General features: G+C 68.4%; 110 protein-coding genes, 2 tRNA genes and 6 pseudogenes (1 of these 118 cut by a window edge). 67 read left to right on the top strand and 51 right to left on the bottom strand.

Annotation, left to right across the window (positions count from 1 at the left end):
• The 3 genes and pseudogenes from PXD02_RS16225 to PXD02_RS16215 form a co-directional block, all read right to left on the bottom strand.
• A protein-coding gene (locus PXD02_RS16225; protein ID WP_473092036.1) for an IS3 family transposase occupies positions 1–531 on the bottom strand; the annotation gives its coding sequence in 2 pieces (ribosomal slippage) (positions 1–232 and positions 235–531; 1,149 coding nt in all); it reaches 620 nt to the left of the window's first position.
• A gap of 81 nt (positions 532–612) precedes the next feature.
• Positions 613–717, bottom strand: a pseudogene (locus tag PXD02_RS16220) (IS481 family transposase); the annotation flags it as partial.
• 513 nt (positions 718–1,230) lie between these two features.
• Positions 1,231–1,306, bottom strand: a tRNA-Lys gene (locus tag PXD02_RS16215).
• Between the two features lie 94 nt (positions 1,307–1,400).
• Here PXD02_RS16215 and dapF point away from each other — a divergent pair.
• Together dapF and mtaB are read left to right on the top strand one after the other, a co-directional pair.
• Entirely contained in the window at positions 1,401–2,231 is an 831-nt protein-coding gene (gene dapF, locus PXD02_RS16210) for a diaminopimelate epimerase (RefSeq protein ID WP_275104848.1), read from the top strand.
• Positions 2,228–3,481 carry a tRNA (N(6)-L-threonylcarbamoyladenosine(37)-C(2))-methylthiotransferase MtaB gene (gene mtaB, locus PXD02_RS16205; RefSeq protein ID WP_275104847.1) on the top strand — a complete coding sequence of 418 codons (1,254 nt, stop codon included), beginning with the start codon at positions 2,228–2,230 and terminating at the stop codon, positions 3,479–3,481. The genes dapF and mtaB overlap by 4 nt, the downstream gene beginning before the upstream one ends.
• A 184-nt stretch (positions 3,482–3,665) precedes the next feature.
• On the opposite strand, the gene PXD02_RS16200 is transcribed toward mtaB, so the two are convergent.
• The gene (locus PXD02_RS16200) at positions 3,666–4,502 is read right to left on the bottom strand and encodes a universal stress protein (RefSeq protein ID WP_275104846.1); all 837 of its coding nucleotides are present in this window, start codon (positions 4,500–4,502) and stop codon (positions 3,666–3,668) included.
• Between the two features lie 200 nt (positions 4,503–4,702).
• Between PXD02_RS16200 and ccoN the strand changes: the two genes are divergently transcribed.
• From ccoN to PXD02_RS16175, 5 genes are all read left to right on the top strand, one after another.
• Positions 4,703–6,307: a cytochrome-c oxidase, cbb3-type subunit I gene (ccoN, locus tag PXD02_RS16195; protein ID WP_275104845.1), complete on the top strand. Its 1,605-nt coding sequence runs from the start codon at positions 4,703–4,705 to the stop codon at positions 6,305–6,307.
• Positions 6,308–6,320: 13 nt separating this feature from the next.
• Positions 6,321–7,046, top strand: coding sequence for a cytochrome-c oxidase, cbb3-type subunit II (gene ccoO / locus PXD02_RS16190; RefSeq protein ID WP_275104844.1), 726 nt, complete (start codon positions 6,321–6,323; stop codon positions 7,044–7,046).
• 10 nt (positions 7,047–7,056) lie between these two features.
• Positions 7,057–7,245 (top strand): cbb3-type cytochrome c oxidase subunit 3, encoded by a 189-nt coding sequence (locus PXD02_RS16185; protein WP_275104843.1) that lies wholly within the window; start codon positions 7,057–7,059, stop codon positions 7,243–7,245.
• A 164-nt stretch (positions 7,246–7,409) separates the two neighbouring features.
• On the top strand, positions 7,410–8,285 hold the full coding sequence (ccoP, locus tag PXD02_RS16180; protein ID WP_275106458.1) for a cytochrome-c oxidase, cbb3-type subunit III: 876 nt from the start codon (positions 7,410–7,412) through the stop codon (positions 8,283–8,285).
• A gap of 345 nt (positions 8,286–8,630) precedes the next feature.
• Positions 8,631–9,311 (top strand): DUF2268 domain-containing putative Zn-dependent protease, encoded by a 681-nt coding sequence (locus PXD02_RS16175; protein ID WP_275104842.1) that lies wholly within the window; start codon positions 8,631–8,633, stop codon positions 9,309–9,311.
• Here PXD02_RS16175 and PXD02_RS16170 read toward each other — a convergent pair.
• The 5 genes from PXD02_RS16170 to PXD02_RS16150 all read right to left on the bottom strand — a co-directional run bounded on the left by PXD02_RS16170 (position 9,300) and on the right by PXD02_RS16150 (position 12,762).
• A complete protein-coding gene (locus tag PXD02_RS16170) occupies positions 9,300–10,022 on the bottom strand; it encodes a rhomboid family intramembrane serine protease (protein ID WP_275104841.1) in 723 nt (240 codons plus the stop codon). The two genes, PXD02_RS16175 and PXD02_RS16170, sit on opposite strands and share 12 nt — an antisense overlap.
• Entirely contained in the window at positions 10,022–10,216 is a 195-nt protein-coding gene (locus PXD02_RS16165) for a Trm112 family protein (protein ID WP_275104840.1), read from the bottom strand. The genes PXD02_RS16170 and PXD02_RS16165 overlap by 1 nt, the downstream gene beginning before the upstream one ends.
• The gene (locus PXD02_RS16160) at positions 10,213–10,851 is read right to left on the bottom strand and encodes an LON peptidase substrate-binding domain-containing protein (RefSeq protein WP_275104839.1); all 639 of its coding nucleotides are present in this window, start codon (positions 10,849–10,851) and stop codon (positions 10,213–10,215) included. The genes PXD02_RS16165 and PXD02_RS16160 overlap by 4 nt, the downstream gene beginning before the upstream one ends.
• Before the next feature lie 8 nt (positions 10,852–10,859).
• Positions 10,860–11,771: a thioredoxin gene (gene trxA / locus PXD02_RS16155; RefSeq protein ID WP_275104838.1), complete on the bottom strand. Its 912-nt coding sequence runs from the start codon at positions 11,769–11,771 to the stop codon at positions 10,860–10,862.
• A gap of 205 nt (positions 11,772–11,976) precedes the next feature.
• Positions 11,977–12,762, bottom strand: coding sequence for an exodeoxyribonuclease III (locus PXD02_RS16150; protein ID WP_275104837.1), 786 nt, complete (start codon positions 12,760–12,762; stop codon positions 11,977–11,979).
• 75 nt (positions 12,763–12,837) lie between these two features.
• Between PXD02_RS16150 and PXD02_RS16145 the strand changes: the two genes are divergently transcribed.
• From PXD02_RS16145 to PXD02_RS16115, 8 genes and pseudogenes are all read left to right on the top strand, one after another.
• Positions 12,838–14,232, top strand: coding sequence for an MFS transporter (locus PXD02_RS16145; RefSeq protein ID WP_275104836.1), 1,395 nt, complete (start codon positions 12,838–12,840; stop codon positions 14,230–14,232).
• A 54-nt stretch (positions 14,233–14,286) separates the two neighbouring features.
• Positions 14,287–15,261, top strand: a complete 975-nt coding sequence (locus PXD02_RS16140) for a glutathione S-transferase family protein (RefSeq protein ID WP_275104835.1) — start codon at positions 14,287–14,289, stop codon at positions 15,259–15,261.
• Between the two features lie 395 nt (positions 15,262–15,656).
• Positions 15,657–15,820: pseudogene (locus PXD02_RS16930) on the top strand (sugar ABC transporter ATP-binding protein); the annotation flags it as partial.
• Positions 15,821–15,989: 169 nt separating this feature from the next.
• Positions 15,990–16,682, top strand: coding sequence for a phosphatidylserine decarboxylase (locus tag PXD02_RS16135; protein ID WP_275104834.1), 693 nt, complete (start codon positions 15,990–15,992; stop codon positions 16,680–16,682).
• A 2-nt stretch (positions 16,683–16,684) separates the two neighbouring features.
• Positions 16,685–17,437: a CDP-diacylglycerol--serine O-phosphatidyltransferase gene (gene pssA / locus PXD02_RS16130; protein WP_275104833.1), complete on the top strand. Its 753-nt coding sequence runs from the start codon at positions 16,685–16,687 to the stop codon at positions 17,435–17,437.
• Entirely contained in the window at positions 17,438–18,055 is a 618-nt protein-coding gene (locus tag PXD02_RS16125) for a class I SAM-dependent methyltransferase (protein WP_275104832.1), read from the top strand.
• A 133-nt stretch (positions 18,056–18,188) separates the two neighbouring features.
• Positions 18,189–19,062: pseudogene (locus PXD02_RS16120) on the top strand (quinolinate synthase).
• Between the two features lie 46 nt (positions 19,063–19,108).
• Positions 19,109–19,481 (top strand): annotated as a pseudogene (locus tag PXD02_RS16115) (FAD-binding protein); the annotation flags it as partial.
• Here the strand turns inward: PXD02_RS16115 and PXD02_RS16110 are convergent.
• A protein-coding gene (locus tag PXD02_RS16110; protein ID WP_275103592.1) for an IS5 family transposase occupies positions 19,481–20,268 on the bottom strand; the annotation gives its coding sequence in 2 pieces (ribosomal slippage) (positions 19,481–19,929 and positions 19,929–20,268; 789 coding nt in all). The pseudogene PXD02_RS16115 and the gene PXD02_RS16110 overlap by 1 nt on opposite strands.
• 121 nt (positions 20,269–20,389) lie before the next feature.
• Between PXD02_RS16110 and PXD02_RS16105 the strand changes: the two genes are divergently transcribed.
• The 3 genes and pseudogenes from PXD02_RS16105 (at position 20,390) to nadC (ending at position 23,101) form a co-directional block, all read left to right on the top strand.
• Entirely contained in the window at positions 20,390–21,349 is a 960-nt protein-coding gene (locus tag PXD02_RS16105; protein WP_275104831.1) for an IS481 family transposase, read from the top strand.
• Positions 21,346–22,259, top strand: a pseudogene (locus tag PXD02_RS16100) (FAD-binding protein); the annotation flags it as partial. The gene PXD02_RS16105 and the pseudogene PXD02_RS16100, both read left to right, overlap by 4 nt.
• Entirely contained in the window at positions 22,256–23,101 is an 846-nt protein-coding gene (gene nadC, locus PXD02_RS16095) for a carboxylating nicotinate-nucleotide diphosphorylase (RefSeq protein WP_275104830.1), read from the top strand. The pseudogene PXD02_RS16100 and the gene nadC, both read left to right, overlap by 4 nt.
• A 121-nt stretch (positions 23,102–23,222) precedes the next feature.
• Here nadC and PXD02_RS16090 read toward each other — a convergent pair whose 3' ends face one another.
• A complete protein-coding gene (locus PXD02_RS16090) occupies positions 23,223–23,909 on the bottom strand; it encodes a response regulator transcription factor (RefSeq protein WP_275104829.1) in 687 nt (228 codons plus the stop codon).
• 136 nt (positions 23,910–24,045) lie between these two features.
• On the opposite strand from PXD02_RS16090, the gene ribA reads away from it, so the two are divergent.
• The gene (ribA, locus tag PXD02_RS16085) at positions 24,046–25,104 is read left to right on the top strand and encodes a GTP cyclohydrolase II (protein WP_275104828.1); all 1,059 of its coding nucleotides are present in this window, start codon (positions 24,046–24,048) and stop codon (positions 25,102–25,104) included.
• Positions 25,101–25,595 (top strand): L,D-transpeptidase family protein, encoded by a 495-nt coding sequence (locus tag PXD02_RS16080; protein ID WP_275104827.1) that lies wholly within the window; start codon positions 25,101–25,103, stop codon positions 25,593–25,595. Before ribA ends, PXD02_RS16080 begins: the two co-directional genes overlap by 4 nt.
• A gap of 53 nt (positions 25,596–25,648) precedes the next feature.
• On the opposite strand, the gene PXD02_RS16075 is transcribed toward PXD02_RS16080, so the two are convergent.
• Entirely contained in the window at positions 25,649–26,677 is a 1,029-nt protein-coding gene (locus PXD02_RS16075; RefSeq protein ID WP_275104826.1) for an A/G-specific adenine glycosylase, read from the bottom strand.
• A gap of 85 nt (positions 26,678–26,762) precedes the next feature.
• Here PXD02_RS16075 and PXD02_RS16070 point away from each other — a divergent pair, with 85 nt between their 5' ends.
• From PXD02_RS16070 to mscL, 3 genes are all read left to right on the top strand, one after another.
• The gene (locus PXD02_RS16070) at positions 26,763–27,314 is read left to right on the top strand and encodes a DUF721 domain-containing protein (protein ID WP_275104825.1); all 552 of its coding nucleotides are present in this window, start codon (positions 26,763–26,765) and stop codon (positions 27,312–27,314) included.
• The gene (locus PXD02_RS16065) at positions 27,308–27,937 is read left to right on the top strand and encodes a DsbA family protein (protein WP_275104824.1); all 630 of its coding nucleotides are present in this window, start codon (positions 27,308–27,310) and stop codon (positions 27,935–27,937) included. The genes PXD02_RS16070 and PXD02_RS16065 overlap by 7 nt, the downstream gene beginning before the upstream one ends.
• A 150-nt stretch (positions 27,938–28,087) precedes the next feature.
• Complete coding sequence (gene mscL, locus PXD02_RS16060; protein ID WP_275104823.1) at positions 28,088–28,549, top strand: large conductance mechanosensitive channel protein MscL; 462 nt, start codon at positions 28,088–28,090, stop codon at positions 28,547–28,549.
• Positions 28,550–28,585: 36 nt separating this feature from the next.
• On the opposite strand, the gene ald is transcribed toward mscL, so the two are convergent.
• Positions 28,586–29,704: an alanine dehydrogenase gene (gene ald / locus PXD02_RS16055; RefSeq protein WP_275104822.1), complete on the bottom strand. Its 1,119-nt coding sequence runs from the start codon at positions 29,702–29,704 to the stop codon at positions 28,586–28,588.
• A gap of 133 nt (positions 29,705–29,837) precedes the next feature.
• Between ald and PXD02_RS16050 the strand changes: the two genes are divergently transcribed.
• Entirely contained in the window at positions 29,838–30,299 is a 462-nt protein-coding gene (locus tag PXD02_RS16050) for an Lrp/AsnC family transcriptional regulator (RefSeq protein WP_275104821.1), read from the top strand.
• 3 nt (positions 30,300–30,302) lie between these two features.
• Positions 30,303–31,154: an alpha/beta hydrolase gene (locus PXD02_RS16045; RefSeq protein ID WP_275104820.1), complete on the top strand. Its 852-nt coding sequence runs from the start codon at positions 30,303–30,305 to the stop codon at positions 31,152–31,154.
• A 91-nt stretch (positions 31,155–31,245) separates the two neighbouring features.
• On the opposite strand, the gene rpsU is transcribed toward PXD02_RS16045, so the two are convergent.
• Positions 31,246–31,452, bottom strand: coding sequence for a 30S ribosomal protein S21 (gene rpsU / locus PXD02_RS16040; RefSeq protein ID WP_126153662.1), 207 nt, complete (start codon positions 31,450–31,452; stop codon positions 31,246–31,248).
• A gap of 96 nt (positions 31,453–31,548) precedes the next feature.
• On the opposite strand from rpsU, the gene PXD02_RS16035 reads away from it, so the two are divergent.
• Positions 31,549–32,205, top strand: coding sequence for a COQ9 family protein (locus PXD02_RS16035; protein WP_275104819.1), 657 nt, complete (start codon positions 31,549–31,551; stop codon positions 32,203–32,205).
• Between the two features lie 9 nt (positions 32,206–32,214).
• The gene (locus tag PXD02_RS16030) at positions 32,215–33,210 is read left to right on the top strand and encodes an NAD(P)H-quinone oxidoreductase (protein WP_275104818.1); all 996 of its coding nucleotides are present in this window, start codon (positions 32,215–32,217) and stop codon (positions 33,208–33,210) included.
• Between the two features lie 73 nt (positions 33,211–33,283).
• Here the strand turns inward: PXD02_RS16030 and PXD02_RS16025 are convergent, their stop codons facing one another.
• Positions 33,284–33,910: a ribonuclease T2 family protein gene (locus tag PXD02_RS16025; RefSeq protein WP_275104817.1), complete on the bottom strand. Its 627-nt coding sequence runs from the start codon at positions 33,908–33,910 to the stop codon at positions 33,284–33,286.
• A gap of 185 nt (positions 33,911–34,095) precedes the next feature.
• Here PXD02_RS16025 and PXD02_RS16020 point away from each other — a divergent pair, with 185 nt between their 5' ends.
• Entirely contained in the window at positions 34,096–34,848 is a 753-nt protein-coding gene (locus PXD02_RS16020; protein WP_275104816.1) for a DUF1013 domain-containing protein, read from the top strand.
• 70 nt (positions 34,849–34,918) lie between these two features.
• Here the strand turns inward: PXD02_RS16020 and PXD02_RS16015 are convergent, their stop codons facing one another.
• From PXD02_RS16015 to PXD02_RS16000, 4 genes are all read right to left on the bottom strand, one after another.
• Positions 34,919–35,173, bottom strand: coding sequence for a GlsB/YeaQ/YmgE family stress response membrane protein (locus tag PXD02_RS16015; protein ID WP_275104815.1), 255 nt, complete (start codon positions 35,171–35,173; stop codon positions 34,919–34,921).
• Between the two features lie 112 nt (positions 35,174–35,285).
• Positions 35,286–36,758, bottom strand: a complete 1,473-nt coding sequence (locus tag PXD02_RS16010) for an NAD-dependent succinate-semialdehyde dehydrogenase (protein WP_275104814.1) — start codon at positions 36,756–36,758, stop codon at positions 35,286–35,288.
• Positions 36,759–36,985: 227 nt separating this feature from the next.
• Positions 36,986–37,975, bottom strand: coding sequence for a P1 family peptidase (locus tag PXD02_RS16005; protein WP_275104813.1), 990 nt, complete (start codon positions 37,973–37,975; stop codon positions 36,986–36,988).
• Between the two features lie 13 nt (positions 37,976–37,988).
• On the bottom strand, positions 37,989–38,276 hold the full coding sequence (locus PXD02_RS16000) for a hypothetical protein (RefSeq protein WP_275104812.1): 288 nt from the start codon (positions 38,274–38,276) through the stop codon (positions 37,989–37,991).
• Between PXD02_RS16000 and PXD02_RS15995 the strand changes: the two genes are divergently transcribed.
• The 4 genes from PXD02_RS15995 (at position 38,275) to PXD02_RS15980 (ending at position 41,685) form a co-directional block, all read left to right on the top strand.
• Positions 38,275–39,024: a VPLPA-CTERM sorting domain-containing protein gene (locus PXD02_RS15995; RefSeq protein ID WP_275104811.1), complete on the top strand. Its 750-nt coding sequence runs from the start codon at positions 38,275–38,277 to the stop codon at positions 39,022–39,024. The genes PXD02_RS16000 and PXD02_RS15995 overlap by 2 nt on opposite strands.
• A gap of 91 nt (positions 39,025–39,115) precedes the next feature.
• A complete protein-coding gene (gene smpB / locus PXD02_RS15990) occupies positions 39,116–39,586 on the top strand; it encodes an SsrA-binding protein SmpB (RefSeq protein WP_275104810.1) in 471 nt (156 codons plus the stop codon).
• Positions 39,587–39,649: 63 nt separating this feature from the next.
• On the top strand, positions 39,650–40,504 hold the full coding sequence (gene sseA / locus PXD02_RS15985) for a 3-mercaptopyruvate sulfurtransferase (protein WP_275104809.1): 855 nt from the start codon (positions 39,650–39,652) through the stop codon (positions 40,502–40,504).
• Positions 40,504–41,685 (top strand): amino acid aminotransferase, encoded by a 1,182-nt coding sequence (locus PXD02_RS15980; RefSeq protein ID WP_275104808.1) that lies wholly within the window; start codon positions 40,504–40,506, stop codon positions 41,683–41,685. Before sseA ends, PXD02_RS15980 begins: the two co-directional genes overlap by 1 nt.
• A 22-nt stretch (positions 41,686–41,707) precedes the next feature.
• Here PXD02_RS15980 and PXD02_RS15975 read toward each other — a convergent pair whose 3' ends face one another.
• Complete coding sequence (locus PXD02_RS15975) at positions 41,708–43,870, bottom strand: ComEC/Rec2 family competence protein (protein WP_275104807.1); 2,163 nt, start codon at positions 43,868–43,870, stop codon at positions 41,708–41,710.
• Between the two features lie 98 nt (positions 43,871–43,968).
• On the opposite strand from PXD02_RS15975, the gene gltX reads away from it, so the two are divergent.
• From gltX to PXD02_RS15960, 3 genes are all read left to right on the top strand, one after another.
• Positions 43,969–45,375 carry a glutamate--tRNA ligase gene (gene gltX, locus PXD02_RS15970; protein WP_275104806.1) on the top strand — a complete coding sequence of 469 codons (1,407 nt, stop codon included), beginning with the start codon at positions 43,969–43,971 and terminating at the stop codon, positions 45,373–45,375.
• 92 nt (positions 45,376–45,467) lie between these two features.
• On the top strand, positions 45,468–46,760 hold the full coding sequence (gltA, locus tag PXD02_RS15965; RefSeq protein ID WP_275104805.1) for a citrate synthase: 1,293 nt from the start codon (positions 45,468–45,470) through the stop codon (positions 46,758–46,760).
• An 88-nt stretch (positions 46,761–46,848) separates the two neighbouring features.
• The gene (locus PXD02_RS15960; protein ID WP_275104804.1) at positions 46,849–47,499 is read left to right on the top strand and encodes an SDR family NAD(P)-dependent oxidoreductase; all 651 of its coding nucleotides are present in this window, start codon (positions 46,849–46,851) and stop codon (positions 47,497–47,499) included.
• A 57-nt stretch (positions 47,500–47,556) separates the two neighbouring features.
• Here the strand turns inward: PXD02_RS15960 and PXD02_RS15955 are convergent, their stop codons facing one another.
• From PXD02_RS15955 to PXD02_RS15935, 5 genes are all read right to left on the bottom strand, one after another.
• A complete protein-coding gene (locus PXD02_RS15955) occupies positions 47,557–49,365 on the bottom strand; it encodes an aminopeptidase P family protein (RefSeq protein WP_473092035.1) in 1,809 nt (602 codons plus the stop codon).
• Entirely contained in the window at positions 49,362–50,054 is a 693-nt protein-coding gene (locus tag PXD02_RS15950; RefSeq protein WP_275104803.1) for a metal-dependent hydrolase, read from the bottom strand. Before PXD02_RS15950 ends, PXD02_RS15955 begins: the two co-directional genes overlap by 4 nt.
• 58 nt (positions 50,055–50,112) lie before the next feature.
• Positions 50,113–51,849, bottom strand: coding sequence for a single-stranded-DNA-specific exonuclease RecJ (gene recJ / locus PXD02_RS15945; RefSeq protein ID WP_275104802.1), 1,737 nt, complete (start codon positions 51,847–51,849; stop codon positions 50,113–50,115).
• A gap of 67 nt (positions 51,850–51,916) precedes the next feature.
• Complete coding sequence (gene glpX, locus PXD02_RS15940) at positions 51,917–52,882, bottom strand: class II fructose-bisphosphatase (protein WP_275104801.1); 966 nt, start codon at positions 52,880–52,882, stop codon at positions 51,917–51,919.
• 78 nt (positions 52,883–52,960) lie between these two features.
• Positions 52,961–53,212 (bottom strand): BolA family protein, encoded by a 252-nt coding sequence (locus PXD02_RS15935; protein WP_275104800.1) that lies wholly within the window; start codon positions 53,210–53,212, stop codon positions 52,961–52,963.
• Between the two features lie 69 nt (positions 53,213–53,281).
• Here PXD02_RS15935 and PXD02_RS15930 point away from each other — a divergent pair, with 69 nt between their 5' ends.
• Positions 53,282–53,908, top strand: a complete 627-nt coding sequence (locus PXD02_RS15930; RefSeq protein WP_275104799.1) for a J domain-containing protein — start codon at positions 53,282–53,284, stop codon at positions 53,906–53,908.
• A 73-nt stretch (positions 53,909–53,981) separates the two neighbouring features.
• Here PXD02_RS15930 and lnt read toward each other — a convergent pair whose 3' ends face one another.
• Positions 53,982–55,445 carry an apolipoprotein N-acyltransferase gene (lnt, locus tag PXD02_RS15925; protein WP_275104798.1) on the bottom strand — a complete coding sequence of 488 codons (1,464 nt, stop codon included), beginning with the start codon at positions 55,443–55,445 and terminating at the stop codon, positions 53,982–53,984.
• Between the two features lie 511 nt (positions 55,446–55,956).
• Positions 55,957–57,462, bottom strand: a pseudogene (locus tag PXD02_RS15920) (DEAD/DEAH box helicase); the annotation flags it as partial.
• 277 nt (positions 57,463–57,739) lie between these two features.
• On the opposite strand from PXD02_RS15920, the gene argS reads away from it, so the two are divergent.
• The 7 genes from argS (at position 57,740) to PXD02_RS15885 (ending at position 64,624) form a co-directional block, all read left to right on the top strand.
• Positions 57,740–59,482: an arginine--tRNA ligase gene (argS, locus tag PXD02_RS15915; protein ID WP_275106456.1), complete on the top strand. Its 1,743-nt coding sequence runs from the start codon at positions 57,740–57,742 to the stop codon at positions 59,480–59,482.
• 74 nt (positions 59,483–59,556) lie between these two features.
• Complete coding sequence (locus PXD02_RS15910; protein WP_275104796.1) at positions 59,557–60,684, top strand: SPOR domain-containing protein; 1,128 nt, start codon at positions 59,557–59,559, stop codon at positions 60,682–60,684.
• On the top strand, positions 60,684–61,673 hold the full coding sequence (locus PXD02_RS15905; RefSeq protein WP_275104795.1) for a glycoside hydrolase family 3 N-terminal domain-containing protein: 990 nt from the start codon (positions 60,684–60,686) through the stop codon (positions 61,671–61,673). Before PXD02_RS15910 ends, PXD02_RS15905 begins: the two co-directional genes overlap by 1 nt.
• 114 nt (positions 61,674–61,787) lie before the next feature.
• Entirely contained in the window at positions 61,788–62,636 is an 849-nt protein-coding gene (locus PXD02_RS15900) for a segregation and condensation protein A (protein ID WP_275104794.1), read from the top strand.
• Between the two features lie 53 nt (positions 62,637–62,689).
• Positions 62,690–63,289: an SMC-Scp complex subunit ScpB gene (scpB, locus tag PXD02_RS15895; RefSeq protein ID WP_275106455.1), complete on the top strand. Its 600-nt coding sequence runs from the start codon at positions 62,690–62,692 to the stop codon at positions 63,287–63,289.
• 4 nt (positions 63,290–63,293) lie between these two features.
• Positions 63,294–63,485, top strand: a complete 192-nt coding sequence (locus PXD02_RS15890; RefSeq protein ID WP_275104793.1) for a hypothetical protein — start codon at positions 63,294–63,296, stop codon at positions 63,483–63,485.
• 38 nt (positions 63,486–63,523) lie between these two features.
• Positions 63,524–64,624 (top strand): THUMP domain-containing class I SAM-dependent RNA methyltransferase, encoded by a 1,101-nt coding sequence (locus tag PXD02_RS15885; protein WP_275104792.1) that lies wholly within the window; start codon positions 63,524–63,526, stop codon positions 64,622–64,624.
• Positions 64,625–64,697: 73 nt separating this feature from the next.
• On the opposite strand, the gene PXD02_RS15880 is transcribed toward PXD02_RS15885, so the two are convergent.
• The 4 genes from PXD02_RS15880 to ihfA form a co-directional block, all read right to left on the bottom strand.
• On the bottom strand, positions 64,698–65,765 hold the full coding sequence (locus tag PXD02_RS15880) for a 2'-deoxycytidine 5'-triphosphate deaminase (protein ID WP_275104791.1): 1,068 nt from the start codon (positions 65,763–65,765) through the stop codon (positions 64,698–64,700).
• A 57-nt stretch (positions 65,766–65,822) separates the two neighbouring features.
• Positions 65,823–65,900, bottom strand: a tRNA-Pro gene (locus PXD02_RS15875).
• A gap of 79 nt (positions 65,901–65,979) precedes the next feature.
• Entirely contained in the window at positions 65,980–66,564 is a 585-nt protein-coding gene (locus tag PXD02_RS15870; protein ID WP_275104790.1) for a MerR family transcriptional regulator, read from the bottom strand.
• Positions 66,565–66,579: 15 nt separating this feature from the next.
• Positions 66,580–66,882 (bottom strand): integration host factor subunit alpha, encoded by a 303-nt coding sequence (ihfA, locus tag PXD02_RS15865; protein WP_126153693.1) that lies wholly within the window; start codon positions 66,880–66,882, stop codon positions 66,580–66,582.
• Positions 66,883–67,056: 174 nt separating this feature from the next.
• On the opposite strand from ihfA, the gene PXD02_RS15860 reads away from it, so the two are divergent.
• Positions 67,057–67,335, top strand: a complete 279-nt coding sequence (locus PXD02_RS15860) for a DksA/TraR family C4-type zinc finger protein (protein ID WP_275104789.1) — start codon at positions 67,057–67,059, stop codon at positions 67,333–67,335.
• A gap of 4 nt (positions 67,336–67,339) precedes the next feature.
• On the opposite strand, the gene PXD02_RS15855 is transcribed toward PXD02_RS15860, so the two are convergent.
• The 4 genes from PXD02_RS15855 to PXD02_RS15840 form a co-directional block, all read right to left on the bottom strand.
• Positions 67,340–68,314, bottom strand: coding sequence for a beta-ketoacyl-ACP synthase III (locus tag PXD02_RS15855; RefSeq protein ID WP_275104788.1), 975 nt, complete (start codon positions 68,312–68,314; stop codon positions 67,340–67,342).
• On the bottom strand, positions 68,311–69,420 hold the full coding sequence (gene plsX / locus PXD02_RS15850; protein WP_275104787.1) for a phosphate acyltransferase PlsX: 1,110 nt from the start codon (positions 69,418–69,420) through the stop codon (positions 68,311–68,313). The genes PXD02_RS15855 and plsX overlap by 4 nt, the downstream gene beginning before the upstream one ends.
• 22 nt (positions 69,421–69,442) lie before the next feature.
• Positions 69,443–69,649, bottom strand: a complete 207-nt coding sequence (gene rpmF / locus PXD02_RS15845; protein WP_275104786.1) for a 50S ribosomal protein L32 — start codon at positions 69,647–69,649, stop codon at positions 69,443–69,445.
• 259 nt (positions 69,650–69,908) lie between these two features.
• A complete protein-coding gene (locus PXD02_RS15840) occupies positions 69,909–70,439 on the bottom strand; it encodes a YceD family protein (protein WP_275104785.1) in 531 nt (176 codons plus the stop codon).
• A gap of 154 nt (positions 70,440–70,593) precedes the next feature.
• Here PXD02_RS15840 and PXD02_RS15835 point away from each other — a divergent pair, with 154 nt between their 5' ends.
• On the top strand, positions 70,594–71,034 hold the full coding sequence (locus PXD02_RS15835; RefSeq protein WP_275104784.1) for an outer membrane protein assembly factor BamE: 441 nt from the start codon (positions 70,594–70,596) through the stop codon (positions 71,032–71,034).
• Between the two features lie 17 nt (positions 71,035–71,051).
• On the opposite strand, the gene PXD02_RS16790 is transcribed toward PXD02_RS15835, so the two are convergent.
• On the bottom strand, positions 71,052–71,222 hold the full coding sequence (locus PXD02_RS16790; protein ID WP_342759232.1) for a hypothetical protein: 171 nt from the start codon (positions 71,220–71,222) through the stop codon (positions 71,052–71,054).
• A gap of 483 nt (positions 71,223–71,705) precedes the next feature.
• On the opposite strand from PXD02_RS16790, the gene PXD02_RS15825 reads away from it, so the two are divergent.
• From PXD02_RS15825 to PXD02_RS15805, 5 genes are all read left to right on the top strand, one after another.
• A complete protein-coding gene (locus PXD02_RS15825) occupies positions 71,706–72,431 on the top strand; it encodes an SseB family protein (RefSeq protein ID WP_275104783.1) in 726 nt (241 codons plus the stop codon).
• A 49-nt stretch (positions 72,432–72,480) separates the two neighbouring features.
• Positions 72,481–73,173 carry a CDP-alcohol phosphatidyltransferase family protein gene (locus PXD02_RS15820; RefSeq protein WP_275104782.1) on the top strand — a complete coding sequence of 231 codons (693 nt, stop codon included), beginning with the start codon at positions 72,481–72,483 and terminating at the stop codon, positions 73,171–73,173.
• Between the two features lie 12 nt (positions 73,174–73,185).
• Positions 73,186–74,652, top strand: coding sequence for an ABC transporter substrate-binding protein (locus PXD02_RS15815; protein WP_275104781.1), 1,467 nt, complete (start codon positions 73,186–73,188; stop codon positions 74,650–74,652).
• Between the two features lie 437 nt (positions 74,653–75,089).
• Entirely contained in the window at positions 75,090–76,646 is a 1,557-nt protein-coding gene (locus PXD02_RS15810; protein WP_275104780.1) for a 2-isopropylmalate synthase, read from the top strand.
• A gap of 201 nt (positions 76,647–76,847) precedes the next feature.
• Positions 76,848–77,444, top strand: coding sequence for a VPLPA-CTERM sorting domain-containing protein (locus PXD02_RS15805; protein WP_275104779.1), 597 nt, complete (start codon positions 76,848–76,850; stop codon positions 77,442–77,444).
• A gap of 114 nt (positions 77,445–77,558) precedes the next feature.
• Here the strand turns inward: PXD02_RS15805 and PXD02_RS15800 are convergent, their stop codons facing one another.
• Positions 77,559–78,923, bottom strand: coding sequence for an IgGFc-binding protein (locus PXD02_RS15800; RefSeq protein ID WP_275104778.1), 1,365 nt, complete (start codon positions 78,921–78,923; stop codon positions 77,559–77,561).
• A gap of 322 nt (positions 78,924–79,245) precedes the next feature.
• Here PXD02_RS15800 and PXD02_RS15795 point away from each other — a divergent pair, with 322 nt between their 5' ends.
• The 9 genes from PXD02_RS15795 (at position 79,246) to PXD02_RS15755 (ending at position 90,254) form a co-directional block, all read left to right on the top strand.
• Positions 79,246–80,280: a rod shape-determining protein gene (locus tag PXD02_RS15795; protein WP_275104777.1), complete on the top strand. Its 1,035-nt coding sequence runs from the start codon at positions 79,246–79,248 to the stop codon at positions 80,278–80,280.
• 36 nt (positions 80,281–80,316) lie between these two features.
• Positions 80,317–81,252, top strand: a complete 936-nt coding sequence (gene mreC, locus PXD02_RS15790; RefSeq protein WP_275104776.1) for a rod shape-determining protein MreC — start codon at positions 80,317–80,319, stop codon at positions 81,250–81,252.
• Positions 81,249–81,779, top strand: a complete 531-nt coding sequence (locus PXD02_RS15785; protein ID WP_275104775.1) for a rod shape-determining protein MreD — start codon at positions 81,249–81,251, stop codon at positions 81,777–81,779. Before mreC ends, PXD02_RS15785 begins: the two co-directional genes overlap by 4 nt.
• Positions 81,776–83,716: a penicillin-binding protein 2 gene (gene mrdA, locus PXD02_RS15780; RefSeq protein ID WP_275104774.1), complete on the top strand. Its 1,941-nt coding sequence runs from the start codon at positions 81,776–81,778 to the stop codon at positions 83,714–83,716. The genes PXD02_RS15785 and mrdA overlap by 4 nt, the downstream gene beginning before the upstream one ends.
• 4 nt (positions 83,717–83,720) lie before the next feature.
• Positions 83,721–84,860 carry a rod shape-determining protein RodA gene (gene rodA, locus PXD02_RS15775; RefSeq protein WP_275104773.1) on the top strand — a complete coding sequence of 380 codons (1,140 nt, stop codon included), beginning with the start codon at positions 83,721–83,723 and terminating at the stop codon, positions 84,858–84,860.
• Positions 84,861–84,862: 2 nt separating this feature from the next.
• Complete coding sequence (locus PXD02_RS15770) at positions 84,863–85,783, top strand: 2-hydroxyacid dehydrogenase (RefSeq protein WP_275106453.1); 921 nt, start codon at positions 84,863–84,865, stop codon at positions 85,781–85,783.
• Positions 85,784–85,922: 139 nt separating this feature from the next.
• Positions 85,923–86,420: a biliverdin-producing heme oxygenase gene (locus PXD02_RS15765; RefSeq protein ID WP_275104772.1), complete on the top strand. Its 498-nt coding sequence runs from the start codon at positions 85,923–85,925 to the stop codon at positions 86,418–86,420.
• A complete protein-coding gene (locus PXD02_RS15760) occupies positions 86,417–88,978 on the top strand; it encodes an HWE histidine kinase domain-containing protein (RefSeq protein ID WP_275104771.1) in 2,562 nt (853 codons plus the stop codon). The genes PXD02_RS15765 and PXD02_RS15760 overlap by 4 nt, the downstream gene beginning before the upstream one ends.
• A gap of 232 nt (positions 88,979–89,210) precedes the next feature.
• The gene (locus PXD02_RS15755) at positions 89,211–90,254 is read left to right on the top strand and encodes an AbrB family transcriptional regulator (RefSeq protein ID WP_275104770.1); all 1,044 of its coding nucleotides are present in this window, start codon (positions 89,211–89,213) and stop codon (positions 90,252–90,254) included.
• Here the strand turns inward: PXD02_RS15755 and PXD02_RS15750 are convergent.
• Complete coding sequence (locus tag PXD02_RS15750) at positions 90,251–90,478, bottom strand: hypothetical protein (RefSeq protein WP_275104769.1); 228 nt, start codon at positions 90,476–90,478, stop codon at positions 90,251–90,253. The two genes, PXD02_RS15755 and PXD02_RS15750, sit on opposite strands and share 4 nt — an antisense overlap.
• 98 nt (positions 90,479–90,576) lie before the next feature.
• Between PXD02_RS15750 and PXD02_RS15745 the strand changes: the two genes are divergently transcribed.
• A complete protein-coding gene (locus PXD02_RS15745; protein ID WP_275104768.1) occupies positions 90,577–91,950 on the top strand; it encodes a malonyl-CoA decarboxylase in 1,374 nt (457 codons plus the stop codon).
• Complete coding sequence (locus tag PXD02_RS15740; protein WP_275104767.1) at positions 91,947–93,458, top strand: malonate--CoA ligase; 1,512 nt, start codon at positions 91,947–91,949, stop codon at positions 93,456–93,458. The genes PXD02_RS15745 and PXD02_RS15740 overlap by 4 nt, the downstream gene beginning before the upstream one ends.
• 102 nt (positions 93,459–93,560) lie before the next feature.
• On the opposite strand, the gene PXD02_RS15735 is transcribed toward PXD02_RS15740, so the two are convergent.
• From PXD02_RS15735 to PXD02_RS15720, 4 genes are all read right to left on the bottom strand, one after another.
• Positions 93,561–95,141 (bottom strand): OpgD/OpgG family glucan biosynthesis protein, encoded by a 1,581-nt coding sequence (locus tag PXD02_RS15735; RefSeq protein WP_275104766.1) that lies wholly within the window; start codon positions 95,139–95,141, stop codon positions 93,561–93,563.
• Positions 95,142–95,309: 168 nt separating this feature from the next.
• Positions 95,310–96,047, bottom strand: a complete 738-nt coding sequence (locus tag PXD02_RS15730; protein WP_275104765.1) for a calcium-binding protein — start codon at positions 96,045–96,047, stop codon at positions 95,310–95,312.
• 219 nt (positions 96,048–96,266) lie between these two features.
• A complete protein-coding gene (locus PXD02_RS15725) occupies positions 96,267–96,968 on the bottom strand; it encodes an anti-sigma factor family protein (RefSeq protein WP_275104764.1) in 702 nt (233 codons plus the stop codon).
• A 44-nt stretch (positions 96,969–97,012) separates the two neighbouring features.
• Positions 97,013–97,504 carry an RNA polymerase sigma factor gene (locus PXD02_RS15720; RefSeq protein ID WP_275104763.1) on the bottom strand — a complete coding sequence of 164 codons (492 nt, stop codon included), beginning with the start codon at positions 97,502–97,504 and terminating at the stop codon, positions 97,013–97,015.
• A 92-nt stretch (positions 97,505–97,596) separates the two neighbouring features.
• Here PXD02_RS15720 and PXD02_RS15715 point away from each other — a divergent pair, with 92 nt between their 5' ends.
• Positions 97,597–98,907, top strand: coding sequence for a S8 family serine peptidase (locus PXD02_RS15715; RefSeq protein ID WP_275104762.1), 1,311 nt, complete (start codon positions 97,597–97,599; stop codon positions 98,905–98,907).
• A gap of 40 nt (positions 98,908–98,947) precedes the next feature.
• Positions 98,948–99,988, top strand: coding sequence for an endonuclease/exonuclease/phosphatase family protein (locus tag PXD02_RS15710; RefSeq protein ID WP_275104761.1), 1,041 nt, complete (start codon positions 98,948–98,950; stop codon positions 99,986–99,988).
• 233 nt (positions 99,989–100,221) lie between these two features.
• Here the strand turns inward: PXD02_RS15710 and PXD02_RS15705 are convergent, their stop codons facing one another.
• From PXD02_RS15705 to PXD02_RS15665, 9 genes are read right to left on the bottom strand one after another with little or no spacing between them, the layout of a single operon-like run.
• A complete protein-coding gene (locus PXD02_RS15705) occupies positions 100,222–100,590 on the bottom strand; it encodes a hypothetical protein (RefSeq protein ID WP_275104760.1) in 369 nt (122 codons plus the stop codon).
• Between the two features lies 1 nt (position 100,591).
• Positions 100,592–101,653, bottom strand: a complete 1,062-nt coding sequence (flhB, locus tag PXD02_RS15700; protein ID WP_275104759.1) for a flagellar type III secretion system protein FlhB — start codon at positions 101,651–101,653, stop codon at positions 100,592–100,594.
• Positions 101,650–102,408 (bottom strand): flagellar biosynthetic protein FliR, encoded by a 759-nt coding sequence (locus PXD02_RS15695; RefSeq protein ID WP_275104758.1) that lies wholly within the window; start codon positions 102,406–102,408, stop codon positions 101,650–101,652. Before PXD02_RS15695 ends, flhB begins: the two co-directional genes overlap by 4 nt.
• A complete protein-coding gene (locus PXD02_RS15690; protein ID WP_275104757.1) occupies positions 102,405–104,498 on the bottom strand; it encodes a flagellar biosynthesis protein FlhA in 2,094 nt (697 codons plus the stop codon). Before PXD02_RS15690 ends, PXD02_RS15695 begins: the two co-directional genes overlap by 4 nt.
• The gene (locus PXD02_RS15685; protein ID WP_275104756.1) at positions 104,495–104,773 is read right to left on the bottom strand and encodes a hypothetical protein; all 279 of its coding nucleotides are present in this window, start codon (positions 104,771–104,773) and stop codon (positions 104,495–104,497) included. The genes PXD02_RS15690 and PXD02_RS15685 overlap by 4 nt, the downstream gene beginning before the upstream one ends.
• Positions 104,773–105,639 (bottom strand): flagellar motor stator protein MotA, encoded by an 867-nt coding sequence (motA, locus tag PXD02_RS15680; protein WP_275104755.1) that lies wholly within the window; start codon positions 105,637–105,639, stop codon positions 104,773–104,775. Before motA ends, PXD02_RS15685 begins: the two co-directional genes overlap by 1 nt.
• Positions 105,640–105,651: 12 nt before the next feature.
• The gene (locus PXD02_RS15675; protein ID WP_275104754.1) at positions 105,652–106,194 is read right to left on the bottom strand and encodes a MotE family protein; all 543 of its coding nucleotides are present in this window, start codon (positions 106,192–106,194) and stop codon (positions 105,652–105,654) included.
• Positions 106,187–106,546 carry a hypothetical protein gene (locus PXD02_RS15670; protein WP_275104753.1) on the bottom strand — a complete coding sequence of 120 codons (360 nt, stop codon included), beginning with the start codon at positions 106,544–106,546 and terminating at the stop codon, positions 106,187–106,189. Before PXD02_RS15670 ends, PXD02_RS15675 begins: the two co-directional genes overlap by 8 nt.
• Entirely contained in the window at positions 106,543–107,019 is a 477-nt protein-coding gene (locus PXD02_RS15665; RefSeq protein ID WP_275104752.1) for a flagellar basal body-associated FliL family protein, read from the bottom strand. The genes PXD02_RS15670 and PXD02_RS15665 overlap by 4 nt, the downstream gene beginning before the upstream one ends.
• Positions 107,020–107,137: 118 nt before the next feature.
• Between PXD02_RS15665 and fliF the strand changes: the two genes are divergently transcribed.
• From fliF to fliP, 4 genes are all read left to right on the top strand, one after another.
• Positions 107,138–108,703 carry a flagellar basal-body MS-ring/collar protein FliF gene (gene fliF, locus PXD02_RS15660; RefSeq protein WP_275104751.1) on the top strand — a complete coding sequence of 522 codons (1,566 nt, stop codon included), beginning with the start codon at positions 107,138–107,140 and terminating at the stop codon, positions 108,701–108,703.
• Positions 108,700–109,290, top strand: coding sequence for a hypothetical protein (locus tag PXD02_RS15655; protein ID WP_275104750.1), 591 nt, complete (start codon positions 108,700–108,702; stop codon positions 109,288–109,290). Before fliF ends, PXD02_RS15655 begins: the two co-directional genes overlap by 4 nt.
• Positions 109,278–109,535 carry a FliM/FliN family flagellar motor switch protein gene (locus tag PXD02_RS15650; RefSeq protein WP_275104749.1) on the top strand — a complete coding sequence of 86 codons (258 nt, stop codon included), beginning with the start codon at positions 109,278–109,280 and terminating at the stop codon, positions 109,533–109,535. The genes PXD02_RS15655 and PXD02_RS15650 overlap by 13 nt, the downstream gene beginning before the upstream one ends.
• Positions 109,536–109,621: 86 nt before the next feature.
• Positions 109,622–110,263, top strand: a complete 642-nt coding sequence (gene fliP / locus PXD02_RS15645; protein ID WP_473092089.1) for a flagellar type III secretion system pore protein FliP — start codon at positions 109,622–109,624, stop codon at positions 110,261–110,263.
• The last annotated feature ends 19 nt before the right edge of the window (positions 110,264–110,282 follow it).

Genomic DNA, 110,282 nt, shown 5'->3' with positions numbered 1-110,282 from the left:
GGATGCGTTTCTGGTTCACACCATGCCCCTCGTTCTGCAGGTGCCACGTCATCTGCCGCACGCCGTAGAAGGGTGTATCCAGGAACTGCTTGTCGATCAACAGCATGAGGTCGAGGTTCATCGCCGTCTCGCCCTGCGGCGCGTAATAGAACGACGACCGCGAGATCGATAGCAGGCGGCACTGCGCCCCGACCGACAGGCTTGGGTGGTTCTTCTCAACCATTCCGCGCCTCACTTGCCGATCCAGGGCTTGAGCTTTCGTGACAAAAAATCGTTGGCGACGGCCAGCTCTCCGATCTTGGCGTGCAGGTCACGGACAGTTTCTTCGGCAACCTCGGCCGCTGCCGCAGCCTTGCCGCCCCGCTCGAAGATCCCTGCGGCACCCTCCAGAAGCGACCGTTTCCATTGATGGATCATCGTCGGATGCACGCCATATTCGGCGGCCAGCTCTGACACTGTGCGCTCCCCCTTCACGGCTTCCAGCGCCACACGCGCCTTGAACGCCGCATCGTGGTTCCTGCGTCTCGACATCTCTGTTCTCCTCGTTCTTGGAGACCAGCAGACTTCAGATCGTAGCTTCCGTCACTGTCCGATTTTCGGGGGGTAGCTCATGATGCCCAACTCCCGGCTCAGTGACGCGGTCGAAGCTTGCGATCGCTGTATTGCCGCTCGGATGGCGTGCGTGGTCGTGGCGCTCCCGTGACGAACTTGGCCCATAATGCCTCCTTCCATTCCCAAGAAAGGATCGCACCATCAAACCGTGGGATCAAACAACTAGGTTCTTTCCAGCCTATCCCAAACGGGGGTAATTCGCGCCCCGATGCGTGAAAAATCTATCCTCTTGAAACCATTGTATGTTCCGGTTGTGTTTGTTGTTTTTCTAGTGCCGCGCCAGTCGTCTGGCAATACCATCCGGTTACAGCATGAGGAAAGCCTGTAACCCTGCCTGTAACTGGCGGGATGGAAATAAGACAGCAAAAACAGTAAATTACAATGATGGTTACAAGGTTACACGGTTACCGAGCAAAATGCAGGCCTTGGGCTTTCTATCCCGGCCAGCGAACGGCTGGGCTGTCATGCGCCAGCCCGACCCGCCCGTTCGGATCAAGGCCTGGCTGCCCGGCGCGCTTGTCGGTGCCGGGCGGGCGCGAAATTTCGTTCCGTGGTAGCCCGGTGGTAGCCCGAACGGAAAAGGGCCTAGGCGCAAACTGCCTAAGCCCTTGAATTTGTTGGTGAGCCCGACAGGATTCGAACCTGTGACCCACTGATTAAAAGTCAGTTGCTCTACCAACTGAGCTACGGGCCCAACATCGGCGCTTACTAGGGGGGGCTGCCGGGGGCGTCAAGCGGAAAAGTCGCGCCCACTGGCGGAAATTTCCGGCAGGGATTATAGGACGTCCATGAACAGCAACCCCGTCCCCGGCCTGCCCTTCATGAAGATGCATGGGCTCGGCAACGATTTCGTCGTCCTTGATCTGCGTGCCGGTGGCGATCCCCCTGCGGCAGGGCTGGTCGCGCGCATCGCGGATCGCAACCGGGGCGTGGGCTTCGACCAGCTTGCGACGATCCAGTCGGACGACCGGGCGGATCTGCGGCTGCGGTTCTGGAATGCCGACGGCTCGGTCAGTTCGGCCTGCGGGAATGCCACGCGCTGCATCGCCCGATATGTGATGGACCAGACCGGCCGCGACCGGCTGAGCCTGCGCACCGATCACGCCATCCTGCTGGCCGAGGATGCGGACAACGGTCTGACGCGGGTGAACATGGGGCCGCCGGTGCTGGACTGGCGGGCGATTCCCCTCGCGCATCAGGTGGATGTCGACCACCTGCCGATCGACGGCGATCCCGTGGCGACCGGGATGGGCAATCCCCATGCGACCTTCTTCGTCGAGGAGGCGGGCTCGGTCGATCTGGCCACCTTCGGCCCGGCGATGGAGCATCACCCGCTGTATCCGCAGCGCACCAATGTGGAAATCGTGCAGATCCTGTCCCGCGACGAGATCATCCTGCGCATCTGGGAACGCGGGACCGGGCCAACGCTGGCCTCGGGGTCGTGTTCCTGCGCGGCAGCGGTGGCGGCCGCGCGGCGCGGGCTGACCGGGCGGCGGGTCCGGGTGAACGTGCCGGGCGGGCTGCTGCTGATCGACTGGCGCGAGGATGGCGTCTGGATGGAGGGGCCGACCGCGCATGTGTTTTCCGGCGTGCTGACCCCGGACTGGCTGGCGTCATGAGCGCGCCGGTCTTTTCCACGCTGGGCTGTCGCCTGAACGCCTATGAAACCGAGGCGATGCGCGAGATGGCCGAGGCGGCGGGCCTGCCCCACGCGGTCGTCGTCAACACCTGCGCCGTCACCGCCGAGGCGGTGCGCAAGGCCCGCCAGGAAATCCGCCGCCTGGCCCGCGAAAACCCCGGCGCGCCGGTGATCGTGACCGGCTGCGCGGCGCAGACCGAACCCGAGACCTTCGCGGCCATGCCCGAGGTCACGCGGGTGATCGGCAATCACGAGAAGATGCAGCCCGAGACGTGGCAGGGCCTGCGCGCGCCCGACCTGATCGGCGAGACGGAAAAGATCCGCGTCGACGACATCATGTCGGTGCGGGAAACCGCGGGCCACCTGATCGACGGCTTCGGGCGGCACCGCGCCTATGTGCAGGTCCAGAACGGCTGCGATCACCGCTGCACCTTCTGCATCATCCCCTATGGGCGCGGCAATTCGCGGTCGGTTCCGGCGGGCGTGGTGGTCGAACAGATCAAGCGGCTGGTCGGGCGCGGCTTCAACGAGGTGGTGCTGACCGGCGTGGATCTGACCAGCTGGGGCGCCGACCTGCCGGGCACGCCTCGGCTTGGCGATCTGGTGATGCGGATCCTGCGGCTGGTGCCCGACCTGCCACGCCTGCGGATCAGCAGCATCGACAGCATCGAGGCGGACGAGAACCTGATGCTGGCCATCGCCTCGGAACCCCGGCTGATGCCGCATCTGCACCTGTCCTTGCAGGCCGGCGACGACATGATCCTCAAGCGGATGAAGCGCCGCCACCTGCGCGACGACGCGATCCGTTTCTGCGAGGACGCGCGGCGGCTGCGGCCGGATATCGTCTTCGGCGCCGACATCATCGCGGGTTTCCCGACCGAAACCGATGCGATGTTCGAAAACAGCGTCAGACTGGTCGGCGAGTGCGGGCTGACCTTCCTGCATGTCTTTCCGTTCTCGGCCCGCAAGGGCACGCCCGCCGCGCGGATGCCTGCCGTGAAAGGCCCGGTGATCCGCGACCGCGCCGCCCGGCTGCGCGAGGCGGGCGAGGCCGCGCTGCGCCGCCACCTGGAGGGGCAGGTGGGCCGGACCCATCGCGTCCTGACCGAAGGCCCGCGCCTGGGCCGCACGGAACAGTTCACCGAGGTGGCCTTCGACACCGACCAGCCCGAAGGCGCGCTGATGGACCTGCGCATCGCGGGCCATGACGGGGCGCGGCTGATGGCCTGATATAAGCTGCGTGGCCTGGCGGGATCAGGAAACACAATGTGTTTCCCCGCCCGCGAAGCGACGTGCCGCTCAAAAACGGCGCCACCCCACGACCACGGAAGGCCGGCGCCCGCAGGGGGGCGGTGCGGGAAGGATGGGGCACCGCGTGGCGAAGGCAAAGCCTCCGCCAGACAGCGGTTTCCAGTCACCGCGCCATGAACACCGGCACCTTGGCCTTTTCCAGCATGTTGCGCGTGGCCCCGCCCAGGATCGCCTGGCGGAAGCGCGAATGGCCATAGGCGCCCATCACCACCAGGTCGGCGGCGATTTCGGTCGCGCGGCGGTTCAGTTCCTCGCTGACGGTGCCCGAGGTGCGGGCCAGCACGGCGATGTCGGCATGAACGCCGTGGCGGTTCAGCATCTGCGCCAGGGGCGCGCCGGGTTCGGATCCGTCGGTGCCGGCGCGCGGGTCGATCACCGTGATCTCGACCGAACCGGCGGCTTTGAGCAAGGGCAGCGCGCGGCGGACGGCGGCCAGGGCCTCGGTCGACTGGTTCCAGGCGATCAGCACCTTGCCCGGCGGATCGGCAGGCAGGTCGGTGCCGGGCAGGACCAGGACCGGGCAGCAGCCCTCGAACAGCGCGGCCTCGACCACGGCCTCGGCCTCTCCGGGGGCGTCCTCGCCATAGGGGCGGGACAGGACGGTCAGGTCGGAAAACCGCGCGCGCATTCCCACCAGGTTGGCGATGCCGCCGATCTGGGCCACCGCGGCCTCGGACGACCAGCGAAGGTCGCCGAAGCGGGCCAGGTGCTGCCGGACCGTCTGGTCCAGCGTCTCGGCCTGGTCCATCGCCAAGTCGATGGCGTCCTGGAACGCATAGGGCATCCCGTTCGGGAAGTAATAGCCCACCTGCGTGTGATCCAGTCCCAGGCTGAGGACCGACAGATGCCCGTCCTCGCGCGCGGCCAGGGCCGCCGCCGCGTCAAGCTGGGGCAGCTGGCGGGCGTCGGACAGGACGGTCAGGATGCTTTTGTAACCCATCTCGGTCTCCTTGATCATGTCGGGGCAGAGGATGGCGGATTTGCCACGCCGCAGCCTTGACCGGAATCAAACAGCCGAACTTGATGCAGATCAAGGTTTCGTGTGTCGCCGCCGCCTTATTCGGGGCAGCAACGAAGGGATCTGTCCGGCGGCGATTCGTGCCGTCCGGTCATTCCGGCCAAGGGACGCAGGTGGAAGCCATGTGGAATTATGTAAAGCTGATCTTGCTGGGCTTGATCGCGCTGTTGGCCGCCATCGGCGCCAACATGGCGCGCGATCCGGCCTATATGGTCAACGCGATCGTCGTCATGCTGGTGGCGGCGGGAATGTTCGTCTGGGCGCTGCGCCAGGCGGACGAGCCGGTGCGGGCGGTCGATACCTCGCAATACATGGACGACGTGGTCCGGTTCGGGGTGATCGCCACGGCGTTCTGGGGCGTGGTGGGCTTCCTGGTGGGGGTGGTCATCGCCTTTCAGCTGGCCTTCCCGGCGCTGAACCTGTCAGACCTGACCCAGGGCTATACCAACTTCGGCAAGCTGCGCCCGCTGCACACCAGCGCGGTGATCTTCGCCTTTGGCGGCAACGCGCTGATCGCCACGTCCTTCTATGTCGTGCAGCGCACCAGTGCGGCGCGGCTGTGGGGCGGGAACCTCGCGTGGTTCGTGTTCTGGGGATACAACCTGTTCATCGTGCTGGCCGCGACCGGCTATATCGCGGGCGCCACCCAGTCCAAGGAATATGCCGAACCCGAATGGTATGTGGACTGGTGGCTGACGGTGGTCTGGGTGGCCTATCTGGCCGTGTTCCTGGGCACCGTGATCAAGCGCAAGGAACCCCATATCTACGTCGCCAACTGGTTCTATCTGGCCTTCATCGTGACCATCGCGATGCTGCATATCGTCAACAACCTGTCGATGCCGGTCAGCATCTTCGGATCGAAGTCGGTCCAGGTGTTTTCCGGCGTGCAGGACGCGATGGTGCAGTGGTGGTACGGCCACAACGCCGTGGGCTTCTTCCTGACCGCGGGATTTCTGGGGATGATGTATTACTTCATCCCGAAACAGGCCGAGCGTCCGGTCTATTCCTACAAGCTGTCGATCATCCATTTCTGGGCGCTGATCTTCCTGTATATCTGGGCCGGTCCGCACCACCTGCACTATACCGCGCTGCCCGACTGGGCCTCGACGCTGGGGATGGTCTTCTCGATCATGCTGTGGATGCCGTCCTGGGGCGGGATGATCAACGGGCTGATGACGCTGTCGGGGGCCTGGGACAAGCTGCGCACCGACCCGATCCTGCGGATGATGGTGGTGGCCGTCGGCTTCTACGGCATGGCGACCTTCGAAGGACCGATGATGTCGATCAAGGCCGTGAACAGCCTGTCGCATTATACCGACTGGACCATCGGCCATGTCCATTCCGGCGCGCTTGGCTGGAACGGCATGATCACCTTCGGCGCGCTGTATTACCTGACGCCGCGCCTGTGGGGCCGCGAGCGCCTCTACAGCCTGTCGCTTGTCAGCTGGCACTTCTGGCTGGCGACCATCGGCCTGGTTCTCTACGCGGCGTCCATGTGGGTGTCGGGCATCATGGAGGGCCTGATGTGGCGCGAGGTCGACAGCCAGGGCTTCCTGGTCAACGCCTTCGCCGATGCCGTGCAGGCCAAGTTCGCGATGAACGTGGTGCGCGCCCTGGGCGGGGTTCTGTACCTGACCGGCGGGATCATCATGGCCTATAACCTCTGGGCCACCGTGGCCCGTCAGCCCAAAGCCCATTCGACGGCCATCGCCGTGCCGGCCGAATAGGGGGAAGCCAGCCATGCAGATCCTTGAAAAGCACAAGATCCTTGAAAAGAACGCGACGCTGCTGCTGATCTTTTCCTTCATCGTCGTGACCATCGGCGGCCTGGTCCAGATCACGCCCCTGTTCTATCTGGAAAACACCATCGAGAAGGTGGAAGGAGTCCGCCCCTACACCCCGCTGGAACTGACCGGCCGCGACGTCTACGTCCGCGAGGGCTGCTATGTCTGCCACAGCCAGATGATCCGCCCGATGCGCGACGAGGTCGAACGCTATGGCCATTACTCGCTGGCGGCGGAATCGATGTATGACCACCCGTTCCAGTGGGGGTCCAAGCGCACCGGACCGGATCTGGCGCGCGTGGGCGGGCGCTATTCGGACGAATGGCATCTGGACCACCTGCGCGACCCGCAATCGGTGGTGCCGGAATCCATCATGCCCAGCTATGGCCACCTGATGAACCGGATCATCGGCCCCGAATACATCCGGGACCGCGTGGAAACCGATGCCCTGGTCGGCGTGCCCTATTCCGAGGAGATGATCGCCGCCGCGGCCGAGGATTTCCGGGCGCAGGCCGATCCCAACGCCGATGCCTCGGGCCTTCAGGAACGCTATCCGGGCGCGCAGCAGCGCAACTTCGACCGCCAGCCGCAGCTGACGGAGATGGACGCCCTGGTCGCCTATCTGCAAGTGCTGGGCACGATGGTCGACTTCTCGACCTTCCAGCCGGATCCGACGCGGTAAGGGGGCGGGCATGGAAACCTACAGCTTCCTGCGCGGGCTGGCCGACAGCTGGGCGCTGCTGGTGCTGACCCTGTTCTTCGTGGGCGTGATCCTGTTCGTGTTCCGCCCCGGCGCCAGAAAGGCCCAGAAAGACGCCGCCGAAAGCATTTTCCGGCACGAGAACCGTCCCGCGAAGACGGATGAGAAGGAGGGCCGGTGATGGCCGACAACGACAAGGACAAGCCGGTCGATCCGCATATCGACCCTGCCAATCCCGACAACCGGGTGTCGGTCCAGCGGCACGCGGCCGACAGCGAACACGCGGCCAAGATCGTGGGCGAGATCCCCGAACGCCCCCGGCCCGACCAGCCGGTCGCGCCGAAGATGCGCAGGCAGGTCCGCCGCAAGGGTCTGGTGCAGGAGGTCGGCTCGACCGGCCACCAATGGGACGGGATCACCGAATACGACAACCCGATGCCCCGCTGGTGGCTGTGGACCTTCTATGCCACGATCATCTGGGCGGTGGGCTATGTCGTGGCCTATCCGGCCATCCCGCTGGTCAACCGCGCGACCCAGGGGCTGCTGGGCACCGACTATCGCCAGGAGGTCGCGGCCGAGATCGACCGTTTCGACCAGGCCAACGCCGCCATCCAGACCCGCCTGGCCGAGGTCGAGCTGGCCGCCATCCCGGCCGACCCGGAACTGCTCAGCTATGCGACCAATGCCGGGGGCGCGGTGTTCCGCACTTGGTGCGCGCAATGCCACGGTTCGGGCGCGGGCGGGGCACGGGGCTATCCCAACCTGCTGGACAACGACTGGCTGTGGGGCGGCACGCTGGAGGATATCCACCTGACCGTGCAGCACGGCGTCCGCGATCCCCAGGACGGCGACACCCGCTATTCGGAAATGCCGCATTTCGGCAGCGACGGCATCCTGGACCGCACGCAGATCGACCAGGTGGTGAATCACGTCCTGTCGCTGTCCGACCTGCCGCATGACCCGGCCAGCGCGGCCGAGGGCGCGCAGGTTTTTGCCGACAACTGCTCGGCCTGCCATATGGAGGACGGCACCGGCGACCGCGGCCAGGGCGCCCCGAACCTGGCCGATGCGGTCTGGCTTTACGGCAACGACCACGCGACCCTGACCCGGATCGTCGGCGAAGGCCCCTATGGCGTGATGCCGTCCTGGTCCGCGCGCCTGTCCGAGGCCGAGATCCGCGCCGTCGCCACCTATGTCCATGGTCTGGGCGGCGGGGAATAACCCCGCCCGGATCACCCGAGCTTTCGCAGCGGCGCCCGCGCGCCCGCGAAAGAGACCGGCCCCCGTCCTGTTCGCGCGTTCCTGGGGGCCGGTCTTCAAACCATAGCGCAGGCCATCGCCCTTGGCGATGCCCCGGCGCATCGGACTTTCGTGAGGGCAAAGCCCGCGCGAAAGAGGCCGGTCCCCCGTATGTTCGCGCGTTCCTGGGGACCGGCCGCCTCTGACCGACACCCCTGCCAAGGCCTGCCCGCAGCATCCGCGTTTGCGCGGCTTCCATCCGCCGATCCTGCATTGCCCGTTCCCGCCGCTGGCGCGCGTCTTCGCAAGGCGCTATATCCAGACCCCATGACGCTCTGGACCCTCCATCTTCTGAATGCGCGCCACGCGCTGACGCCGGTCCTGTCCGAAGTCCGGCAGGCCGGCCGCGAGGCGGTGGCGCGGGCCTCGGACCATGCCGATCTGCCGGATTTCGATCTGGTGGTCGGCGCGCAGTCTGACCGCTCGGCGGATGGCGCGATCCAGGGCCGCTGCCGCGCGCCCGGCGTGATCGAGATCGCGCTGACGCCCGACCGATTCGATCCCCTGCATTTCACCCGCGCCCTTGTCCGGCAGATGGCGCATCTGGTCCGCTGGGACGGGCCGGGCTATGGCCGGTCGCTGGGCGAGGTTCTGGTCAGCGAGGGGCTGGCCGGGCATTTCGTCTTGCAGGTGCTGGGCGGCCAGCCGGATGCGGTCGATGCCGTGCGGCCCGCGGCTGGGGCCATGCGACAGGCGATGAACGAATGGGCGCGGCGCGATTACGACCATGGCCGCTGGTTCGGCGGCAAGGGCGACCTGCGCAAGGGCACCGGCACCAGCCTGGGCCACCGGATCATCGCCGATCACCTGGCGCGGCATCCCGGCGACAGCCCCGCCGGGCTTGCCACGGCGGCGCCCGAGCCGTTCCGCCAGACCCTGCGCCGGATCGCGGCGGCCGAGGGGCAGGCTGAAGGTCAGGCCGAGGCGGAAACCCCTTCAGAAGGCTGATGCGCGGGGGCGGCGGGTCATCGCCATCCAGGCGCCCATGACCAGGCCCGCCAGCGTGCCGCCCAGATGCGCCTCCCACGCGATCGAGGGCATCAGCACGGTCAGCGCGACGTTCAGCACCACCATCATCGCGACGCCGCGCCACAACTGGCCCAGCGGGCGGCGGCGGCGCCAGCCGGTCACGGCGGCGAAGCCGATCAGCGCGCCCGCCAGCCCGAAGATCGCCCCCGAGGCGCCGATCATCGGCCCGCCCTGCGGCGTCATCAGCGCGAACAGCAGCGCGGCCGCGACCTGCGTGACGGCATAGACCAAGGCCATGCGCGCGGCGCCGATCAGGCGGTTCAATTCCCGCGCGATGGCCACCAGCGACAGCATGTTCATGCCCAGGTGGATCGGCCCGGCGTGCAGAAATCCATAGGTCGCGAACATCGCCGCAGGCTGGCCGGGATAGAGGCCATGGCCCGCACGGACCTGCGCCGACCAGAAGCCGAACAGATAGTCGACCATCTGCCGGATCGGGATGCCGATGCGCTGCTGGGTGAAATAGGACAGGATGCCGGACTGCCGGGGGACGACGAAGGTCAGGCGCCAGTTCAGCAGGTCGCTGACCAGCAACAGCGCCTCGATCCCGCAGCACAGCCCGATCACGACCTTGACCCACAGGGGCAGCAGGGGCCGGGTGACGGCGATGGGACCGGACTGGGCCGCCATCAGTCCGCCTTGATCTGGCGGGCCTCGGCCACCAGCATGATCGGGATGCCCGCGCGGATCGGGAAGGCCAGCCCCGCCGCCCGCGACACCAGTTCCTGGCGCGCCGCGTCATAGGACAGGGTGGTATGGGTGACGGGGCAGACAAGCGCCTCGATCATGTGGCGGTCGAAGGCGGGCGGGGGGCTTTGGGTCATTGCAGTCGGTCCTCGGTATCGCCGCCACGCAGGGCGAATTCGATCAGGCCCTGCAACAGTTCGCGCCGGTCCGCCAGGCTGGGGCTTTCCAGCAGCGCCTGCCTGTCGCCGGGCGAAAAGGGCAGCACCATCGACAGCGAATTGATCAGCGCCTCGTCCTGGGCCTCGGCGGCGGCGTCCCAGTCGGTCGAGAGTTCATGCGCGTCCATATAGCGCCGCAACAGCGGAAACAGCGTGTCGCGATCCAGTCCGGGATCGTTCTCGGGGCCCTTCAGGTCGCGGGCGAAGGACGACCAGTCGACCTGGGCCATCAGATAGGGGGTGAACCCCTCCTGCACCTCGGCCAGGCGAAAGCGCGACACGGCCAGCAGGGAAATCATCTGCCGCCCGTCGTCGGTTTCGGAAAAGGCCACCACCCGGCCCGCGCAGCCGATCGAGGCCAGCCCCCCGTTTGCGTCGGAACCCTCGGGCTGGATCAGGCCGATCAGGCGGTGGTCGGTCTTCAGCGCATCGTCCAGCATTTGCAGATAGCGCGGTTCGAACACATGCAGGGGGATCCGCCCGCGCGGCATCAGCACCGCCCCGGTCAGGGGAAACAGCGGGATGCGCGCGGGCAGGTCGAAGCGGAACCGCATGGCCGGGATCAGGCGAAGATCAGGGACGACAGGCGGCGACGTCCCTTCTGGGCCAGCGGGTCGTTCGGCTTGAGGCTGTCGAAAATGGTCAGCAACTGCGCCTTGGCCGCGCCGTCGTTCCAGTCGCGGTCGCGGCGGAAGCTGTCCAGCAGGATGTCGATGGCGTCCTCGACCCGGCCCGCGGCGTGCAGCGCCTGGGCGTATTCCAGCCGCGCCTGCTGGTCGTCGGGGTCGGCATCGACGCGGGCTTGCAGGGCGTCCAGCGGCCCGGCCTTGGCGGCTTGGCGGGCAAGGTGCAGCCGGGCACGCGCGGCCTCGACCGGGGCGCTTGACGCGGCGGGGGCGGGGATGGCGTCCAGGGCCGTCTGCGCGGCATCCGCGTCGCCCGCCGCCAGATACGCGCGCACCACCCCCGCCCAGGCCTCGTTGCTGGAGGGGTCTTCGCCGGCGATGGCGGCGAAGGTCTCGGCGGCGTCCGTGAAGGCGCCTTCCTCCAGCATCTGTTCGGCGGCGGCAAGCGCGTCGGCCAGCCCGCCGTCCTCGCCCGACAGCCCCGCCAGCTTGTCCACGAACTGCTTGATCTGGCTTTGCGGGATCGCCCCCTGAAAGGCGTCGACCGGCTGGCCCTGGAAGAAGGCATAGACGGTCGGAATCGACTGGACGCGAAGCTGCGCGGCGATCATCTGGTTCTCGTCCACATTGACCTTGGCCATGCGGACCCGGCCCTTGTGGCGGGCGACCTCGGATTCGAGCTGCGGGCCGAGGGTCTTGCAGGGGCCGCACCACGGCGCCCAGAAATCGACGATCACCGGCACCTGCATCGAGGCCTGCACGACCTCGGCCATGAAGTCGGCCTCGGTCACGTCCTTGATGAAATCGGCGGGCTTGGGGGCGTCGGCGGTATCGAAAAGCATGGTCATGGGTTCCCCAGATGGTCCGAGCGGTTGGCGGCAATATGGGGGCTGGGGCGCGCAAGGGGAAGGGTTGTTTCGGGTGGCAAGGCCGGGGGCGCTTCGCCCCCCTGCCTGCCGCAGGGGCGGCAGGCGTTCACCGCGGAAAAAGGTCCAATGGACCTTTTTCCGGGCGCGTCTCACCCCAGAGGATATTTCGAATGAAGAAGAAGCGTTAAAGATCGAAGCTGGCCAGCACCGGGACATGATCGCTGGGCTGGTCCCAGCCGCGCACCGGGCGCAGGACGCGGCTGCCATGCGCGGCATTGGCGATGTCGGGGCTGGCCCAGATGTGATCCAGGCGGCGGCCCTTGTCGGCGGCGTCCCAATCCCTGGCGCGATAGCTCCACCAGGAATAGAGCAGCCCGGAGGGGATGTCCTGGCGCGTCACGTCCACCCATCGGCCCGCGTCCTGGGCGGACAGAAGGTGATCGACCTCGATCGGGGTGTGGCTGACGATCTTCAGCAGCTGCTTGTGGGACCACACGTCATCCTCGCGCGGGGCGATGTTCAGGTCGCCCACCAGGATCGAGCGTTGCGGGTTGTCGGCATGGAACACGTCGCGCATCTCGGCCACGAAATCCAGCTTCTGGCCGAATTTCTCGTTCACCGCGCGGTCGGGGATGTCGCCGCCCGCGGGCACGTACATGTTGTGGATCGTCACGCCGTTTTCCAGCCGCGCCGCGACATGGCGGGCATGGCCAAGACGGGCATAGTCGCGGTCGCCCGCATCCGTCAGCGGCAGCCGCGACAGGATCGCCACGCCGTTATAGCCCTTTTGGCCCCGCGCCACGATCCAGCGGTATCCAAGCGCCCGGAACTGGTCGAGCGGGATCCTGTCCACCGGCGACTTGCATTCCTGGAGGCACAGGATGTCCGGCGCCTCTTCGCGCAGCAGCCGCGCGACCAGCCCCTCGCGCAGGCGGACCGAGTTGATGTTCCAGGTGGCGATGGTGAACATGGGCAGGCTCCTTTGCCGCGGACCCTAGCGGCGCGGCCGGTCGCTGTCGAGTTGCCGCAGCGGCAGGAAATTGTCGTGAAAGATCAATACGCGCTTGGTGATCGGGAAAACTGCGGCTATGCAGCGCCATCGGGCACGGCCAGGGGGGCAGCGATGCGGTTGACGGTGGACGAGGCTTTGGCGCGCGGCGGGGCCGGGCGGTTCCAGTGGCGGCTTCTGGGGATCTTCGGCCTGGTCTGGGCCGCCGATGCGATGCAGGTGATCGCGGTGGGCTTCGCCGCGCCCTCGATCGCCGCCACCTTCGGGATCGAGCGTGTGACCGCCTTCCAGGTGGGCACGGTGTTCTTCCTGGGCATGTTCCTGGGCGCTTTCGTCTTCGGCCGGGTGGCCGACCGGATCGGGCGGCGCAACATCCTGGTGCTGACGGTGGGGATGGACGCGATCTTCGGCCTGGCATCCGTGTTTGCGCAGGATTTCACGCTGCTTCTGGTGCTGCGCTTCCTGACCGGCGTGGCGGTGGGCGGCACGCTGCCTGTCGATTACGCGATGATGGCCGAATTCCTGCCGCCCCGGAACCGGGGCCGCTGGCTGGTCTGGCTGGAGGGGTTCTGGGCCATCGGCACGATCATCGTGGCCCTGACCGCCTGGATCGCCGCAGCCCAGGGGGTTGTGGCGCCCTGGCGGTGGATTTTCGCGGTGGCGGCGATTCCCGCCGTGATCGGCATCTTCCTGCGGCTGTGGCTGCCCGAATCGCCGATGTTCCTGATCCGCAGGGGCGATCAGGCGGGCGCGCGGGCGGTCGTGGACCGGGTGCTGGTCGTCAACGGCGTCCAGGCGCTGCCGTCCGACGCGGAACTGATCCCGGCGCCGGTGCCGACGGGATCCGAGACCTCGATCTTTTCGGACCTGCTGCGGGCGCGGACCATCGGCGTGCTGGCGGTGTGGTTCCTGGTGTCGCTGTCCTATTACGGCGTCTTCGTCTGGGTGCCTGGCCAGCTTGCGACCGAGGGGTTCGGCTTCGTGCGCGGCTATGGCTTCCTGGTGATCCTGGCGCTGGCGCAGGTGCCGGGATACGCCCTGGCCGCCTGGGGGGTCGAGGCGGTGGGCCGTCGCGCGACGCTGCTGGCCTTCCTGCTGCTCAGCGCCGCGGGGTGCGCGCTGTTCGCGGTGGCGACGGGCACCGCGATGGTCGCGACCGCGCTGATCCTGATGAGCTTCGCGCTGCTGGGCACCTGGGGCGCGCTCTATGCCTTTACGCCCGAGCTTTACCCGACGCATCTGCGCGGCACCGGCATGGGCACGGCCAGCGCCGTGGCGCGGCTTGGCGGGATCCTGGCGCCCAGCCTGCTGGGGGTGGTCTTTGCCAAGGGCTTCGGCGTCGCCATCGGCGCCTTCGCGGGCCTGCTGCTGCTGGGCGCGCTGGCGCTGCTGCTGATCAGGTCCGAGACCCGCGAGCAGGCCATCGCCTGAAACCCCAGGCCGCCCCGGCCCGTTGCCCTGGCAGCCAAGACGGAGGAGAGGACGATGGGCCAGCTGGTCGAGGGCGTCTGGAAGGACGAGTGGTACGATACCGAGGCCAGCGGCGGCGAATTCCTCCGCGACACCGCGCGCCACCGCAACTGTGTCACGGCGGACGGCAGCCCCGGCCCCACGGGCGAGGGCGGCTTCAAGGCGGAAAGCGGGCGCTATCACCTCTATGTCTCCTATGCCTGCCCCTGGGCGCATCGGGCGCTGATCTTCCGGGCGCTGAAGGGGCTGGCGGATCATATCGGCGTGTCGGTCGTCCATCCTGACATGCTGTGGAACGGCTGGGAATTCCGCACCGATTTCGACGGCGCGACCGGCGACCGGCTGTTCGGCCTGCCCTATCTGCGCGACATCTATCTGCGCGCCGATCCCAGGGCCTCGGGGCGGGTGACGGTGCCGGTGCTGTGGGACCGCGACGGAGACCGGATCGTGTCGAACGAAAGCGCCGACATCATCCGCATGGTCAATTCGGCCTTCGACGGGGTGACGGGCAACCGCGACGACTATTGGCCCGAAGCCCTGCGCGACCGGATCGAGGCGGTGAACACGCGCGTTTACGAGACAGTGAACAACGGCGTCTACAAGGCGGGCTTCGCCACCAGCCAGGAGGCTTACGACAAGGCCGTCCACCCCCTGTTCGACAGCCTGGACTGGATCGAGGGCATCCTGGCCGAGAAACGCTATCTGCTGGGCGACCGGATCACCGAGGCCGACTGGCGCCTGTTCACCACCATCGCGCGCTTCGACGCGGTCTATCACACGCATTTCAAATGCAACCGCCGCCGGATCGTCGATTACCCGAACCTGTGGGCCTGGGCGCGCGAACTGTATCAATGGTCCGGCGTGGCCGAGACGGTGCGCCCCGACCATTTCATGCGCCACTATTACTTCAGCCACGACACGGTGAACCCCCACCGGATCATTCCCATCGGCCCGGATCTGGACTGGACCGCCCCGCATGGCCGCGGATGAACAGGGGCGCGGATGAACGAAGCCCCGGCGCGGGAAAACGCCGGGGCATCAGAGAGAAGAGGGAGGAGGGTGTGGCCGCATCCACCGGCCACTGGGCTTCGCGGTATGAACGCGGGTGCGACCCCCGAGGTTCCGCTTGGGAACGGCGATGCCACTTTTTTCCTTGACGCCGTGGTCCCCTTAGCCGCCGTTCCCCAGGGTCTCCAGAGATTGCGTCCTCTTTGACCCTGACAGTGCGCAGAACAACAGCCTGCCGACGCCATCACCCCTCAGGCGCATCTCCCCTTATCGACGATCCTTTTTGCGCGTCATTTTCTGCCCCCATCCGCGAATGTTTTGGAATGGATCGTGGAAAAACTCGCAACGACTGTTTCAAGCCGGTCTGGCGGCAAAGACTGAGCATCGCCAAGGTGTTCCAGGATCCGGCCCGGTGCGAGAACCTGGACATGGTGGCGAACCTGTTCCGGCGCCAGGAACTGTCCCCCTGGTCCCGGACGAGGTTCAGATGGAGGCTCAGGCCCGGACCCTGCTGCGCGAGTTGTCCGCGCGTTGCCCGTCGGACCCTAAGGGGCAGTGAAGGAAAACCCCGTGGCCGGTCCGTTCCAGCCGGCCGTCTCCGCCCGCAAGGCATGTCGCAAAACAAAGATAAAGCGTCGTCTTTGTTTGACCCCATTTCCCGACGGTGCTATGCGCGCCGGACCGGGGGGTGGGAAGGGGAATACGGACGCATGACGATGTGGGGCACCTTTCTCAGGCCGATGCACCGGGAAGGCTATCGTTTCCTGACCGTCTTTGCCCTTGTCACGCTTGGCCTTTTCCTTGTGTGGCAGCCGCTCGGCTGGCTGGGGCTGGGGCTGACCGTCTGGTGCTACTATTTCTTCCGCGATCCGCGCCGCGCCGTTCCGCAGGGCGAGGGGCTGATCGTCAGCCCCGCCGACGGCGTCGTCTCGCTTATCGAGCCGGCCGTGCCGCCTGCCGAGCTGGGGATGGAGCCGGTGGCGCTGATGCGCGTCAGCGTCTTCATGTCGGTGTTCAATTGCCATGTGAACCGTGCCCCGGCGGCAGGGCGTGTGCTGTCGGTCGCCTATCGGCCCGGCAAGTTCTTCAATGCCTCGCTGGACAAGGCCAGCGCGCATAACGAGCGCAACGGGCTGTGCCTGGAACTGGCCGACGGGCGGCGCCTTGCGGTGGTGCAGATCGCCGGCCTGGTGGCGCGGCGCATCCTGTGCTGGACCAGGGAAGGTCAGAGCCTGCGGACGGGCGAGCGCTTTGGGCTGATCCGGTTCGGGTCGCGCCTGGATGTCTATCTGCCGCCGGGGGTGTCCCCACTGGTTGCCGTGGGACAGACGATGATCGCGGGCGAGACGGTGATCGCCGAGCTGGGGCGCATGGAGGCCGCGCGTCCGGCCCTGGTGGACTGAGGATGAACGCCCGCCCGGACCCTCGGTCCCGATTGTCCGTGGTGCAGTTGCTGCCGAATGCCCTGACCCTGGGGGCGCTCTGCGCGGGCCTGACGGCGATCCGCCTGGCCATCACCGGAGAATTCGACAAGGCGGCGGCCTTGATCCTTCTGGCGGCCATGCTCGACGGGCTCGACGGACGGCTGGCCCGCAGGCTGCGCAGCGAGAGCGCGATGGGCGCGGAACTCGATTCGCTTTGCGATTTCGTCAATTTCGGGGTGGCGCCTGCCTTGGTCCTCTATCTCTGGGCCTTCGACGGGACCGGGGGCGCGGGCTGGATCGCCGCGCTGCTCTATGCCGTGGCCTGCGTGCTGCGGCTGGCGCGGTTCAACATCGGCAGCCGCGATCCGCTGGCGTCGGCCCTGCCCAAGACAACATTCGCAGGCGTGCCCTCGCCCGCCGGGGCGATGCTGGCCCTGCTGCCGATCTTCCTGGCCAAGCTCATCCCCGCCGCGGTCCTTCCGGAACCGGCCTGCGCGCTGTGGATGATGGCGGTCGCGGCGCTGATGATCAGCCGCCTGCCGACGCCCGCCCTGGGCCCGGTCAGCATCCGTCCCGAACAGGCGCGGCTGCTGCTGCTGGGCGCGGTGGCGCTGGGGGCGGCGCTGCTGACCTATCCCTGGCTGACGCTGGTGTTTCTGGATCTTGGCTATCTGCTGCTGCTGGCGCGGGAATGGACCAGGCTTCGGCGGCGGCCCGCACGAAAGGTGGAATGAATGGAACTTCAGGCAGTCGAACGATCCTATGCCCGCTGGGCGCCGGTCTATGACCGAACCTTCGGGGCGATCACGCAGGTCGGGCGCCGCAGGGCCACGGCGCTGCTGAGCGACCTGGGCGGTTCCGTCCTGGAGGTGGGCGTGGGCACCGGGCTGGCGCTGCGCCACTATGACGGGCGTGTCACGGTCACCGGCGTCGACTACAGCGCCGAGATGCTGGACAAGGCCCGCGCCAAGGTCGCCGCCGAAGGGCTGCGCAACGTGGCCGCGCTACATCGGATGGATGCCCGCGACATGGACTTTCCGAATGACAGCTTCGATCACGTCGCGGCCATGCATGTCATCTCGGTGGTGCCCGAACCCGAAAAGGTCATGTCCGAGATCGCCCGCGTGGTGCGCCCCGGCGGAAGCGTGGTCATCGTCAATCATTTCGCGCGCAAGGCGGGTGCGCTGGCCCTGGCCGAACGGATTGCCGCGCCGCTGGCCGACCTGCTGGGCTGGCATTCGGATTTCGACCGCAGCCGGGTGCTGGCCGAGGCGCGGTTGTCGCTTGCCGAGGAATGCACCCTGCCGCCCCTAGGCATGATGACGCTGTTGAGGCTCGTGAAAGCCCCATGACCTGCCCGCAGGCCAGGCCCGTCCCTGAAAACGCGGATCATAGTTGCCGCAGCGTCAATGACCCGCTAGGACAGCCGCCAGCCACCATCAATCGGGGCCGCGCCGTCATCGGCGCCGCCGGGAGGAGCCGATCTTGCTGGACGTGACGACCATCCGCGCCGAACTGGCGGCCCCATTACGATCTGGCGCCATCGGTCGATCTGGCCCGCGACATGGCCCATATCCATGCCCGCATCGACCGGGTGATGCCCTTCCCCGACTGGGCCATGGCCGCGCCCTATGTGGCGGCGATCAACCGGCTGAAGGCGGAGCGCGGCGCGGTGGTGCTGGCGCATAACTACATGACGCCCGACATCTATCACGGCATCGCCGACGTGGTGGGCGACAGCCTGCAACTGGCCATCGAGGTCACGCGGGTCGATGCGGACATCACGGCGGCGGTGAAGGCCGCGTCCGACATCTGCTGCACCTCGTCCAATGCCGCGCAGATCGTCGCGGCGATGCCGGGCGACACGGTGATCATGACGCCCGACAAATGGCTGGCGCAGAACGTCGCCAAGCAGGTGCCGCAGAAGCGGATCGTCTGGTGGGACGGGGCCTGCATCGTCCAAGAACGCTTCACGCCCCAGGATCTGCGCGATTTCCGCGACTGGCATCCGGGGCTGAAGATCATCGCCCATCCCGAATGCCCCCCCGACGTGGTGGCCGAGGCCGATTTCGCGGGTTCGACCGCGCATATCATCGACTGGGTGGGCCGCGAACGGCCCCGCCAAGCGATGCTGGTCACGGAATGCTCGATGGCCGCGAACATCGCGGACGCGCATCCCGAGGTCGAGTTCCTCGGGCCGTGCAACATGTGCCCCCATATGAAGAGGATCACCCGGGAAAAGGTGCTGTGGTCGCTGCATTCCATGACCGGGCAGGTCGAGGTCGACCCGGCCATCGCCGCCCCCGCGCGGCGGGCGGTGCAGCGGATGATCGACCTGTCGCGGCAACTGGCGGCCTGAGGGGATGATCGCGACCGACCGCGTGGTGATCGTCGGCGCGGGGCTGGCGGGCCTTGTCGATGCCGCCGTTGCCCGGCTGGTCACGGCCGAGGCGCGCGACCATATCCTGCGCCTGACGACGCTGGGCACGCCCTTCGACCGCGATGGTCCGCGTCCAGGGCGACCAGGCGGGGGCGCAGATCATGCGCGTCCTGATCGCCGCCATCCGCGCCGCGCCCTCGGTCCAGGTGGCCGAAGGCTGGGTGGCGACCAGCCTGCGGATCGACGGCGGCCGCGTGGCGGGGATCGACCTGGCGCGGGCGTCGGGATCGGCCTCGGTGACGGTCGCGGCCCCGGCGGTGCTGGTCGCCGGGGGCGGATCGGGCGGGCTTTACGCGGTCACGACCAATCCCCCGCGCATCCGGGGCGAGGCCCTAGGTCATGTTGACAAATGGCGGAGCCAGATGCGGATCGAGGTGATGTCGATGAAGCCCAGGAAGCTCTCTGCGGTTTTGTCGTAGCGGGTGGCGACGCGGCGGGCATTCTTGAGCTTGTTGAAGCAGCGCTCGACGAGGTTGCGCAGCCGGTAAAGGGTTCGGTCCACGGCCACGCGCAGCTTGCGGGACTTTCGCATCGGGATCACCGGCACGACGTTGCGCGCCTCCATGGTTTCTCGAACCCTGTCAGAGTCATAGCCGCGATCCGCCAGCAGGACGGAGGGCTCTGGCAGGTTGTCGTCCATGATGAGGTCAAAGCCCAGATAGTCCGATGTCTGGCCCGGCGTGATGTCCGACCTCATGGGCAGGCCTGCGCCATTGACGCGGAGGTGGATCTTTGTCGTGAAGCCACCTCGCGAACGGCCAAAACCCTGTCGCGGAGTCCCCCTTTAGCGCCCGCTGCCTGATGATGGGCGCGGACCACGGTGCTGTCGATCATCTGCAAGGCCGCTGGAACCACCCCGCTCTCGTTCAGGGCCTCCAGTATCCCTTCCCACAGCCCGGCCAGGGTCCAGCGCCGGAACTGGCGGTAGACCGACGACCACTTGCCGAACTCTTCCGGCAGGTCACGCCACGGCGAACCTGTGCGGGCTATCCAGAAAATCCCATCCAGAACAAGACGATGGTTCATGGGTTTGCGCCCGTTCGGTGCGCGGACGGCCAGAATGAAGCGTTCGTGAAACGCCCATTCCTCGTCAGACATCAGGTCTCGTGCCAAGCTGGTCTCCATCGCAGATACCAGCTTGAATCACGTTCAGCACGTCCTGTGAATCCCTTTTGTCAACACGGCCTAGGTGTTTGATCCCACGGTTTGATGGTGCGATCCTTTCTCAGGAATGGAGGGAAGCATTATGGGCCAGGTTCGTCACGGGAGCGCCACGACCACGCACGCCGTCAGAGCTGCAATACAACGATCGCAAGCTTCGCTCGCGACGCTGAGCCGGGAGCTCGGCATTAACCCCAAGACAGTGGCGAAGTGGCGCAAGCGAGTGACGGTCGATGATCTCAAGACAGGGCCGAAGGAGCCACGCTCCACGGTTTTGACAGAAGCCGAGGAGGCGGCCATCGTCGCGTTCAGGCTGCACACGCTTTTGCCGCTGGACGACTGCCTCTATGCCCTGCAGCCATCAATTCCACACCTGACACGCTCAGCGCTGCATCGGTGCCTTCAGCGCCACGGCATCTCTCGACTGCCCGACGTGGAAGGCGACAAGCCGAAACGGTCGAAGTTCAAGCGCTACCCTATCGGCTTCTTTCATATCGACATCGCCGAGGTGCAGACTGCTGAAGGCAAGCTTTACCTGTTCGTCGGCATTGACCGCACGAGCAAGTTTGCCGTGACCCAGCTCGTCGACAAGGCGGACAGGAAGACAGCTTGGGAGTTCCTGCAGCACATGCTCGAAGCCGTGCCCTATCAGGTCCATACCATCCTCACCGACAACGGTATTCAGTTCGCCGAGCAGCCTCGGAACCGGAACACCATCTATTCCAGACCTATGCGCTTTGACATGATCTGCGAGGCCAACGGCATTGAGCACCGCCTGACGAAGCCCAACCACCCGTGGACCAACGGTCAGGTCGAGCGGATGAACCGCACGATCAAGGACGCCACCGTCAAACGCTTTCACTACACCAGCCACGACGAGCTCCGCACGCATCTCGCCGACTTCATGGCAGCCTACAACTTCGCGCGTAGGCTCAAGACCCTCGGCGGCCTCACGCCCTACGAATACATCTGCAAGATCTGGACATCAGAGCCAGACAGATTCATCCTAAACCCGATCCACCAGATGCCGGGACTGAACACCTAGGCATGGCCGCCCGCGCGGGCGCAGTGATCGCGGATGCGGAATTCGTGCAGTTCCATCCCACCGCCATCGCCAGCGGCGCCGATCCCGCCCCCCTTGCGACCGAGGCGCTGCGCGGCGAAGGCGCGCATCTGGTCAATGCCCATGGCGTCCGCTTCATGGCCGCGCTGCATCCCGATGCCGAACTGGCCCCGCGCGACATCGTGGCGCGCGGCGTCTATGCCGAGGCCCGGGCGGGCCGCCGTCCCGCGCTGGATTGCCGCGCCCTCGGCCCGCGCATCGCGGCGGAGTTCCCGGCCGTGGCGGCGGCCTGCGCGCAGGCGGGCATCAACCCCGCGCGCCAGCCGATCCCGGCGGCGGCGGCGGCGCATTACCACATGGGCGGCATCGCCATCCGACCTGGACGGGCGCAGCAGCCTGCCCGGTCTCTGGGCCTGCGGCGAGGCGGCCTCGACCCGGCTTCATGGGGCAAACTGCCTGGCCTCGAACGGCCTGCTGGAGGCCCTGGTCTTCGCCCGCCGCGCGGCCCTGTCGATCGGCCGCGACGGCCCAGCCGCCGCGCCGGTCGCCTTGCCCGACCCGGCCCCCGCCGCGCTGCCCGATCCCGCCCTGGTGGCGGGCCTGCGCCGGGCCATGACCGCAGGCGCGGGCGTGCTGCGCGATGCCCAGGGGCCTGACGGAAACGCTGCGCGGCATCGCCCGGATCGAGGCCGCCCGGCCCGGCTGCCCGCGCCTTGGCAACATGACCGCGACCGCCACGCTGATCTGCGCCGCCGCCCTGGCGCGGCGCGAAAGCCGGGGCGCGCATTGCCGCACCGATTTCCCCGATCCGCTGCCCGCGGCCCGCCGCAGCCGCATGAGCCTGGCCCAGGCCCTGGCGCTGCGCCCCATCCCCGAACCGGAGCCGTCATGACCCCGCCCTTGCCCGACCTGATCCTGGAACCCCTGGTCCGCGCCGCCCTGATCGAGGATCTGGGCGCGCATGGCGGCATCACCACCCGCACGGTGATCCCGCAGGGCACCCGGACCTGCGGCGCCATCCGCGCGCGCGAGGCGGGCACCGCCTCGGGGATGGCGCTGGCCGCGCTGGCCTTCCGCCTGATCGACCCGGCCCTGCGGTTCGAGGTGCTGATCCCCGACGGCGCCGCCTTCGCCCCCGGCGACACCCTGGCCCGGATCGAGGGTGACGCCGCCGCGATCCTGTCGGCCGAGCGGGTGGCCCTGAACTTCGCGGGCCGCCTGTCGGGCATCGCCACCATGACGGCGGCCTTCGTGGCCGAGACGCGCGGCACCGCCGCCCGCATCACCTGCACCCGCAAGACCACTCCCGGCCTGCGGCTGGTGGAAAAACAGGCGGTGCTGCATGGCGGCGGTTTCAATCATCGCGTCTCGCTGTCCGACGCGATCCTGATCAAGGACAACCACATCGCGGCCGGCGGCGGCATCCGCGCCGTGCTGGGGGCGGTGAAGGCCCGCGCCTCGCACATGATGCGCGTCGAGATCGAGGTGGACGACCTGGAGCAACTGTCCGACGTCCTGGACGAGGGCGGCGCCGACGTGGTCCTGCTGGACAACATGGATGCCGACACGCTGCGCCAGGCAGTCGCCATGGCGGCGGGGCGCGTGGTGCTGGAAGCCTCGGGCAACATGCGCCTGCCGCGCATCGCCGAGGTGGCGGCGACGGGGGTGGACTATCTCTCGGTCGGCGCGCTGACCCATTCGGTGCCCGTCCTGGATCTGGGCCTGGATTTCTGACGCGAATGGACGTGGGATGTCGTCAGGCGGCCTGATCGAACGCCGAGCCGCCGCAGCCAGCGACGACACCGACGGCGGCGGCGTTGCGGGACGAATTGCGCCGATATGACCTGAGCCTAGGTCACGCCACCAGCCGATAGCCGCCCGATTCCGTCACCAGCAGGCGCGCATTGCTGGGATCGGGTTCGATCTTCTGGCGCAGGCGATAGATATGGGTTTCCAGCGTATGCGTGGTCACCCCCGCATTGTAGCCCCAGACCTCGTGCAGCAGCACGTCGCGGGCCACCACCCCGTCCTGCGCGCGATACAGGAATTTCAGGATGTTGGTTTCCTTCTCGGTCAGGCGGATCTTGCGGTCCTTCTGGTCGATCAGCATCTTCATCGCCGGCTTGAAGGTGTATGGCCCAAGCTGGAAGATCGCGTCCTCGGACTGTTCATGGGTGCGAAGCTGCGCGCGCAGCCGGGCCAGCAGGACCGGGAACTTGAAGGGCTTGGTGATGTAATCGTTGGCGCCCGCGTCCAGGCCCAGGATGGTGTCGGCGTCGGTGTCGTGGCCCGTCAGCATGACGATGGGGCATTTGACGTTCAGCTTGCGCAGCTTCTTGCACAGCTCTCGCCCGTCGGTGTCGGGCAGGCCCACGTCCAGGATCACCAGATCGAAGATCGCCCCCTTGGCGGCCTCGACGGCGGCAGCGCCGCTGCCAGCCTCGGTCACGTCGAAATCGTCGGTGGCCGCCAGTTGTTCGGCCAGGACCTCGCGCAGATCTTCCTCGTCGTCGACCAGCAGGATTTTTTTCAGACCGGGCATGTTGCCTCCCTTGGCGTGTTGCGCGAGTAGGTGGGCAAGTCGGCGCGCCGCGTCCAGCATCATGTCGGAAATCTCACATGGAGTTGTCGGCAGGGATGCTTATGTTTCAAACTGTTTCAAACCTCCGGGACCGTCCATGAGCCTGATCCCCACCCTGACCGAGGTCGTGTCCCGCGCGCGGACCGATCTGAGCATGGGCCTGCCGGTGATGATCGGCGGGCACCTGGTCGCGGCGGTGGAGACGCTGGCCCCCGCCCGGCTGGACGCGATCCGCGCGCTTGGCCGGCCCGTGCTGGCCCTGACCGAACGCCGGGCCGAGACGCTGAAGGCGCGGGCCTATGACGACGGGCTGGCCCGCGTGATCGTGCCGCCTGATGCCGACCATGCCTGGCTGCGGTCGCTGGCCGATCCCTCGGGCGATCTGATGACGCCGATGAAGGGACCGCTGTTCACCGAACGCGACGGCGACGCGACGCCGCATCTGGCCGGGCTGGCGCTGGCGAAATCGGCGCAGCTTCTGCCCGCCGTTCTGGTCGTGGCGACCGACCCCTTGCCCGGCCTGACCCAGGTCGCGCCCGGCCAGCTGCTGGCGCAGCTTGCGCATGAGGCGGCCCTGTCCCCGGTCGCCGCCGCCAACCTGCCGCTGATCGCGGCGGAACGGTCGCGGCTGCACATCTTCCGTCCCGACGACGGCGGCGCGGAACATTACGCCGTCGAGATCGGCGATCCCCCCCGCGACGCCCCGGTTCTTACGCGGCTGCATTCGGCCTGTTTCACCGGCGACGTGCTGGGCAGCCTGAAATGCGATTGCGGCCCGCAGCTTCACGCCGCGCTGACGGCCATGGGCCAGGCGGGGCAGGGGGTGCTGCTGTATCTGAACCAGGAGGGCCGGGGGATCGGGCTGGCCAACAAGATGCGCGCCTATGCGTTGCAGAACCAGGGTTTCGACACGGTGCAGGCCAATCACCGCCTGGGGTTCGAGGATGACGAACGCGATTTCCGCATCGGCGCGGCGCTGCTGCGGCGGATGGGGTTTTCCTCGGCGCGGCTGATGACGAACAACCCGCGCAAGGTGGCGATGCTGGAAAGCCATGGCATCGCGGTGGCGGAACGGGTGCCGCTGGTGGTCGGCCGCAACCGCTTCAACGAGGCCTATCTGGACACCAAGGCGGCGAAATCGGGGCATCTGCTGTGACGCCGGGCGATCTGGTCCTGACGCCGCAGGGGGTGCGGTTCCGGGGGCGGCTGTTTCCATGCAGCATCGGCAAGCGCGGCGTGACCCGCGACAAGCGCGAGGGCGACGGGGCCACCCCCGCCGGGATCTGGCGGATCACCGGGCTGTGGTACCGCCCCGACCGTCTGCCCCCGCCCGTGCCTTGGGCGCGACCCATCGGGCCGGGCGATCTGTGGTGCGATGCGCCGGATCATCCGGGGTATAACCATCATGCCCGCGCGCCGCTGGCCGCCAGCCACGAACGGCTGCGCCGCGCCGATCCGCTCTATGACCTGATCCTGACGACCGACTGGAACTGGCCCGACGCGGTGCCGGGGCTGGGGTCGGCGATCTTTCTGCACCAGTGGCGCAGGCCCGGTTTCGGGACCGAGGGCTGCATCGCCTTCGCGCGGCGCGACCGGATCTGGATCGCCGCGCGGGCGGTGCCGGGGACGCGGGTGATCGTGCCCTGATCATGATCCGGGCGGGCTCGGGAAACGCCCTGCGATTCACCAGTCATCGGCCCCTACAGCGCGGCGATCTCGGCCCGCGCCAAATCCCAGACCTTGCGCATCAGACCGGGCAGGGCCTCGCGGTCGATATGCCGCAGGGGCACCAGATGGCCGCGCGCGGGCGGGCCGTCCAGGTCGCCCGCCATCACCTGCAAGGACAGGGTGAAATGGGTGAAGACATGGCGGACCTGGCCGATCGCGCGCCAGGCGGCCGGCCCCGGCGGCGGCAGGTCGCGCCCGTCCCAATGGGCCGAGGGGAAGGCCAGCGTGCCGCCCAGCAGGCCCTTGGCCGGGCGTTCCTCGAACAGCACGGCGTCGCCCTGGCGGGCGACCCAGGCGATGCCGCTGCGGTCGGGCCTGGCGGATTTCGGCGCCTTGCGCGGCAGGCTGGCGGCGATCCCTTCCGCGCGGGCGTCGCAGTCATGGATCAGCGGGCAGATGCCGCAGGCCGGGCTGCGCGGCGTGCAGATCGTCGCGCCCAGATCCATCATCGCCTGCGCGTAATCGCCGGGCCGGTCCCGCGGGGTCAGGGTTTCCGCAAGCGCCACCAGATCCGGCTTGGCGGCGGGCAGGGGCGTCTCCACCGCGAACAGCCGCGCCACCACGCGTTCGACATTGCCGTCCACCACCGTTTCGGGCGCGTCATAGGCGATCGCCGCGATCGCGGCCGAGGTATAGGCCCCGATCCCCGGCAGTTGCCGCAACCCGTCGCGCGTGGCCGGAAACCCGCCCGCCGCCGTCACCGCCCGCGCGCAGGCCAGCAGGTTGCGGGCGCGGGCATAGTATCCAAGCCCCGCCCATTCGGCCATCACCTGCGCATCGGGCGCGGCGGCCAGATCCTGCACGGTCGGCCACAGCGTCGTGAAGCGTTCGAAATAGGCCTTGACCGCCGCGACGGTGGTCTGTTGCAGCATCACCTCGGACAGCCAGACGCGATAGGGATCGGCTGCACCGCCGCCCGGCGGGACGCGCCAGGGCAGCACGCGCGCGTGGCGGTCATACCAGTCCAGCAGATGCGGGGCGATCACCCTGGTGTCACGCAATATTCAGTCCCTTGCTTTCCAGACGCGCTTTCATCCCGCGCCGGGGCTGATTAAGGATATGGGGGTGACAATGCACCAGGCAAAGATGGCAAAAGCGTCCGACCGTCCCCGCAACCCCCAGGCAAGCCGCAGGCGCGGCTTCCAGCAGGCGTCGGCGCTGCTGGCCGACCGGGTGCAGAAGGCCGCCGAGGGGCGGGGATTCGCCATGGCCCGCCTGCTGACCCATTGGCCCGAGATCGCCGGTCCCCGGCTTGCCGCGATGACCCGGCCGGTCCGCATCAGCCATGCGCGCGGCGGGTTCGGCGCCACGCTGACGCTGCTGACCACCGGCCCCGTCGCGCCGCTGGTGGAAATGCAGCTGCCGCAGCTGCGCGACCGGGTGAACGCCTGCTATGGCTATAACGCGGTGCAGCGGATCGTGCTGACCCAGACGGCGGCCGGCGGATTTGCCGAAGGGCAGGCGGTCTTTGCCCCGGCCCCCGCCCAGGCCGCGCCGCCCGATCCGCAGATCGTCGAAAAGGCCGACCGGATCGGCCGCCAGTTCCAGGATCCGGCGCTGGCGCGGGCGATGGCGCTGCTGGCCCTGAACATCGAAACCGCACGACACCGGAACCACCGAAAGGATTTTCCATGCTGACCCGTTTCGCCGTCGCAGCCCTGGCGCTTGCCCTGGCCGCACCCGCCGCGATGGCCCAGGACGCCGCCGCGCCCGCGATCCTGCCCGACATCGCCCTGGGGGCCGAGGACGCGCCGCTGACCATCGTCGAATATGCCAGCTTCACCTGCGGCCATTGCGCGAATTTCCATGCCGAGAGCTGGCCGAAGCTGAAGGCCGACTATGTCGATACCGGCAAGGTGAAATTCATCCAGCGCGACGTGTATTTCGACCAGCCGGGCCTGTGGGCGGGCGTGCTGGCGCGCTGCGGCGGGGACGAGAAGTTCTATCCCGTCTCCGACATGCTGTTCGACGAACAGAAGAACTGGCTGGCCGGCGGCACCGGAGAGGAGATCGCGGCCAACCTGCGCAAGATCGGACTGAAGGCGGGCATGACCGAAGACCAGATGACCGCCTGCTGGGAAGACACCGCCAAAGCCCAGCAGTTGATCGCCACCTTCCAGCAGAACGCCACCGCCGACAAGATCGAGGCGACGCCGACCTTCATCATCGGCGGCGAAAAGGTCCAGAACCAGCCCTGGGACGACATGAAGGGCATCATCGACGCCAAGCTGGCCGAGGCCGCGCCCGCCCCGGCGAACTGACCGCCCCGACCGACGCCATGTGGCCCGCCTGACACAAGGCGGGCCGAAACCCGCGCGTTTTTCCGATGCGGACCGTGCGGAATTGCCTTTTGATGCCGCGCGCTCCATGCTTTTGCGCATGGCGAACGCGCGTTAACAAGGGACAGCGTCATGATCAAGGAATTCCGTGACTTCATCGCCCGCGGCAATGTCATCGACCTTGCCGTCGGCATCATCATCGGCGCGGCCTTCACGGCGATCGTGAATTCCGTGGTGGCCGATCTTATCAACCCGATCCTGGGCCTGCTGACCGGCGGGGTCGATTTCACCAACAAGTATTTCGTCCTGTCGGGCAATGTCCCCGAGGGCGCCAGCCTGGCGGCGGCCCGCGATTCGGGCGCGGCGGTCTTTGCCTATGGCTCTTTCGCGATGGCGGTGCTGAACTTCCTGATCATCGCCTGGGCGGTGTTCCTGCTGGTCAAGGCCGTGAACCGCCTTCAGCGTCTGGCCGTGAAACCGGCCGAGGACGAGGTCGTCGCGGCGACGCCTACGCAAGAGGAACTGCTGGCCCAGATCCGCGACCTGCTGGCCGACCGCACCGTCTGGCAGGACCGTCCGGCGCCCCGCGCCTGACCCATGGACCGGCGCGGTCCGCCCGCGCCGGTCGCCTTATTCTGCCAGAAGCTGGTCGGGGGTGATCGCCTCCAGCCCCAGGGCCTCGCCCACCGGGGGCGAGGTCAGGCGGCCGCCCTGCGTGGACAGCCCCGCCCGCAGATGCGGATCGTCCTGAACCGCCTGCCGCCAGCCCTTGTCCGCCAGGGCCAGCAGGAAGGGCAGCGTCGCGTTCCCCAGGGCCTGGGTCGAGGTGCGCGCCACCGCGCCCGGCATGTTGGCCACGCAGTAATGCACCACGCCCTCCACCTCATAGATCGGATCCTGGTGGGTTGTGGGGCGCGAGGTCTCGAAACAGCCGCCCTGGTCGATGGCCACGTCCACCAGAACCGCGCCGGGCTGCATGGTCGACAGCTGCGCGCGCGTCACCAGCCTGGGCGCCGCCGCGCCGGGGATCAGCACCGCGCCGATCACCATGTCGGCGGTGCGGATCAACTCGGCAGTCGCCGCCGCGCTGGAATATTGCGTGGTCAGCCGTCCCATGAAGATGTCGTCCAGGTATGACAGCCGCGCAACCGACCTGTCGGTGACGGTGACATTCGCGCCCATGCCCACGGCCACCCGCGCCGCCGCCGTGCCGACCACGCCGCCGCCGATGATGATCACATTCGCGGGCCGCACGCCCGGCACCCCGCCCAGCAGCACGCCGCGCCCGCCATTGGCCTTTTGCAGCGCCCAGGATCCGACCTGCGGGGCCAGCCGCCCGGCGACCTCGGACATCGGCGCCAGCAAGGGGAGCCCGCCGCGCGCATCCGTCACCGTCTCATAGGCAATGGCCGTGACGCCGGATGCCAGCAACTCGCGGGTCTGGTCGGGATCGGGGGCCAGGTGCAGATAGGTGAACAGCACCTGCCCGCCGCGCAGCATCGCCCGTTCGGCGGCCTGCGGCTCCTTGACCTTGACGATCATCTCGGCCCCGGCAAAGACCGAGGCCGCGTCCGGCGCGATCCCGGCCCCGGCTGCGGTATAATCCTCATCGGTGAAGCCCGCGCCCAGGCCCGCGCCGGTTTCCACGACGACATCGTGGCCCCTGGCGACGGCCTCGGTCACGGCGGCGGGCGTCATGCCGACGCGGAATTCCTGCGGCTTGATTTCCTTGGGGCAACCGATCTTCATGTTCATCCTCCCTTGTTCTGGGACCAGTGTGGCACCTACCGTCCGCAAGGTCTTGCAAAGACGATGCGCGGCCCAGGGCGGCGATGACGAAAAAACGCTGGCACCTTCCCCCCTTGTCGAAGAATATCCCGCCATGTCCGATCTTGATGCAATAGACCGCCGCATTCTGGCCCTGCTTCAGAAGGAAGGCCGAATCAGCAACGCCGAACTGGCGCTGCGGGTGCATCTGTCGCCGTCCGCCTGCCACCGCCGCGTCCAGCGGCTGGAGGAAGCGGGCGTGATCCACGGCTATGCGGCGCTGCTGGACGCCCGCAAGCTGCACCGCCAGACGACGGTGTTCGTGGAAATCACCCTGTCCGGCCAGGCGGACGAGGTTCTGGAGGCTTTCGAAAAAGGCGTGCGCGCGATCCCCGACGTGCTGGAATGCCACCTGATGGCCGGGTCCGCCGATTACCTGCTGAAGATCGTGGTCGAGGATACCGACGATTTCGCCCGCATCCACCGCCAGCATCTGGCCCGCCTGCCGGGCGTCGCGCAGATGCATTCGTCCTTCGCGCTGCGCACGGTGTTCCGCACCACGGCGATCCCGGTGTAATTCATGAACCGTCGTCATCTGTTGTTCCTGCTGGCCTCCACGGCGGCAATGCCCGCCCTGGCCCAGCCGCGCCGCGACCCGCCCCCGGAAATCGACCATCCCCGCGCCAGCCATTTCGCCTTTGGCCCCGAAGGCCGGCAATGGCGCATCTTCGTGGGCCTGCCCGATGCGCCGCCACCGCCGCAGGGCTATTCCGCGATCCTGTCGCTGGATGGGGCCACCACCTTTCCGCAGCTTTGGACGCATCGGGAAACCCGCGCGCCGGGGGCGCCGGTGATCCTGTTCGGCATCAGCTATGAAGGGGCCAACCGCCGCTGGGTGGATCTGACCTCGCGGTCGATGAAGCCGATCGCGCCGATCCTGGGCTATCGCGCCGCGCCCCCGGACCGCCTGACCGGCGGGCGAGAGGCGTTCCTGGCGATGATCGCCGACCGGCTTCTGCCGGAACTGGCCCGCCGCTATCCCATGGATCAGGGCGACATGACCCTTTACGGCCATTCCCTGGGCGGGCTGTTCGTGCTGCACGCGCTGTTCAACCGCCCGCATCTGTTCGCCCGCCATGTCGCCGCCGACCCCTCGGTCTGGTGGAACGCGGGCGAATCGCAGCGCGAGGCGGCGGCCTTCGCCGGGGGCGTCGCGGCGGCGGGCGGCCGGGTCGATCCTGGGGTCCAGGTGATGATCGCCCAGGCGGGCCGGGCGCGGCAGAACCATCCCCACGACCCGACATCGCTGGTGCGCATCCTGTCCCAGGTGAAGGGGCTGGAGGTGATCTACCGTCCCTATCCGCAGGAAAACCACGGCTCTCTGATGGGGCCGTCCACGGCGGATGCCCTGGCCCTGCATCTGTTTCGGTAGGGCGTATAGACGCATACCCCCGCGACCTGCGCCGCGGGGGTCTGACTGAAACGCGGATCGCGTCGTCTTACAGTGCGCCTTCGCGCTGCGATCAGAGAGCGCCTTCGCGTTGCGCCTTCTTCCGCGCCAGCTTGCGGGCGCGGCGCACGGCCTCGGCCTGCTCACGGGCTTTCTTCACGGACGGTTTCTCGAAATGCTGCTTGAGCTTCATTTCGCGGAACACGCCCTCGCGCTGAAGTTTCTTCTTCAGGGCACGAAGCGCCTGTTCGACGTTGTTGTCGCGAACATTGACCTGCATGTGGTTGTCACCACCTTCCTAGGTTAGAGTTGCAAGATTGCAGGATGCGCCCCCCTATCAAAGCCGGGCGCCCGTGTCCAGACCAGAGAGGTTGCCATGACCCGAACCGACCGCGAGGCGCTTCTTGACGCCGCCCTGACCCATGTCCCGTTCGAAGGCATGAACGACCGCGCCCTGATGGCGGGCGCGCGCGATCTGGCCATGTCGCCCGATCTGGCGCGGGTGCATTTCCCGCAAGGCGGCGCGGGGCTGGCCGCCGCCTATCACCGCCGCGCGGACGCGATGCTGCGCGACAGCCTGTCCCAGACCCCGCCGGGCGGCCGGTTCCGCGACCGCGTGGCCGAGGCGATCTGGCGGCGGTTGATGCTGGTCGATGCGGAACTGGTCCGCGCCGGGGCGGCCACGCTGTCGCTGCCGCAGAACGCAGGCCTTGCCGCGCGGCTGGTCTGGGAGACGGCCGATGTGATCTGGACCGGGCTGGGCGACACCTCGCGCGACGTGAACTGGTATTCCAAGCGCGCCACCCTGTCGGCGGTGATCAGCGCCACGGTGCTGTTCTGGCTGGGCGACGATTCGTCCGACCATGCCGAGACCCGCGCCTTCATCGACCGCCGCATCGACGGGGTGATGCGGCTCGAACAGGTCAAATCGACCTTGCGCAAGCTGCCCGGCGCGGCGACGCTGTCGCAGATGGTCTTCGGCTGGATCCGTGCGCCGCAGCCGCGCGACCTGCCCGGCCGCACCCGCCCATAAGGAGAGACGATGTTCCCCGACGCCATGACCGCCGTCGAGATCGCCGCCCCCGGCGATGCCGACGTGTTGCACCTGACCAGCCGTCCGGTTCCGGTGCCGCGCCACGACCAGATCCTGATCCGCGTGGCCTGGGCCGGGGTGAACCGCCCCGACGTGTTGCAACGCCAGGGCAGCTATGCCCCGCCCGCCGACGCATCGGACCTGCCGGGGCTGGAAGCCTCGGGCGAGATCGTCGGCATGGGCGCGGGCGTGACCCGCTGGAAGAAGGGCGAACGGGTCTGCGCGCTGCTGCCCGGCGGCGGTTACGCGGAATATGCGGTTTGCCATGCCGACCACGCGCTGCGCATCCCCCATGGCCTGTCCCTGCGGGACGGGGCGTGTTTGCCGGAAACCGCCTTCACCGTCTGGTCGAACGTGGTCACGCGCGGCCGCCTGACCGGGGGCGAGCGATTCCTGGTCCATGGCGGCACTTCGGGCATCGGCATGATGGCGATCCAGGTCGCCCGCGCCCTGGGCGCCCGCGTCTTCGCCACCGCGGGCAGCGACGAGAAATGCGCGGCCATCGCGGCCCTGGGCGCCACCCCGATCAACTATCGCACGCAGGATTTCACCAAGGTCATCGCCGCCGAGGACGGCGCCGACCTGATCCTGGACATGGTCGGCGGCAGCTATATCCCCAGGAACATCCGCGCCCTGGCCCCGGACGGGCGGCTGGTGATGATCGCCTTCCTGGAAGGCCCGAAGGTCGAACTGAACTTCGCGCAGATCATGGCCAAGCGCCTGACCGTCACCGGATCGACCCTGCGCCCCCAATCGGACGCCGCCAAGGCCGAGATCGCCGAGGCGCTGCGCAAGAATCTGTGGCCGCTGATCTCGGCCGGGTCGGTCAGGGTGACGATCGACAGCGAGTTCGATCTGAAGGACGCGGCCGAGGCGCATCGCCGGATGGAAAGCAGCCGGCATATCGGCAAGATCGTCCTGAAGGTGGCGGGCGACGCGGACTGAGGCACGGGCAGGAGCCTCCGGCGGGGATATTTCAGTGAAGAAGAAGCCAGCGGTGTTCTTCTTCACGCAAGTCTCAGCGCACCTTTTCCATCAGCACACGCGCCCGCGAACAATCCCGCCGCGCATCCGGCGCGCAATCGCGCGGGAGCAGGTCGCGGGTCAGGCAGATGCGGATCTCGGCCAGGGCCTCGGCCTTGCAGGTGACGGTGATGCCGTCGGGCGACAGATCCGGGTTCGCCTCGATGAAGGCGTCCTCGACCAGGGCGGGGGGCAGGGTGATGTCGCGCGGCAGGTCGTCGAAGGGCGCGGGGATGGCGATCCGTTCGGCGGCCGCGCGCAGCGTCGCATAGTAGTCCCCCGCCGACAGGCCCGAGCAGCGGCCGTGCTTTTGCCACTGATGCCAGGCCAGGCCCGGATCCATGATGTCGGCCATCGCCTGCGTCTCGCGCCGCGACGGGTCGCGTTCGCCGGTGCGGCAGTAATCCGGCCAGCCCTGTTCGTATTGCGGCCAAAGCCCGTGGACGGTGAAATCCCGCCCGCTGCCCCGGCGGCATTCGCGCGCGTCCCGCCCGTCGCCCGTGATCCGGCACCAGCCGGGCTGCCAGCTGAGCGACAGCACATAATAGTCGAAATCCCCCGCCACGCCTTCGGATCGGGCGGGATCGGCCAGCAGCAACAGGAACAGCAGCGCGTGTTTCATGGCGCCACCTTGCATGGCCGCGGGGGCGCCGTCCATCGCGAGGATGCGAATCCTCTTTTCCCCGCGCGGCGGAATCGCTATATCCCCTGTCAATTCCCCCCGAAAACGAGGAATGGCAGCCGCCAAAAGCCGTTTTTCCGGCGAAGCCGCCTATTGTTCGGGGCAGAAATGCGAAGGAGATCGACATGAGCAAGCCGCTGATGGCCAAGGCGACCGCCGTCTGGCTGGTGGACAATACCACGCTGAGCTTCAAGCAGATCGGCGATTTCTGCGGCCTGCACGAGCTGGAGGTGCAAGGCATCGCCGATGGCGACGTGGCGGCGGGCGTCAAGGGCTATGACCCGGTCGCCTCGAACCAGCTTGACGCCGAGGAAATCCGCAAGGGCGAGGCCAGCCCCGCCCATGTCCTGCGGCTGAAGCACAACCCCGCCGCCGAGGGCGAGGAAAAGCGCCGCGGGCCGCGCTATACGCCGCTGTCCAAGCGCCAGGACCGCCCGAACGCGATCCTGTGGCTGGTCAAGTTCCACCCCGAACTGCCCGATGCAGCGATCGCCAAGCTGGTCGGCACCACCAAGCCGACCATCGCGTCGATTCGCGAGCGGACCCACTGGAACATCCAGAACATGCAGCCCATCGACCCGGTGGCGCTTGGCCTGTGCCGCCAGACCGAACTGGACGCCGCCGTGCAGAAGGCCGCCAAGAAAAGCGGTTCGGGCGAGGTGATGAGCGATGACGAACGGCGCAAGCTGGTCAGCACCGAAACCTCGCTGGCGATGAGCGATGAGCCGCGCCTGCCCTCGTCCATCGCGGGGCTTGAGAATTTCTCGCTGACGCGGGACGAGGACAAGACCCCGGAACCCGATCTGAACGCCGACAGCTTCTTCAACCTGCCCGACCGGGACGAGGATGAAGAGGACCAGGACGGCCGGGACCGCTGATCGCGCCTCCCGTCCGCGCATGAAAAAGGCCGGTGCGGCGTTCCGCACCGGCCTTCTTTATCTTGTGGCTTCAGGTGTTGCGGCGAATCAGCCTGCCCAGGGCGATCAGGATGCAGGCGCCGATGACGGCGATGACCAGCTGCCCGATGGCGCCGCCCGCCGTGGTGCCGAAGACCGCGCGGGCCAGCCAGTTGCCCAGCAGCGCGCCGACGATGCCCAGGATGATGTTCAGCAGCAGGCCGTGGTCGCTTTTCATGATCTTTTCGGCGATCCAGCCCGCGATGGCGCCCAGGATGATCGACAGAATCCAGCCATAACCTTCCATGCACTTCCCCTTTTCCAGATGACCCCGCTGGAACCGGAAGGGCGGGGCTTCGCCTGTCAATGCGCCCGGCCCGCCTTGTGTTCCCTCAACCGGCAGAAATCGTTGCGATCTGTCAGATCGACAGGCAGATATATTTCAGTTCCAGATAGTCCTCGATGCCGTGGCGGCTGCCCTCGCGGCCCAGGCCCGACTGCTTGACGCCGCCGAAGGGCGCCACCTCGGTCGAGATGATGCCGGTGTTCACCCCGACGATGCCGTATTCCAACCCTTCCTGCACGCGGGTGATGCGGCCGATGTCGCGGGCGTAGAAATAAGACGCCAGGCCGAAGATCGTGTCATTGGCCTTGGCGATCACCTCTTCCTCGGTGTCGAATCGGAACAGCGGCGCGAGGGGACCGAAGGTTTCCTCGGTCGCGACCTTCATGCGGTCGGTGACGCCGGTGACGACGGTGGGCTTGAAGAACAGCCCCTCGATCCGTTCGCCGCCGGTGACGACCTGGCCGCCGCCGTCCAGCACGTCGCGGATATGCTCCTCGACCTTCTCGACGGCGCTTTCGTTGATCAGCGGGCCGGTGGTCACGCCCTCCTCCAGCCCGTCGCCCACGCGCAGCTTGTCGACCGCCGCCGCCAGCTTCTGCGCGAAGGCGTCATAGACCCCCGCCTGCACATAGATGCGATTGGCGCAGACGCAGGTCTGGCCGTTGTTGCGGAACTTGGACGCCATCGCCCCGTCCACCGCCGCATCCAGATCGGCATCGTCGAAGACGATGAAGGGCGCGTTGCCGCCCAGTTCCATGGAACATTTCAGCACCTGGTCGGCGGCCTGGCGCAGCAGGATCCGTCCGACTTCCGTGCTGCCGGTGAAGGTGAGTTTCCTGACCAGCGGGTTCTCGCAGAACTCCTTGCCGATCTCGCTGGACCGCGACGAGGTGACGACCGACAGGATTCCCTTGGGCAGGCCCGCGCGTTCGCCCAGCACCGCCATGGCCAGCGCCGACAGCGGGGTCTCGGCGGCGGGACGGGCGACGAAGCCGCAGCCCACGGCCAGGGCGGGACCGGCCTTGCGGGCGATCATGGCGTTGGGAAAGTTCCAGGGCGTGATCGACCCCACCACGCCGATCGGCTGGCGGATCACCGTCAGGCGCTTGTCGGGCAGGTGGCCGGGGATCGTCTCGCCATAGACGCGCTTGGCTTCCTCGCCGAACCATTCGATGAAGCTGGCGCCATAGGCGATCTCGCCCTTGGCCTCGGGGAAGGGCTTGCCCATCTCGGCGGTCAGGATGCGCGCCAGATCGTCCTGGTTTTCCATCATCAGGTCGAACCACTTGCGCATGACCTGCGCGCGCTCCTTGGCGGTGCGGACGGCCCAGCCCTTCATCGCCCCATGGGCAGCCTCGATGGCGCGGGCCACCTCGGCGCGGGTCAGATCGGCGACCTTGGCGATCACGTCGCCGCGCGCGGGGTTCAGCACGTCGAAGGTGGCGCCGTCCGCCGCATCGACCCATTCGCCCGCGACAAAGGCGCGGGTTTCCAGCAGCGAGGGGTCGCGCAGCAGGGTTTTGAGATCGGTGGAATGCTTGGTCATGGGGCTTCTCCTCGGATTGGCCCATGATCAGCACGCGGTCGCGGCGATGTCAAAAGATCGCCGCCGGGTCGCGCGTATCGGAAAAAAGTCGCGCATAAGGCGAAAGGAGTGAACCAAGAGCAATCGGCTGCGTTGGACAGGCATCGTCAAGTTTCCCTCTTGGCGACCCTCTCTCTCTGATGGGGCGGCGTGCGGTCTGCACGCCGCCCTTGTCATATGCGCCCTTGTCATGCGCGCAGGTCGCGCCAGCAGGGTTGCCGGTCGCCCGGCTGCGGAATGGCGGCATGGACGCCTCGCGCAATCGCCCGCGCCAGGCAGGACGCGGCGGCATGGCCCAGCAGGAACGGATCGGCGGCCGGATCGGCCAGCGGCCTTGCGCCGGTCGAGACCGCAAAGACCAGATCGCCGTCGAAGGGCGTGTGGCTGGGCGCAAGGGCGCGTGCCATGCCGTCATGCGCGGCGGTCGCCAGCCGTTGCAGCGCGGGCTTGTCCAGGGCCGCGTCGGTGGCGACGATGGCGATGGTGGTCGCCTCTCCCATCCGCTTGGCGGGGTGCGGCTCGTGGTTGGCGGGAAAGGCGCCTGGCAGGCCAAGCCCGCCGAATTCCGCATCCAGTTCCCAAGGCGCGGCCCAGAAATGCCGGGTCTCGCCGACCGTGGCCCGGCCCAGGGCATTGACCACGACCAGGGCGGCCACCGTCGCCCCGCCGGCCAGCACGGCCGAGGCCGATCCCAGCCCGCCCTTGAGGTTCCCGGTCGTGGCCCCGGTCCCCGCGCCCGCAGTGCCGATGGCGAAATCCGCGCCGGCCGCGTCAAGCGCCGCCCGCCCAAGCGCGGGATAAGGATTCTCCGCCCACCCCTTGTCGCCGCCGTTCAGCAGGTCGAAGACGATGGCGCCCGGCACGATCGGCACCCGCGCCGCGCCCACGGCAAAGCCGCGCCCCGCCGCGCGCAGCCCCGCCATCGCCCCGTCGCAAGCGGCCAGCCCGAAGGCCGACCCGCCCGACAGGACAAGCGCATCGACCTGACTTACCAGCTTGTCGGGGGCCAGCAGGTCGGTTTCCCGCGTCCCCGGCGCCCCACCCATCACATGCACGGCCCCCGCGAAGGGCTTGTCGGCGGTCAGCACCGTGACGCCGGATTTCAGGCGCGCGTCGGTGGCATTGCCGACAAGCAGGCCGGGGATGTCGGTGATGAGGTTGCGGGGGCCGGAATACATGGGCTTCCTGTCACTATGTTTTCTGGCTGGCTTTACCCGCGCCGGCCACGGTCGCCGCGTCGGTCCGGTTCATGCGGGTCCGGCCTTCCGAAGGGTGCGCGATCATCCTTGCTGCGGATAGCCATGGAATTTGTAAAAGAGAAAAGGCGGCGTTGCATTCCAGCCGCAGGCGCCCGATCGACCGCGAGGCCAGATGTGACGGAAAGAATTCCTGCGTGGACGCGATCAAAAAAACGCTCCTGAGAATCAGTCGGTCACGGTAGGGTGAATAGCATTTTAATGAGTAACGAGGATCGCTCATGACTCGCTTTCTGATTCCGGCCTTGCTGATCTCTACAGCTTACGTGACCCCGGCCGCTGCCAAGTCGGTGAACTGGATCGACTGGCAAAGCCACCAGGCCACCGCCGAAGGCTTCACCGCCTATGGCCAGATCACCTCCGGGACCGAGGTCATCGACGTGACCTACCGCAACAAGACCGGTGTGGGTTTCATCCAGACCGGGACCGGCGTCGATTATTTCACCGGCGGTGCAACCAATTCGCCCTATACCAGCATCGGGCCTGATGGCGTCGACAACCGCCCGCCGGCGGCGGAACTGATTGCACTGCAATATGCGGGTCCGCAAACGCTCAGCTTCTCGAAGGCAGTGGCCAACCTTTACCTGTCCTATGTCAGTCTGAACGGCAATGGCTGGCGTTTTGACCAGGACTTCAAGATTCTCAGCAATACCGGCGCGAATATCGACGGCGCGGGCGCCGACAGCGCCGGGTATTGGGGTTCGGGTAATGTCGTCCGCGTCGACAATGGAGATGGCACCTATTCGCTGAACAGCACCGGAGGCGAACCGCATGGCACGATCCTGCTGCCCGATACCTTCACGATGCTGACCTGGACATCGCTCACCAACGAATACTGGAACGGCTTCACCGTTGGGGTCGAGGGAACGGACGAGCAGGTCAATCCCGCGCCCGTGCCACTGCCTGCCGGGGCGTGGCTGATGTTGACGGGACTTGGCCTGGTCGCGGGATTGCGCCGCCGGTTCAGCTAGGGTCCGCCGGTCCCTTCGGATCAATGACGGACGGGATCAAGGGGGCGGCGCATCTTTACACGCCGTCCGCCGCCCCCTATCTAACCCCGTCATGGCCACGGATCCCGACAAGAACTACAAGATCATCGCCGAAAACCGGCGGGCGCGCTTCGATTACTTCATCGAAAGCGATCTGGAGGCCGGGATCATGCTGACCGGGTCCGAGGTCAAATCCCTGCGCACCGGCCAGTCGAACATCGCCGAAAGCTATGCCTCGGTCGAGGATGGCGAGTTGTGGCTCATCAACGGCTATATCGCCGCCTACAAGCAGGCCGGGGTCTTCGGGCACGAGGAACGCCGCAAGCGTAAGCTGCTGGTCAGCCGCAAGGAACTGGCGCGGCTATGGCAGGCCGTCGGGCGCGAGGGGATGACCCTGATCCCGCTGGTGATGTATTTCAACCACCGCGGCATCGTGAAGCTGAAGATCGGCGTCGCCAAGGGCAAGAAGAACCACGACAAGCGCGAAACCGACGCCAAGCGCGACTGGAACCGCCAGAAGCAGCGGCTGCTGAAGCAGGGCTGACAAGCCATTGCGCGGGCGCGCATCGCCCTGTAGATCAGGCCCGCATCATGAGCGGAGAGGGCCATGCAGGACGATCCGAAAACCCTGGTCTCGACCGAATGGCTGGCGGCGCATCTGAACGATCCCGACCTGCGCATCCTGGATGCAAGCTGGCACATGCCCGCGACGGGGCGCGACGGCCGCGCCGAATATGACGCGGCCCATATCCCCGGCGCGCGGTTCTTCGACATCGACGCGATTTCCGACAAGCGTTCGACCCTGCCGCACATGGCCCCCCCGGTCGAGCTGTTCATCAGCCGGATGCGGGCGATGGGGGTGGGCGACGGGCATCAGGTCGTCATCTATGACAATTCCGACCTGCGCAGCGCCGCGCGGGTCTGGTGGACCTTCCGGCTGATGGGCAAGACCGACGTGGCGGTGCTGGACGGCGGCTTCGCCAAATGGAAGGCCGAGGGCCGCCCCACCGAGGACATGCCGCCGATCCTGCGCGACCGCCACATCACCGTGCAGCGCCAGGCGGGGCTGGTGCGCGACGTGACCCAGGTCGCCGCCGCCAGCAAGCTGGGCGATCATCAGATCATCGACGCCCGCGCGCCCGAGCGGTTCCGGGGCGACGCGCCCGAGCCGCGGCCCGGCCTGCGCTCGGGCCATATCCCCGGCGCCCGCAACCTGCCCTTCGGGCGGCTGCTGAACGCCGACGGCACGATGAAATCGCCCGAGGCCCTGCGCGCGGAATTCGAATCCGCCGGGGTCGATCTGAAACAGCCCGTCATCACCAGTTGCGGCAGCGGCGTCACCGCCGCCGTGCTGTCGCTGGCGCTGGAGCGGATCGGGCACCGCAACCACTCGCTTTACGATGGAAGCTGGACCGAATGGGGCAGCTTCCCCGACCTGCCCATCGCAACCGGAGACGCCTGATGCTGTCGAACCTCAAACCGCAAGCCCCCGATTCGATCCTCAAGCTGACCGAGGAATTCAAGGCCGACACCCGGCAGGGCAAGATCGACCTGGGAGTCGGCGTCTACAAGGATCCGCAGGGGGTGACGCCGGTCATGCGCGCGGTCAAGGCGGCCGAGCAGCGGATCTGGGAAACCCAGACCACCAAGGTCTATACCGGGCTTGCCGGAGAGGCGGATTACCGCGACGCCATGGCGCGGATGGTGCTGAAGGACGTGCCCACGGACCGGCTGGCATCCCTGGCGACGGTGGGCGGCACGGGCGCGATCCGGCAGGCGCTGGAACTGGCGCGGCTGGCCAATCCGGGGATGACGGTTCATGTCTCGAACCCGACCTGGCCGAACCACCTGTCGATCATGACGTTCATGGGCCTGTCCTTCGTCGAATACCGCTATTTCGACGCGGCGACGCGCGGCGTCGATTTCGAGGGGCTGAAGGACGATATTGCCAAGGCGGGCAAGGGTGATCTGGTCCTTCTGCACGGCTGCTGCCACAACCCGACCGGCGCCAACCTGACGCTGGAACAATGGGCCGAGGTCGCCGCGATCCTGGAGAAATCCGGCGCCATCCCGCTGATCGACCTGGCCTATCAGGGTTTCGGCGACGGGCTTGACGCCGATGCCGAGGCGACCCGCCTGATCGCCGCCCGCCTGCCCGAGGTGCTGATCGCCGCATCGTGCAGCAAGAACTTCGGCATCTATCGCGAACGCACCGGCATCCTGTTCGCGCTGGCCGAAAACACCGCCGCGCGCGATCTGGCGCAAGGCTCGATGGCCTTCCTGAACCGGCAGACCTATTCCTTCCCGCCCGACCACGGCGCGCGGATCGTCAGCACCATCCTGACCGACGACGCCCTGCGCGCCGACTGGGCCGCCGAGCTGGAGGAGGTGCGGGGCACCATGCTGGGCCTGCGCGCGCAACTGGCCTCGGAACTGCGGGATCTGTCGGGCAGCGACCGTTTCGACTTCATCGGCCAGCATCGCGGCATGTTCTCGCGCCTGGGCGCGACGCCGGAGCAGGTCCAGAAGCTGAAATCCGAGGCCGCGATCTATATGGTGGGCGATTCGCGGCTGAACATCGCCGGGCTGAACCAGCACACCGTGCCGGTTCTGGCCCGCGCGATCATCGATGCGGGGATCTGACGCCCGCCCGCGCCTTGGGCCGTCATCCCGGATCGCGGCGGGCGGCGTTGACGCCGCGCAGGACGGGGCCGTCGTCATCGAAGCCGATGGCCATGGCCCCGGTTTCCCGCAAGCGCGACTGGTCCAGCATCAGGCAGGGCCAGTCGCCCCCCTTGACCCTGGCCGCGACCACCACGATGCGCCGTGGCTGACAGGCGGCGGGCGCGCGGGTCTCGGCCCCCTTGCCGGTGAAATGCCAGATCTGCCAGCCCTGCGGCAGCGCGGCCATCCGGTCGCGCCTGTCGCCCTCCCAGGCAGGGCGGGCGGCGGACTCCTCTTGCGTGACGATCTCGCCGTCTTCCTGCAACCAGGTCTCGACCACGAAGGCCCCGCCCGAGGGTTTGGAGACCGCGCGGCCCCGCGCCGTCATCAGGCCCACCGCCTCGCCTTCCGGGGCGACCAGCAGCAGCGGGCGGCTGGCGGTCAGCCAGATCGCCCCCGAGGCGGCCAGCATCGCCATCCCGGCCAGAAATCCCGCCCCTGTCAGGCTGCGCCGCAGCGACAGGCCCTGCCAGCACAGCACCGCCAGCGTCGCGCCAAAGCACATCAGCGGGATCACCGGCGCGGGCGGCAGGGGCAGGGCGGTGACCGCGCCGCCCAGGCCCGCTACATGGTCCGCGACCCACAGCATCCAGCGGGTGCCCAGGCCCATCACCCACAGCGCCGGTCCCGCCAGCCCGACCGGGGCCAGCAGCGCGCCGATCACGCCAGCCGGCATCACCAGTGTGCCCATCACCGGCACCACGAGCAGGTTCGCCAGCAGGCCATATTGTGCCATCCTGTTGAAATGCGCCGCCGCCAAGGGCGAGGTGGCGATGGACGCCACCAGAGACGACACGATCAGCATCGCCACCGGCCGCAGCCAGAAGGGCAGGTGCGGCGCGATGCGCGACCAGGGACCGGCAGACAGGATCAGGGCCACGGTGGCCGCGAAGCTCATCTGGAAGCCGGGATGGGTCACGGCCTCGGGCGAATAGATCAGGATGAGGGTCGCCGCCAGGGCGATGGTGCGCAGCGATATGGCGCGCCGGTCGGCGATGATCGCCAGCAGCATCACCGCGACCATGACGAAGGCGCGTTCGGTGGCGACGCCGCCGCCCGACAGCCACAGATAGGCGGCCGACGCGGCCAGCGCGCCAAGCGCCGCGAGTTTGTGGACCGCCTGCGGCAGGGGCGCGCCCAGGCCCTGCGCCAGCACCAGGGCCATGCGCAGCGCGGTATAGACGAAGCCCGCCAGCATCGACATGTGCAGGCCGGAAATCGAGATGATGTGGTAAAGGTTCGAGGCCCGCATGACCTCGTTCGTGGCCTCCTCGATCCCCGAACGGTCGCCGGTCATCAGCGCGGCTGCCACCGCGCCTTCCTGCCCGCCGATGCCCTCCTGGATCGCCCGGCTGACCGCCATGCGCGTGCGGTGCATGGCCCACGGCCCGCCCCCGGCCGGTTCCACGGTCATGATCGGGGTGCGGGTATAGCCGACCGCGCCCAGCCCCTCGAACCAGGCGAGCCAGCGGAAATCGAAGCTGCCCGGAGAGGCCGGGGCGGGCGGCGGGCCAAGATGGCCGGTCAGCATCACCCGCTGGCCCAGCGGCGGCAGTGGGTCGGTCTGGTCCATCAGCGACAGCCGCACCTTGTCGGGCGTGCGGTCGGGCGCGGTGTCGCGCAGCACCACCCGGTCCAGCGTCAGCCGGATCCGGTCGCGGGCCGAGCGGTCGATCTCCACCAGCCGCCCCTCGACCGGGCCGTAATAGCGCCATTCCATCACCGGCGCCGCGACCATGGCCGAGCGCAGGCCGATCAGGCCGAAGCCCGCGATCATCAGCAACAGCGCCATGGACCCGATCCGCAGCGCGTCGGCCATCGGCCAGCCGATCCGCCCGCTTTCGGCCCAGGGCAGCGCGGCCCGTCCCACCGCAAGCGCCGCCGCCGCCAGCAGGCCAAGCGCCGTCCAGATGCCGAGGCCCGGCGCGACGGGCAGGGCGAACCACAGCGCGATCCCGGCCGCCATGCAGATCGGCACCCAGGCGAGCAGCCCGGCGCGCAGCGTGGCCGCCATCCGGGCGGGCCGCGCGGCCGCATGGCGCGGCGCGGCGCGCGCGCCCGAAAACCCCGGCAGCGCGGTGATGTCGCCCTGGGCGGCAGCCATTCTTGTCCTTTCGCACCGGCTTCTCTATTCCTGCCGCGAAGGATGGCATGGACTGCTTACCAAAGCGTTAATGCCGCATCGACCCAAGGAAGGCCGCCATGTCCGAGACCCAGGTTGTCACCCGCTTCGCGCCGTCCCCGACGGGATACCTGCATATCGGCGGGGCGCGCACGGCGCTGTTCAACTGGCTTTATGCGCGCGGCCGGGGCGGCAGGTTCCTGCTGCGGATCGAGGATACGGACCGCGCGCGTTCGACCCCCGAGGCGACCGAGGCGATCCTGAAGGGCCTGACCTGGCTGGGCCTGGACTGGGACGGCGATCCGATCAGCCAGTTCGAGCGCCGCGACCGCCATGCCGAGGTCGCGCGGCAGATGCTGGCCGACGGCACCGCCTACAAGTGCTTTTCCACGCCCGAGGAGATCGCCGCATGGCGCGAGGCCAACCCCCGCCAGCCGTTCCAAAGCCCTTGGCGCGACGCGACCGACCTGCCGCCCGAAACCGATGGCGCGCCCTCCGCGATCCGCCTGCGCGCCCCGCGCGAGGGCGAAACGGTGATCGACGATGCCGTTCAGGGGCAGGTCAGGGTCGCCAACGACCAGCTGGACGACATGATCATCCTGCGCTCGGACGGCACGCCCACCTATATGCTGGCGGTGGTGGTGGACGATCACGACATGGGCGTGACCCATGTGATCCGGGGCGACGACCACCTGACCAACACCTTCCGGCAGGTGCAGATCTTCGACGCGATGGGCTGGCCGCGCCCGGTCTTCGCCCATATCCCGCTGATCCACGGCGAGGACGGCAAGAAGCTGTCGAAACGCCACGGCGCCGTGGGCCTGCATGAATTCGCGGCCCTGGGCTATCCCCCGGCGGCGATGCGCAATTACCTGGCGCGGCTGGGCTGGAGCCATGGCGACGACGAGTTGTTCACCGACGCCCAGGCGCGCGAGTGGTTCGACCTGCCGGGTATCGGCCGGGCGCCCGCGCGGCTGGACTTCAAGAAGCTGGAGCATGTGAGCGGCCACCATATCGGCGCCATGCCCGACGCCGATCTGCTGGCTGCCCTGGACGACTTCCTGTCGGAAACCGGCGCGCCGGCCCTGACGCCGCGTCAAAGGGACAGGGTGGCTGCGGCGCTTCCGGCGTTGAAGGAAAAGGCGAAAACCCTGCCGCAACTGCTGGACCAGGCGCGGTTCGCGCTGATCGACCGGCCGGTGGATTTGGACGAGAAAGCGTCGAAGTCCCTGGATACGGTATCCCGTGGTATGCTGTCCACATTGACTGCCGCAGTGCAGCATGGTAGCTGGACCCGAGACGAGCTGGAGGGGGCGGCCAAGCGGGTCGCCGAGGAGAACGGCGTTGGCCTGGGCAAACTTGCGGCGCCGTTGCGCGCCGCCTTGGCCGGCCGGACGACGACCCCCAGCGTGTTCGACATGATGACGGCGCTAGGCCGCGAGGAATCGCTGGCCCGGCTTCAGGACCAGACGGAATTGGCAGGCTGACGGCCTGCCCTTACATGCCAGGGTCGTCCCTGCGAAGTCGCCCCCCCGCGAGCGCAAAGGTCGGCCCGGCTCAGCCGGAAAGGACGCTTTGGATGGCCGACGCGAAGACCGCCACACTCAAGATCAACGACGCCGAATACGAGTTGCCGATCCTTCATCCCACCCAGGGACCGGACGTGCTGGACATCCGCAAGCTGTACGGGCAGGCGGATGTGTTCACCTATGATCCCGGCTTCACCTCGACCGCAAGCTGCGATTCGACCATCACCTTCATCGACGGCGACAAGGGAGAGCTGTGGTATCGCGGCTATCCCATCGAACAGCTTGCCGCCAAGTCGCATTACCTGGAAGTGTGCTATCTGCTGCTGTACGGCGATCTGCCCACCGCCGCGCAGATGGAGGATTTCGAGCGTCGCGTGACCCGTCACACGATGGTTCACGAACAGATGCACAACTTCTTCCGCGGATTCCGCCGGGACGCGCATCCCATGGCGACCATGGTGGGCGTGGTCGGCGCGATGTCGGCCTTCTATCACGATTCGACCGACATCAACGATTCCTGGCAGCGCGAGGTCGCCTCGATCCGGCTGATCGCCAAGCTGCCGACCATCGCCGCGATGGCCTATAAGTATTCGATCGGCCAGCCCTTCGTCTATCCGCAGAACGAGCTGGATTACGCCAGCAACTTCCTGCACATGTGCTTTTCGGTCCCGGCCGAGAAATACAATGTCGATCCGGCGCTGGCCCGCGCCATGGACCGCATCTTCACGCTGCACGCCGATCACGAACAGAACGCCTCGACCTCGACCGTGCGTCTGGCGGGGTCTTCGGGGGCCAATCCCTTTGCCTGCATCGCGGCGGGGATCGCCTGCCTGTGGGGACCGGCCCATGGCGGCGCCAACCAGGCCGCGCTGGAAATGCTGCGCGAGATCGGGACCGTCGACCGGATCCCCGAATTCATCGCCCGCGCCAAGGACAAGAGCGATTCGTTCAAGCTGATGGGCTTCGGCCACCGGGTCTACAAGAACTTCGACCCGCGCGCCAAGGTGATGAAGGAATCCGCCGACGAGGTGCTGGATCTGCTGGGCGTCCAGAACAACCCGACGTTGCAAGTGGCGAAGGAGCTGGAAAAGATCGCGCTGGAAGACGATTACTTCATCGAGAAGAAGCTGTATCCCAACGTCGATTTCTATTCCGGCATCATTCTGGAGGCGATGGGCTTCCCGACCTCGATGTTCACGCCGATCTTCGCGCTGTCGCGCACGGTGGGCTGGATCGCGCAGTGGAAGGAAATGATCGCCGATCCGCAGAACAAGATCGGCCGCCCGCGCCAGCTTTATGTGGGCGAAGGCAAGCGCGACTATATCGACGTAGGCGCGCGCTGATCGGTCGCAGGCCGGCAAAGGCCCCTTCGGGGGCCTTTGTGCATGGCGCGCCTTGCGAAGGCGCCGGGCCGGTGGCAAGGGACAAGCCATGACAGAGATGCCAAAAATCGCGCTGATCACCGGCGCATCGCGCGGCCTGGGCGCCGCCCTGGCCGAGGATCTGGCCGCGCGCGGCTATCACGTCCTGGCGGTGGCGCGGACGGTCGGCGCGCTGGAGGAACTGGACGACCGCATCCGCCGCGCGGGCGGCAGCGCCACCCTGGCGCCGATGGACGTGGCCGAGGCGCCCGCCATGCAGCAATTGGCCGAGGCCGCGCTGAACCGCTGGGGCGGGCTGGACCTGTGGGCGCATTGCGCGATCCACGCCGCGCCGCTGGCGCCCGCGCCGCATGTCGATGGCAAGGACTGGGCAAAATCGGTTCTGGTCAACATGGACGTGACGCGTGGGCTGATCGCGCTGCTGGAACCGCTGCTGCGTGTCCGGCAGGGGACCGCGCTGTTCTTCGACGATCCGCGCGCGGGGCAGAAATTCTTCGGCGCCTATGGCGCGACCAAGGCGGGCCAGATCGCCCTGGCCCGCAGCTGGCAGGCCGAAAGCACGGCGGTCGGTCCCCGCGTGGTCATCGCCCAGCCCGCGCCGATGCCGACCGCCGTGCGCGCGCGGTTCTTTCCGGGCGAGGATCGGGCGGCGCTGGCGCCCTGCAAGGACCAGGCGGCGCGGATTCTGGACGCGCTGTGATTGCGTCCCGCGGAGGCTGGGGGACTTCACGTCCCCCAGGCCCCCTGTGGGATATTTTTATGAAGAAGACATGAGCGGCTGGGTCGCTTGGTCCAGCCAGGTGCGCGCATCGCCATCCAGATGAGGCGACAGCCTGTCGCGGACCCGCGCGTGATAGGCGTCCAGCCAGTCGATCTCGTCCCGCGACATGGCCGCGATGTCGATCAGACGGCGGTCGATGGGACACAGGGTCAGCGTCTCGGACCCCAGCATGGCGCGGCCCGGTTCGGCTTCGGCGGGGGTGAGGGTGATCAGGTTTTCGATGCGGATGCCGAAGGCGCCCTCGCGGTAATAGCCCGGCTCGTTCGACAGGATCATCCCGGCTTCCAGGGGCAGGGTGCTGGCGCGGCTGATGCGCGCCGGGCCTTCGTGGACGCACAGCGCCGCGCCGACGCCGTGGCCGGTGCCGTGGTCGTAGTCCAGGCCCTGCGACCACAGGTATTGCCGCGCCAGGGCGTCCAGATGCGCCCCTGCGACGCCCTTCGGGAAGCGCGCCCGGCTGATCGCGATCATGCCGCGCAGCACCGCCGTATAGGGGGCCACGGCCTGGGGCAGGGGATCGCCCAAGGGCACGGTGCGGGTGATGTCCGTGGTGCCGTCGCGATATTGTCCGCCCGAATCGATCAGCAGCACCTCGCTCCGCGCCAGGCGGCGGTTCGTGGCGCGGGTGACGCGGTAATGGACGATGGCGCCGTTCGGCCCGGCGCCGCAGATCGTGTCGAAGCTGATATCGGTGATGCCCGCGTCGCGCCGCAGGGCTTCCAGCTTTTCCACCACGTCGATCTCGGACAGGTCGGCCGGTTCCTGGGCGTCCAACCAGGCCAGCAGCCGCACCATCGCCACGCCGTCGCGCAGATGGGCGGCGCGCATCCCGTCCAGTTCGGCGGCGTTCTTGCGGGCCTTGGGCAGGATCGCCGGGTCGGTGGCCGGGGCGACCTGGGTCTTGGCGCTGTCCAGCAGGCGGAACGCCGCCTCGGGTGCCGAGGCCGGGTCGAGACGCACCGGGCCTTCCAGATCCAGCAGCGCGGCCGGCAGTCCTTCGGGATGCAGGATCGCGACCTGATTGCCCAGATGGGCGCGCAGGGCATCGTCGAACTTGGCCGGGTCGGAGAACAGGGCGACATGGCCGTCATCCGACAGCACCGCGAAGGATTGCACGATGGGGTTCCTGGGCACATCGCTGCCCCGGATGTTCAGCAGCCAGGAGATCGAATCGGGCAGCGTCAGCAGCGCCGCCGCCTGCCCCTCGTCGCGCAGTTGCGCGGCCAGCCGGGCGCGCTTGTCGGCGGAGGACTCGCCCGCGAGCGCGTCGTCATGGGCGCGCGCCCGGCCCACCGGCGGGGCGGGGCGGTCCGTCCAGATTGCGTCCAGCGGGTTGCGATCCACCGCGATCAGGCCGATGCCGCTGTCGGCAAGCGCCTTGTCCAGCGTCTCGATGTCCTGGCGGGTGTGCAGCCACGGATCGAAGCCCAGGCGTCCGCCCGCAGGCAAGGCCTCTCTCAGCCAGTCCGAGGGTCTGGTTTCCGGCCAGGGGACCGGCGTGAAATGATCCGGGTCAAGCTGCGCCTTGACCTGCACGCGGTAACGCCCGTCGATGAACACGCCCGCCCGGTCGGGCGTCACGATGGCAAAGCCCGCGCTGCCGGTGAATCCCGTCAGCCAGGCCAGCCGCGCATCGGCATCGGCGACATATTCGCCCTGATGCGCATCGGCGCGGGGGATGATGAAGGCGTCCAGGCCGTCGGCCGCCAGCCGGGCGCGCAGTTGCGCCAGCCGGGCCGCGTGGTCGCCGCCGCCCGCCGGATCGTCGAAGGACTGCAAGCTCACAATTCGATCGCCTTCATGACCTGGGGTTCGATCACCCGCACCCCCGGCAGCCCGTCGATCAGCGCCTGCGCCGATTGTTCCAGCAGCGGGAAAGTCTTGTAATGGCAGGGGATCACCGTCTTGAAGTCGAAATATGTCTTGGCGGCCCAAGCGGCGCGGCGCATGTCCATGGTGAAGTGGCCGCCCGCGCAGAGGATGCCGATATCGGGCCGGTGGTATTCGCCCATCCAGCCCATGTCCGCCATGATGTCGGTATCGCCCGAGACATAGATCACGTGCCCGTCCCCTGCGATCATGTAGCCCGATTCGTGGCCCGCATAGATCGGCCCGTCCGCGCCGTCCAGCGAACTGGAATGGGTGGCGTTGACCATCGTCACCTTGGCCCCGCCCAGGTCGACGGTGCCGCCCTTGTTGAAGCCGATCCCCTCGATATCGTGATGGGTGATCCAGCTGTTGATCAGGTCATAGATGCCCGCGACGGGGATCTTCAGCTCCTTCGCGATGGCCGGCGTGTCGCCGGAATGATCGCCATGGCCATGGGTCAGAAGGATATGGGTGGCGCCCCGGATCGCCTCGGCGCGGCTGTCCTCGGGGAAGACCGGGTTGCCGGAAATCCAAGGGTCGATCAGGATCACCGCATCCTCGATCTCCAGGCGAAAGCCGGAATGTCCAAGCCAGGTCAGTTTCATCGCGGTCCCCTTGCCGATTGTCCGGGGCAGGTTAGCGGGGCTTGCCGCGGCTGACCAGTCACAGAGGCGCCGCATCCTCCAGCCGCAGCCGCAGGCGTTCGCGGCCGTTCCAGGTCGAGAGATCCAGCCTGCCCGCCAGATGGAACCGCCGTCCCCGCGCCCCGATCAGCGCGGGACCAAGCGGGCCGGTCATCGCGCCCCAGGCCACGGCCTCCAATGCCGGGCCGCCCGCGCTGCGGAAGGACAGGCGCAGATGGCTGTCGCCCATGGTCTGCGCGCTGTCGATCAACTGGTCGGCAAAGGCGAAGCGCGGCGCGGGGGCGGCTTGGCCGAAGGGTCCGGCATCCTCCAACCGGCGATACATCTGCGGCGTGGCGCCCGCGCCTTCCAGCAGGCCCGAGATGCGCAGATCCCGCGCCCCTGTCCGCTGCGCCAGATCCGGGGCGATCAGGTCGGCCAGCCGGGCCATGGCGGCGGGGATCATCGACTCGGCCACGGTCAGGCCAGCGGCCATCATGTGTCCGCCGCCCTTCAGCAGCAGGCCTTCATCCGCCAGCCGGTGGATCGCGCGACCCAGATCCACGCCGGGGACCGAACGCGCCGATCCCTTGCCGATCCCGCCCTCGACCCCGATCACGACCGAGGGCAGGTCGGTCGCCTCTTTCACGCGCGCGGCGACGATGCCGACCACGCCCGGATGCCAGCCGGGACCGGCGGCCCAGGACAGGCGTACATCGGCCCGCGCCTCGACCTGGGCCAGGGCCTCGTCGCGCACGGCGGATTCGATGGCGCGGCGGTCGCGGTTCAGCCCGTCCAGTTCGGCGGCCAGCCGCCCGGCCTCGCGCGGATCGCGGCAGGCGAGGCACAGCGCGCCCAGATCGGCGCGGCCCACCCGGCCCCCGGCATTGATGCGCGGTCCCAGCAGGAACCCCAGGTGAAACGCGGCGGGCGGGCCGTCGAGGCGGGCCACATCCGACAGCGCCACCAGACCGGGGCGGCGGCGGCGGGCCATGATCGCCAGCCCCTGCCGCACGAAGGCGCGGTTCACGCCGACCAGCGGCGCCACGTCGGCCACGGTCGCCAGCGCCACCAGATCCAGCATCGCCATCAGGTCGGGCTCGGCCCGCCCCATCCCGCGCAGGACGCGTCCCGCCTGCACCAGCGTCAGGAACACCACCCCCGCCGCACAGAGATGACCCAGCGAGCCATCCTCGTCCGCGCGGTTCGGGTTCACGACCGCCAGGGCACGGGGCAGGGTCTCGCCGCCCAGATGGTGATCCAGAACGAGGACGTCGGTGCCCGAGGCGGCGGCCAGAGCCTCATGGCTCAGCGTGCCGCAATCGACGCAGACGATCAGATCGTGATCCGCCGCCAGCGCCGCCATCGCGGGCGCATTCGGTCCATAGCCCTCGTCGATGCGGTCGGGGATATACAGCGTCGCGTCCTGGCCCTGCCGACGCAGCCAGTCCAGCAGCAGCGCCGCCGAGGCGCCGCCATCCACGTCGTAATCGGCAAAGATGGCGATGCGTTCACCGTTGACCGCCGCCGCGACCAGCCGTTCGGCAGCCACCGCCATGTCGCGCAGCGACAGCGGATCGGGCAGCAGGTCGCGCAGGCGCGGCGTCAGGAAGCCCTCGGCGCCCTCGGCCTCGACCCCGCGATCCGCCAGGATGCGCGCCACCGGCAAAGGCAGCCCGGTGCGCTGCGCCAGGCCCTCGGCCAGCCGGTCGGCTTCGGCGTCGGGGCCGATCCATCGCCGATTCGTCAGCGACCGCTCGATCCCCAGAAACGCCACGCCTGCACCTTCTTCTTCACTCAAATATCCTGGGGGGAAGTCCCGCAGGGACGGGGGGCGAAGCCCCCTACTTGATCGGGTTGCGATAGATCATCCGCCGCACCGAGCCGGTCTTGGACCGCATCAGGATCGTCTCGGTCGTCAGATAGCCGGGTTCGCGCTTGACCCCCGACAGGATGGATCCGTTCGTCACGCCTGTCGCCGCGAAGATCACGTCGCCCGTCACCAGCTCGTCGCGCGCATAGATCCGGTCCAGATCGGTGATGCCCGCCTTGCGCGCGCGGCCTTTTTCGTCGTCGTTGCGGAACAGCAGCTTGCCCCACATCTGCCCGCCCATGCATTTCAGCGCCGATGCCGCCAGCACCCCCTCGGGCGCGCCGCCCGAACCCATATACATGTCGATGCCGGTCAGCTCGGCCTCGGCGCAGTGGATCACGCCCGCCACGTCGCCATCGGTGATCAGCCGGATCGCCGCGCCGGTGGACCGGACCTCGGCCACCAGATCCTCGTGGCGCGGTCGTTCCAGGATGCAGACGGTGATGTCGCTGTCCTTCACGCCGCGCGCCTCGGCCAGGGCGCGGACCCGCTGCGCGGGGGTCATCTCCAGGCTGACCACATCGGTCGGATAGCCGGGCCCGATGGCCAGCTTCTCCATATAGACATCGGGCGCGTGCAGCAGGGTGCCGCGCGGGGCCATGGCGATCACCGTCAGCGCGTTCGGCATGTCCTTGGCGGTCAGCGTCGTGCCTTCCAGCGGATCCAGCGCGATGTCGACCTCGGGGCCCTCGCCGGTGCCGACCTCCTCGCCGATATAGAGCATCGGCGCCTCGTCGCGCTCGCCCTCGCCGATCACCACGACGCCCTTGATGTCCAGCTTGTTCAGCTGGTCGCGCATCGCATTCACGGCGGCCTGGTCGGCGGCCTTTTCGTCGCCGCGCCCGATCAGCCGGGCCGAGGCATGGGCCGCCGCCTCGCTGACGCGGGCCAGGCCAAGCGAAAGCATCCGGTCGTTGAAATCCTTGGGGGCGGTCATGTCGATCCCTCTTTCCGACAGTTCGGGCGCGTTCTACGCGTGCACCGTGACAGCAGCAAGGCTGTCGGCGCTAACAGATCAGGGCTCGGACAATTCAAGCGCCAGCGCGTGGATGCGGGGCACGATGTCGCCCAGGGCCTGATGCACCAGCCGGTGCCGCTGCACCCGGCCAAGCCCGGCGAAATCGGGGCTGGCCATGCGGATGCGGAAATGGCTTTCGCCGCCGTCGCGATATCCGGCATGGCCGCGATGGCTTTCGCTTTCGTCGATGACCTCGATCCGGGTGGGGTGCAGCGCGGCCAGCCTGTCGCGCATTTCATCGGCAATCATTCGTCAAGACCTTTCATGTCGCGTCAAAAACCCTAAACTGCCGCCTCCGAGTCGCAAAGGTGCCCCACAATGAGCAGTAACGACCCGTTCGGCTTCGACATTTCGGCCGCGAAGGACAAGAAGCGCAAGACCAAGGGCCGTCGCGGCATGTCGGGGGCCTTCGAGACCTCGACGCGGATTTGCGACAAGGCCGGATGCAACAAGCCGGGCCAGTATCGCGCGCCCAAGAACCCGCGCAACCTCGACGACTATTACTGGTTCTGCAAGGAGCATGTGCGCGAATACAATGCGAACTGGAATTATTTCCAGGGCCAGTCCGAGGAGGAGTTCCAGCAGTTCATCGACAATGCGACGGTGTGGGAACGCCCGACCAAGCCATTCGGCCGCGCCGCCGCCGAGGATAAATGGGCGCGCCACGGCGTCAGCGACCCGCTGGAAATCCTGGGCGCCAACGGCACTGCCCCCGAGGCGCGGGCCAAGGCCAGCCGCAAGCTGCCGCCGACCGAGCGCAAGGCCCTGGACATTCTGGAAGCCAAGGACACCTGGACGCGGGTCGAGATCCGCAAGCAATACAAGTCGCTGGTCAAGGATCTGCATCCCGACATGAACGGCGGCGACCGGTCGGACGAGGACCGGCTGGCCGAGGTGGTCTGGGCCTGGGACCAGGTGAAGGACAGCCGGTTCTTCAAGGACTGAGGGCGGGCAGGGGGCTGCCGCCTCCGTCCGCTGCGCGGCCTCCCCGGCGGATAGGTATTCACAGAAGATTCGGTCAGGCGGGCCGGCGGCGGGCGACCGCCAAGCCAAGCGCAAGAACGGCCAGCAGGATCACCGGCGCGTTGCCCCACCGCATCCAGGGCGTTTCGGGCAGCGGGGCGGGCAGGGCCGCGTCGATCTTGCCCGCCACGCCCAGGGGCAGCGACTGGCGGATGCGGCCATGCGGGTCGATCACCGCGCTGATGCCGGTATTGGCGGCGCGGATCAGCGGCAGGCCGGATTCGATGGACCGCAGCCGGGCCTGGGCCAGGTGCTGATAGGGGCCCGAGAATTTTCCGAACCAGGCGTCGTTGGTGGCTTGCAGCAGCCAGCCGGGCCGCTGGCCCAGGCCGCGCAGATGCTGGGGAAAGATCGCCTCGTAGCAGATCAGCGGCTGGAAATCGGGCAGGCCGGGGGCCTGCATGACCGCCGGGCCGGGACCGGGGGAATAGCCGTTGCCCTGCTGCGCGGCAAAGGCGCCGATGCCGATCCGCGCCAAGGCGTCGCCCCAGGGGATGTATTCGCCGAAGGGAACAAGGTGGAACTTGTCATAGACGGCGCCGAGGGTGGTGTCGGGATTCAGCGTGACCAGGCTGTTATAGAACCGGCTGCCGTCGCGCCGCTGGATGCCCAGGACCAGCGGCGCGCCCGCCGCCTGCGCCATCGCGGGCAGCACCGGACCGGCATCCTCCAGCAGGAAATTCACCGCCGTCTCGGGCCAGATCACCAGGTCGCGGGGGCCGGGTTCCGCCGACAGGTCCAGCAGGCGCTGGAAAAACACCGCCGCCCACTGGGGATCCCATTTCAGATCCTGCTGCGCGTTCGGCTGGACGATCCGCAACCGCGCCGGGCTGTCCGGGGGCAGAGGCTGGGACAGCCGCGCCAGTCCCGCGCCCCATGACCCCCCGGTCAGGACAACCGCCAGCACGACGGCCGGCAGCGGGCGGATCAGAGCGGGCAGCGCCGCCAGGATCAGGGTGATCGCGCCAAGGCCCAGTGCCCCGATCCAGGCGGCTGCCTGCGCCAGGGGCGTGTCGATCCAGGCATGGCCGATCAGCGCCCAGGGCAGGCCGGTGAAGATCCAGCCGCGCAGCCAGTCCGACAACAGCAGCGCCGCCGCGACGGCGACGGCCCGGCGCGGGCCGGGCATGGTCAGGCGCGCGGCAAGGGCGGCGGGGACGGCCCAGAACAGCGCCCCGCCCAGGGCCATCAGGACCAGGGCGAAGGGCGCCATCCAGCCATGGATCTCGGGTTCGACCAGGAACGGTTCGACGATCCAGGACATCGACAGGGCGAACCAGCCGAAGCCTGCGGCCAGCATCGGCAGGAAGACCCCGCCCGGACGCGCGGCGCGGCGGATCAGGATCGCCAGGGCCAGGGGCGTGGCGATCCAGAGGCCGAAGGGCGGCAGGCCAAGCGCCGCGATCAGGCCGAGGGCCAGCGCGATCCAGAGCTGCCGCAGGGGCGGACGGCCGGGCATCGGCGGGAAATCAGGCCTCGGCTTCGGCGTTGTCCACGGGGGCGGGCTCGTCGGCCTTCTTGCGGCGGGTGCGCTTGGGCTTGGGCGCGGCCTCGGCGTCCGCCTGGGCGGCGGGGGCGTCCGCTGCGGGTTCGGCTTTCCTGCGGCCCGTCCGCTTGGGCTTTTCCGCAGGCTCGGCGGGGGTTTCGGGCTGAGCCTCCGCCTGAATCTCGGCCTTTTTGCGGCGGGTGCGCTTGGGCTTCGGCGCGTCCTCGGCCACGGGTTCCGGGCCGGGTTCCGGGGCTTCGAGGGTCGGCGTTTCGGCGGCCGGTTCCACGGCGTCGCTTGCGGGCGCTTCCGGCGCGGGGGCGTCCTGCGCGGCTTCGGGCGCCGCGGCGTCGATCGGGGTTTCGACCGCTGCGGCTTCCGCGACAGGCTCGGATTTCTTGCGGCGGTTGCGGACACGGCGCGGCTTGTCGGCCTGGTCTTCCGTCTCGGGCGGGGCGGCAGTATCGGCGGGACGCGGCCGGTCGTCGCTGTCCTGCGAGGTCGAGGCCAAGGCGCGGCGCAGTTCCACCAGCATGAATTCGGGAACGTGGTCGCCCATGCCCATCACGGCGGGACCGCGAGTGTCCTCGCGCCGGCCGCGCCGGTCGCGGGGCGGGTCGCGGCGGTCGTCGCGCCGGTCATGGCCGCGATCCTGGGGCCGGTCGTCGCGGCGTTCCTCGCGGACGGGTTCGCGGCGGGCCTCCTCGCGCGGCGGTTCGGGCGCGCGGTCTTCACGCCGGTCCTCGTCCCGGCTGCGGGACTTGTCGCGGCCACGAGACTTGTCGCGGCCCGCACGGTGGTCGTCGCGGCCTGCGTTGCGGTCGGTTTCGGACACGGTGAATCCTTCCGGCAGGGCCGCGCGGGGCAGGGTCTGCTTGACCAGGTTTTCGATGGCGGCCAGGTATTTTTCGTCGGACGGGGTGGCGATGCTGAAGGCGCTGCCCAACCGGCCCGCCCGGCCGGTGCGGCCGATGCGGTGGACGTAATCCTCGGCATGGCTGGGCAGGTCATAGTTGAACACATGGCTGACCGCCGGAATGTCCAGCCCGCGCGCCGCCACGTCCGAGGCGATCAGGAATTTCAGCTTGCCGTCGCGGAAATTGTCCAGCGTCCGGGTCCGGTGGCTCTGATCCAGGTCGCCATGGATCGGCGCCGCGTCATAGCCGTGCTTGGCCAGCGACTTGGCCAGGATGTCCACATCGGTCTTGCGGTTGCAGAAGATGATGGCGTTCTTCAGCCCCTCGCCCTCGGCGTCGATCAGGGCGCGCAGCAGGTCGCGTTTCTGCCTGGCGGCCAGGTCGCGGCGGGTGGGGGTCAGTTCGACCAGCTTCTGGGTGATGGTTTCGCTGGTGGTGGCCTGGCGCGCGACCTCGATGCGTTCGGGGGCGTGCAGGAAGGTGTTGGTGATGCGTTCGATTTCCGGGGCCATGGTGGCGCTGAAGAACAGCGTCTGACGGGTGAAGGGCGTCAGCTGGAAAATGCGTTCGATGTCGGGGATGAAGCCCATGTCCAGCATCCGGTCGGCCTCGTCCACGACCATGATCTGCACGCCGGTCAGCAGCAGCTTGCCGCGTTCGAAATGGTCCAGCAGGCGGCCCGGCGTGGCGATCAGCACGTCCACGCCCCGGTCGATCAGCTTGTCCTGTTCGCCGAAGCTGACGCCGCCGATCAGCAGCGCCTTGGTCAGGCGGGTATGTTTCGCATAGGTGTCGAAATTCTCGGCCACCTGGGCGGCCAGTTCGCGGGTCGGGCACAGCACCAGGCTGCGCGGCATCCGCGCGCGGGCGCGGCCCCGGCCCAGCATGGTGATCATCGGCAGCACGAAGCTGGCGGTCTTGCCGGTGCCGGTCTGCGCGATCCCCAGCACGTCGCGGCCTTCCAGCGCGGGGGGGATGGCGCCCGTCTGGATCGGCGTCGGCACCTCGTACCCGGCCTCGGCGACGGCCTTCAGCACATTGGGATCAAGCTTCAGATCGGAAAATTTCGTCATTCAGGGCTTTCCAAGGCTCATGCGCCGACTGCCCGACGCGATGCGTTCCACCGCCGCGAAGCCCGGATGGCTGGGTGCGGCCTGCAATGGGACGCAGACTGGCACGCCCCTTCAGTCGGCCCGCCGGATGCAGGCCATGCCACGCGTTAGACCAAGCGGGCGGCCACGTCAATGTTTTGACGGGCAAACCTTGCGTAAAAGGCCGCTGTCCGGGGCTTTGTGTTGACCGCGCCCCGCCCCAGACGCTAACCCGCAGGGGACAGTCAGGAAAGCGATGATGAACCTATTCACCGATCTGCGCGGCGTCGTGCTGGCCGCGCTTGGGCAGATGACGCAGGCGGGCGAGCTGCCGCCGGGCCTGGATTTCGCCAATGTCGCGGTGGAGCCGCCGCGCGATCCGGCCCATGGCGACATGGCCACCAATGCCGCGATGGTGCTGGCCAAGCCCGCCCGAATGAAGCCGCGCGACATCGCCGACAAGCTGGCCGCCCGCCTGACCGATCCCCGCATCAGCGCGGCCGAGGTCGCGGGACCGGGCTTTCTGAACCTGCGCCTGTCCCCCGCCGTCTGGCAGGGCGTCGTCGCCACGGCGATCCGCGAGGGCGAGGGTTTCGGCCGGTCTGCCATCGGCGCGGGCCAGAAGGTCAACGTGGAATTCGTCAGCGCCAACCCCACCGGCCCGATGCATGTGGGCCATGTGCGCGGCGCGGTCTTCGGCGATGCGCTGGCGAACCTGCTGGCCTTTTCCGGCCATGAGGTGACGCGCGAATACTATATCAACGACGGCGGCGCGCAGGTCGATGTGCTGGCACGGTCCGCCTATGAACGCTACCGCGAGGCCAACGGGCTGGAGCCCGAGATCCGCGAAGGGCTTTATCCCGGCGACTACCTGATCCCCGTGGGCGAGGCGCTGAAGCAGAAATACGGCACGACCCTGCTGGACCGTCCCGAATCCGACTGGCTGGCCGAGGTGCGCGATTTCTCCACCCAGGCGATGATGGCGATGATCCGCCAGGATCTGGCCGCGCTTGGCGTGCGTATGGATGTCTATTCCAGCGAAAAGGCGCTGTATGGCACCGGCCAGATCGAGGCCGCGATTGCCCGCCTGGAAAGCCTGGGCCTGATCTATCGCGGCGTGCTGGAACCCCCCAAGGGCAAGCTGCCCGAGGATTGGGAGGAGCGCGAGCAGCTGCTGTTCCGGTCCACCGCGCATGGTGACGACGTGGACCGGCCGATCCAGAAATCGGACGGCGCCTGGACCTATTTCGCGCCCGACATCGCCTATCACTGGTCAAAGATCGAACGGGGCTTCGATGCGCTGATCGACGTGTTCGGCGCCGATCACGGCGGCTATGTCAAGCGGATGCAGGCGGCGGTGGCGGCGCTGTCGAACGGCCGCGTGCCGCTGGACATCAAGCTGATCCAACTGGTCAAGCTGTTCAAGAACGGCGAGCCGTTCAAGATGTCCAAGCGCGCCGGCACCTTCGTCACCCTGCGCGACGTGGTGGAACAGGCGGGCGCCGACGTGACGCGCTTCGTCATGCTGACGCGCAAGAACGACGCGACGCTGGATTTCGATTTCGCGCGTGTGCTGGAACAGTCCAAGGACAACCCGGTCTGGTATGTCCAATATGCCAGCGCGCGGGTCCATTCGGTGCTGCGCCGCGCGGGTGATTCGGGGATCGACGTCGCTGATTCGGCCCTGGCATCGGCGGATCTGACCCGGCTTGCCCATCCGGCCGAACTGGATCTGGCGCGGAAAGTCGCCGAATGGCCGCGCCTGGTGGAACACGCGGCCCGCGCCCACGAACCGCACCGCATCGCCTTTTTCCTCTATGAGATCGCCTCCGACCTGCATTCGCTGTGGAACCGGGGCAACGACGACCCGTCCCTGCGCTTCGTGCAGGATGGCAATCCAGACACGACGCAAGCAAAAATCGCGCTGGTGCGCGCAGTTGGCGTTGTTATTTCAAGCGGTCTCGCTATCCTTGGGGTCACGCCGGTCAAGGAAATGCGCTGAACGCACAAAGCGCCCCCGCCGGTCGGAACGGGCAGTCAAAGTTCAAGTCGGATCAACCGGCAGGCAGGCAGGCTATGGCAGTGATGGATTTCCGCGAAGGCGGCTATGTGTTCTCGCGTCACAAGGTGAAGCGCGAATTCTCTTATGATCAGGGCGGCTGGGATCAGCCGCAGGGGGACCGGGCGCGATTCGCGGCCGATCCCCAGGGCAATGACAGCCTGACGGCCCGATTCGCCCGGCTGACGCATTACCTGGGCGCGGTCGCCTCGGTCGCGCTGATGGGGGGGCTGATGGTCTGGGGCTGGCAGTTGGTGTCGCGCGATGTGTCGGGCGTGCCGGTGATCCGCGCCATCGTCGGCGACGCGCGCACCGCGCCCTCCGATCCCGGCGGGGAACTGACGAACTATACCGGCTATGCGGTCAATACCGTGGCCGAAGGCACCGATCACCAGCCCACCCAGCAGGTCGCCATCGCCCCCGCGCCGGTCGGCCTGTCGGACGAGGATGTGGCGATGGGCCGGTTGGGCGCCACGCCGCGCCAGCCCTCGGCGGTGTCGGAAACCCCGCTCAGCTTCGACGGCGAACCGATCGTGCCCCTCTCCGACAGCGAGGCTCGCGCCCTTGCCGAGGCCGAGGCCGAGGCGCAGCGCCTGGCCCTGGCCGACAGCGCCGTCCAGGACGCCGCGATCAGCGACGCCCCGGCCAGCGAAGGCCCCGTGAACGAGGCGCTGACCGACGAAAACGGCGCCCCCGCCCAGGCCGCCGCCATCGCCGAGGCCCTGGCGCTGGCCCAGGCCGAGGCCAATCCCGGCGTGCTGACGGCCTCGACCCGGCCCGCGCCGCGCCCGCGCAGCACCCGCGTCGCCTCGGCCGGGACCACCGCCACCGATGCCCGCCCCGTCGCCGCCGAAAGCCGCCCCGAACCGGCGCCCGAAGCCGCGCCCGCCCCGGTGTCCCAGGCCAGCGGCCCGCAGGTCCAGCTTGGCGCCTTCGACAGCAACGCCATCGCCGCCGGCGAATGGAACCGGCTGATGAACAAGCATGTCGTTTTCGGCGGCAAGCAGCAGGTGATCCAGCAGCATCAGTCGAACGGCCGCACCTTCTGGCGGCTGCGCGTCGCGGGCTTCGAATCGCTGTCCGAGGCGCGCCAGTTCTGCGCCGCGCTGAAATCGGCGGGCACGGACTGCCTTGCCCTGAACTGATGCCTGCCAATGCCACGATCCTTGGCGGGATTGCCGGGACCGAACTGACGGCGGCCGAGCGGGATTTCTTCCGCGCGGCCGATCCCTGGGGCTTCATCCTGTTCGGCCGCAATGTCGACAGCCCCGACCAGTTGCGCCGCCTGACCGCCGAGTTGCGCGACGCGGTGGGCCGCGAGGCGGTGATCACCGTCGATCAGGAAGGCGGCCGGGTGCAGCGCTTGCGCGGCCCGCATTGGACCGACTGGCCTGCGCCGCTGGACCAGGCCGGGGCCGGGCCGCGCGCCATGTGGCTGCGCTATTACCTGATCGGTCGGGAATTGCGTGCCGTGGGCATCGATTCCAACTGCGCCCCCACGCTGGACGTGGCGCAGGCCGACACCCATCCATTCCTGCTGAACCGCTGCCTAGGCACCGACCCTGCCACCGTCGCCACGCTGGGCCGCGCAAGCGCCGACGGCCTGCTGGCTGCAGGCGTGTTGCCGGTGATGAAGCACATGCCCGGCCATGGCCGCGCCATTGCCGACAGCCATCACGGCCTGCCCACGGTCGCCGCCTGCGACGCCGATCTGGATGCGATGGACTTCGCCCCGTTCCGCGCGCTGAACGACCTGCCGATGGGCATGACCGCGCATATCCGCTTCACCGCCCTGGACGACGCGCCCGCCACGGCGTCGCGCCGGATGATCGGCCTGATCCGCGACCGGATCGGCTTCGACGGGCTGCTGATGACCGACGACATCACCATGAACGCCCTGTCGGGAAGCCAGGCCGACCGCGCGGCGGCCTCCATTGCGGCGGGCTGCGACCTGGTGCTGCATTGCAACGGCACCATCGCCGACATGCAGCCGGTGGTGGCCGCCGCCGGGGCGATGACCCCGGACGCACAGCGTCGCGCCGCCGCCGCCCTGGCGCAGCGCCGCGCCCCGCAGGATCTGGATTTCGCCGCGCTGATGGCCGAATGGCGCGGCCTGACCGGTGCCATCGCCTGAAGCCTCTTCTTCACGAAAATATCCTCTGGGGGAGTCCCGAAGGGACGGGGGCTGAAAGCCCCCTGCAAGGGCGCTCGTCTTGACTCCCGCCGGGGCAGGGCCGACTCTGGCGCCATGACCGAAAGGAATCCCGTCGCCCGCGCCGCCAGCGACATCCCCTATCTGCGGCCCGTTCCCGGTTCCGTGCCCGATGCCGACCGCGTCGCGCAGCGCCGTGCCGAGGAAGCGCTGATCGTCGATGTGGACGGCTATGAAGGCCCGCTGGATCTGCTGCTGACGCTGGCGCGGGTGCAGAAGGTCGATCTGATGACGATCTCGGTCCTGCATCTGGCCGAGCAATACCTGGCCTTCATCGAACAGGCCCGCAGCCTGCGGATCGAGCTTGCCGCCGATTACCTGGTCATGGCCGCATGGCTGGCCTTCCTGAAATCGCGCCTGCTGCTGCCCCCCGACCCCGAGGCCGAGAGCCCCTCGGCCGAGGAGATGGCCGCGCATCTGGCCTTTCAGCTTGAACGGCTGGCGGCGATGCGGCAGGCGGCGGCGCAGCTGATGGGCCGCGACCGGCTGGGGATCAGCCGATTCCAGCGCGGGGCGCCGGAAACCGCGGCGAGGAAGCGGCGCACCGAATGGCAGGCGGGGCTGATCGACCTGATGCGCGCCTATGCCAGACTGAAGACGCGCGACGAATTCCGCCCCTATGCCTTCGACCGGCAGGACGTGTTCACCATGGAACAGGCGCTTGAACGGCTGCGCGGCCTGATCGGCTATGCGGGCGACTGGACCGACCTGTCGGATTTCCTGCCCGATGGCTGGGCCAGCCGGGGCGCGCGCCGCCGGTCCGCCACGGCGGCGACCTTCGCGGCCTCGCTGGAGCTTGCGCGGCAGGGTCGGATCGAGATACGGCAGGCCGATCCCTTCGCCCCGATCAGCTTTCGCCGCAAACCCGTGACCGACCAGCCGTGACCGATCCCGCCGCCGCCGACATCGACTTTCCGCCCTTGGCGCAGCAGGAACGCATGGTCGAGGCGATCCTGTTCGCGTCCGGTCAGCCGTTGACCCTGCGCGACCTGGCCGCCCGCCTGCCCGCCGGCTGCGACCCGGCCGAGGCACTGGCGATGCTGCGTCGGACCTATGCCGGGCGCGGCGTGATGCTGGAACGGATCGGCGACGGCTATGCCTTCCGCACCGCCCCCGACCTGTCCTTCCTGATGCAAGCCGAGACCGTCGAACAGCGCCGTCTGTCACGCGCCGCCATCGAGACGCTGGCGATCATCGCCTATCACCAGCCCGTCACCCGCGCCGAGATCGAGGAGATTCGCGGCGTGGCCGTGTCGCGCGGCACGCTGGACCAGCTGATCGAGATGGAATGGGTCCGCATCGGCCGCCGCCGGATGACGCCGGGACGCCCCGCGACCTTCGTGGTGACGGAAACCTTCCTGGATCATTTCGGCCTGGAATCGGCCCGCGACCTGCCGGGGCTGGCCGAACTGCGCGCGGCGGGCCTGCTGGATTCGCGCCCGCCGGTCGAAGGGCTGCCCATGCCCCTTGCCTTGCGCGATGGGGCTGACGATATCGGCGCCTCGGAACCCGGCGACGATCTGTTCGAGGACGAATGACACCATGAGCCTGACCCAGTTCTTCGCCCTGCTGTCCCGGCTGCTGGGCCGCCGCCCTGCCGGACGGGGCGCCGACAAGGGCATCGACCGCCTTGCCAAATCCGGGGGCGCGTCGGCCCGGCAGGCCAAGGACATGCGCCAGGCGGTCAAGCGCGCCCGCCGCGCCGCCCGTCTGACCCGCCGCACCGGGCGCTGACGCTCGCCTTTGCCGCGCGGCCGCGATAGGGCTGCGCGATGGATGAGAGATTCGAGATTTTCCTGGTGGCGACGCCGGGCCTGGAAGCCCCGCTGGCCGCCGAGGCATCGGGATTGGGCTGGCAGCCTGCGGTGCGGCCGGGCGGCGTGACGATCACCGGCGGCTGGGCCGATGTCTGGCGCGCGAACCTGTGGCTGCGCGGCGCCACGCGGGTGCTGGCGCGGGTGGGCAGCTTTCGGGCGCTGCATCTGGCCCAACTGGACAAGCGGGCGCGCAAGTTCCCCTGGGCCACGGTCCTGCGGCGCGACGTGCCGGTGCGGGTGGAAACCACCTGCAAGGCCAGCCGCATCTATCACGCGGGCGCGGCCACCCAGCGGATCGAACGCGCCATCGCCGAGGAACTGGGCGCGCCGCTGGCCCCCGACGCGGCCCTGGTCGTCAAGGTTCGGATCGAGGACGACCTGGTGACGATCAGCCTGGATACGACCGGCGAGTCGCTGCACAAGCGCGGCCACAAGGAAGCCGTCGCCAAGGCCCCCCTGCGCGAGACCATGGCGGCGATGTTCCTGCGCGAGATGGGCTTCGACGGCGGCCAGCCGGTGCTGGATCCGATGTGCGGGTCGGGCACCTTCGTGATCGAGGCCGCCGAGATCGCCGCCGGCCTTGCCCCCGGCCGCAGCCGCAGCTTCGGCTTCCAGCAGCTCGCAGCCTTCGATGCGGCTGCCTGGGAGGCGATGAGGGCGGCGGCCGCGCCGCGCCCCGCGCCCGCGCAGTTCTTCGGCGGCGACCGCGATGCGGGGGCCATCCGCATGAGCATCGCCAATGCCGAACGGGCGGGGGTGGCCGGGCTGGCACATTTCGAATGCCGCACGGTCAGCGATCTGCAACGCCCCGATTGCCCGCCGGGCATCGTCATCGTGAATCCGCCCTATGGCGCGCGGATCGGAAACAAGGGGCCTCTGTTCGGGCTGCACGCGGCCATGGGCACGGTGTTCCGCGAACGGCTGCAAGGCTGGCGGGTGGGGATCGTGACCAGCGAAGGGGCCTTGGCGAAGGCCACCGGGCTGCCGCTGGAAGCCGGGCCGGTGGTGGCGCATGGCGGGCTGAAGGTGCGGCTGTGGCAGGGACGGGTGACTTAGGCGTCGAAGGCCGGGGGCGCTTCGCCCCCCGGACCCCCCGAGGATATTTGGGCCAAGGCAAAAGGGCAGGGGATCAGCGGAACTGCTTGGCGAGCTTCAGGCCCTGGCCCTGATAGTTGGACCTGATGCCTGCGCCATACAGCCGGTCGGGCCGCGCGGCCATGCGTTCATAGACCAGGCGTCCGACGACCTGGCCGTGTTCCAGCACGAAGGGCGCTTCGTGGCAGCGGACCTCCAGCACGCCGCGCGCGCCGGTGCCGGTCTCGCCGATGCCGAAGCCGGGGTCGAAGAAGCCCGCGTAATGGACGCGGAATTCGCCCACCATCGCCAGATAGGGCGCCATCTCGGCCGCGTAATCCGCCGGGATCGCCACCGATTCGCGGCTGACGAGGATGTAGAAGGCGCCGGGATCCAGGATCAGCCGCCCCTGATCGGTGCGCAACTCGTCCCAGAAATCGCGCGCGTCATAGGCGCCGATCCGGTCGAGGTCGATCACCCCGCTATGGGGGCGGGCGCGATAGCCGACCAGATCGCCCCGGTCCGGTTTCAGGTCGACCGAAAAGCCCAGGCCGTTGTCGATCAGCGCCCGGCTGCCCACCAGCGGCTCTCGGGCGTTCAGGTCGCGCAGTTCGGCATCCGACAGCACCGCCTGGCCCTGCCGCAGCCGCAACTGGTTCAGGCGCATTCCGGGGCGGACCAGGACCGAAAAGCTGCGCGGGCAGATTTCGGCATAGAGGGGGCCGTCATAGCCTTCGGGCAGGCGGTCGAATTCGGTGCCGCCATCGGCCACCAGCCGCGTCAGCAGGTCCAGCCGGCCGGTCGAGGATTTGGCATTGGCGACCGCCGTCAACCCCGCGGGCAGGGACATATGCTCCATCAGCGGGACCAGATAGACGCAGCCGCGTTCCAGCACCGCGCCGCCGCCGAGGTCCATCTGGTGCATCCGCACATCGGCCAGCCGGTCCATCACCCGTTGGCCGCGCCCCGCCAGGAAGCTGGCGCGCAGGCGATAGGCGACATTGCCCAGCCGCAGGTCCAGGCTGGCGGGCTGGATCTGTTCCGGGATGACCGCCGGATCGGCGCTGATCGCCCCGGACCGGATCAGGGCGCGGATGCCGCTGTCGGGAAGAACGCCGTTCATGCCGAAACCTTTCATGCGAAAACGCCCACCCCCGGCAAGGGATGGGCGTTTTCGAAATGGTCGGGCCGGAGAGATTCGAACTCTCGGCCTTCCGCCCCCCAGACGGACGCGCTAACCAGACTGCGCCACGGCCCGACGCGCACCGTATAGAGCGATCTTGCCCGCCTGCACAAGGCCCGGACAACGGAAATCTGCGCCGCAAAGGCCCGAGATGTCAGCAAATCCGCGCCAGGCCGTCGCGCAACCGCGCCAGGGACCGCCGTCCCGCGCGGACCCGCGGGTCGCCGGGGCGAACCGCGCGCAGACGGGCGTTCATCGTCACCAGCCGACCCAGCCAGCCGGGCGCGGGATGACCCTTGGCCGCCTGCGGGGCCGCTGCCGCCGGGCGCCTGCGGTGGCGGGATTTCGGCCCCGATGCGGGCTGCGGATCGTCTGGCTGGCCGTCCCGCCACGGAGTGTCGTCCGGCCGGCCCTCGCCCCGGGGGCTGTCGGTCAGGGTGGCGTCGGGTTCGGGCAGATCGGCCAGGCGCAGCGATCCGCGTTCGCGCAGCGTGGCGCCCCGGTCGCGGGCCAGCAGCATCTTCGCGCCGCGGATGGTCAGCCCTTCGTCGCGCAGCACGGTGCAGAGGCCCGCCGCCAGACGCACGTCGTCCGGGCGGTAATAGCGCCGCCCATCGGGTCGTTTCATCGGCTTCAGCAGCGAGAACTGCGTTTCCCAATAGCGCAGGACATGCGGCGCCACGCCCAGCAGGCGGGCAACCTCGCCAATCGACCGGAATGCGTCTGCGCCTTTCGTCATCGGGTCAGAACGCCCCTAGCCCTTGTTTCCGGCCGCCACGCGGTCCTTCATCAGATGCGACGGGCGGAAGGACAGGACGCGACGCGGGGTGATCGGCACTTCCTCGCCCGTCTTGGGGTTGCGGCCGATGCGTTCGTTCTTGTCGCGCAGGCTGAAGGTGCCGAAGGACGAGATCTTCACCTGTTCGCCCCTCACCAGGGCGTCCGAGATATGGTCCAGGACCGATTCGACCAGTTGGGCGGATTCGTGGCGCGACAGGCCGACATCCCGAAAAACGGCTTCCGCCAGATCCATCCGAGTCAGCGTCTTCTCACCCATGAGGTTTTCCCCTTTGATTTCACCAGGATGGTGGGAATCGTGCAGCCTGTCAACGACAAGCGGGCTTTTTCGTTCCGATTCAAGGGCCGCAGGGGTCAAGGATTGTGCAGCGGCCCCGGACGGTTGCAACCGCGCGGGACTGTCCTATCTGTGAAGGGACCGGAGGAGGATGCGATGGCCGGTGGATGGGCGCGCGACGACGCGGTGAACGACCAGATCGAGATCAGCACGGCCGAGGCCGTGGCCCGCGCCCGGTTGCGGGCCGGGCAGGCCAAGGCCGTGCGGGCAAGCGCCACGACCTGCATCGACTGCGACGAACCCATCCCCGAGGCGCGGCGGCAGGCCATGCCGGGGGTGCAGCTTTGCGTGGAATGCCAGGCAGACCGGGACCGCGCCTGGCGCCCCGCCGCCGGGATCGACCGGCGTGGCAGCAAGGATTCGCAGTTGAAATGACCGCTTACCAGCGCAGGACGACCGATCCCCAGCTGAGGCCGCCGCCGATCGCCTCGGTCACGATCAGGTCGCCCTGGGCAAAGCGGCCCTGGGCGTCGGCCACCGACAGCGCCAGCGGGATCGACGCGGCCGAGGTGTTGCCGTGGTCGGCGACCGTCAGCACAACCTTGTCCATCGGCAGGCCCATCCTTTGCGCGGTGGCGGTGATGATCCGCGCATTGGCCTGGTGCGGCACCAGCCAGTCCACCTGGGCGGGCGTCAGCCCGGCCTTGTCCAGGGCGACGTGCGCGGTTTTCGCCAGCTTTTCGACGGCATGGCGGAAGACCAGGTTGCCCTGCATCCGCAGATGCCCCGCCGTGCCGGTCGTGGACACGCCGCCGTCGACATAGAGAAGATCGCGGTATTGGCCGTCGCTGTTCAGGTCGCTGGCCAGGATCCCCCGGTCGTTGCTGGTGCCCGCGCCCTCCTGCGCCTCCAGCACCAGGGCGCCGGCGCCGTCGCCGAACAGCACGCAGGTGCCGCGGTCGGTCCAGTCCATGATGCGCGAGAACGTCTCGGCCCCGATGACCAGGACGCGTTTCGCCAGCCCGCCGCGAATCATCGCATCGGCATTGGCCAGTGCGAAGACGAAGCCCGCGCAGACCGCCTGCACGTCATAGGCGAAGCCATGCGTCATCCCCAGCCCGTGCTGGATCATCGTGGCCGAGGCCGGGAAGGTATAGTCGGGGGTCGAGGTCGCCAGGACGATCCCGTCGATGTCGTCGGGACGCAGGCCCGCCTTGTCCAGGGCGGCGCGGGCCGCGCGCAGGCCCATGTCGCTGGTCGCCTGGCCTTCGGCCGCGAAATACCGCCGCTCGATCCCGGTGCGCGAGCGGATCCATTCGTCGGTGGTGTCCAGCTTGTCCTCGAACCAGGCGTTCTCGACCACGCGTTCGGGCAGGTAATGGCCGGTTCCCCGGATCACGGATCGCAGGGTCACGACGCGGCCTCGCTTTGGGGGCCAGAGGCGACGGAGGCGGCGCCTTGGGCCACGCGGGCGGCCAGGCGATCCTGGAAGCCGGATCTGGCCAGTTGGAAGGCCAGCTTGATCGCGGCCGACACGCCGGTCGCATCGGCCGAGCCGTGGGACTTGATGACGGTGCCGTTCAGGCCCAGGAAGATCCCGCCGTTGACGCGGCGCGGGTCGATCCGCTTTTGCAGGCGTTTCAAAGAGGTCATCGCCAGCAGGGCGGCAAACTTGGACATGATCGAATTCGCGAAGGCGTCCTTGAGAAGGGTGCCGACCAGCTTGGCCGTGCCTTCGCCGGTCTTCAAGGCGATGTTGCCGGTGAAGCCGTCGGTGACGATCACATCCACGCGGGCCGAGGGCAGGTCGCCGCCTTCCACGAAGCCCACATAGTCGAACTTGCCCGCATCGGTGGCGGCCAGAATCATGTCCTGAGCCTGCTTCAGTTCGGCCCGGCCCTTATGTTCCTCGGTCCCGACATTCAGCAGGCCGACGCGCGGGCGTTCCACGTCCAGGCCGCTGCGGGCATAGGAGGCCCCCATCAGCGCGTATTGCAGCAGGTCATGGGCGTCGGCGCGGATATCGGCGCCCACGTCCAGCATGATGTTGAACCGCTGGGGGTTCAGCGACGGCCACAGGCAGGCGATGGCGGGGCGGTTCACGCCCGGCAGCTTGCGCAGGCGCAGCATCGACAGCGCCATCAGGGCGCCGGTATTGCCGCAGCTGACGGCGGCCCCCGCCTCTCCGGTCCTGACCGATTCGATGGCCGACCACATCGAGGTGCCGTCGCCCTTGCGCACGATCTGGCTGGGCTTGTCGTCCATCGTGACGACGCCCGCCGCGTGACGGATGTCGCAGCAGCCGGCGAGCGCTTTGCGACGCCCGACAAGGCGGCGAAGCTCTGCCTCGTCGCCATGGACGATGAACCGGATTTCCGGGTTTCTGGCCGCGCTTTCGGCCATGCCCGCGACGACCGCCGCGGGGCCGCGATCGCCGCCCATGGCATCGACCGATATGACCACGCTGCCCCCGTGGGCGGGGGCGGGCGTCGCAGTCTGGGTCACGTCACGGTCGGTCATCTGGCGCGGTTGCCAAGCCCGATCAGGCCGCGTCGTCGTCCAGGTCGATCTCGTTCGCCTGCGCGATCACTTCGCGGTCGGCGTAGTGGCCGCAGGACGGGCAGACGTGGTGCGGGCGCTTCAGTTCGCCGCAGTTCGGGCATTCGTTGGGGTTGCCGGCGACCAGGGCATCGTGGGCGCGGCGCATGTTCCGGCGGGACCGGGTAACGCGATTCTGAGGGACAGCCATGTCACAACCTCGGGTTTGAAGGGGTGCGACGCGCTGGCGTCCTGCGCATCCCCAGGGATTTGAATTCGAAAATGAACCGCGCAGATACGCCATGACGGCCCTGCCCGCAACCCCTTGCGTCAGGGCAGGCAGGGCTAATTGCACCAGGGCGCGGGCTTTCCGCCACCGTCACGCGCAGGGCGGCGTCGGAATCCCCACCCGATGTGGCGCCAGGGCCACGGTCGGGGGCCACGGGCGGGCCACGACCGGCGGGCCGGAATCACCCCTGGTCGGCGCCGCCGCCGCGCAGCAAACGGTCCAGCCCCGCGAAGGGACGGCGGGTGTCGGCCGCGGGTTCCTGAGGTTCGGCGTCCAGTTCGGCCCCTTCGGCGCGCGGATATTCCGGCAGGGCCAGGGCCAGTTCCTCGATCATCACGGCCGCCAGGTCGATGAACTGCCCCAGGGGTTCCAGCCGGTCGTCGGGCATTTCCACCTCATCGCCCTGGGGGGTGGCGAGATGCGGCGAATAATGCCGCTCGACCTCCTCGTCCAGGGCGGTCCTGACGGGCTTCAAGGTGATGACGCAGGGCTGGGTCACGCGGGCGCGCAGCCGTCCGGTCAGTTCCCAGGCCCCACCCGCCTCGGCGCGGATTTCCCCGGCGAAGGTCAGCTTCGACAAGCCGCTGATGCCCAGTTCGGCGGCGATGGCCGCGCAGCGGTCGGCATCGGGCGTCAGCGAAAAGGCGGTGGGCGCGCGCGGGTTCAGATGCGCGACGCGCAGGCGGTCGGGCTGGTGGGCGGGGGCGGTCATGGCGGGGCCTTTGTCATGTCGTCCGGGGGATCGGCACCGGCGGTCGGCGGCAAATCCCCGGCGGGATTGTCATTCTTGAGCGCGGTGCCCGAGTTTGCTAAGCCGGGCGGGCCGCGTCAACAGTCCGAGCAAGGGAAAGTACGGAATGAAAGCCATGAAGACTGCATTGGTTCTGGCTTTCGTGGCCGTCCTGGGGCTTGCCGCCTGCGCGCCCGTCCATCGCAACCACGGCTTCATCCCCGCGCCCGAGGATCTGTCCCAGGTCGTCGTCGGCCAGACCACCGTGGACGAGTTGCAGGGCCTGATCGGCCGCCCCTCGGCCCAGGGCCTGCTGACCGGATCGGGCTGGTACTATGTCGGATCGCGCTGGCGCCATTACGGCCCGATGGAGCCGCGCGAGATCAGCCGAGAGGTCGTGGCCGTGTCCTTCGCGCCCACCGGCGTGGTGACCAATGTCGAACGCTTCGGGCTGGAGCGCGGGCGCGTCGTCACCCTGTCGCGCCGCGTGACCGAAGGCAGCGTGACCGAGATCTCGCTGATCGGGCAGCTTCTGGGCAACCTGGGGAACTTCCAGGCGGGCGACTTCATCGACTGACGCGGGGTGCGTGACCGTTACAGGGTTTGCACGATCCGGTCCGCCAGCCTGTGCAGGTCGTTGCGGTATCCCGTCCGGGCCGAGGGCTGGTCGGGATCCGAGGTCATGGCGATGGCCGTGGCAGACCGTCCCCCGGTCGCGGGAAAGACATAGATCATCTGCCCGCCATAGCCCCAGCCGTATCGCACCGGCCGCCCGCTGGCCTGGCCGATGAACCAGCCATAGCCATAGCCCTGCCCGCTGAAGATGGACGCCGTGCGCGACCGCCAGCTTTCCGCGATCCAATCGGCGGCGACGACCTGCCGCCCGCCCGCGCGGCCCCCGTCCGCATAGACCGCGCCGAAGGCCAGCAGGGATGTTCGTGGGGCTGTCGGGCGTGAAGCCGTGATAGCCGCGCGCGGCGATGTCCCGACCGTCGGACCAGACGGCTACGGCGCGCAGGTGCTCCAGCCGCCGGGCGTCATCAAGGATCGGGTTCAGGTCGGCCCGCGCCCGGACCGGGGCGGCCAGCAGCGGCGACAGGCCGGCGGTCAGCAGAAGGGTGCGTCGGTTCATCGGCGATAGAGGGGCGGCAGGCGCGCGCCGGGGAATCACGCTTGCGTCAGCGGGGCCTTGCCGGGGGCGCCCGCCGCCATTAGGGCAGGGCCGTTCCCGATCCGAAGGCCCCTGCCATGACCGCGCTTGACGACCTTGCCCCGGTTCCCTTCCACGACGCCGACGCCCCGCAACGCGCGCGGATGCTCTCGCGGCTGGCCGATACCGAACTGGCCGTGGCGCTTGTGGCCGAACCCGAAGGCGACACGGTGGAACTGCGCATCTTCCCGCTGGAAACCGGCCCCGTGGCGCTTGCCTGCGATACCGAGGATCGGCTGGCGGGTTTCTTCGGCGGGCCGGTGGCCTATGCCGCCATGCCGGGGCGGGTGCTGGCGGGCCTGCTGAAATCCGAAGGCGCGGGGCTCTTGGTCAATCCGGGCCAGCCATCGGAAATGCTGCTGGACGCCATCATGCTGGACTGGCTGACCGGCGCGCTGTCCGCCGCGCCCGAGGCCACGGACGCCCGCCTGCGCCTGACCCCGCCCGCGCCAGATGCCGTCGAGGCGCTGGCCCAGCCCCTGGCCGAGCGGCTGGGCGACATGCGCGGGCTGATCGCGGGCGCGGCGCTGGCGGGGACGGGCGGCGGCCACGTCCTCCTGGTCGCGGGCGCCGATCCCGCCCATCAGCCCGCCATCGCCAAGGCGCTGGCCGAGGCGCTGGCCTTCCTGCCCGAACAGCCCGGCGGCGTCGATGTCAGCTTCACCGACGCGGCGCTGCCTGCGGGCATCCTGCGCTTCGACCTGACGCCGCCCGAGGCGCCCCAGCCGCCGCAGCGCCCGAAAGGCCCGCCGATCCTGCGCTAGCCGCTCATGCACGGTTGCGTGATCGCGGCCAAGCTGCCAGAACCTGCCCATGAAGACAAAACACAAAGCCCTGTCCGTCCACCTGCTGACCGCCACCGGCGCCGTGCTGTCGATGCTGGCCATGCTGGCCGCGGTCGAGGGCAAGTGGTCGCTGATGTTCCTGTGGCTGGTCGTGGCCCTGGTCGTCGACGGCATCGACGGCCCGCTGGCGCGGCGATACGATGTCAAGATCAACTCGCCGACCTATGACGGCGTGCTGATGGATCTGATCATCGACTATCTGACCTATGTGTTCATCCCGGCCTATGCGCTGTTCAAGTCTGGCCTGCTGTCCGGCTGGACCGGATGGTTCGCGATCATCGTCATCGTCTATGGCAGCGTGATCTATTTCGCCGACACCCGGATGAAGACCAGGGACAACAGCTTTTCCGGCTTTCCGGGCTGCTGGAACATGGTGGTGCTGGTGCTGTTCGCGACCGATCCGCACTGGATCGTCATCCTGACGGTCATCGTGGTGCTGACGGTGGCGATGTTCCTGCCGATCAAGTTCATCCATCCGGTGCGCACCGAACGCTGGCGGGCGATCTCTCTGCCCGTCGCGATCCTGTGGTGCATCTTCGCGGCCCGCGCCGCCTGGGTCGATTTCCACCCCGACAGCTGGGCCAACTGGGGGCTGGTCGTGACATCCTTGTGGCTGATGCTGGCGGGGGCCGCGCAGCAACTGCTGCCCGAACGCGCCTGATAGGGGACGCCGATGATCCATGCCCTGAAACCCCTAGCGGCGCTAATGCTGCTGGCCCTGCCCGCGAGCGCCCAGGACGCCATCACCCTGGGCATGGTGCTGGAACCCCCGAACCTCGACCCCACCGGCGGCGCGGCGGCGGCGACGGACGAGGTCGTCTATGCCAATGTCTTCGAGGGCCTGACCCGCTTCGGCCCGAACGGCACCATCGAGCCTGCCCTGGCCGAACGCTGGGACGTTCAGGAAAACGGCCGTGTCTATGTCTTCCACCTGCATGACGGCGTGAGTTTCCACGACGGCGCGGCGTTCGATGCCAGCGATGTGGTCTTCACGCTGGACCGCGCCCGCGCGCCCGATTCGACCAATGCCCAGAAGGTGCTGTTCCAGGGCATCGAGACGGTCGAGGCCCTGGATCCGCTGACGGTCCGTGTGACCCTGGCGGCGCCGGACGGCAATTTCCCCTTCAAGATGGCCTGGGGCGACGCGGTGATGCTGGACCCGGCCAGCGTGGCCGACCTTGCCACCAGGCCGGTCGGCACCGGCCCGTTCCGGCTTGACCGATGGGTGCAGGGCGACCGGATCGTGCTGTCGGCCTTTGACGGCTATTGGGGCGCAAAGCCCGCCTTGAGGACCGCGACCTTCCGCATCATCGGCGACCCCTCGGCCGCCTTCGCGGCGATGATGGCGGGCGACGTGGACGCCTTCCCGAACTTCCCCGCGCCCGAGACGCTGCCGCAGTTGCAGGCCGATCCCCGCTTCAAGGTGATCGTCGGCACCACCGAGGGCGAGACGATTCTGGCGATGAACAACACCCGGCCGCCGCTGGACAACATCAAGGTCCGCCAGGCCATCGCCCATGCGATCAACCGCCAGGACATCATCGACGGGGCGATGTTCGGATACGGCACCCCCATCGGCAGCCATTTCGCACCGCATCAGCCGGATTACGTCGATCTGACCGGGCTGTCGGCTTACGACCCCGAACGGTCCAAGACCCTGCTGGCCGAGGCGGGCGTGGGCCCGATCACGTTGCGCCTGGCCCTGCCGCCCACCCCCTATGCCCGGCGCGGGGGCGAGATTATCCAAGCCCAGCTTGCCGCCGTGGGGATCCGGACGCAGATCGCCAACATGGAATGGGCGCAATGGCTGGAAACCGTCTTCAAGGGCGGCGATTTCGACCTGACGGTCATCAGCCATACCGAGCCGCTGGATATCGACATCTACGGCAGGCCGGACTATTATTTCCACTATGCCAAGCCGGAATTCGTCGCGCTGATGGACCGCTTGCAGGCCGCCGTGACGCCGGAACAGCGCAGCGACCTCTACAGGCAGGCGCAACAGATGATCGCCGCCGATTACGTCAACGCCTTCCTGTTCCAGCTTGCCAAGACCGGCGTGGCGAATGCCCGGATCGAGGGGCTGTGGGAAAACGCGCCGACGCAGGCGAACGACCTGACCAGGGTGCGATGGGTCGAGTGAGGGGCCTTGCCGGATTTGTCCCGCGACAGATCCGGCCGCGCCTGCCTGCCCCTTGGCAGGCGCGATACCGCGCCCGCCCAGTCAGGCGCGGCCGGTTTGCCGATGTCAGGCCGGGTTGCGCGCCCCTTGCCCTGCGGCTTGCGCCTTCGGGCAATCGGTCCGGGCATCCGTCCACTGGACGGCTGCCTGCCGGACCTCTGACCGGCCATCCCGCCGCAATTTCCCCTTTCCAACCCGCCCTTCAATCGGCATAGTCCGCGCCATGACCCGGATGCTGGACATTCCCGCCGCCCCGACCGCGCCTTTCGGCGCGCGTCTGGCCGTGACCCTCCGCGGTCTGCTGCTTCTTACGCTGCGCTGAGCGGGTCTCCGGGCCGCCGCTCAGCCAGGAACGTGCCCGGTCATCCCCTGACAGACCCCGTAAGAAAGCACCATCCATGTCCGACAAGAACCGCGTCGTCATCTTCGACACCACCCTCCGCGACGGCGAACAGTCACCCGGCGCAACCATGTCCCACGAGGAAAAGCTGGAAATCGCGTCCATGCTGGACGAGATGGGCGTCGATATCATCGAGGCGGGCTTCCCCATCGCCAGCGAAGGCGATTTCGCCGCCGTGTCCGAGATCGCCAGGCAGGCGAAGAACGCCGTGATCTGCGGCCTGGCCCGCGCGCAACTGCCCGACATCGACCGCTGCTGGGAGGCCGTGCGCCACGCGAAACGCCCGCGCATCCACACCTTCATCGGCACCTCGCCCCTGCACCGGGCGATCCCGAACCTGGACATGGACCAGATGGCCGAACGGATCGAGCAGACCGTGACCCATGCCCGCAACCTCTGCGACAACGTGCAATGGTCGCCGATGGACGCGACGCGCACGGAACACGATTACCTGTGCCGCGTGGTCGAAATCGCCATCAAGGCGGGCGCGACCACGATCAACATCCCCGATACCGTGGGCTATACCGCGCCGAGCGAATCGGCCGACCTGATCCGCATGCTGCTGGAACGCGTTCCGGGGTCGGAAAACGTGGTCTTCGCCACCCATTGCCACAACGACCTGGGCATGGCGACCGCCAACGCCCTGGCCGCTGTCGAGGCCGGCGCGCGGCAGATCGAATGCACCATCAACGGGTTGGGCGAACGCGCGGGCAACACAGCCCTGGAAGAGGTCGTGATGGCGCTGAAGGTGCGCCACGACATCATGCCCTTCACAACCGGCATCGACACGACGAAGATCATCGGCATTTCCCGCCGCGTGGCCCAGGTCAGCGGATTCCCGGTGCAGTTCAACAAGGCCATCGTCGGCAAGAACGCCTTTCTGCACGAATCCGGCATCCACCAGGACGGCGTTCTGAAGAATGTCGAGACCTTCGAGATCATGCGCCCCGCCGATATCGGGCTGAACGAAACCAACATCGCCATGGGCAAGCATTCCGGCCGCGCCGCGCTGCGCGCCAAGCTGGCCGATCTGGGCTATGACGTGGGCGACAACCAGCTGAAGGACATCTTCGTCCGCTTCAAGGCGCTCGCCGACCGCAAGAAAGAGGTCTATGACGAGGATATCGTCGCCTTGGTCCAGGACGCCTCGGCCAATACCGGCGACGATCACTTGCAGGTCAAGCACCTGCGCGTCATCTGCGGCAGCGACGGGCAGACAGCGGATCTGACCATGATCGTGGACGGGCAGGAACAGACCGTCCACGCCACCGGCGACGGCCCGGTCGATGCCTGCTTCAACGCGGTCAGGCAGATCTTCCCCCACAACGCCCGGCTGAAGCTGTATCAGGTCCATGCCGTGACCGAGGGCACCGACGCCCAGGCGACCGTCAGCGTGCGGATGGAGGAGGACGGCCGCATCGTGAACGGCCAGGCCGCCGACACCGACACGATCCTGGCATCGGTCAAAGCCTATGTGGGGGCGCTGAACCACCTGATCGTGCGCCGCGCCCGTGCGGGCAAGGACGGCAAGGAAATCAGCATGTATTCGCACTGACGCCCGTTCATGGCGGACGCTTTCCGGCCCCGGCGCCCCCGCGGCGGGGCTTTTCGTATTAAGCCTGTACAAAAAGACAGCCGCTCGGCATCGCGATTTCGTTGACGTGAACGTCGCCGCATGAGAGATCCCCGCCAGGCAGAGAATCTGCCGGGCCTTTTAATTATTTTTGGTGCTGAATGCGCCAGTAAAGAGGATAAGATGCGCGCCTTCTGTCTTGCCATCGCGACCGCCCTGATGGCGGCCGGGGCTGCCAACGCCGCCACCCTGACCGAGGGTACCGGAGCCGCCGAATTTTCGCACGAGTGGAAAAACCCCACCATCGTCGCCGCAGGCGTCGATCACATTTCGGGCAGCTGGGACGTCCAGAACGATCACGACATCTTGGGCTTCACCTCGCTGAAGGCGGGTGCGCAGACCATCACGCTGACCTTTTCGCCGAAAACCCCCATCGGCGACACCGACTGGACGTTCTCAGCGGGCGGCGAGCTGCACTATCAAACCCGGGCGCCGAAATACAGCGCCTGGGAGGGGACATCGTTCGGCACTGTCAACATGCAGCACTGGAACCGCAAGAACGATTTCACTTACACGCTGAACCTGGGCGACGATTTCGCGGGCGTCCTGTATCTGGGCCTTTACGGCACCCATGGCAGCTTGAACTACAATATCGCGGTTCCCGGCAACGCCGTCGCCGATGCCCAGCCCGCACCCGTGCCGCTGCCTGCGGGCGCGGCGCTGCTGCCCGCCGGTCTGGCCGCGCTGGCCCTGCTGCGCCGCCGCCGCAAGGCGCGTTGATTGATCCAATCCTGCATCAACACGCAGGCAGGCAATAACCAATATATATATCGGCAATGAGATATGGCGGGCAACCGTACGGTCGCCCGCCATGTCCATGGACTCTGCGTTCTGTCAGGCGGATCGGCGCTTGCGGCGCAGAAGTCCCAATATCCCCAAGCCGGCCCCGAGCAACGGAAACGCGGCGGGAACCGGAACCGGCGCGGGATCGACCGGCGGCGAGACACCGGGCGAAAATGCCGTTGCGATGGTGCTGAAATAGCTGTCGTAGTCCGAATAGCCAGAGATTGTGGCAAGGAACGGATTTGCGGCTTCAATTGTGCCGATGCCGGTGTTGATGGCCAAGGTGCCGAACAGCCAGCCGCTGATGTTGCTGAACGCGGATGTATCCACGGACGAGCCGTTCAGTTTCAGGCTGCTGGCCTCGCTTTCGGCGATGGCAAGACTGAGGTAATTCAACGTGAACGCATCGGCGCCCACGGGCGTGGCATAGAAATACGAGGACAGGAACTGGTCGGTGCTGGGTATGATCTCATAAGCCGGATCGCCGATGCCCGCCTGGCGCTGTTCCTGCCCGCGCATGAATTGACCAACTGTGACAGGCTGGCTTGAGGTCAGCACGCCGCCGTCGCCGGCATCAAGGGTCAGAACCTGTCCGGCGTTTATGGTGCCCTGCGAAACTCCGTTCAGGAACACTTCGGTATTGTCCGTCGCACCGACGACCCTGACCAGATCTCCCAATTCCCCATTGCCATAGCTGTTCGAGATCAGGAATTCGGTATCGAAATTGTCCACGCTGTATTGCTGGCTGATAAGGTGGTCGCAGGCCGATACGCCCACTGGGACGTTGGTGCATTCCGCCCCTGCGAACACCGCGATGTCCTTGTTCGCGGTGACCCTCGCTCCAGACAGATCGGAGCCAGAATTACTGGTGTAGAATACCGATTCCCCCTTATTCAGTGTGACATTTATGGGTGTATTTGCAGGGTTTCCATTCAGGTCCACAGGGGATGTAATCTGGACCTCGGTCCCGTCCTCCACCGCGGTGACCGACATCTGCGAGCCGCCAAAGGTGCCTGTGGTCGTCAGAACCACATGGTCGCGTCCCAAGGCTTCGACATCCAGCAGGTTTGTCTGGTCGGTAGTATATCTTTCGCGATTCAACGCTATGGCACTGATGGGCGAATTGGCGTCTATGCGAAAGGCAAGGGTATTGATTTCGCCGCCCTGCGTCATCGCATTGGTGCCCTCGCCAAGACTGAAGGTGTAAATGCCACTGTTGTCGATGGCAAAGGCGGTTGAGTCCGTTCCCCGGACCAGACTACCCGTGGTGCCTGCTGCGCCGAAAACGAAAATGGACTGGGTTCCGCTGTTGCCATAATTGTTGTGGAATACGCCCACAACTGCTGCCGAAGATGGTGCTGCCGAGCATAGGAGAACTGCGGGCAGGGTTAGCAGAAAATTGCTTGCAATCTTCACGGTTAACTTCCTCCTTTGGGTGTTTCCAAGATTCGAAAGGCCAGTGGTTAACTATTATTAAATATTCAGAAATTTTTGGTTTTTTTTTGAGAACATTTAAGAAACCTGTCTAAAAAGACAGGAATCCATTCCCTTCAAGCGGGGTGCGTGCCCGAAGCTGAGGCATGCCAACCTGGCGCAACGGGGCTTTCGCGCCGCAGCCGAGGCTTCTATATGGGGACACCACCTGGGAAGCCTCGCGCGTCGATTCCGCGCCGTGGCTGCGCCATAGGCGGACAAGAACGGGGCAAAGCCGGTGAAACCGGCGCGAAAGGATACGGGCATGGCATTCGGCGGTTTGTTTTCGACCGACATCGCAATCGACCTCGGGACGGCGAACACGCTGATCTATGTCAAGGGCAAGGGCGTCATCCTGAACGAGCCCTCGGTCGTGGCCTATCACGTCAAGGACGGCAAGCGGCAGGTGCTGGCCGTGGGCGAGGATGCGAAGCTGATGCTGGGCCGCACGCCCGGTTCCATCGAGGCGATCCGGCCGATGCGCGAAGGCGTCATCGCCGATTTCGACAGCGCCGAACAGATGATCAAGCACTTCATCAAGAAGGTCTTCAAGCGCACCAGCTTTTCCAAGCCCAAGGTGATCGTCTGCGTGCCCCATGGCGCCACCCCCGTCGAAAAGCGCGCCATCCGCCAGTCGGTCATCTCGGCGGGCGCGCGCAAGGCGGGGCTGATCGCCGAACCCATCGCGGCGGCCATCGGCGCGGGGATGCCGATCACCGAGCCGACCGGCAGCATGGTCGTCGATATCGGCGGCGGCACGACCGAGGTCGCGGTGCTGTCGCTGGGCGACGTGGTCTATGCGCGGTCGGTCCGCATCGGCGGGGATCGGATGGACGAGGCGATCATCAATTACCTGCGCCGCAACCAGAACATGCTGATCGGCGACTCTACCGCCGAGCGTGTCAAGACCAGCATCGGCACCGCGCGGATGCCCGATGACGGGCGCGGCGCCACGATCATGGTGCGCGGCCGCGATCTGCTGAACGGCATCCCGAAAGAGATCGAGATCAGCCAGGCCATGGTGGCCGAGGCGCTGGCCGAACCCATGCAGGCCATCTGCGAGGCGGTGATGGTCGCGCTGGAGGCGACGCCGCCGGATCTGGCCGCCGACATCGTGGACCGGGGCGTGATCCTGACCGGCGGCGGGGCGATGCTGGGCGATCTGGATCTGGCGCTGCGCGAGCAGACCGGCTTGTCGATCACCCTGGCCGACCAGCCGATGAACTGCGTGGCGCTGGGCACCGGCAAGGCGCTTGAATACGAAAAGCAGCTTCGCCACGTCATCGACTACGACAGCTGAGGGGCGCGGCCCGGCAGGGGCCAGGGGGCTGCCTGAATGGCACGCAAGGGACCAGATTTCGCAACGCCCGTGCGGCGCGTGCTGATCGCGCTGATGGCGCTTGTGCTGGTGGCGCTGTTCCTGTTCTGGCGCATCGACAGCCCGCGCGCCGAGGCGATGCGCGTCGCCCTCATCGACCGGGTGGTGCCCGGCTTCGAATGGGCCTTGGCGCCGGTCACGCGGGCCAGCCAGATGATCGGCGGGTTCCAGTCCTATGCGCGGATCTATGAACAGAACCAGGAACTGCGCCGGGAATTGCAGCAGATGCAGGCCTGGAAGGAAGCCGCCGTCCAGCTGGAACAGGAAAATTCCAAGCTGATGGCGCTGAACAATGTGCGCATCGACCCGGCGCTGACCAGCGTCACCGGCATGGTGATGACCGACAGCGGGTCGGCCTTCCGCCGGTCGGTGCTGCTGAACGTGGGCGCGCAGGACGGCATCGTCGAAGGCTGGGCGACGATGGACGGGCTGGGCCTTGCGGGCCGCATCTCGGGGGTGGGCCAGCGGACCAGCCGGGTGGTGCTGCTGACCGATCCGTCCTCGCGCATCCCGGTGGCCGCCCAGCCGTCCGGCGAACGGGCGCTGCTGACCGGCGACAACACGCCGCTGCCGTTCCTGGATTTCATCGAGATGCCCGACAACGTGCGGCCCGGCGACCGGGTCGTCACCTCGGGCGATGGCGGGGTGTTTCCGCCGGGGCTGCTGGCGGGGCAGATGGTCCAGGGCAGCGACGGGCGGATGCGGCTGCGGCTGGCGGCCGATTACGGGCGGCTGGAATTCCTGCGGGTGCTGCGATCCCATCCGGCCGAGATGGTCGTGGACAGCGGCGCGGTGATCGCGCCGGGCGGCCGGGGCCTGATCGGGCCGCAGCGGCCCACCTCGCCGGTCGAGGCGGCGGTGGCCTCGGATCCCCTGGCCACGGGCAGCGAATGATGAATCGGCAGGTGCTGATCGGCACGACCCTGTTCTGCGCGGCCATGGCGGCGCTGCTGTTCCTGCGGCTGCTGCCGCTGTCGCCGGGCACGACGCGCTGGCCCGGACCCGACCTTGAACTGTGCCTGGTGCTGGCCTGGATGCTGCGCCGTCCCGATCAGCTTGCCGCCCCGGTGATCGCCCTGGCCTTCCTGGTCCAGGACGCGATCCTGTTCCACCCCCTGGGCCTGTGGCCCGCCATCGTCCTGGCCGGATCCGAGGCCGCACGCCTGCGTGAGGGGCGTTGGCGCGATGGGCCGTTCATGGTTGAATGGCTGCGCGTGTCGGTCCTGATGGGCGTGATGATGCTGGGCTATCGCTTCGCGCAGGTGGTGTTCATGGTGCCGGTTCCGGCCCTGGGACAGGTGATCCTGCAATTCATCGCCACCGTCGCCGCCTATCCGGCGGTGGTGCTGGCCGCGCGCATCCTGTTCGGGCTGCGCCGCGTCACCCTGGCGGAAGCCGAGCAGATGAGGTTTGCCCGATGACACGAGTGCCGCGCCAGACCGGCGACACGGGCCGGGGCATCGGCCGCCGGGGGCTGCTGCTGGCGGGCATCCAGTTGGGCGTCGTCACGACCCTGGCGCTGAAGCTGCGGTCGATGCAGGTCGAACATGCCGAAGAATACCGGATGCTGTCCGACGGCAATTCGATCAAGATCCGCCTGCTGGTGCCCGCGCGCGGCCTGATCCACGACCGCAACGGCATCCTCATTGCCGGGAACGAACAGAATTACCGCGTCACCCTGACGCGCGAGGAGGCGGGCGGCGACGTGGAGCCCGTGCTGCGCCGCCTGGCCCGGCTGATCCCGATCAGCGACGCCCGCATGGCCGAGCTTCTGGACGAATTTTCCAAGCGCAGCGCCATCACCCCCATCGTGCTGGCCGACCGGCTGACCTGGGAACAGTTCAGCTCCATCGCCGTGAACGCGCCGTCGCTGGCGGGGGTGACGCCCGAATCGGGCCTGTCGCGCGTCTATCCGCGCGCGGGCGACATGGCGCATGTGCTGGGCTATGTCGGGCCGGTCTCGGATTACGACCTATCCAAGATCGAGGATCCCGATCCCGTCCTGATGCTGCCCGAATTCCAGCTGGGCAAGGTCGGCTTCGAGGCCCGGATGGAAGAGGTGCTGCGCGGCAAGGCCGGTCAGCGCCGGGTCGAGGTGAACAGCGCGGGCCGCGAAATGCGCCAGCTGTCGCGCCAGGAAGGTGAACAGGGCGCCACCGTGCAGATGACGCTGGACGCGCGGCTGCAGAATTACGCCGCGCAGCGCATGGGCACCGAAAGCGCCGCCGCCGTGGTCATCGACGTGCAGACCGGCGACATCGTGACGATCTGTTCCTCGCCCAGCTTCGATCCGAACAAGTTCGTGCGCGGGATATCCTCGCCCGACTACAAGGCGCTGATGGACCATGACCACCGCCCGCTGGCCGACAAGACGGTGCAGGGGGTCTATCCGCCGGGATCGACCTTCAAGATGGTCACCCTGCTGGCGGGGCTGGACTCGGGCGTCATCAATGCCGGCACGCGCTTTTACTGCCCCGGCCATACCGAGGTCGGCGGCCGCCGCTTCCATTGCTGGCGCCGGGGCGGTCATGGCAGCGTCGATGCCGTCACCAGCCTGTCGCACAGTTGCGACGTGTATTATTACGAACTGGCCCAGCGGGTCGGCATCGACCGCATCGCCGCCATGGCCCGCAGGCTGGGCCTGGGGCAGCGCCACGACCTGCCGATGTCCGCCGTGGCCGAGGGCATCGCCCCCGACCGAGCCTGGAAACAGGCGCGCCACGGCCAGGCCTGGCAGGTGGGCGACAGCCTGAACGCCTCGATCGGGCAGGGCTATGTGCTGGCCTCGCCGCTGCAACTGGCGGTGATGACCGCGCGCATCGCCACCGGCCGAGAGGTCAGGCCCCGGCTGGTGCGCGCCATCGACGGCGTGGCGCAGCCGGCGGCCGATTTCCCGGATCTGGGACTGGATCCGGCTTTCCTGCGCACCGCGCGGGCGGGCATGGACGCGGTGATGAATTCCGACAGCGGCACCGCCCGCCGGTCGCGCATCATCCGCGAGGACTGGCGCATGGCCGGCAAGACCGGCACCAGCCAAGTCCGCAACATCACCGCCGCCGAACGCGCGCGGGGCGTGGTGTCGAACGACCAGCTGCCTTGGAACCGGCGCGACCACGCGCTGTTTGTCTGCTATGCGCCCTTCGACGCGCCGCGCTATGCAGTGTCAGTCGTGGTGGAACATGGCGGCGGCGGATCGGCGGTGGCGGCGCCGGTGGCGCGCGATATCCTTCTGTATGCGCTGGCGGGCGGGCTGCCGCCTCTGGATGCCGTTCCCGGCGACCAGCGGGCCGGGATGGAGGAACGCCACAACGCCATGCACCTGTTCACCCCCGAACCGCCGCGCCTGACCAGGGCCTGACGCCATGTCCTATCTTGATTACAAGGTCGCCCAGACCCCGACCGGCATCCGCAAGATCCTGTATCTGAACTGGCCGCTGGTCTTCCTGATCGCGGCGGTGGCCGGCATCGGCTTTCTGATGCTGATCTCTGTCGCCGGGGGCCGGGTCGACATCTGGGCCAAGCCGCAGATGTATCGCTTTGCGGCGGGCATGGTCATCATGATCGCGCTGGCCTTCGTGCCGATGTGGTTCTGGCGCGGGATTTCCGTGCCTGCCTATCTCTGCTGCTTCCTGCTGCTGGTCGCGGTCGAACTGGTGGGAGAGATCGGCATGGGCGCGCAGCGCTGGATCGACCTCGGCCCGATCCGGCTGCAACCGTCCGAGCTGATGAAGATCTCGCTCGTGCTGCTGCTGGCGGCCTATTACGACTGGCTGGCGCCGCACCGGGTGTCGAAGCCCCTGTGGGTGCTGATCCCGGTGGTGCTGATCCTGGCGCCGACGGCGCTGGTGCTGATCCAGCCGGACCTGGGAACCTCGATCATGCTGGTGGCGGGGGGCGGCATCATGATGTTCGCGGCGGGCGTGTCGCTGTGGTATTTCGCCGCCGTGATCGCCGCCGCCGTGGGCATGGTCGCCGCCGTCCTGGAAAGCCGGGGCACCGACTGGCAGTTGCTGAAGGATTACCAGTTCCGCCGCATCGACACCTTCCTGGACCCGGCCGCCGATCCCCTGGGCGCGGGATACAACATCATCCAGAGCCAGATCGCGCTTGGATCGGGCGGCTGGTCGGGGCGGGGCTTCATGCAGGGCACCCAGTCGCGGCTGAACTTCCTGCCCGAGAAGCACACCGACTTCATCTTCACCGTCCTGGCCGAGGAATTCGGCTTCGTCGGCGCCATGTCGCTGCTCGGCCTCTATACGCTGATCATCGGCTTCTGCCTCTATTCGGCGCTGTCGAACCGCGACCGCTTCGCGGCGCTGATCACGGTGGGCATCAGCGGGACATTCTTCCTGTATTTCTCGATCAACATGGCCACCGTGATGGGGATGCTGCCCGCCAAGGGATCGCCCCTGCCGCTGGTCAGCTATGGCGGCACGTCGCTGATGATCCTGATGCTGGGCTTCGGGCTGGTGCAGGCCGCCCATGTCCACAGGCCGCGATGACGATGCGCGTCCTGTTCGCCGCCCCCGACGCGCTGTGGCCGGAATGGGCGCCCGCCCTGACGGCCCTTGCGCCCGAGATGGACCTGCTGCGCCCCGATCCGGCAGGCGCCGACCCGGCCGGCATCGACGCGATCATCTATGCGCCGGGCGGCCCGGTCGACGACCTGTCGCCCTTCGTGAACGCGCGGCTGGTGCAAAGCCTGTGGGCGGGGGTCGAGCGCATCGTCGCCAACCCCACCCTGACGCAGCCGCTGGCGCGGATGGTCGATCCGGGGCTGGCGCAGGGGATGGCGGAATATTGCACCGGCTGGGCGATGCGCGCCCATCTGGGGATGGACGCCTATGCCCAGGACGGGCGGTGGCGCAACGGCGTGACGCCTCGGCTGGCCCGCGACCGGCAGGTGACCATCCTGGGGATGGGAGAGCTTGGCCGCAGCGTTGCCACGATGCTGGGCGGGATCGGCTTCCGGCTGGCGGGATACAGCGCCTCGGGGCGGGCGGTGCCCGGGGTGCGGGTCTTCGGGCGGGACGGCCTGGACCGGGCGCTGGCGGGGGCCGAGATCCTGATCGCCCTGCTGCCGGATACGCCGCAGACGCGCGGGCTGCTTGACGCGGAACGGCTGGCGCTGCTGCCGCAAGGCGCCTGGCTGATCAATCCCGGACGCGGCACGGTGCTGGACGACGCCGCGCTGCTGGCGGCCCTGGACGGCGGCCGGCTGGGCCACGCGGTGCTGGACGTGTTCCGCACGGAACCGCTGCCGCCCGGCCATCCCTTCTGGTCCCATCCCGGCGTCACCGTGACCCCTCATATCGCCGCCGAGACGCGGGTCCAGACAGCCGCCCCCGTCGCGGTGGAAAATCTGCGCCGCGCCATGGCGGGCCGCCCTGTCCTGCATCTGGTGGATCGCGGGCGCGGTTACTGACCCGATCACGACTAACTTACGTTAACGGCATCTGGGGGCTTCCGCTATTGCGGCATTTCGGCAAGCGCCGGTATGTCTGGAAAAACAATTCGAAAGCTGGCGCATGATGGCCAAGGACGATTCCCTGCGTCGCGTTCTGATGACAGAGACACGCGACCTGCATGTCCGCCTGGACGAGGCGATCGGCAGCTTTGCCGACCCGGTGGCCTATCGCGCCTTTCTGTCCGGCAGCTATGCGTTCCGCGCGGCGGTCGAACCGGCGCTGACCCGCAGCGGCTGGCAGGTGCGGCGCCTGGCCCCGCTGATCGCGCTGGATCTGGCCGATCTGGACATGCCGCGTCCCGCCCTTCCCGACGCGCCGGTTCTGGCCGACCCCGCGGCGCGGGCCGCCGCCTGCTATGTGCTGGAGGGTTCGGCCCTGGGCGCGCGGCTGCTGGCGCGGCGCGCGGCCGCGCAGGGCTTCACGCCCGAACGCGGCGCCCGCCACCTGGCCGCGCAGACCGCATCCCCGCGCCGCTGGCGGCAGTTCCTGGACTGGCTGGAGGGCGCCGACATTTCCCCGGCCCCGGCGGTGGCGACCGCGCGCGCCGTCTTCGGGCTGGCGCTGCGGGCCTATGGGGTCAAGGCGCCGGCATGAACGAAAACACCATCTCCGATGCCTCGCTGGCCGGCCAGCCCATCGACCTGACCAATTGCGACCGAGAGCCGATCCACATTCCCGGCAGCATCCAGCCCCATGGATGCCTTCTGGCCTGCGACAACACCGCGCGCCGGGTGGTGTATCGCTCGGCGAACGCGGCGGCGATGCTGGATCTGCCGGGCGATCCCCTGGGCCTGCCCCTAGCCGAGGTGATCGGATCCGAACCCGCGCACCGGCTGCTGAACGCGCTGGCGGTGTCGGGCCAGAAGCCGCGCCCGGCCCTGGTCTTCGGGATGACGGTGAACGGCCAGGAACTGGACGCCACCGTCCACCGCTTCAAGGGCCGCACGATCGTCGAATTCGAACCCGCCTCGGACCGGCTGGGGACGATCATCAGCCTGTCGCGCACGGTGATCGAACGGCTGCGCGCCACCGACGACACCGAACGGCTGATCGCCCAGGCCGCGATGCTGATGCAGGCGCAGCTGGGTTATGACCGGGTGATGGTCTATCAACTGGGCGAGAACGGCGCGGGCAAGGTCGTGGCCGAGGCCAAGCTGGACGAACAGGAAAGCTTTCGCGGCCAGTATTTCCCGGCCAGCGACATCCCCCAGCAGGCCCGCGCGCTGTATCTGCGCAATCCGATCCGGGTGATCGGCGACGCGTCCTTCGCGCCGGTGCCGGTCCTGGGCGACGATCCCCAGGCCGAGCCGCTGGATCTGTCCTATGCCCATCTGCGCAGCGTGTCCCCGATCCATTGCGAATACCTGCGCAACATGGGGGTGGCGGCGTCGATGTCGGTGTCGATCATCATCGACGGGGCGCTGTGGGGGCTGATCGCCTGTCACCACCACTCTCCCAAGGTGCTGGGCATGGCGGACCGCGCCGCCGCCGAGATGGTGGGCGAGTTCTTCTCGATGCACCTGGACGCGCTGACCCGCAAGCAGGCGCGCGACGCCGAACTGGACGCGCGGCGCGCCCTGGACGACCTGCTGGTCGATGCCAGCCGGAACGAGGATGCGGGCCAGGCCCTGCAAAGCCGCTTGCCCGATCTGGCGGGGCTGATCGCGGCGGACGGCATCGCCATGTGGCTGGACGGCTGCTGGACCGCCCTGGGCCACGCCCCGGACCGGGCGCAGGCCGCGCCGATCCTGGCGCTGTCCGAGGGCCTGCCCGAAGGCCAGGTGTTCCAGACCGACTGCCTGTCCGACCTGCTGCCCGCTGCCGACGGCCTGACCGCCCAGCCCGCCGGGGTGATGATCATCCCGCTGTCGCGGCGGCCGCGCGACTTCCTGTTCTATTTCCGCCGCGAGGCCGTGCAGACGCTGGACTGGGCGGGCGATCCGAACAAGACCTATGCCACCGGCCCGTTCGGCGACCGCCTGACTCCGCGCAAGAGCTTCGCGATCTGGAAGGAAACCGTCCGCCACAAAAGCCACCCCTGGTCCGAGGCCGACCGCCGCTTTGCCGAGGCGCTGCGCATCGCCGTGGTCGAGGTGCTGCTGTTCAACAGCGAGGTGCTGGCCGACGAACGCGCCCGCGCCGCCGTCCGGCAGCGGATGCTGAACCAGGAACTGAACCACCGGGTCAAGAACATCCTGGCGGTGATCCAGTCGCTGGTCAGCCGCAAGCCCCGCGACGACGAGGCGTTGGGCGATTATGCCGATGCGCTGCGGGGCCGCATCCGGGCCCTGGCCTTCGCCCATGACCAGGTGGTGCGCGACGACCAGGGTGGGCTGCTGGGCGACCTGCTGGGGGCGGAACTTGGCCCCTATGCGGACGACGGCAGGCCGATCCGCCTGGACGGCCCGGCGGTGGCCCTGGACGGGCGGGCCTTTTCGGTCATGGCGCTGATCTTTCACGAGATGGCGACGAATGCCGCGAAATACGGCGCCCTGTCCCGGCCGGGCGGTCATCTGTCGGTGGACTGGCAGATCGACAGCGACGGCCATTGCCGGATCCGCTGGACCGAGGACGGGCTGGAAGGGCTGGTCCCGCCGCAGCGGTCGGGTTTCGGATCGGCGTTGATCGAACAGTCGCTGCCCTTCGACCTGGGGGGCGAAAGCCGCATCGACTATCGCCCGCAGGGGATCGCCGCCGCCTTCCTGCTGCCCGCCGATTTCATCCGCCTTGCCGATCCCGGCCCGCTGGCCCGGCCCCGGCCCATCGCGGCACAGGCCTCGGGCCATCCCCTGTCCGGCCGCCGCGTCCTGCTGGTCGAGGATCAGACGCTGATCGCCATGTCGCTTCAGGCCGAGCTGGAGGATCACGGCCTGCACGTCACCGGCCGCGCCGCCACGGTCGCCGCCGCCCTGGCGCTGATCCAGGCCGATCCGCCGGACCTGGCGGTCCTGGACGTGAACCTGACGGCCGAGGATTCGCTGCCCGTGGCCGAAACCCTGCGCGCCCGGACCATCCCCTTCGTCTTCGCCACCGGCTATGGCCGCGACATCGGCCTGCCGGAGGGCTTTGCGGAGATCCCCATCGTCGGCAAGCCCTATCAGATCGGCGACATCCTGCAAAAACTGGCCGAGGCCGAGGGGCGGGCGCGCTGATCCCGCCCGTCGGGCGCGCGAACCGCCCGGCCCGCGTGATTTTCGCGGCTTTCCGCATTCTCTTTTCGCGGCGTTTGCGATAGCGCAGGCCTTGGCGCCGCCTTGCGCAGGGCGGCGCCTTTCCTGGACAGGCGGATCAGCGAACCATGACCGATCAGACGACCCCGTCACCCGCAGCCGCATCCCGGCCCTGGGATGCGGGGCCGTGCAGGCGGGCAGGGCGCGCGCGGCCATGACCGGCGGGTTGCGGCGGCGGCAGGCGGCCACGGTGCTGATCGGCCTGGCCGGGGTCGCGCTGTTTTCGGTGCTGCGCCTGCCGCTGCCCTTCCTGTTCGGGCCGATGATCGCGTCCCTGGTCGCGGCCCTGTGGGGGGTGCGGCTGGCCGGGCCGGGCCAGGCCTCGGTCGCGGCGCGGTCGGTGCTGGGGGTGGCCATCGGCGCATCCGTCACCCCGGCGCTTGTGGCCGAACTGCCGTCGATGCTGGCATCCGTCGCGATCATCCCCTTCTATATCGCCGCCATCGGCCTGGTCGGGGTGCCGTTCTTTCGCCGCTTCTGCGGCTTCGACCTGGTGACGGCCTTCTATGCCGCGATGCCGGGGGGCGCGACGGACATGACCATCTTCGCGACCGAGGCCGGGGCGAATATCCGCCAGGTCTCGCTGGTCCATGTGACGCGGCTTCTGGTCATCATGATCGTCGGCCCGCTGGTGCTGGTGGGCATCTATGGCGTCGAACTGACGCATCCGGTGGGCCAACCCGCAACCAACATTCCGGTCCTGGAACTGGCCGTGATGGCCGCTGCCGCCCTGCTGGGCTGGAAGGCGGCCGAGCGGGCCGGCCTGTTCGGCGCGGCGATCCTTGGCCCGCTGATCGCGGCGGCGGCGCTGTCGCTGCTGGGCGTCCTGCACATGCGCCCCCCGCGCGAGGCGCTGCTGGCCGCGCAATTCCTGATCGGCATCGGCATCGGCGTCAGCTATGTCGGCGTCACCCTGCGCGAACTGCGCGAAACGGTCGCGGGCGGGGCGGTCTTCGTGCTGATCCTGGCGGTGATCGCGGGCGCGGTGACGGAATTCGTCACCCTGACCGGCCTTGCCCCGCCGGTCGAGGGCTTCCTGGCCTTCATGCCCGGCGGACAGGCCGAGATGTCGATGCTGGCGCTGATCGCGGGGGCCGATCTCAGCTTCGTGGTGGTCCACCACATGACCCGCGTGATCCTGGTGCTGACCGGCGCGCCGATCCTGTTCGGGCTGATCCGGCGGCGCGGGCGCGGCTAGGCCAGCGGCTGGCGCGGGACCGCGATCAGGTCGTGGAAGCGGTCGCCCTGCATGATCACCCAACGATGGCGGGAGGGGCCGATCAACTCGGGCGTGCTGGCCTTTGCCGGCGCGTTTCTGGTCGGCACGCTGCTGGCGGCCGTGATGCTGTTCCTGATTGGCTGCTGGTGCTGGCCCATGCGCATGGCGTGGACAAGCGGGCCTTCTTCCGCAAGCTGCTGCACTATGGCGCCGGCGTGACCGTGGTCGCGCCCGTGTGCTTTGGCTGATCTTTGTCGTGCTGCCCGGCTGATCCGGCGGCACCCGTCCCAAGGAGATACGCATGACCAGGACCGTGCAGACCTCTCGCTCGAACCGCTTTGGCGACCTGTTCGACATGCTGACCGACCGGGGCCGCGCCCTGCTGCGCTGGCGCGATCCGGCGGGGCGGGTGACCGCGCCCCCCGGCCTGCCCGAGATGGGCGAACTGCTGCTGTCGCGCCGGGGCGAAGCGTCGGGCGTGGCCCTGGCCCGCGCCCTGTTGGCCGCCTTCGAGGAGGCGGACGAGCCGCAGCGGCTGGACTTTCTGGCGACCCTTGCCGACCGTTTCGGTCCCGACCCCAGAGCCGTCGGCAAGGCCGTGGCGGCCATCCAGGCCCAGCCCGACTCGGTCGAGGCGATCGAGGCGCTGCACAATGCCGCCGAACCCCGCCGCCAGGAACTGTTCCGCCGCCTGAACCTGGCCCCCGGCGGCACGGCGGCCCTGGTCAGGATGCGCGAGGAACTGCTGCGCCATCTCAAGGACAACCCGTCCCTGCGCCGGGTGGACAGCGATTTCGCGCATCTCTTCGCGTCCTGGTTCAACCGAGGCTTTCTGGTGCTGCGCCATATCGACTGGAACACCCCCGCCGCGATCCTGGAAAAGATCATCCGGTACGAGGCCGTCCATGCCATCCAGAACTGGGACGACCTTCGGGGCCGCCTGCAACCGACCGACCGGCGCTGCTATGGCTTCTTCCACCCGCAACTGGTGGACGAGCCGCTGATCTTCGTCGAGGTCGCGCTGACCAAGGCGATCCCCGACACCGTGGCCCCGCTGCTGGATCTGGACCGCACCCCCATCGAGGCCGATCAGGCGGACACGGCGGTGTTCTATTCCATTTCCAACACGCAGCGGGGGCTGGCGGGGGTGTCCTTCGGCAATTTCCTCATCAAGCAGGTGGTCGAGGAACTGAAGGCGGAACTGCCCGACATCCAGACCTTCGTCACCCTGTCCCCGGTGCCGGGCTTCGCCGCCTGGCTGGCCCAGGCGCGGCAGGGGGGCGATCTGCTGGACGACGACCTGCGCGCCGCCCTGACGCCCTTGGACCAGCCGGGCTGGCATGTCGATCCCGACGCGGCGCAGGCCCTGCGCGAGCCGCTGCTGGCCGCCGCCGCGATCTATTTCCTGCGCGCCCGCGACGCCAAGGGCCGGGCGGTGGATCCCGTCGCCCGCTTCCACCTGGGCAACGGCGCCTGCCTGGAGCGGCTGAATTTCGGGGGCGACGTGTCGGCCAACGGGTTGAAACAGTCGCACGGGCTGATGGTCAATTACCTCTATGACCTTGACCGGATCGAGGCCAACCACGAGGCCTTCGCCGAACGCACCCAGATCGCCGCATCGGATTCGGTGCGCCGCCACCTGCCCGCGCCAGCCGCCACGAAAGAAAAGCCATGACCGCGAACCTGTTCCACATCCTCGAAACCGGCATCGCCGATCCCGGCGCCACCGCCGTCGAAACCGATGCGGGCGAACGCATCAGCTATGGCGATCTGGTCGCCCGCGCCGGGCGGATGGCCAACGCGCTTGTGTCGCTGGGGGTCGCGCCGGGCGACCGGGTGGCCGCGCAGGTGGAAAAATCGGTGCAGGCGGTCATTCTCTATCTGGCGACCGTGCGGGCGGGGGCGGTCTTTTTGCCGCTGAACACCGGCTATACCCCGGCCGAGATCGACTATTTCATCGGCGACGCCACGCCTGCGGTCTTCGTCTGCGACCCGGCCAAGGCCGATGCGCTGTCCGATGCCGCCGCGCGGGCCGGCGCGCGGATCGTGACGCTGGACGCCAAGGGGCAGGGCGGCCTGACCGACGCCGCCGCCGGTGCCCCGGCCGATTTCGCCACCGTGCCGTGCGCGGCCGACGATCTGGCGGCGCTGCTCTATACCTCGGGGACGACGGGGCGGTCCAAGGGCGCGATGCTGACCCATGGCAACCTGGTGTCGAACACCCAGGCGCTGCGGGATGCCTGGCGCTATACGGCGGATGACGTGCTGATCCACGCGCTGCCGATCTTTCACACCCATGGGCTGTTCGTGGCGACCAATGTGACGCTGTTCTCCGGCGCGTCGATGATCTTCCTGCCCAGGTTCGACCCGGACCGGATCCTTGGCCTGATGGACCGGGCGACGGTGCTGATGGGCGTGCCGACCTTCTATGTTCGGCTGCTTCAGGACGACCGGCTGGACCGCGACAGCACGGCGGGGATGCGCCTGTTCATCTCGGGGTCGGCGCCGCTGCTGACGGAAACGCATCGCGACTGGCAGGACCGCACCGGCCACGCCATCCTGGAACGATACGGGATGACGGAAACCAACATGAACGCGTCCAATCCCTATGAGGGCGACCGGATCGCGGGCACCGTCGGGACGCCCCTGCCGGGGGTGGAGATCGTCGTGACCGATCCCGACACCGGCGCGGAACTGCCCCAGGGCAAGATCGGCATGATCGAGGTGCGCGGCCCGAACGTCTTCAAGGGCTATTGGCAGATGCCCGAAAAGACCGCCGCCGAACTGCGCGCGAACGGGTTCTTCATCACCGGCGATCTGGGGACATTCGACGAACGCGGATACCTGCACATCGTCGGGCGCGGCAAGGATCTGATCATCACCGGCGGCTACAACGTCTATCCCAAGGAAATCGAATCCGAGATCGACGCCTTGCCCGGCGTGGTCGAATCCGCCGTGATCGGCCTGCCGCACCGCGATCTGGGCGAGGGCGTGACGGCGGTGGTCGTGCCCGCCGGCGCGGATGCGATTTCCGAAGCCGAGGTGCTGGCGGCCCTGGACGGGCGGCTGGCGAAGTTCAAGCGGCCCAAGCGGGTGCTGTTTCTGGACGAGCTGCCGCGCAACACCATGGGCAAGGTGCAGAAGAACCTGCTGCGCGACCGCTACGGCGACCTGTATCGCTGAGCCCATCCGCAGGCGCGGGACAAAGGGGCGGGCATTCGGCTTGCCCCTTGGCGCAAGGCCATCGCAACGGCCGAGATGCTGGCCCACCGACCCCGGCGGGCGTCAGGGCGTGCTGGCCAGCAGCGCGCGCAGTTGCGACGGGAACAGTTGCAGGATCAGCGTTTCCGTCATCGCCGTGCCCTTATGGTCCACATAGGCGCGCAGGTCGATGGGATCGTCGCCGGGGCCGAAGGACAGGTCGAACAGCGCCCGCCAGTCATCCGTGCCCACCACGGGATAGACGGCGGTGTTCGACACCCGCGCCTGCGCCGTCGTTGCCGCGATGGTCAGCCCGTCCTCGCGTCCCAGGCCCGCAAGGTTCGGCCCGGCAAAGTCGCAGACGACCTTGACCACGTCCTTGGGACGCGGCTGGCCCGGCACCCCGCCCGCGCCCAGCCGGACGGCGGTGAAATGGCCGATCTCGCTGATCGCCGGATTGTCGCGCACCCAGTCCAGCCGATAGGCGAAATCGTGGCTCTGGCCCTTGGCGGTCGGCCCGGCGGGCTGCCAGAAGGCCACGATATTGTCGTGGATCTCGTCATCGGTGCGCAGTTCGGTCAGGACCACGGCGCCGTCGCCCCAATCGCCCTGCGGCGTGATCCAGGCGCTGGCGCGGCGGTCGTAGAAGACGCCGTCGTCCTGATATTGCGCGAAATCGCGTTCGCGCTGCATCAGCCCGAACCCCTTGACCGAGGGGGCGTCGAAGCTGTTGACCATGGTCCCCGGCGGGTTGTTCAGCGGCCGCCAGATGCGTTCGCCATTGCCCGACAGGATCTCCAGCCCGTCGGAATCATGCACCTCGGGGCGCCAGTCGGGGGCGATGTGGCGGTCCGTCTTGCCGAACCAGAACATCGAGGTCAGCGGCGCGATGCCCAGTCGTTCCACCGCGTCGCGCAGGAAGACCGTCGCGGTGATGTCCTGCGACACGCCGTCGCCGCGCCGCGAGACGATGCGATAGGCGCCGGTCGCGCGCGGGCTGTCCAGCAGCGCATAGGCGGTCAGGTCGCCATTCTCGGCCGGTTCAAGCCAGAAATGGGTGAACAGCGGGAATTCCTCGGGGCCGTCGGGGATCGCGGTGTCGATGGCCAGCCCCCGCGCCGACAGCCCGAACTGCCCGCTATAGCCCGAGGTCCGCCAATAGGACGCGCCCAGGAACGCCATCCAGTCGATTTCCGTTTCGGCGTCCTGGACGCGGAAGCCCGCGAAACCCTTGGTGCGGGTCAGTTGCCGGGCCGGGTGGCCTTCGGGAATGTCGAACAGATCCAGCGAGAACGGCACTTCGGTCGCCATGCCGTCCTGAACGGTGTGGATCCGCACCGGGTTGCGGAAATACATGCCGGGAAAGAACGGCTGCACCGGAGAGATCCGGCCCTGCCCGCGCCACAGGCTGCGGTCGGCGCGGAAGCGGACCTGGTTGTGGCGGTCGTAATCCACCTGATCCAGGATGTCGGCATCGGGAATGTCGTCCGGGACATGGGGGCGGGCGGCCAGGTCGCGGGCCGTGTCGCGCAGCCGGTCGAAGGAAAACGGCCGGCTTTCGCCGGATGCGCCTTGCGCGCGCGCCAGATGCGGCAGCAGGAAGAACGCCCCGCCGCCCAGGGCGGCTTGCAGCAGGTGGCGGCGGTTGAAACGGTCGGTGGTCATGGAAACCCGGATTGCTGGCCTTTGGCGGCATCAAATGTTTGCTTCCGCCGCGAATGCAAGGCCATGCGAGAGGTTCGGCGGACCCTTGCCGCCCCATTGCCCGGATCCGTCGCGCCATTGCCATGGGGATGGCCAGGCCGCGCAAGGCGGCCCGGCCGGTCAGTCGCGTCACCAGATGAAGTCGTCGGCGTCCAGTTCGCGCAGCCGCGTGTCCTCGATCACCAGCGAATGGCTGCCCGCGCGGATGACGACATCCGATCCGCTCTGGCTGGCGGCGGCGCGGATGCTGGAAAAGCCGTTGAAGGCGGAAAAGGCCGACAGGTCGATCTCGTCGTCGCCGTTCTCGAAATCGGTGATCCGGTCGCGCCCGCCGTTGAAGATGAAGCGGTCGGCGCCTTCGCCCCCGGTCAGCAGGTCGTTGCCGGTGCCGCCGTTCAGAACGTCGTTGCCCTCGCCCCCGGTCAGGGTGTCGTTGCCCGCCTCGCCCAGCAGCACGTCATCGCCTTCGCCGCCATGCAGGATGTCATTGCCCGCGCCTGACGTGATGCGGTCATTGCCCTCGCCGCCGGTGATGGTGTCGCGGCCCGACCCGGTGACGGCGACATCGTTGCCTTCGCCCAGGGTCACGCTGTTGTTGCCATTGCCCGCGCTGACGATGTCGTTGCCCTCACCCGCGTCGATGCGGTCGCTGCCGCTGCCGGCCCAGATGCGGTCGTTGCCTTCGCCGCCGATCAGCACGTTGTTGCCTTCGTCGCCGCGGATCTGGTCGTTGCCCTCGCCGCCGTCGATGGTGTCGTTGCCGCCGCCGCCCGACAGGGTGTCGTCGCCGGACCGGCCATAGATCAGGTCCGCCACGCTGGTCCCGTTATAGCGGTTGTCGCCGTCGTTTCCACGATAGGTCGCCATGTCGTCTTCTCCTGCAAGGGCGGTAAGGGGGAAGGGCCGCGCCGCCCCGCCCATGGCCGCCGCGCCCGCCAGGCGGGGCGGGCTGTGCGCCCCTTCGCCTGGTGCAGCGTTTACGGGCGTGGGGCGGGGTTATTCCCGGCCGGACGGATTTTTCCGTCGCGGCAGCAAAAAGGCCCCCAGGGCAGGGGGCCTTTCGGGCGGGCCGAATGGGACGACGGGCTATTCGGCCAAGGCCGCCGCCTCGTCCTCGGGGGTCAGCGGATCGCCCGCGCCGGTCCGGGCCAGCCAGTCGTCCAGGGCCGCGAGGTCGCCCGATGCCGGGACATAGCCGTCGGTCGCGGTCATGACGCTGGCGAATTGCCGCTGCCAGCCGCCGCCGTCGCGGCAGGCGACGCTGACCGTCACGCGGGCGTCCCGCGCGGTCTCGTATTCCCGGCAGAACATCCCCTCGGCCGTGCGATAGGACGCGATCACCGTCAGGTCGCGCCCATCCTCCAGCACGGCCGCCTCGCCCGACGGCAGGCTGTCCAGGGCCGCGATCTCGGCCTGTTCCAGACCGGCGGGCGCGCCGCCCATCTGCCACCAGCCCAGCCCCACCAGGGCCGCCGTCAGCCCGGCGGCAATGGCCGCCCAAGGCGCGCGGTTCCGGTTGGCCGCGACCCCCGGAGTCGCCGGGGCGGGGGCCGCGGGCGCCTGCGCAGGGACGCTGGCCGCGCGGATCCGCGCGATCAGGTCGTTGTCGTCGCCCTGCCCGGCCGGGGGCGCCGACAGCGCGCGCAGCCGCGCCCGCGTTTCGGCGAAGCGGCGCAACCGGGCCTGGGCCTCTGGGTCGTCGGCGATCGCGGCCGAGACGCGCGCGGCCTCGGCCCCGTCCAGCTCTCCGTCCGCAAGGGCCATCAGGGTTTCGTCGTCAATCTGCACGGGCGGCTCCTTTCGAGCGGTATGGGGGGAATACGCGGGACGCGTCATCTTATTCCCAGCCTTTCCGCAAGCGCCAGCCGGGCGCGCGACAGGCGGCTCATCACCGTGCCCTTGGGGATGTCCAGGACGGCGGCGGCTTCGGCATAGCTGAGTTCCTCGATGCAGATCAGGTGCAGGATCTCCGCCTGTTCCGGGGGCAGGGTCCGCATCGCCTCCTGGGTGGCGCGCAACATCAGCCGCGCCTCGACCGCGCGGTCGCCGTCGTCGGGCAGGGCCTCGGGGATGTCGAAGACATCGACCTGCACGCCTTCGGTGCGCTGACGCCGCGTCAGGTCGATGAAGGCGTTGCGCGTGATGCGGAACAGCCACGGCTCCAGCCGCGCGGCCGGATCATGGCTGTCCGCCGCGCGGATCGCCCGTTCCACGGTGGTCTGCACCAGATCGTCGGCCAGATCCGGGCGGCGGGCCAGCGACATCGCATAGCGGCGAAGATTGGGCAGAAGCCGGATCAGGGCCTCGCCGAAAGCTGGGTTCATGCCACCCCTCTTGGATTTTTCCTGCGTCGGGGGAATATTTGCGGCTCTGCCGCGTCATTGTCCAGAAACGAACTGCCCAGAGGGGACCGGCCATGCCAAGGCTTTTGCTGTTTCTTGCCGTCATGCTTCTGGCCCTGGCCAGCCATCCGCGCCTTCAGCCCGACGGCTGGTCGCTGGTCGCCGCCGCCCAGGCGGATGACGACGACGATGACGATGGCGATAGCGGCGATGACGATGGGGGCTATGATGATGATGATGATGATGATGATGACGATGACGACGACCGGGTGGTCCGCCGCGCCCGGCCCGCCCCGGCGGCCCCCGCGCCCCTCCCGACCCGCGCCGAGAACGAGGTTCTGGCCCGCGGCCTGACGGATGGCGATCTGGCCACCCTCCAGGCCGAGGGGTTCGACCTCTTGCAACGGCGCGACCTGTCGGATGGCGACAGCCTGACGCGGCTGCTGAAGCCCGCATCCCTGACCATGAACCAGGCCCGCGACCGGGTGCGTGGTCTGGTCACCGAGGATCAGGCCGATTTCAACCATTTCTATCGCAGCGAACAGGCCGGTTCGGGGGCGCGCTGCGAGGGCGCCGATTGCCTGGCGCGCGACATGATCGGCTGGCCCGCCAGCCTTGCGGGCTGCGCCGCCCTGCCGCGCATCGGCATGGTCGATACCGGGCTGAACGCCGGTCACGCCGCCCTGGCGGGCGCCCGGATCCGCGTGCATCGGATCGACACGCAGGCGCCGCCCTCTGATCTGCTGCACGGCACCGCGGTCGCCGCGCTGCTGGTGGGGAACGGCGACAGCCGCAGCCCCGGCCTGGTTCCGGGGGCCGAGCTGATCGCCGTGGATGCCTTCCAGAAGGTCGCTCAGGATCAGCGCGCCGACGCCTTCGCGCTGATCGAGGCGCTGGATTACCTGGCCGCCCAGGAGGTGCGCATCGTCAACCTGTCGCTGGCCGGGCCGCATAACGCGGCGCTCGACGCCCAGATCGGGGAAATGGCTGCGGCGAATATCCTGCTGATCGCGGCGGCGGGCAATGGCGGACCCCGCGCGGCACCGGCCTTTCCGGCCGCCCATGACGCGGTGCTGGCGGTCACGGCGGTGGACCGGCGCGGCCAGATCTATCGCCGCGCGAACCGGGGCGAGCATATCGACCTGGCGGCGCCGGGGGTGAATGTCTGGACGGCGGCGTCGATCAGCGGCGCGCGCACCAAGACCGGCACCTCCTATGCCGCGCCCTTCGTGACGGCGGCGGCGGCCCTGGCGTGGCAGCGCGACCCGGCGCTGACGGCGGCCGACCTGCGCGACAGGCTGCGCGCCGCCGCCCGCGATCTGGGACCGGACGGGCCGGACGCGATCTTCGGCGCGGGCCTGATCGCCCCGCCGCCGCCCTGCTGAGGGCTTGGCAAGGCGGCGCGCCTCGTGCCACATCTGCCGCATGTCGCGTTTTGTCTGGATGATTTGCCTTTGCCTTGCCGGTCCCGCCGCCGCGCGGGATCTGCGCATCGCCACCTATGATCCCGGCCTGACGCGACCGGGGCCGGGCCTGCTGCTGCGCGACATCCGCCGCGCCGACCCGCAGGTGCTGGCCGCGGCCCAGGTGATCGCGGCGGCGGCGCCCGACGCGATCCTGCTGACCGGCTTTGACTGGGACCATGACGGGCTGGCGCTGTCGGCCTTTGCCCAGGTGCTGGAACAGACGGGCCATCCGATGCCGCACCGCTTCGCCGCCCGCCCGAACAGCGGGATGCCGACCGGGCTGGATCTGGACGGCGACGGCCGGGCCGGAGGGGCCGAGGATGCCCAGGGCTTCGGCCAGTTTTCCGGCCAGAACGCCATGGCGATCCTGTCGCGCCTGCCGCTGGGCCCGGTCACGGATCACACGGCCTTCCTGTGGCGCGACCTGCCCGGCGGCCTGATGCCGGCGTCCGTCCCCCAGGGGCAGCGCCTGTCCTCGACCGCGCATTGGGAGGTGCCGGTCCTGACCGATCGGGGATCGCTGCACCTGCTGGCCTGGTCCGCGACGCCCCCGGTCTTCGACGGACCCGAGGATCTGAACGGCCGCCGCAACCATGACGAGGCCGCCTTCTGGCTGGACCACCTGCCCGACGCGCCCTTCGTGCTGCTGGGCAATCCGAACCTGGATCTGGCGGATGGCGACGGGCGCGCGCAGGCGATGACGGCCCTGCTGGATCACGCCCAGGATCCGCGGCCCAAGGGGGCTTTCCAGCCGGACCAGGCGGGTGCCAATGCCGGGCAAAGGGGCGATCCGGCCCTGGATACGGCGGTCCATGATCCCGCCGGGCCGGGCAATCTGCGCGTCGATTACGCCTGGCCCGCCAAGGGATTGCGCGTGACCGGCAGCGGCGTGGTCTGGCCCGCGCCGGGCGATCCGCTGGCCGCCGCGGTCGAGGCCGCGTCGAACCATCGCCTGGTCTGGGTGGATATCGACCTGAATTCGCTGGAGGCGGCGCGCTAGGGTTGCGGGGATCGTTGGCGGGGCTGGTTTAGCCCTGCTCAATCGGATGATCCATCGCCGGGACGGAACCCTCACCATAGGGCAGACCCACGAAACGCCGGTTGCATTCTTCCCGCCGGGCCACTCTCTCCCGGTATAAGGGTGAAGGGTGAAGGGCGATTTGTCCCTGGCCGCCGCAGCCATCCCGGCGGCCCGCAAGCGGCGGCCTTCGCCCGCTGTCCCCTGATGGGCTGTCAGTATCGCGGCGCGTCTTCCTCGGCGCGGTGCAGCGCCGACAGGTTCAGCAGCACCTCGGCCCGGCCGAATTCGCGGGCGGCGTCGCGGCGGGCGGCGTCGAAGCGCGGCTGCATCCGTGCGACCTCGGCCTCGGCCTGGTGCAGTTCGCGCGCGCTGCGGCCGGCCTGGGCATTGGCGATCCGCGCCTCGGCCACCGACAGGGGCGCGGTGCTGCGATAGCTTTGGTCAAGCGCGGTGCGCATGGCGTCCGCGCGGCTCTGTGCCTGCTTCATATGCACGCTGAAGGCCGCGAACCGCTTGAGCTCCCGCTCGGCCTTGATCCGCGCGATGCGCTCCAGTTGCGCCAGCTTGTCGCTGTCCTTCATGTCACCACCCCGCTCTGGCCTTTTCGCGCATCTTTTCGGCAAAGCGGATCGCGGCGGCGACGGCGGCGAACTGTTCGCGGCGGATTTCCTGGCCGATCTCGACGGTGGCATGGATGGCGCGGGCGCAGGGCGGATCGGAAAAGATCGGCACCTTGCTGTCGCGCGCGCGTTCGCGGATCCGGGCCGCGACCTCGTCGGTGCCCTTGGCCAGGCAGACCGGCGCCCGGCCGCTGCCGCGCCTCCATTGCAGCGCCACGGCATAGTGGGTGGGGTTCACGATCACCACATCCGCTTTCGCGACATCGGCCAGCATCTGCCTGGTGGCGATTTCCACGGCACGCTGGCGGCGGGCGGCCTTGAAATGCGGATCGCCTTCGGAATCCTTGTATTCGTCCTCCATCTCCTTGCGGGACATGCGGTTCTTGCGGCGGTGGTCGAACCATTGCCAGCCCATGTCCAGTCCCGCGAACAGCACCGAGATCGCCAGCGCCAGCGCCAGCACCCGCCTCAGCAGGGTGCCCAGATCGGCGATCCAGCGGTCGCCGGCCAGCGGGCTGGCCATCAGATGCCCCAGAAGGCCGCGGAACAGGAACCAGCCGCCCGCGCAGACAAGCGCCACCTTGCCCAGCGAAATCGCGAAATTCACCAGCCCCGACTTGCCGAATTTCTGGCCCGCCGTCTTCATCGGGTTGATCCGGTTCAGGTCGAAGGCCAGCTTCTGCGGCGCAAAGACCAGCCCGCGCCCGGCGATCAGCGCCACCAGGATCGCCAGCGACGGGACAGTGGCAAGAGCCAGCACCGCCCAGCCCGCGTATTGGCCCAAGGCCAGGGCGATGGTCCCGATCGCGCCGGGCACCCAGCCCTCGGATCCCAGGGCGCGGGTGGCCATCGCCAGCCAGGCCTTGGCGGCAAAGCCCGCCCCCACGGCAAAGGCCAGCCAGGCGCCCAGATACATCGCCGCCACGTTCAGTTCGGCCGAACGCGGGATGTCGCCCTTTTCGCGCGCGCGCCGCAGCTTCTGCTCGGACGCCTCGAAGGGCTTGTCGTCGTTTTCCTCGCTCATGGCGCCCCCGGCAGCATATAGCCCAGGATCGCATCGGCCCACAGCCCGACCAGCACCGGCGCCAGCAGCGCAAGCGCCGCGAGCGCCAGCAGGATCGCGGCGGGAGAGCCGATGAACATCACCGGCAGCGCGGGCATGACGCGGTTGATGACCCCCGACAATGCCTGGAACATGAAGCCGCCCAGCGTGAAGGGCGCGGCCAGAAGCATGGCGATCCAGAAGCTGCGGGCGACCAGGCGAATCGCCTCGGATGCCAGGCCGTCCGCGTCGGGCCAGCCGCCGGGCGGCCAGATCGCGAAACTGTCGGCCATCAGCTGCACCAGCAGGATCGGCAGGCCAAGGGCCATCAGCACGGCCAGCCCTGCCAGATGGATCATGTTGCCGATGGGATGGGGCGCGGCCTCGTTCTGGCCGCCGACCAGCTGGGACAGGGACGCGGTGGCGGCGATGGCCGAGGTGGCGATGTCCAGCGACAGCGCCAGCAGGCGCAGGCCCATCCCGGCCGCCAGGCCGATCAGCGTTTCACCGGCCACTTGGCCCAGGGTGGCCAGCGTGCCGGCGGGCGGCAGGGCGGGGGGCACCAGCCCCGCCAGCATCGGCGTGATGGCCATCGCGGCGGCGGCGCGGACGCGGATCGGGATCACCCGTTCCCCAATGCCCGGCAGGACCAGCGCCAGGGCCTGAACGCGCAGATAGACCAGCAGCCAGGTCCAGCCGAATCCGGGGAGAAGCTGGGAAAGCTGGTCCCACATCATCCGACCTCGATGGTGCCGATCAGGCGCAGGTCGGCGCCGGGGTCGATTTCCTCCAGCCCCAGGACCGGCATGGCGATGCCGTTCGATCCCAGCACCGCGCGCAGCATCCGCCGCCGGTGATCGGGTGCGACCAGCACGGTCTGGAGCGCGGGTTCCAACGCCCCCATGGCGCGGCGCGCGGCGTCCAGCAGCTTGCGCGACAGGGCGGGCGTCATGGCGCCGCCCCCCGCGCGGCCCGTTTCCGCATCGGCGCGGACGAACTCGGCCTCCCATGCCGGATGCAGTTGCAGGGCCGAGATGTGGCCCGCGGGATCGCTGTATTGCTGGGTGATCTGGCCGCGCAGCCGTTTGCGGACCAGCTCATAGACCGTCTCGACCGATTCGATGCTGCGGAATTCGGCCATCGCATCGACGATCAGCGGCAGGTTGCGGATCGAGACCTTTTCGTCCAGAAGCGCGCGCAGCACCGCCAGCAGCGTCTCGGGCGAGACCTTGTCGGGGATCATGCTGTCGAAATAGCGCCGGTTGCGTTCGGCCCGCGCGCTGTCGGACAGGGTCTTCAACTCCTCGATCTGGCGCTGCATCGCGCTCAGGGTCAGCAGCGAGGACAGGTTGGCCCGCACGACCTCCATCAGATGCGTGGACAGAACCTCCATCGGGGTGACGACGGTCGCGCCCTGGGTCGCGGCGTCGTCCTGGGCGTCGCGGTCGATCCAGCGGGCGGGGCTGAGATAGACGGGTTCGCGCACCGCATCGCCGGGCAGGCCCTTCAGCACATGATCCGGCCCAAGTGCCAGGATGGCGCCGGGCCGCAGGCTGCCGCGTCCCCGCACCACGCCGTGGATGCGGATCTGATAGTCGCCGGGATGCAGGTCGTCGGTGTCGGTGATGCGCACGTCGGGCAGGATCAGGCCATAGGCGCGGGCGATATGGATGCGCAGGTTGGTGATCCGGCTGCCCAGCCCCCGCGCCTGGTCAAGCGCGATCAGCACCAGGTCCGAGCCGATTTCCACGCTGATCTCGTCGGTGTCCAGAACGTCGCCGATGCGGGCGGCGGGGCGGGGGGCGACGACGGTCTCGGCAGGCAGGTCGGGCAGGGCGGCGGCCGAAACCGCCTTGCGATGCAGCCGCCAGCCGCCGAAGGCCATGGCAGCCGCGATCGCCAGGAACAGCAGGCGCGGCATCCCCGGCACGAAGGACATCAGCAGCATCGCGGCCGCGACCACGGCGGCGGGCTGCCAGCCCCGGATCAGCTGGCTGGACAGAAGCCGCGCGGTATTGTCGGTCGCGCCCCCCCGCGACAGCAGCAGCGCCGCCGCCATCGAGGTGATGACCGCGGGGATCTGGCTCACCAGTCCGTCGCCGATGGTCAGGTGGGAATAGCTGGCCATGGCCTCGCCCACGGGCATGCCATGCGCCACGATGCCGATGCCAAGGCCGACCAGCAGGTTGACCAGGGTGATGACGATCCCCGCCACCGCGTCGCCCTTGACGAATTTCGACGCCCCGTCCAGCGAGCCGAAGAAATTGATCTCTTGCTGGTCGCGCGCGCGGCGGTTCTTGGCCTCCTGGTGGTCGATGGCGCCCGCGTTCAGGTCGGCGTCGATGGCCATCTGCTTGCCCGGCAGCGAATCGAGCGCGAAGCGCGCCGCGACCTCGGCCATGCGGCCCGAGCCCTTGGTGATGACCATGAAGTTCACGATGGAAATGACGGCAAAGACCGTCAGCCCGACCATCAGCGACCCGCCCGCGACGAAGCTGGCGAAGCCGTTGATGATATGGCCCGCCGCCTCGGTGCCGGTATGGCCCTGGGTCAGGATCAGCCGGGTCGAGGACACGTTCAGCGACAGCCGGATCACCAGCGTCATCAGAAGCAGCATCGGGAAGGCCTGGAAGTCGGTGGGCCGTTCCACCAGGGACGCCATGACCAGGATCAGGACCGCCGCCGCGATCGATAGCGCAAAGCCGAAATCCAGGACCGCCGGCGGCAGCGGGATCACCATCGAGATGACGATGAGCACCAGCCCCCCGGTGACAAGCACCGAGGTGTCGAGGGATTTCAGCCAGTTGGCGCGAAGGGCTGCGGTCATTCGGCACCTGCCTTCGCCGGGGCGGGATCAAGGATATCGGACAGCGCCCAGGGTTCGGCGGTCAGAAGCCCGGCCCGGCGCAGGAAGACCAGGGCCTGAAGGCGCGCCTCGGGCGACATGGCCATCAGCCGCGCGCGATAGTCGGCGGGCAGGGATTCGCCCTCCAGCAGCCAGCCGGTCGCCTCGTCGGCCAGGGCCGCGGCGTCGGGCAGAAGCGCCGGATCGGCCGGGGCGCTGCCGGACAGAGCGATCACCATCACCATCGCCCCGATCATCACGCGGCCTTCTTCAGGTCGCGCAGCGCGGCTTCCAGCGTGTTGAAGCTGGGGCGGACGTGATCGGGCACGGCCTGGCGGCCGACCTCGACGCAAATATTGGTGGCGTGCTGGTGCAGGCCCGCGATCAGCACCGATTTGATGACATCGAAAAAGGCCAGATCCTGCTTGATCACGCCGCCCAGGCGGCCCGCCAGCGGCGCCACGAAGCCATAGGCCAGGAACACCCCCAGGAAGGTGCCGACCAGGGCGCCGCCGATCATGCCCCCCAGCACGGCGGGCGGCTGGTCGATGGCGCTCATGGTCTTGATCACGCCCAGGACGGCCGCGACGATGCCCAGGGCGGGCAGGGCGTCGGCCATGCTTTGCAGCGCATGGGGGACATGCATCGCGTCCTCGCGCAGGCCGGCGAGGCGGCGGGCCAGGATCTCCTCGACCTGGTAGGGATCGTCATAGTTCAGGCTGGCCGAACGCAGCGTGTCGGCGATCAGCGAAACGACCTCGTGATCGGCCAGCAGGCGGGGATAGGCGGTGAAGATCGACGATTCGGTCGGGTTCTCGATATGCTGCTCCAGGGCGACGGGGTTCTCGCGCGCGACCTTCAGCAGCTGGAACATCAGGCACAGCACGTCCTGATGGTCCGATTCCTTCCATTTCGGCCCCTTGAACGCCCGGAGGATGCCGCCCGGCGTCTGCTTCAGCGTATGGCCGTCGTTGGTCAGCAGATAGGATCCGATGGCGGCGCCCCCGATCATCATCAGTTCGAACGGCAGGGAGTGCGTGATCACCCCCATCTTGCCCCCGGCGAGGATATAGCCGCCGAAGACCATGGCGAAGGTGACGACGATGCCGACGATGCCGAACATGGGCTTTCTCCTTCAGTCGTTCTGGACGCTGCGGGCGCCCATCTGGGCGGTCAGCAGCGCCGCCTGGCGCGGTTCGACCGAGGCGATGATGCGGGCGCCCGTCGCGGGCTGGACGCGCATCAGGATCTCGGCCGCGAAATCAGGGGGCAGGTTGGTCAGCACCGCCGCCGCCTCGGCGGGCTTCATCTGGTCATAGACGGCGACCAGGCGGTCGATATCCTCGCGCACGGCCTGGGAGGCGGTGTCGCGCCGCGACCGGATGCCGGATTTCTGCTGGCGCAGCTCGGTCGCGCGGGCCTTCAGCGCGGCCTCGGCGGTGGCGATCTCGGCCTTGCGGGTCTCCATCGCCTCCATGTAGCGTTCGATCCGCAGGGCGCGGTCGCGCAATTCGGTCGCAAGCGCCACCGCCTCGGGCACGTCGGTGCAGCCTTGCAGCAGATCGCCCGAACCGGCCGAGGCCGCGAAGAAGCGCGACACATTCCCCCCCTGCCAGATCGCGGCCCCGGCGGGGACGGCGAAGGCCAGCGTCAGCATGGTCAGGACGGATTTACGCATCGCCGTTCACCACCCGCTTGCGCAGCCGACGCATGGGAATCACCGGCGCGGGCGCGGCGGCCGGCGCCTGGGCCTGGGTGATCTTCTGGCGCAGATCCCACAGCGCGCGTTCCTTGCGCGCCGAGGCGATTTCGGTCGACAGGGCCTCTCCGGCGGCCGTCGCCTCGGCCTTGGCGTCGCGGATGGCGCGGTCCAGGCGGTCCACCTCGGAGGCCATCACGGCGATGGCGCCGCCGAGGCCCGTTTCCAGGTCGTTCAGCCTGCGCAGCCTGCGCGACAGCATCAGGCAGAACCCCCCAAGGCCCAGCGAGGCCGCCAGCAGCGCGGCCTGAAAGACATGGTCCAATGTCATTTGAAGCGAAACTCCGTGATGAGCAGATCCGTGATGGCGCTTTCGCCCAGGACATAGCGGGTGCGCGTCAGAAGCTCGGCCCGGATGATCTCCAGGACGCCGCGCTTGTCATAGGCCGCGGGGTCGATGCCCGACAGGAAGCTGGTGAAGGCGTCCGAGACGCGCGGCATCAGATGCGCGACCTCGGCCTGGTGGGCGCTGTCGGTTTCCAGGCTGGCGGACAGCACCAGGCTGCGGCCCGATCCGCCGGGGATGACCAGGTCGACCGTCGGCACCGGCACGAACACCGCCGAGGGCAGGACCGGCGCTTCCTCCCTCGCGGCCAGCAGGGCGGTGGGCGACCACAGCCCCAGATAGGTCGAGGCGAAGCCGCCCCCGGCCAGCAGGACGGCGGCAAGGATCGGCACCAGCTTCTTCTTGCCGGATGCCTGTGCGGGCGGGTCGAGGGCCTGATCGGCGGTCGCATCGGTCATGGTGATTCTCCGTCGTGACAAGACGGAATTAGCACCCCGCGACTAACCAAATCTTAACGCCGCCCATGTCATCAACGGCGGGACGAAGGAACCTGACGCTGATTCGAAAGGGCCGGTTTTGCAAAAACTGCAGGACTATTGGAACGAGCGAAGCTCACAACAGAAAGCCATCCTTGTGGCGGCGTTTCTGACAACATTCATGGTCATCGCGGGCTTTGCCTGGGTGGCGAACCGCCCCTCGATGAGCCTGCTTTACGGCGGGCTGGATTCCGCCCAGGCGGGCGAGGTCGTGGCCGGGATCGAACGCGCGGGCGTGGCCTATGAGGTGCGGGGCGATTCGATCTGGGTCGATGCCGCCAGCCGCGACAAGCTGCGCATGGATCTGGCCGCGCAGGGCCTGCCCGCGGCGGGCGGGGCCGGCTACGAGCTGCTGGACGGCATGTCGGGTTTCGGCACCACCTCGCAGATGTTCGACGCAGCCTATTGGCGCGCCAAGGAGGGCGAGCTGGCGCGGACCATCCTGGCGCTGCCCAACGTCAAGACCGCGCGCGTCCACCTGGCCATCGAGACCGGGCGCGGCTATCGCCGCGACAGCCAGGGCAGCGCGTCGGTGACCATCGGCACCAACGGCCAGGCGATCAGCCGCGACCAGGCGGCGGCGCTGAAATACCTGATCTCGTCGGGGGTGCCGGGCATGGCGCCCGAATCGGTGACGGTGATCGACTCCAGGAATGGCATCGTCGCCGCAGGCGAGGACGAGGCAGGCGCCGACCGCGCCGCCGAGATGAAGCGCAATGTCGAACGCATCCTGGAGCCGCATGTCGGCATCGGCAACGCCATCGTCGAGCTGAACCTGGATCTGGTCACGGAAAGCGAGCAGCTGACCGAACAGCGATTCGATCCCGACAGCCGCGCGATGATCTCGCAGGTGACCGAGGAAACCACCGACCAGAGCAATAGCACCGGGTCGGGCGCGGTCACGGCGGCCTCGAACCTGCCGGACGGAGATCAGGCCCAGGGCGACCGGACCGAGGCCAATCGCCAGGAAACCCGCCAGCAGGCCAATTACGAGGTGACCCGCGTGACCCGGGAAGTGTCCCGCGAGCCCGGATCGACCCGGCGCCTGACGGTGGCGGTGCTGGTCAACGGCGTGGCCGAGGAAAACGCCCAGGGCGAGACGCAGATGGTGCCGCGCCAGCAGGCCGAACTGGACGTGCTGCGCGAACTGGTGGCCTCGGCCGTGGGCTATGACGAAGCGCGGGGCGACCTGATCACCGTCAAGTCGCTGCCCTTCGCGGGCCTGGGCGAGGGCGGGACCGCCGCCGCCCCCGGCTGGATGGACCGGCTGGAACTGAACGGCCTGGCGCGGATCCTGCTGATCGGCCTGTTCGCCCTGGCGGTGGTGTTGCTGGTGCTGCGCCCGGTCCTGAAGGGCCGCGCCCGTCCGGCGCTGGACACCAGCCGCCCGGCCCTGGACGCGCCGGTTCTCAGCGGGACCGTCCTGCCCGCCGCCGAGGTCGTGCCCGAGCCGATGGCCGCGCCCGCGCCGCCCCGCGCGCCCGAACAGCTTGCGCTGCCCTCGGGCGATCCGGTGACCCGGCTGCGCAACATGATGAAGGAACGCCATGACGAAAGCGTCAAGATCCTGACCGGCTGGATCGACAACAAGGAGAACGCCCATTGACCCTTGCAGTCTTCAAACTCGAATCCTTCGGCCCGGCGATGGCGGCGCAGGGCGCGGCCCTGACCTTCAGCCGCGAGGCGGTGGACCAGGCCTTCGCCGACGGGCTGGCGGAAGGCATGGCCCGCCAGGCCGACGAACAGGTCCGCATGCTGAACGCCGGGCTGGACCGCCTGGCCCGCGCCCTGGCCGATGACGAGGCGCGCCGGGCAGACCTGCGCCGCGAGGCGGTCGAGGCCCTGGCCCCGATCCTGACGCAGATCCTCGATTGCCTGACCCCGGCGGCGGAATCGCGCCGCCTGGAAGCCGCCCTGACCGAGGAGCTGCTGCGCCTGGCGCGCACCGCCCCGCCGCTGCGCGCCAGCGTCGCCTGCGGGCCGGCGTTGCGGGCGATGGTGGACCGCTGCCTGGCCGATTGCGGGCTGGACGGGATCGAGGTCACCACGACCGAATCGGAGCGTATTTCCCTGTCGCTGCAAGGCGGCCGGATTGACCTGGACCCTGGCCGGGTGGCGGAGGACATCCGCGCGCTGCTGACCGAAATCAATGGGCCGAAACCGAACGGAGACGAGGCATCATGGACGCATTGAACCACCTGATCGACACCGACGCCATCCAGGTCGAGGTGACCGTGCGGCTGGGCCGGACTCGCCAGACCGTCGCGCAGCTTTCCTCGCTGCGGGCCGATGACGTCCTGCTGCTGGACCAGTCCATCGACGAGGGGGTCGAGATCTGCGTGGGCGATAAGGTCATCGCGCGCGGCGAACTGACCGCCGACGCCAGCGCCGAGGACCGGCTGTGCGTGCGCATCCTGCCCGCCCCCGGCGCGGCATGATCCCGCGCGCGGCGCTGGGGGCGGCGCTGGCGGCGATGCCTGCCGCCGCCCTGGCGCAGGACCAGCTGGGCCAGATCGCCGGGCAGATGGGCGCGGGGCTGCAACAGGGCCTGGGGCAGAACGCAGTCCTGCTGGTCGCGGCGCTGACGGCGCTGTCGCTGGCGCCCGGCATCGCGATCATGGTGACCTGCTTTCCCTTCATCGTCACCGTGCTGTCGATCCTGCGGCAATCGATCGGGCTGCAATCCTCGCCGCCGAACATGCTGATCGTCAGCCTGGCGATGTTCCTCACCTGGTTCATCATGGATCCGGTCCTGCGCGAGGCCTGGGCCGTCGCTGGCGCCCCCTTGCGGGACGGCACAATCACCCTGGGCGAGGCGATCCAGCGCGGCATCGGGCCGTTCCAGGGCTTCATGGCCGCGCGCACCGACCCCGACACCTTGGCGGGCCTGGCCGAGATCGCGCCGGGCACCGGCGACCGATCCGCCCAGCTGTCCGTGCTGATCCCCTCCTTCATGCTGTCCGAAATCCAGCGCGCCTTCGAGATCGGCTTCCTGATCGCGCTGCCCTTCCTGATCATCGACCTGGTGGTCTCGGCCGTGCTGATGTCGATGGGGATGATGATGGTGCCGCCGGTGGTGGTGTCGCTGCCCTTCAAGCTGGCGTTCTTCGTCGCGGTGGACGGCTGGTCGATGATCGCGGGGGCCTTGGTGCGCAGCTATCAGTGACGCGCGACTTGCGCGGCGG

The sequence above is a fragment of the Paracoccus sp. S3-43 genome, from assembly GCF_029027965.1.
GTDB lineage: Bacteria > Pseudomonadota > Alphaproteobacteria > Rhodobacterales > Rhodobacteraceae > Paracoccus.
The sequence above is the reverse complement of the archived record's forward strand: the minus strand, read 5'-3'. Positions and strand labels throughout refer to the sequence as shown.

Bases quoted from the DNA above. Each gene is read 5' to 3' on its own strand.
- PXD02_RS16165 (WP_275104840.1), bottom strand. From the start codon at position 10,216: ATGACCCAAAGCCCCCCGCCCGCCTTCGACCGCCACATGATCGAGGCG.
- PXD02_RS16030 (WP_275104818.1), top strand. From the start codon at position 32,215: ATGTTCCCCGACGCCATGACCGCCGTCGAGATCGCCGCCCCCGGCGAT.
- PXD02_RS16170 (WP_275104841.1), bottom strand. From the start codon at position 10,022: ATGGCGGCCCAGTCCGGTCCCATCGCCGTCACCCGGCCCCTGCTGCCC.
- plsX (WP_275104787.1), bottom strand. From the start codon at position 69,420: ATGACCGACCGTGACGTGACCCAGACTGCGACGCCCGCCCCCGCCCAC.
- ald (WP_275104822.1), bottom strand. From the start codon at position 29,704: ATGAAGATCGGTTGCCCCAAGGAAATCAAGCCGCAGGAATTCCGCGTC.
- mreC (WP_275104776.1), top strand. From the start codon at position 80,317: ATGGCACGCAAGGGACCAGATTTCGCAACGCCCGTGCGGCGCGTGCTG.
- PXD02_RS16025 (WP_275104817.1), bottom strand. From the start codon at position 33,910: ATGAAACACGCGCTGCTGTTCCTGTTGCTGCTGGCCGATCCCGCCCGA.
- PXD02_RS16105 (WP_275104831.1), top strand. From the start codon at position 20,390: ATGGGCCAGGTTCGTCACGGGAGCGCCACGACCACGCACGCCGTCAGA.
- ribA (WP_275104828.1), top strand. From the start codon at position 24,046: ATGAGCCTGATCCCCACCCTGACCGAGGTCGTGTCCCGCGCGCGGACC.
- PXD02_RS15665 (WP_275104752.1), bottom strand. From the start codon at position 107,019: ATGACCGATGCGACCGCCGATCAGGCCCTCGACCCGCCCGCACAGGCA.
- PXD02_RS15885 (WP_275104792.1), top strand. From the start codon at position 63,524: ATGGATGAGAGATTCGAGATTTTCCTGGTGGCGACGCCGGGCCTGGAA.
- smpB (WP_275104810.1), top strand. From the start codon at position 39,116: ATGGCCACGGATCCCGACAAGAACTACAAGATCATCGCCGAAAACCGG.
- nadC (WP_275104830.1), top strand. From the start codon at position 22,256: ATGACCCCGCCCTTGCCCGACCTGATCCTGGAACCCCTGGTCCGCGCC.
- PXD02_RS15650 (WP_275104749.1), top strand. From the start codon at position 109,278: ATGGACGCATTGAACCACCTGATCGACACCGACGCCATCCAGGTCGAG.
- PXD02_RS15715 (WP_275104762.1), top strand. From the start codon at position 97,597: ATGCCAAGGCTTTTGCTGTTTCTTGCCGTCATGCTTCTGGCCCTGGCC.
- PXD02_RS15815 (WP_275104781.1), top strand. From the start codon at position 73,186: ATGATCCATGCCCTGAAACCCCTAGCGGCGCTAATGCTGCTGGCCCTG.
- PXD02_RS15950 (WP_275104803.1), bottom strand. From the start codon at position 50,054: ATGAAACTGACCTGGCTTGGACATTCCGGCTTTCGCCTGGAGATCGAG.
- PXD02_RS16065 (WP_275104824.1), top strand. From the start codon at position 27,308: ATGCTGACCCGTTTCGCCGTCGCAGCCCTGGCGCTTGCCCTGGCCGCA.
- sseA (WP_275104809.1), top strand. From the start codon at position 39,650: ATGCAGGACGATCCGAAAACCCTGGTCTCGACCGAATGGCTGGCGGCG.
- mtaB (WP_275104847.1), top strand. From the start codon at position 2,228: ATGAGCGCGCCGGTCTTTTCCACGCTGGGCTGTCGCCTGAACGCCTAT.
- PXD02_RS15840 (WP_275104785.1), bottom strand. From the start codon at position 70,439: ATGACCGCCCCCGCCCACCAGCCCGACCGCCTGCGCGTCGCGCATCTG.
- PXD02_RS16185 (WP_275104843.1), top strand. From the start codon at position 7,057: ATGGAAACCTACAGCTTCCTGCGCGGGCTGGCCGACAGCTGGGCGCTG.
- fliP (WP_473092089.1), top strand. From the start codon at position 109,622: ATGGGCGCGGGGCTGCAACAGGGCCTGGGGCAGAACGCAGTCCTGCTG.
- flhB (WP_275104759.1), bottom strand. From the start codon at position 101,653: ATGAGCGAGGAAAACGACGACAAGCCCTTCGAGGCGTCCGAGCAGAAG.
- PXD02_RS15670 (WP_275104753.1), bottom strand. From the start codon at position 106,546: ATGACATTGGACCATGTCTTTCAGGCCGCGCTGCTGGCGGCCTCGCTG.
- PXD02_RS15995 (WP_275104811.1), top strand. From the start codon at position 38,275: ATGACTCGCTTTCTGATTCCGGCCTTGCTGATCTCTACAGCTTACGTG.
- PXD02_RS15735 (WP_275104766.1), bottom strand. From the start codon at position 95,141: ATGACCACCGACCGTTTCAACCGCCGCCACCTGCTGCAAGCCGCCCTG.
- PXD02_RS15820 (WP_275104782.1), top strand. From the start codon at position 72,481: ATGAAGACAAAACACAAAGCCCTGTCCGTCCACCTGCTGACCGCCACC.
- motA (WP_275104755.1), bottom strand. From the start codon at position 105,639: ATGTTCGGCATCGTCGGCATCGTCGTCACCTTCGCCATGGTCTTCGGC.
- PXD02_RS15675 (WP_275104754.1), bottom strand. From the start codon at position 106,194: ATGCGTAAATCCGTCCTGACCATGCTGACGCTGGCCTTCGCCGTCCCC.
- PXD02_RS16000 (WP_275104812.1), bottom strand. From the start codon at position 38,276: ATGAGCGATCCTCGTTACTCATTAAAATGCTATTCACCCTACCGTGAC.
- ccoN (WP_275104845.1), top strand. From the start codon at position 4,703: ATGTGGAATTATGTAAAGCTGATCTTGCTGGGCTTGATCGCGCTGTTG.
- trxA (WP_275104838.1), bottom strand. From the start codon at position 11,771: ATGACCATGCTTTTCGATACCGCCGACGCCCCCAAGCCCGCCGATTTC.
- PXD02_RS15880 (WP_275104791.1), bottom strand. From the start codon at position 65,765: ATGAACGGCGTTCTTCCCGACAGCGGCATCCGCGCCCTGATCCGGTCC.
- PXD02_RS16070 (WP_275104825.1), top strand. From the start codon at position 26,763: ATGGCAAAAGCGTCCGACCGTCCCCGCAACCCCCAGGCAAGCCGCAGG.
- PXD02_RS15870 (WP_275104790.1), bottom strand. From the start codon at position 66,564: ATGACGAAAGGCGCAGACGCATTCCGGTCGATTGGCGAGGTTGCCCGC.
- PXD02_RS15960 (WP_275104804.1), top strand. From the start codon at position 46,849: ATGACAGAGATGCCAAAAATCGCGCTGATCACCGGCGCATCGCGCGGC.
- PXD02_RS15805 (WP_275104779.1), top strand. From the start codon at position 76,848: ATGCGCGCCTTCTGTCTTGCCATCGCGACCGCCCTGATGGCGGCCGGG.
- lnt (WP_275104798.1), bottom strand. From the start codon at position 55,445: ATGCCCGGCCGTCCGCCCCTGCGGCAGCTCTGGATCGCGCTGGCCCTC.
- PXD02_RS15720 (WP_275104763.1), bottom strand. From the start codon at position 97,504: ATGAACCCAGCTTTCGGCGAGGCCCTGATCCGGCTTCTGCCCAATCTT.
- PXD02_RS15890 (WP_275104793.1), top strand. From the start codon at position 63,294: ATGAGCCTGACCCAGTTCTTCGCCCTGCTGTCCCGGCTGCTGGGCCGC.
- PXD02_RS16010 (WP_275104814.1), bottom strand. From the start codon at position 36,758: ATGACCAAGCATTCCACCGATCTCAAAACCCTGCTGCGCGACCCCTCG.
- PXD02_RS16150 (WP_275104837.1), bottom strand. From the start codon at position 12,762: ATGTTCACCATCGCCACCTGGAACATCAACTCGGTCCGCCTGCGCGAG.
- PXD02_RS15705 (WP_275104760.1), bottom strand. From the start codon at position 100,590: ATGAAGGACAGCGACAAGCTGGCGCAACTGGAGCGCATCGCGCGGATC.
- PXD02_RS15710 (WP_275104761.1), top strand. From the start codon at position 98,948: ATGTCGCGTTTTGTCTGGATGATTTGCCTTTGCCTTGCCGGTCCCGCC.
- glpX (WP_275104801.1), bottom strand. From the start codon at position 52,882: ATGACCGCCCCCAAGGATTTCAACGACCGGATGCTTTCGCTTGGCCTG.
- PXD02_RS15745 (WP_275104768.1), top strand. From the start codon at position 90,577: ATGACCAGGACCGTGCAGACCTCTCGCTCGAACCGCTTTGGCGACCTG.
- PXD02_RS16020 (WP_275104816.1), top strand. From the start codon at position 34,096: ATGAGCAAGCCGCTGATGGCCAAGGCGACCGCCGTCTGGCTGGTGGAC.
- ihfA (WP_126153693.1), bottom strand. From the start codon at position 66,882: ATGGGTGAGAAGACGCTGACTCGGATGGATCTGGCGGAAGCCGTTTTT.
- rpsU (WP_126153662.1), bottom strand. From the start codon at position 31,452: ATGCAGGTCAATGTTCGCGACAACAACGTCGAACAGGCGCTTCGTGCC.
- PXD02_RS15695 (WP_275104758.1), bottom strand. From the start codon at position 102,408: ATGATGTGGGACCAGCTTTCCCAGCTTCTCCCCGGATTCGGCTGGACC.
- PXD02_RS15760 (WP_275104771.1), top strand. From the start codon at position 86,417: ATGAACGAAAACACCATCTCCGATGCCTCGCTGGCCGGCCAGCCCATC.
- PXD02_RS15825 (WP_275104783.1), top strand. From the start codon at position 71,706: ATGACCGCGCTTGACGACCTTGCCCCGGTTCCCTTCCACGACGCCGAC.
- PXD02_RS16015 (WP_275104815.1), bottom strand. From the start codon at position 35,173: ATGGAAGGTTATGGCTGGATTCTGTCGATCATCCTGGGCGCCATCGCG.
- PXD02_RS16090 (WP_275104829.1), bottom strand. From the start codon at position 23,909: ATGCCCGGTCTGAAAAAAATCCTGCTGGTCGACGACGAGGAAGATCTG.
- PXD02_RS16160 (WP_275104839.1), bottom strand. From the start codon at position 10,851: ATGCGGTTCCGCTTCGACCTGCCCGCGCGCATCCCGCTGTTTCCCCTG.
- PXD02_RS15730 (WP_275104765.1), bottom strand. From the start codon at position 96,047: ATGGCGACCTATCGTGGAAACGACGGCGACAACCGCTATAACGGGACC.
- mrdA (WP_275104774.1), top strand. From the start codon at position 81,776: ATGACACGAGTGCCGCGCCAGACCGGCGACACGGGCCGGGGCATCGGC.
- PXD02_RS16050 (WP_275104821.1), top strand. From the start codon at position 29,838: ATGTCCGATCTTGATGCAATAGACCGCCGCATTCTGGCCCTGCTTCAG.
- PXD02_RS15930 (WP_275104799.1), top strand. From the start codon at position 53,282: ATGAGCAGTAACGACCCGTTCGGCTTCGACATTTCGGCCGCGAAGGAC.
- ccoO (WP_275104844.1), top strand. From the start codon at position 6,321: ATGCAGATCCTTGAAAAGCACAAGATCCTTGAAAAGAACGCGACGCTG.
- PXD02_RS16135 (WP_275104834.1), top strand. From the start codon at position 15,990: ATGACGATGTGGGGCACCTTTCTCAGGCCGATGCACCGGGAAGGCTAT.
- gltA (WP_275104805.1), top strand. From the start codon at position 45,468: ATGGCCGACGCGAAGACCGCCACACTCAAGATCAACGACGCCGAATAC.
- PXD02_RS16045 (WP_275104820.1), top strand. From the start codon at position 30,303: ATGAACCGTCGTCATCTGTTGTTCCTGCTGGCCTCCACGGCGGCAATG.
- PXD02_RS15905 (WP_275104795.1), top strand. From the start codon at position 60,684: ATGCCTGCCAATGCCACGATCCTTGGCGGGATTGCCGGGACCGAACTG.
- rpmF (WP_275104786.1), bottom strand. From the start codon at position 69,649: ATGGCTGTCCCTCAGAATCGCGTTACCCGGTCCCGCCGGAACATGCGC.
- PXD02_RS16175 (WP_275104842.1), top strand. From the start codon at position 8,631: ATGACGCTCTGGACCCTCCATCTTCTGAATGCGCGCCACGCGCTGACG.
- PXD02_RS15785 (WP_275104775.1), top strand. From the start codon at position 81,249: ATGATGAATCGGCAGGTGCTGATCGGCACGACCCTGTTCTGCGCGGCC.
- PXD02_RS15835 (WP_275104784.1), top strand. From the start codon at position 70,594: ATGAAGACTGCATTGGTTCTGGCTTTCGTGGCCGTCCTGGGGCTTGCC.
- PXD02_RS16200 (WP_275104846.1), bottom strand. From the start codon at position 4,502: ATGGGTTACAAAAGCATCCTGACCGTCCTGTCCGACGCCCGCCAGCTG.
- PXD02_RS15795 (WP_275104777.1), top strand. From the start codon at position 79,246: ATGGCATTCGGCGGTTTGTTTTCGACCGACATCGCAATCGACCTCGGG.
- PXD02_RS15910 (WP_275104796.1), top strand. From the start codon at position 59,557: ATGGCAGTGATGGATTTCCGCGAAGGCGGCTATGTGTTCTCGCGTCAC.
- PXD02_RS15685 (WP_275104756.1), bottom strand. From the start codon at position 104,773: ATGATCGGGGCGATGGTGATGGTGATCGCTCTGTCCGGCAGCGCCCCG.
- PXD02_RS15810 (WP_275104780.1), top strand. From the start codon at position 75,090: ATGTCCGACAAGAACCGCGTCGTCATCTTCGACACCACCCTCCGCGAC.
- PXD02_RS15770 (WP_275106453.1), top strand. From the start codon at position 84,863: ATGCGCGTCCTGTTCGCCGCCCCCGACGCGCTGTGGCCGGAATGGGCG.
- PXD02_RS16140 (WP_275104835.1), top strand. From the start codon at position 14,287: ATGGGCCAGCTGGTCGAGGGCGTCTGGAAGGACGAGTGGTACGATACC.
- PXD02_RS15935 (WP_275104800.1), bottom strand. From the start codon at position 53,212: ATGATTGCCGATGAAATGCGCGACAGGCTGGCCGCGCTGCACCCCACC.
- PXD02_RS15980 (WP_275104808.1), top strand. From the start codon at position 40,504: ATGCTGTCGAACCTCAAACCGCAAGCCCCCGATTCGATCCTCAAGCTG.
- PXD02_RS15860 (WP_275104789.1), top strand. From the start codon at position 67,057: ATGGCCGGTGGATGGGCGCGCGACGACGCGGTGAACGACCAGATCGAG.
- argS (WP_275106456.1), top strand. From the start codon at position 57,740: ATGAACCTATTCACCGATCTGCGCGGCGTCGTGCTGGCCGCGCTTGGG.
- PXD02_RS15975 (WP_275104807.1), bottom strand. From the start codon at position 43,870: ATGGCTGCCGCCCAGGGCGACATCACCGCGCTGCCGGGGTTTTCGGGC.
- PXD02_RS15690 (WP_275104757.1), bottom strand. From the start codon at position 104,498: ATGACCGCAGCCCTTCGCGCCAACTGGCTGAAATCCCTCGACACCTCG.
- pssA (WP_275104833.1), top strand. From the start codon at position 16,685: ATGAACGCCCGCCCGGACCCTCGGTCCCGATTGTCCGTGGTGCAGTTG.
- dapF (WP_275104848.1), top strand. From the start codon at position 1,401: ATGAACAGCAACCCCGTCCCCGGCCTGCCCTTCATGAAGATGCATGGG.
- PXD02_RS15765 (WP_275104772.1), top strand. From the start codon at position 85,923: ATGACAGAGACACGCGACCTGCATGTCCGCCTGGACGAGGCGATCGGC.
- gltX (WP_275104806.1), top strand. From the start codon at position 43,969: ATGTCCGAGACCCAGGTTGTCACCCGCTTCGCGCCGTCCCCGACGGGA.
- PXD02_RS16005 (WP_275104813.1), bottom strand. From the start codon at position 37,975: ATGTATTCCGGCCCCCGCAACCTCATCACCGACATCCCCGGCCTGCTT.
- PXD02_RS15755 (WP_275104770.1), top strand. From the start codon at position 89,211: ATGACCGGCGGGTTGCGGCGGCGGCAGGCGGCCACGGTGCTGATCGGC.
- PXD02_RS16035 (WP_275104819.1), top strand. From the start codon at position 31,549: ATGACCCGAACCGACCGCGAGGCGCTTCTTGACGCCGCCCTGACCCAT.
- PXD02_RS15740 (WP_275104767.1), top strand. From the start codon at position 91,947: ATGACCGCGAACCTGTTCCACATCCTCGAAACCGGCATCGCCGATCCC.
- PXD02_RS16125 (WP_275104832.1), top strand. From the start codon at position 17,438: ATGGAACTTCAGGCAGTCGAACGATCCTATGCCCGCTGGGCGCCGGTC.
- mscL (WP_275104823.1), top strand. From the start codon at position 28,088: ATGATCAAGGAATTCCGTGACTTCATCGCCCGCGGCAATGTCATCGAC.
- PXD02_RS15900 (WP_275104794.1), top strand. From the start codon at position 61,788: ATGACCGAAAGGAATCCCGTCGCCCGCGCCGCCAGCGACATCCCCTAT.
- rodA (WP_275104773.1), top strand. From the start codon at position 83,721: ATGTCCTATCTTGATTACAAGGTCGCCCAGACCCCGACCGGCATCCGC.
- scpB (WP_275106455.1), top strand. From the start codon at position 62,690: ATGGTCGAGGCGATCCTGTTCGCGTCCGGTCAGCCGTTGACCCTGCGC.
- ccoP (WP_275106458.1), top strand. From the start codon at position 7,410: ATGCGCAGGCAGGTCCGCCGCAAGGGTCTGGTGCAGGAGGTCGGCTCG.